The 114,062-nt window shown below is 73.7% G+C and carries 98 protein-coding genes and 4 tRNA genes (2 of these 102 running past the window's edge); 66 read left to right on the top strand and 36 right to left on the bottom strand.

What is annotated here, in order from left to right:
* Window positions 1-488, top strand: partial view of a bifunctional FO biosynthesis protein CofGH gene (locus ABT014_RS05315; RefSeq protein WP_350637294.1) — the end only. Its footprint begins 2,089 nt before the window's first position; 488 of the gene's 2,577 nt are visible here — the last part of the coding sequence; its start codon lies off the left edge, out of view; its stop codon occupies window positions 486-488.
* A gap of 39 nt (window positions 489-527) precedes the next feature.
* Here ABT014_RS05315 and ABT014_RS05310 read toward each other — a convergent pair whose 3' ends face one another.
* Window positions 528-1,418 (bottom strand): hypothetical protein, encoded by an 891-nt coding sequence (locus ABT014_RS05310; RefSeq protein ID WP_350637293.1) that lies wholly within the window; start codon window positions 1,416-1,418, stop codon window positions 528-530.
* A 259-nt stretch (window positions 1,419-1,677) separates the two neighbouring features.
* Entirely contained in the window at window positions 1,678-2,778 is a 1,101-nt protein-coding gene (locus tag ABT014_RS05305) for a tyrosine-protein phosphatase (RefSeq protein ID WP_350637292.1), read from the bottom strand.
* A gap of 164 nt (window positions 2,779-2,942) precedes the next feature.
* Between ABT014_RS05305 and ABT014_RS05300 the strand changes: the two genes are divergently transcribed.
* Window positions 2,943-4,040: an ADP-ribosylglycohydrolase family protein gene (locus tag ABT014_RS05300; protein WP_350637291.1), complete on the top strand. Its 1,098-nt coding sequence runs from the start codon at window positions 2,943-2,945 to the stop codon at window positions 4,038-4,040.
* A gap of 91 nt (window positions 4,041-4,131) precedes the next feature.
* On the opposite strand, the gene ABT014_RS05295 is transcribed toward ABT014_RS05300, so the two are convergent.
* The 3 genes from ABT014_RS05295 to ABT014_RS05285 form a co-directional block, all read right to left on the bottom strand.
* The gene (locus ABT014_RS05295) at window positions 4,132-4,341 is read right to left on the bottom strand and encodes a DUF397 domain-containing protein (protein WP_350637290.1); all 210 of its coding nucleotides are present in this window, start codon (window positions 4,339-4,341) and stop codon (window positions 4,132-4,134) included.
* Window positions 4,338-5,198, bottom strand: a complete 861-nt coding sequence (locus ABT014_RS05290; protein WP_350637289.1) for a helix-turn-helix domain-containing protein — start codon at window positions 5,196-5,198, stop codon at window positions 4,338-4,340. The genes ABT014_RS05295 and ABT014_RS05290 overlap by 4 nt, the downstream gene beginning before the upstream one ends.
* A gap of 482 nt (window positions 5,199-5,680) precedes the next feature.
* Window positions 5,681-6,388: a GOLPH3/VPS74 family protein gene (locus ABT014_RS05285; protein WP_350637288.1), complete on the bottom strand. Its 708-nt coding sequence runs from the start codon at window positions 6,386-6,388 to the stop codon at window positions 5,681-5,683.
* A 309-nt stretch (window positions 6,389-6,697) separates the two neighbouring features.
* Between ABT014_RS05285 and ABT014_RS05280 the strand changes: the two genes are divergently transcribed.
* Entirely contained in the window at window positions 6,698-8,812 is a 2,115-nt protein-coding gene (locus ABT014_RS05280) for a D-alanyl-D-alanine carboxypeptidase (protein ID WP_350637287.1), read from the top strand.
* Between the two features lie 130 nt (window positions 8,813-8,942).
* Here ABT014_RS05280 and ABT014_RS05275 read toward each other — a convergent pair whose 3' ends face one another.
* From ABT014_RS05275 to ABT014_RS05265, 3 genes are all read right to left on the bottom strand, one after another.
* Window positions 8,943-10,037, bottom strand: a complete 1,095-nt coding sequence (locus ABT014_RS05275) for a YhjD/YihY/BrkB family envelope integrity protein (RefSeq protein WP_350637286.1) — start codon at window positions 10,035-10,037, stop codon at window positions 8,943-8,945.
* Window positions 10,038-10,177: 140 nt separating this feature from the next.
* On the bottom strand, window positions 10,178-10,936 hold the full coding sequence (locus tag ABT014_RS05270; protein WP_350637285.1) for a polyprenol monophosphomannose synthase: 759 nt from the start codon (window positions 10,934-10,936) through the stop codon (window positions 10,178-10,180).
* Window positions 10,937-10,990: 54 nt separating this feature from the next.
* Window positions 10,991-12,544, bottom strand: a complete 1,554-nt coding sequence (locus ABT014_RS05265) for a glycosyltransferase family 39 protein (protein ID WP_350637284.1) — start codon at window positions 12,542-12,544, stop codon at window positions 10,991-10,993.
* Between the two features lie 367 nt (window positions 12,545-12,911).
* Between ABT014_RS05265 and ABT014_RS05260 the strand changes: the two genes are divergently transcribed.
* A tRNA-Arg gene (locus tag ABT014_RS05260) sits at window positions 12,912-12,984 on the top strand.
* Window positions 12,985-13,056: 72 nt separating this feature from the next.
* Here the strand turns inward: ABT014_RS05260 and ABT014_RS05255 are convergent.
* Window positions 13,057-13,197 (bottom strand): hypothetical protein, encoded by a 141-nt coding sequence (locus ABT014_RS05255; protein ID WP_350637283.1) that lies wholly within the window; start codon window positions 13,195-13,197, stop codon window positions 13,057-13,059.
* A 224-nt stretch (window positions 13,198-13,421) separates the two neighbouring features.
* Window positions 13,422-13,724, bottom strand: coding sequence for a hypothetical protein (locus ABT014_RS05250; RefSeq protein ID WP_350637282.1), 303 nt, complete (start codon window positions 13,722-13,724; stop codon window positions 13,422-13,424).
* Between the two features lie 419 nt (window positions 13,725-14,143).
* Between ABT014_RS05250 and ABT014_RS05245 the strand changes: the two genes are divergently transcribed.
* Window positions 14,144-14,806, top strand: coding sequence for an HAD family hydrolase (locus ABT014_RS05245; protein ID WP_350637281.1), 663 nt, complete (start codon window positions 14,144-14,146; stop codon window positions 14,804-14,806).
* Here the strand turns inward: ABT014_RS05245 and ABT014_RS05240 are convergent.
* The 3 genes from ABT014_RS05240 to ABT014_RS05230 all read right to left on the bottom strand — a co-directional run bounded on the left by ABT014_RS05240 (window position 14,707) and on the right by ABT014_RS05230 (window position 18,588).
* On the bottom strand, window positions 14,707-15,471 hold the full coding sequence (locus ABT014_RS05240; protein ID WP_350637280.1) for a class I SAM-dependent methyltransferase: 765 nt from the start codon (window positions 15,469-15,471) through the stop codon (window positions 14,707-14,709). The two genes, ABT014_RS05245 and ABT014_RS05240, sit on opposite strands and share 100 nt — an antisense overlap.
* A gap of 14 nt (window positions 15,472-15,485) precedes the next feature.
* The gene (murJ, locus tag ABT014_RS05235) at window positions 15,486-17,408 is read right to left on the bottom strand and encodes a murein biosynthesis integral membrane protein MurJ (RefSeq protein ID WP_350637279.1); all 1,923 of its coding nucleotides are present in this window, start codon (window positions 17,406-17,408) and stop codon (window positions 15,486-15,488) included.
* 394 nt (window positions 17,409-17,802) lie between these two features.
* Complete coding sequence (locus ABT014_RS05230) at window positions 17,803-18,588, bottom strand: phosphatase PAP2 family protein (protein ID WP_350637278.1); 786 nt, start codon at window positions 18,586-18,588, stop codon at window positions 17,803-17,805.
* A 355-nt stretch (window positions 18,589-18,943) separates the two neighbouring features.
* Between ABT014_RS05230 and ABT014_RS05225 the strand changes: the two genes are divergently transcribed.
* Together ABT014_RS05225 and ABT014_RS05220 are read left to right on the top strand one after the other, a co-directional pair.
* On the top strand, window positions 18,944-19,915 hold the full coding sequence (locus ABT014_RS05225) for a sigma-70 family RNA polymerase sigma factor (protein ID WP_350637277.1): 972 nt from the start codon (window positions 18,944-18,946) through the stop codon (window positions 19,913-19,915).
* A gap of 158 nt (window positions 19,916-20,073) precedes the next feature.
* Complete coding sequence (locus tag ABT014_RS05220; RefSeq protein ID WP_350637493.1) at window positions 20,074-20,316, top strand: hypothetical protein; 243 nt, start codon at window positions 20,074-20,076, stop codon at window positions 20,314-20,316.
* Window positions 20,317-20,350: 34 nt separating this feature from the next.
* Here the strand turns inward: ABT014_RS05220 and ABT014_RS05215 are convergent, their stop codons facing one another.
* The 4 genes from ABT014_RS05215 to ABT014_RS05200 form a co-directional block, all read right to left on the bottom strand.
* The gene (locus tag ABT014_RS05215; protein WP_350637276.1) at window positions 20,351-20,620 is read right to left on the bottom strand and encodes a hypothetical protein; all 270 of its coding nucleotides are present in this window, start codon (window positions 20,618-20,620) and stop codon (window positions 20,351-20,353) included.
* A 401-nt stretch (window positions 20,621-21,021) separates the two neighbouring features.
* Complete coding sequence (locus ABT014_RS05210) at window positions 21,022-21,336, bottom strand: FmdB family zinc ribbon protein (RefSeq protein ID WP_350637275.1); 315 nt, start codon at window positions 21,334-21,336, stop codon at window positions 21,022-21,024.
* Window positions 21,337-21,576: 240 nt separating this feature from the next.
* A complete protein-coding gene (locus ABT014_RS05205) occupies window positions 21,577-22,878 on the bottom strand; it encodes an MFS transporter (protein ID WP_350637274.1) in 1,302 nt (433 codons plus the stop codon).
* 393 nt (window positions 22,879-23,271) lie between these two features.
* Window positions 23,272-24,759, bottom strand: a complete 1,488-nt coding sequence (locus tag ABT014_RS05200) for a potassium/proton antiporter (protein ID WP_350637273.1) — start codon at window positions 24,757-24,759, stop codon at window positions 23,272-23,274.
* Window positions 24,760-24,967: 208 nt separating this feature from the next.
* Between ABT014_RS05200 and ABT014_RS05195 the strand changes: the two genes are divergently transcribed.
* On the top strand, window positions 24,968-27,694 hold the full coding sequence (locus ABT014_RS05195) for a penicillin acylase family protein (RefSeq protein ID WP_350637272.1): 2,727 nt from the start codon (window positions 24,968-24,970) through the stop codon (window positions 27,692-27,694).
* Between the two features lie 129 nt (window positions 27,695-27,823).
* Here ABT014_RS05195 and ABT014_RS05190 read toward each other — a convergent pair whose 3' ends face one another.
* Complete coding sequence (locus ABT014_RS05190) at window positions 27,824-28,417, bottom strand: 5-formyltetrahydrofolate cyclo-ligase (protein ID WP_350637271.1); 594 nt, start codon at window positions 28,415-28,417, stop codon at window positions 27,824-27,826.
* A 60-nt stretch (window positions 28,418-28,477) separates the two neighbouring features.
* Here ABT014_RS05190 and ABT014_RS05185 point away from each other — a divergent pair, with 60 nt between their 5' ends.
* The 10 genes from ABT014_RS05185 to ABT014_RS05140 all read left to right on the top strand — a co-directional run bounded on the left by ABT014_RS05185 (window position 28,478) and on the right by ABT014_RS05140 (window position 38,674).
* Window positions 28,478-29,542 carry a GGDEF domain-containing protein gene (locus tag ABT014_RS05185; RefSeq protein ID WP_350637270.1) on the top strand — a complete coding sequence of 355 codons (1,065 nt, stop codon included), beginning with the start codon at window positions 28,478-28,480 and terminating at the stop codon, window positions 29,540-29,542.
* A 53-nt stretch (window positions 29,543-29,595) separates the two neighbouring features.
* A complete protein-coding gene (gene galU / locus ABT014_RS05180; protein ID WP_350637269.1) occupies window positions 29,596-30,516 on the top strand; it encodes a UTP--glucose-1-phosphate uridylyltransferase GalU in 921 nt (306 codons plus the stop codon).
* Window positions 30,517-30,540: 24 nt separating this feature from the next.
* Window positions 30,541-31,851, top strand: coding sequence for a molybdotransferase-like divisome protein Glp (gene glp / locus ABT014_RS05175; protein WP_350637268.1), 1,311 nt, complete (start codon window positions 30,541-30,543; stop codon window positions 31,849-31,851).
* Between the two features lie 122 nt (window positions 31,852-31,973).
* The gene (gene moaC, locus ABT014_RS05170; protein ID WP_502894859.1) at window positions 31,974-32,411 is read left to right on the top strand and encodes a cyclic pyranopterin monophosphate synthase MoaC; all 438 of its coding nucleotides are present in this window, start codon (window positions 31,974-31,976) and stop codon (window positions 32,409-32,411) included.
* Window positions 32,408-32,932, top strand: coding sequence for a MogA/MoaB family molybdenum cofactor biosynthesis protein (locus ABT014_RS05165; protein ID WP_350637266.1), 525 nt, complete (start codon window positions 32,408-32,410; stop codon window positions 32,930-32,932). The genes moaC and ABT014_RS05165 overlap by 4 nt, the downstream gene beginning before the upstream one ends.
* Window positions 32,929-33,555, top strand: a complete 627-nt coding sequence (locus tag ABT014_RS05160) for a GNAT family N-acetyltransferase (protein ID WP_350637477.1) — start codon at window positions 32,929-32,931, stop codon at window positions 33,553-33,555. The genes ABT014_RS05165 and ABT014_RS05160 overlap by 4 nt, the downstream gene beginning before the upstream one ends.
* A 150-nt stretch (window positions 33,556-33,705) precedes the next feature.
* A complete protein-coding gene (gene sepX, locus ABT014_RS05155; RefSeq protein WP_350637265.1) occupies window positions 33,706-34,881 on the top strand; it encodes a divisome protein SepX/GlpR in 1,176 nt (391 codons plus the stop codon).
* A 113-nt stretch (window positions 34,882-34,994) separates the two neighbouring features.
* Window positions 34,995-35,068: transfer RNA gene (locus ABT014_RS05150), tRNA-Ala, on the top strand.
* 316 nt (window positions 35,069-35,384) lie between these two features.
* Window positions 35,385-36,227: an enoyl-CoA hydratase/isomerase family protein gene (locus tag ABT014_RS05145; protein WP_350637264.1), complete on the top strand. Its 843-nt coding sequence runs from the start codon at window positions 35,385-35,387 to the stop codon at window positions 36,225-36,227.
* Window positions 36,228-36,412: 185 nt separating this feature from the next.
* Window positions 36,413-38,674 (top strand): terpene synthase family protein, encoded by a 2,262-nt coding sequence (locus tag ABT014_RS05140; RefSeq protein WP_350637263.1) that lies wholly within the window; start codon window positions 36,413-36,415, stop codon window positions 38,672-38,674.
* A gap of 87 nt (window positions 38,675-38,761) precedes the next feature.
* Here the strand turns inward: ABT014_RS05140 and ABT014_RS05135 are convergent, their stop codons facing one another.
* A complete protein-coding gene (locus ABT014_RS05135; protein WP_350637262.1) occupies window positions 38,762-39,967 on the bottom strand; it encodes an MFS transporter in 1,206 nt (401 codons plus the stop codon).
* A gap of 144 nt (window positions 39,968-40,111) precedes the next feature.
* On the opposite strand from ABT014_RS05135, the gene ABT014_RS05130 reads away from it, so the two are divergent.
* The gene (locus ABT014_RS05130) at window positions 40,112-40,591 is read left to right on the top strand and encodes a MarR family winged helix-turn-helix transcriptional regulator (protein WP_350637260.1); all 480 of its coding nucleotides are present in this window, start codon (window positions 40,112-40,114) and stop codon (window positions 40,589-40,591) included.
* A gap of 96 nt (window positions 40,592-40,687) precedes the next feature.
* Here the strand turns inward: ABT014_RS05130 and ABT014_RS05125 are convergent, their stop codons facing one another.
* A complete protein-coding gene (locus ABT014_RS05125; protein ID WP_350637258.1) occupies window positions 40,688-41,605 on the bottom strand; it encodes a peptidase in 918 nt (305 codons plus the stop codon).
* 2 nt (window positions 41,606-41,607) lie between these two features.
* A complete protein-coding gene (locus ABT014_RS05120) occupies window positions 41,608-42,942 on the bottom strand; it encodes a VWA domain-containing protein (RefSeq protein WP_350637256.1) in 1,335 nt (444 codons plus the stop codon).
* 284 nt (window positions 42,943-43,226) lie between these two features.
* On the opposite strand from ABT014_RS05120, the gene ABT014_RS05115 reads away from it, so the two are divergent.
* The 4 genes from ABT014_RS05115 (at window position 43,227) to ABT014_RS05100 (ending at window position 48,473) form a co-directional block, all read left to right on the top strand.
* Window positions 43,227-43,727 carry a DUF1269 domain-containing protein gene (locus ABT014_RS05115; RefSeq protein WP_350637254.1) on the top strand — a complete coding sequence of 167 codons (501 nt, stop codon included), beginning with the start codon at window positions 43,227-43,229 and terminating at the stop codon, window positions 43,725-43,727.
* An 85-nt stretch (window positions 43,728-43,812) separates the two neighbouring features.
* A complete protein-coding gene (locus ABT014_RS05110; protein ID WP_350637252.1) occupies window positions 43,813-45,165 on the top strand; it encodes an FtsW/RodA/SpoVE family cell cycle protein in 1,353 nt (450 codons plus the stop codon).
* A complete protein-coding gene (locus ABT014_RS05105) occupies window positions 45,165-46,703 on the top strand; it encodes a penicillin-binding transpeptidase domain-containing protein (protein ID WP_350637250.1) in 1,539 nt (512 codons plus the stop codon). The genes ABT014_RS05110 and ABT014_RS05105 overlap by 1 nt, the downstream gene beginning before the upstream one ends.
* A gap of 447 nt (window positions 46,704-47,150) precedes the next feature.
* Window positions 47,151-48,473 (top strand): glycosyltransferase 87 family protein, encoded by a 1,323-nt coding sequence (locus ABT014_RS05100; protein WP_350637248.1) that lies wholly within the window; start codon window positions 47,151-47,153, stop codon window positions 48,471-48,473.
* A gap of 31 nt (window positions 48,474-48,504) precedes the next feature.
* Here ABT014_RS05100 and ABT014_RS05095 read toward each other — a convergent pair whose 3' ends face one another.
* Window positions 48,505-50,208 carry a penicillin-binding transpeptidase domain-containing protein gene (locus ABT014_RS05095; protein WP_350637245.1) on the bottom strand — a complete coding sequence of 568 codons (1,704 nt, stop codon included), beginning with the start codon at window positions 50,206-50,208 and terminating at the stop codon, window positions 48,505-48,507.
* Window positions 50,209-50,325: 117 nt separating this feature from the next.
* The gene (locus ABT014_RS05090; protein ID WP_350637243.1) at window positions 50,326-52,140 is read right to left on the bottom strand and encodes a dolichyl-phosphate-mannose--protein mannosyltransferase; all 1,815 of its coding nucleotides are present in this window, start codon (window positions 52,138-52,140) and stop codon (window positions 50,326-50,328) included.
* Window positions 52,141-52,246: 106 nt separating this feature from the next.
* Here ABT014_RS05090 and rsmI point away from each other — a divergent pair, with 106 nt between their 5' ends.
* The 6 genes from rsmI (at window position 52,247) to ABT014_RS05060 (ending at window position 58,329) form a co-directional block, all read left to right on the top strand.
* Window positions 52,247-53,092, top strand: coding sequence for a 16S rRNA (cytidine(1402)-2'-O)-methyltransferase (gene rsmI, locus ABT014_RS05085; RefSeq protein WP_350637241.1), 846 nt, complete (start codon window positions 52,247-52,249; stop codon window positions 53,090-53,092).
* A 269-nt stretch (window positions 53,093-53,361) separates the two neighbouring features.
* Entirely contained in the window at window positions 53,362-53,796 is a 435-nt protein-coding gene (locus tag ABT014_RS05080; RefSeq protein WP_350637239.1) for a hypothetical protein, read from the top strand.
* An 82-nt stretch (window positions 53,797-53,878) separates the two neighbouring features.
* The gene (metG, locus tag ABT014_RS05075) at window positions 53,879-55,498 is read left to right on the top strand and encodes a methionine--tRNA ligase (protein WP_350637237.1); all 1,620 of its coding nucleotides are present in this window, start codon (window positions 53,879-53,881) and stop codon (window positions 55,496-55,498) included.
* Between the two features lies 1 nt (window position 55,499).
* On the top strand, window positions 55,500-56,378 hold the full coding sequence (locus ABT014_RS05070) for a TatD family hydrolase (protein ID WP_350637235.1): 879 nt from the start codon (window positions 55,500-55,502) through the stop codon (window positions 56,376-56,378).
* 149 nt (window positions 56,379-56,527) lie between these two features.
* The gene (gene rsmA, locus ABT014_RS05065; protein ID WP_350637233.1) at window positions 56,528-57,409 is read left to right on the top strand and encodes a 16S rRNA (adenine(1518)-N(6)/adenine(1519)-N(6))-dimethyltransferase RsmA; all 882 of its coding nucleotides are present in this window, start codon (window positions 56,528-56,530) and stop codon (window positions 57,407-57,409) included.
* Window positions 57,406-58,329, top strand: coding sequence for a 4-(cytidine 5'-diphospho)-2-C-methyl-D-erythritol kinase (locus ABT014_RS05060; RefSeq protein ID WP_350637231.1), 924 nt, complete (start codon window positions 57,406-57,408; stop codon window positions 58,327-58,329). Before rsmA ends, ABT014_RS05060 begins: the two co-directional genes overlap by 4 nt.
* Here ABT014_RS05060 and ABT014_RS05055 read toward each other — a convergent pair.
* A complete protein-coding gene (locus ABT014_RS05055) occupies window positions 58,310-58,888 on the bottom strand; it encodes a Uma2 family endonuclease (RefSeq protein WP_350637229.1) in 579 nt (192 codons plus the stop codon). The two genes, ABT014_RS05060 and ABT014_RS05055, sit on opposite strands and share 20 nt — an antisense overlap.
* 142 nt (window positions 58,889-59,030) lie before the next feature.
* Between ABT014_RS05055 and ABT014_RS05050 the strand changes: the two genes are divergently transcribed.
* Entirely contained in the window at window positions 59,031-60,821 is a 1,791-nt protein-coding gene (locus tag ABT014_RS05050) for an ABC-F family ATP-binding cassette domain-containing protein (RefSeq protein ID WP_350637227.1), read from the top strand.
* A gap of 75 nt (window positions 60,822-60,896) precedes the next feature.
* On the opposite strand, the gene ABT014_RS05045 is transcribed toward ABT014_RS05050, so the two are convergent.
* Window positions 60,897-61,094: a hypothetical protein gene (locus tag ABT014_RS05045; protein ID WP_350637225.1), complete on the bottom strand. Its 198-nt coding sequence runs from the start codon at window positions 61,092-61,094 to the stop codon at window positions 60,897-60,899.
* Window positions 61,095-61,240: 146 nt separating this feature from the next.
* On the opposite strand from ABT014_RS05045, the gene ABT014_RS05040 reads away from it, so the two are divergent.
* The 8 genes from ABT014_RS05040 (at window position 61,241) to ABT014_RS05005 (ending at window position 69,808) form a co-directional block, all read left to right on the top strand.
* On the top strand, window positions 61,241-62,572 hold the full coding sequence (locus ABT014_RS05040) for an MFS transporter (RefSeq protein ID WP_350637223.1): 1,332 nt from the start codon (window positions 61,241-61,243) through the stop codon (window positions 62,570-62,572).
* A gap of 78 nt (window positions 62,573-62,650) precedes the next feature.
* Window positions 62,651-62,723, top strand: a tRNA-Thr gene (locus ABT014_RS05035).
* A 254-nt stretch (window positions 62,724-62,977) separates the two neighbouring features.
* Complete coding sequence (locus ABT014_RS05030; protein ID WP_350637221.1) at window positions 62,978-63,685, top strand: LuxR C-terminal-related transcriptional regulator; 708 nt, start codon at window positions 62,978-62,980, stop codon at window positions 63,683-63,685.
* A 116-nt stretch (window positions 63,686-63,801) separates the two neighbouring features.
* Window positions 63,802-64,905, top strand: a complete 1,104-nt coding sequence (gene galT, locus ABT014_RS05025; protein ID WP_350637219.1) for a galactose-1-phosphate uridylyltransferase — start codon at window positions 63,802-63,804, stop codon at window positions 64,903-64,905.
* Window positions 64,902-65,861, top strand: coding sequence for a UDP-glucose 4-epimerase GalE (galE, locus tag ABT014_RS05020; RefSeq protein WP_350637217.1), 960 nt, complete (start codon window positions 64,902-64,904; stop codon window positions 65,859-65,861). Before galT ends, galE begins: the two co-directional genes overlap by 4 nt.
* A complete protein-coding gene (gene galK / locus ABT014_RS05015; RefSeq protein WP_350637215.1) occupies window positions 65,858-66,985 on the top strand; it encodes a galactokinase in 1,128 nt (375 codons plus the stop codon). Before galE ends, galK begins: the two co-directional genes overlap by 4 nt.
* A gap of 261 nt (window positions 66,986-67,246) precedes the next feature.
* On the top strand, window positions 67,247-68,206 hold the full coding sequence (locus ABT014_RS05010; protein ID WP_350637213.1) for a LuxR C-terminal-related transcriptional regulator: 960 nt from the start codon (window positions 67,247-67,249) through the stop codon (window positions 68,204-68,206).
* Between the two features lie 99 nt (window positions 68,207-68,305).
* The gene (locus ABT014_RS05005; RefSeq protein WP_350637211.1) at window positions 68,306-69,808 is read left to right on the top strand and encodes a polysaccharide biosynthesis protein; all 1,503 of its coding nucleotides are present in this window, start codon (window positions 68,306-68,308) and stop codon (window positions 69,806-69,808) included.
* A 94-nt stretch (window positions 69,809-69,902) separates the two neighbouring features.
* Here ABT014_RS05005 and ABT014_RS05000 read toward each other — a convergent pair whose 3' ends face one another.
* Window positions 69,903-70,397 (bottom strand): MarR family winged helix-turn-helix transcriptional regulator, encoded by a 495-nt coding sequence (locus ABT014_RS05000; protein WP_350637209.1) that lies wholly within the window; start codon window positions 70,395-70,397, stop codon window positions 69,903-69,905.
* A gap of 112 nt (window positions 70,398-70,509) precedes the next feature.
* Between ABT014_RS05000 and ABT014_RS04995 the strand changes: the two genes are divergently transcribed.
* Window positions 70,510-71,292 (top strand): methyltransferase domain-containing protein, encoded by a 783-nt coding sequence (locus ABT014_RS04995; protein ID WP_350637206.1) that lies wholly within the window; start codon window positions 70,510-70,512, stop codon window positions 71,290-71,292.
* A gap of 89 nt (window positions 71,293-71,381) precedes the next feature.
* On the opposite strand, the gene ABT014_RS04990 is transcribed toward ABT014_RS04995, so the two are convergent.
* Genes ABT014_RS04990 through ABT014_RS04980 form a run of 3 tightly spaced genes read right to left on the bottom strand, consistent with a single transcriptional unit; the run spans window position 71,382 to window position 73,978 of the window.
* Window positions 71,382-72,233, bottom strand: a complete 852-nt coding sequence (locus tag ABT014_RS04990; RefSeq protein WP_350637204.1) for a DMT family transporter — start codon at window positions 72,231-72,233, stop codon at window positions 71,382-71,384.
* A gap of 24 nt (window positions 72,234-72,257) precedes the next feature.
* Window positions 72,258-72,989, bottom strand: coding sequence for a TetR family transcriptional regulator (locus ABT014_RS04985; protein WP_350637202.1), 732 nt, complete (start codon window positions 72,987-72,989; stop codon window positions 72,258-72,260).
* Window positions 72,990-73,015: 26 nt separating this feature from the next.
* Window positions 73,016-73,978: an acyl-CoA desaturase gene (locus ABT014_RS04980; protein ID WP_350637200.1), complete on the bottom strand. Its 963-nt coding sequence runs from the start codon at window positions 73,976-73,978 to the stop codon at window positions 73,016-73,018.
* A gap of 169 nt (window positions 73,979-74,147) precedes the next feature.
* Here ABT014_RS04980 and ABT014_RS04975 point away from each other — a divergent pair.
* The 6 genes from ABT014_RS04975 to ABT014_RS04950 all read left to right on the top strand — a co-directional run bounded on the left by ABT014_RS04975 (window position 74,148) and on the right by ABT014_RS04950 (window position 79,090).
* Window positions 74,148-74,222: transfer RNA gene (locus tag ABT014_RS04975), tRNA-Gln, on the top strand.
* Between the two features lie 141 nt (window positions 74,223-74,363).
* A complete protein-coding gene (gene glmU, locus ABT014_RS04970; RefSeq protein WP_350637198.1) occupies window positions 74,364-75,815 on the top strand; it encodes a bifunctional UDP-N-acetylglucosamine diphosphorylase/glucosamine-1-phosphate N-acetyltransferase GlmU in 1,452 nt (483 codons plus the stop codon).
* Between the two features lie 208 nt (window positions 75,816-76,023).
* Window positions 76,024-77,001, top strand: a complete 978-nt coding sequence (locus ABT014_RS04965) for a ribose-phosphate diphosphokinase (RefSeq protein WP_350637196.1) — start codon at window positions 76,024-76,026, stop codon at window positions 76,999-77,001.
* A 276-nt stretch (window positions 77,002-77,277) separates the two neighbouring features.
* The gene (locus ABT014_RS04960; RefSeq protein ID WP_350637194.1) at window positions 77,278-77,880 is read left to right on the top strand and encodes a 50S ribosomal protein L25/general stress protein Ctc; all 603 of its coding nucleotides are present in this window, start codon (window positions 77,278-77,280) and stop codon (window positions 77,878-77,880) included.
* Between the two features lie 164 nt (window positions 77,881-78,044).
* The gene (gene pth, locus ABT014_RS04955; RefSeq protein ID WP_350637192.1) at window positions 78,045-78,632 is read left to right on the top strand and encodes an aminoacyl-tRNA hydrolase; all 588 of its coding nucleotides are present in this window, start codon (window positions 78,045-78,047) and stop codon (window positions 78,630-78,632) included.
* A 161-nt stretch (window positions 78,633-78,793) separates the two neighbouring features.
* Window positions 78,794-79,090, top strand: a complete 297-nt coding sequence (locus tag ABT014_RS04950) for a hypothetical protein (RefSeq protein WP_350637190.1) — start codon at window positions 78,794-78,796, stop codon at window positions 79,088-79,090.
* Between the two features lie 75 nt (window positions 79,091-79,165).
* Here the strand turns inward: ABT014_RS04950 and ppc are convergent, their stop codons facing one another.
* Entirely contained in the window at window positions 79,166-81,901 is a 2,736-nt protein-coding gene (gene ppc / locus ABT014_RS04945) for a phosphoenolpyruvate carboxylase (protein WP_350637476.1), read from the bottom strand.
* 353 nt (window positions 81,902-82,254) lie between these two features.
* Between ppc and ABT014_RS04940 the strand changes: the two genes are divergently transcribed.
* Window positions 82,255-83,595, top strand: coding sequence for a sensor histidine kinase (locus ABT014_RS04940; protein ID WP_350637188.1), 1,341 nt, complete (start codon window positions 82,255-82,257; stop codon window positions 83,593-83,595).
* Here ABT014_RS04940 and ABT014_RS04935 read toward each other — a convergent pair.
* The 3 genes from ABT014_RS04935 to ABT014_RS04925 all read right to left on the bottom strand — a co-directional run bounded on the left by ABT014_RS04935 (window position 83,560) and on the right by ABT014_RS04925 (window position 85,818).
* Entirely contained in the window at window positions 83,560-84,651 is a 1,092-nt protein-coding gene (locus ABT014_RS04935; RefSeq protein WP_350637186.1) for an acyltransferase family protein, read from the bottom strand. The genes ABT014_RS04940 and ABT014_RS04935 overlap by 36 nt on opposite strands.
* A 115-nt stretch (window positions 84,652-84,766) precedes the next feature.
* Window positions 84,767-85,420: an SUKH-3 domain-containing protein gene (locus ABT014_RS04930; protein WP_502894851.1), complete on the bottom strand. Its 654-nt coding sequence runs from the start codon at window positions 85,418-85,420 to the stop codon at window positions 84,767-84,769.
* The gene (locus ABT014_RS04925) at window positions 85,348-85,818 is read right to left on the bottom strand and encodes a YwqJ-related putative deaminase (RefSeq protein ID WP_350637184.1); all 471 of its coding nucleotides are present in this window, start codon (window positions 85,816-85,818) and stop codon (window positions 85,348-85,350) included. The genes ABT014_RS04930 and ABT014_RS04925 overlap by 73 nt, the downstream gene beginning before the upstream one ends.
* 396 nt (window positions 85,819-86,214) lie before the next feature.
* On the opposite strand from ABT014_RS04925, the gene ABT014_RS04920 reads away from it, so the two are divergent.
* From ABT014_RS04920 to ABT014_RS04885, 8 genes are all read left to right on the top strand, one after another.
* A complete protein-coding gene (locus ABT014_RS04920; RefSeq protein ID WP_350637182.1) occupies window positions 86,215-87,381 on the top strand; it encodes a Gfo/Idh/MocA family protein in 1,167 nt (388 codons plus the stop codon).
* The gene (locus tag ABT014_RS04915) at window positions 87,378-88,358 is read left to right on the top strand and encodes an NAD-dependent epimerase/dehydratase family protein (protein WP_350637180.1); all 981 of its coding nucleotides are present in this window, start codon (window positions 87,378-87,380) and stop codon (window positions 88,356-88,358) included. The genes ABT014_RS04920 and ABT014_RS04915 overlap by 4 nt, the downstream gene beginning before the upstream one ends.
* A 71-nt stretch (window positions 88,359-88,429) precedes the next feature.
* Window positions 88,430-89,560 (top strand): DegT/DnrJ/EryC1/StrS family aminotransferase, encoded by a 1,131-nt coding sequence (locus tag ABT014_RS04910; protein WP_350637178.1) that lies wholly within the window; start codon window positions 88,430-88,432, stop codon window positions 89,558-89,560.
* Window positions 89,557-91,158: an MBL fold metallo-hydrolase gene (locus ABT014_RS04905; RefSeq protein ID WP_350637176.1), complete on the top strand. Its 1,602-nt coding sequence runs from the start codon at window positions 89,557-89,559 to the stop codon at window positions 91,156-91,158. Before ABT014_RS04910 ends, ABT014_RS04905 begins: the two co-directional genes overlap by 4 nt.
* A gap of 11 nt (window positions 91,159-91,169) precedes the next feature.
* Entirely contained in the window at window positions 91,170-92,276 is a 1,107-nt protein-coding gene (locus ABT014_RS04900) for a DegT/DnrJ/EryC1/StrS family aminotransferase (RefSeq protein ID WP_350637174.1), read from the top strand.
* Between the two features lie 97 nt (window positions 92,277-92,373).
* Complete coding sequence (locus ABT014_RS04895) at window positions 92,374-93,375, top strand: SMI1/KNR4 family protein (RefSeq protein ID WP_350637172.1); 1,002 nt, start codon at window positions 92,374-92,376, stop codon at window positions 93,373-93,375.
* A gap of 43 nt (window positions 93,376-93,418) precedes the next feature.
* Complete coding sequence (locus tag ABT014_RS04890) at window positions 93,419-95,938, top strand: SUKH-4 family immunity protein (protein ID WP_350637170.1); 2,520 nt, start codon at window positions 93,419-93,421, stop codon at window positions 95,936-95,938.
* A gap of 190 nt (window positions 95,939-96,128) precedes the next feature.
* On the top strand, window positions 96,129-97,271 hold the full coding sequence (locus ABT014_RS04885) for a hypothetical protein (protein ID WP_350637168.1): 1,143 nt from the start codon (window positions 96,129-96,131) through the stop codon (window positions 97,269-97,271).
* 362 nt (window positions 97,272-97,633) lie between these two features.
* Here ABT014_RS04885 and ABT014_RS04880 read toward each other — a convergent pair whose 3' ends face one another.
* Window positions 97,634-98,950: a nucleotide sugar dehydrogenase gene (locus ABT014_RS04880; RefSeq protein WP_350637166.1), complete on the bottom strand. Its 1,317-nt coding sequence runs from the start codon at window positions 98,948-98,950 to the stop codon at window positions 97,634-97,636.
* 567 nt (window positions 98,951-99,517) lie between these two features.
* On the opposite strand from ABT014_RS04880, the gene mfd reads away from it, so the two are divergent.
* From mfd to ABT014_RS04865, 3 genes are all read left to right on the top strand, one after another.
* Window positions 99,518-103,162 carry a transcription-repair coupling factor gene (gene mfd, locus ABT014_RS04875; RefSeq protein ID WP_350637164.1) on the top strand — a complete coding sequence of 1,215 codons (3,645 nt, stop codon included), beginning with the start codon at window positions 99,518-99,520 and terminating at the stop codon, window positions 103,160-103,162.
* A gap of 194 nt (window positions 103,163-103,356) precedes the next feature.
* The gene (locus ABT014_RS04870) at window positions 103,357-103,992 is read left to right on the top strand and encodes a SurA N-terminal domain-containing protein (RefSeq protein WP_350637162.1); all 636 of its coding nucleotides are present in this window, start codon (window positions 103,357-103,359) and stop codon (window positions 103,990-103,992) included.
* Between the two features lie 52 nt (window positions 103,993-104,044).
* Window positions 104,045-105,037, top strand: coding sequence for a nucleoside triphosphate pyrophosphohydrolase (locus ABT014_RS04865; RefSeq protein ID WP_350637160.1), 993 nt, complete (start codon window positions 104,045-104,047; stop codon window positions 105,035-105,037).
* A 117-nt stretch (window positions 105,038-105,154) separates the two neighbouring features.
* On the opposite strand, the gene ABT014_RS04860 is transcribed toward ABT014_RS04865, so the two are convergent.
* Window positions 105,155-105,751: a TetR/AcrR family transcriptional regulator gene (locus tag ABT014_RS04860; RefSeq protein WP_350637158.1), complete on the bottom strand. Its 597-nt coding sequence runs from the start codon at window positions 105,749-105,751 to the stop codon at window positions 105,155-105,157.
* A 145-nt stretch (window positions 105,752-105,896) separates the two neighbouring features.
* Here ABT014_RS04860 and ABT014_RS04855 point away from each other — a divergent pair, with 145 nt between their 5' ends.
* From ABT014_RS04855 to ABT014_RS04815, 9 genes are all read left to right on the top strand, one after another.
* On the top strand, window positions 105,897-106,844 hold the full coding sequence (locus ABT014_RS04855) for a DMT family transporter (protein ID WP_350637156.1): 948 nt from the start codon (window positions 105,897-105,899) through the stop codon (window positions 106,842-106,844).
* A gap of 59 nt (window positions 106,845-106,903) precedes the next feature.
* Window positions 106,904-107,710, top strand: coding sequence for an MBL fold metallo-hydrolase (locus tag ABT014_RS04850; RefSeq protein WP_350637154.1), 807 nt, complete (start codon window positions 106,904-106,906; stop codon window positions 107,708-107,710).
* Between the two features lie 116 nt (window positions 107,711-107,826).
* A complete protein-coding gene (locus ABT014_RS04845) occupies window positions 107,827-108,519 on the top strand; it encodes a DsbA family oxidoreductase (protein ID WP_350637152.1) in 693 nt (230 codons plus the stop codon).
* 252 nt (window positions 108,520-108,771) lie between these two features.
* Window positions 108,772-109,953, top strand: a complete 1,182-nt coding sequence (locus ABT014_RS04840; protein ID WP_350637150.1) for an aminotransferase class I/II-fold pyridoxal phosphate-dependent enzyme — start codon at window positions 108,772-108,774, stop codon at window positions 109,951-109,953.
* Complete coding sequence (locus ABT014_RS04835; RefSeq protein WP_350637148.1) at window positions 109,940-110,446, top strand: DUF6190 family protein; 507 nt, start codon at window positions 109,940-109,942, stop codon at window positions 110,444-110,446. Before ABT014_RS04840 ends, ABT014_RS04835 begins: the two co-directional genes overlap by 14 nt.
* Complete coding sequence (locus tag ABT014_RS04830) at window positions 110,443-111,228, top strand: dihydrodipicolinate synthase family protein (protein ID WP_350637146.1); 786 nt, start codon at window positions 110,443-110,445, stop codon at window positions 111,226-111,228. Before ABT014_RS04835 ends, ABT014_RS04830 begins: the two co-directional genes overlap by 4 nt.
* Window positions 111,225-112,088, top strand: coding sequence for an iron-containing redox enzyme family protein (locus ABT014_RS04825; RefSeq protein ID WP_350637144.1), 864 nt, complete (start codon window positions 111,225-111,227; stop codon window positions 112,086-112,088). The genes ABT014_RS04830 and ABT014_RS04825 overlap by 4 nt, the downstream gene beginning before the upstream one ends.
* Window positions 112,085-112,381, top strand: a complete 297-nt coding sequence (locus tag ABT014_RS04820) for a Rieske (2Fe-2S) protein (RefSeq protein WP_350637142.1) — start codon at window positions 112,085-112,087, stop codon at window positions 112,379-112,381. Before ABT014_RS04825 ends, ABT014_RS04820 begins: the two co-directional genes overlap by 4 nt.
* Window positions 112,378-113,916: a purine-cytosine permease family protein gene (locus ABT014_RS04815; RefSeq protein ID WP_350637140.1), complete on the top strand. Its 1,539-nt coding sequence runs from the start codon at window positions 112,378-112,380 to the stop codon at window positions 113,914-113,916. The genes ABT014_RS04820 and ABT014_RS04815 overlap by 4 nt, the downstream gene beginning before the upstream one ends.
* Here ABT014_RS04815 and ABT014_RS04810 read toward each other — a convergent pair.
* A protein-coding gene (locus ABT014_RS04810) for an SDR family NAD(P)-dependent oxidoreductase (protein ID WP_350637138.1) crosses the window boundary here: on the bottom strand, window positions 113,837-114,062 show its 3' portion. 215 nt of this gene lie beyond the right edge of the window; only the last 226 of its 441 coding nucleotides appear in the window; its start codon lies beyond the right edge, outside the window; it ends in the stop codon at window positions 113,837-113,839. The two genes, ABT014_RS04815 and ABT014_RS04810, sit on opposite strands and share 80 nt — an antisense overlap.

Raw genomic sequence — 114,062 nt, 5'->3', positions numbered from 1 at the left:
CGGCGCACTGGCTCGGCCACCTGCGGCTGCTGGCCCGGATCCAGCAGCGCACCGGCGGCTTCACCGAGTTCGTCACGCTGCCGTTCATCCACACCAACGCGCCGGTCTACCTGGCGGGGATCGCCCGGCCGGGGCCGACCGCCCGGGACAACCGCGCGGTGATGGCGATGGCCCGGCTGCTGCTGCACCCGCACATCACCAACATCCAGACCAGCTGGGTCAAGCTGGGCGCCGAGGGCGCGGCCGAGATGCTCCGCTCCGGCGCCAACGACCTGGGCGGCACCCTGATGGAGGAGACCATCTCGCGGATGGCCGGGTCGGCGTACGGCAGTTACAAGTCGGTCCGGGACCTGGAGGCGATCGCCGAGGCGGCCGGCCGGCCGCACCGGCAGCGCACCACCACCTACGGCGAGGTGCCCGCCGAGCGCCGCGCCGCCGCGCTGGCCTCCGACGGCCACCTGCCCCAGCTGCTGCCGGTGCTGGACTGACCCGGGCGGGCCGGGACCGTCCGGCGGGCCGGCCCCGGCTCAGGACTTCGCGAGGTACAGCACGTCGAAGGTGAGCACGCCCGCGTCGCCGGTGCCGCGCCCGGCGGTGTTGCCGGTGATCGTCATCAGCGCGTCGGAGCGCCCGCTGAACACGCAGACCCGGGTGCCGGGGTCGAAGCCCTGCGGGGCGAACCCGGAGGTCGGGCTGAACCGGCCCTGGCCGAGGCAGGCGGCGTGGGTGGCGGGCTGCCCGGCGGGCAGGAAGGCCGCCGACTGGCCCTTGAACGCGACCTGTTCGTGGCCGTCCTGGCCTTTCCCGTACCAGCCGAAGGTGGTGTAGGGGCTCCAGTCGGTGGTGTCCGGCTGGGGGTCGGGGTTGCCGAGGTCGATGGTGCCGTTCTGCTGGAGCGCGGTGTGGAAGCCGCCGGACCACTCCCCGGCCGGGACGGGGGTCGGCGAGGGGGCGGCTGAGACGGCCGGTCGGGTGCTCCCCTCGGCGTCCTGGCCCGGCTGCGGACCGGGCGCGGTGCCGGCCGTGGCAGCGGGGGTGCGGCCGGGCACGGCGCAGCACGGCGGGAGCGGGGGCGCGCCGGACGGGTCGCCGCCGCCCGCCGGGGCGGAGCCGGGCCCCGCCGCCGGGGTGGTCCCGCCGGCCCCCGGGGCCGGGGCCGGGGCGGCGCCGGTGGCGGGTGCGGAGGGCGCGGGCCCGGAGGCGCTCGGCCGGGCCGTGCTGCCGTCGCCGCCTCGGCCCCCGCCGCCGGTCGCGGCGAGCAGTTTGACGCCGCCCGCCGCGCCCACCAGCAGAACGGCGGCGAGCAGCCAGGAGACCGGCCTCGGCAGCCGGGTGAACAGCGCGGAGAGCCGCAGGTTCAGCTCGCCGACCTGCACCACCTGGCCGTGGAACGTGCCACCGCCGATCGTGGCGTCCACCCGCCTGCCTGTGCCGGTGCCGGCGTCGCCCTCGGTGCGGCGGCCGCGTCGGACCGCCGGTCTGTGCCAGCGCACCTGTGCCCCCCAACTCGCCGGTGGTGGCCGGATCCCTCCCCCGGACCGGTTCTGCCCGCCCGGGGGGTCCGCGCAACCCGGGTCGGCCAGGAAGCTGTGCGACGGCCGCGGCCCGGCCCCCGCGGTGCGCGCGGGGGCCGGGCCGGAGCCGGTACGGGAGGCCGGGTCGGTACGGGGCCGGGGGTCAGCCGACCAGCAGGTCCCGGCGCAGGTCGCGCAGGTCGCCGCGGTCCTGCCGCAGGCCCTTGTCCAGGTAGCGGTCGAAGCTGCCGAACCGGGCCGCGACCTCGTCGAAGCCCGCGTTCAGGTACTCGGGGCGGACGTCCAGCAGCGGCTTGTACAGCGCCTGGTAGGCGGGCGGCAGCTTGGCCAGCACGGCCGCGTTGGCCTCGGCGCGGTAGGTGTTGCTGGCCAGGTAGTCGGCCTCCACGGTGGCGCGCGGCACGCCGAGCGCGGTGAGCAGGGCGGCGCCGGCCCAGCCGGTGCGGTCCTTGCCCGCGGTGCAGTGGAACAGCACCGCGCCGCGGCCCTCGCCCACGGCGTCCAGCACCGAGCGGTACGCCGCCCGGGCGCTGTCGGCGGAGACCATGGTGCGCTCCGCGTCGACCATCGCCTGGACGGCGGCCTGCGGGCTGGTCACGTTGAACGCGCCGGTGTCGGCCACGCCCAGCACGTTGGCGGCGGTCACCGTGGCGCCGGCCGGGATCCGGTCCGGGGCGGCGGTGCGCTCGGCCGGGGTGCGCAGGTCGAAGACCTGGCGGATGCCCAGACGGTGCAGCTTGGCCAGGTCCTCGTCGGTCAGCCGGCTCAGGTCGTCCGAGCGGTAGACCACGCCGAGCTTCACCCAGTGGCCGTCGGCGGTGCGGTAGCCGCCCTCGTCACGGAAGTTGGGGGCCGAAGCGAGGTGCAGCGAGCGGTCGGCGACGGTCAGCGCCTCGCCGCGGTCCGGGACCAGGTCGAAGTACCAGCGGTCGGCGGCCGCGAGGCCCTTGACCGTGACGGTGGCGGAGCCGTTGCCCCGGGCGACCGGGGTGCGGTGGCGGACGTGGTCGCGGTCGGTGCCGGCGTAGACCGTGACGCCCCGGACCCCGGGGGCGGTCCAGGTGAGGGTGAAGCTGCCGTCGGCCTGCTGGGTGGCGGTGGCGGCGGTGAACGGGATCCGGGTGTGCTGGGCCGGCCCGGCGAGGGGGGTGGCCGAGGCCGGTCCGGCGAGGGTGGCGGCGCCGGTGGTCAGGGCGGCGGCGAGGGCTGCGGCGGCGGCCAGCCGGCGGGGGATGGTGGTCATGGGCGGGAACCCTAGGCAGCCCCGGGCCGACCCCGGTGGCCTGCGGATGGCCCGACGGCAACAAAATGTTGAAGAGCTGTCGTTCGAGGCGGAGGGGTGAACCTGCCAACCTCTTCGAATACAGTGCGGTGCGCTCCCTGTCCCGGACGAAAGGCCCCTCCGTGATGCCCCTGTGGTCACGCGCGCAGCAGCAGGACTTCCGCAGCCGGGTGCGGGGCTGCCTGCTCGGCGGTGCGATCGGCGACGCGCTCGGCGCCGGCATCGAGTTCGAGTCGCTGGAGAAGATCGTCGCCGCGCACGGCCCGAAGGGCGTGACCGGCTACGTCCCGGCGTACGGCCGCTCCGGCGCCGTCACCGACGACACCCAGATGACCCTCTACACGGTGGACGGCCTGATCCGGGCCCACGTCAGCCGGGACGGCGGCAACTGGCACCCGCCCACCGACGTGCACCGCGCCTACCTGCGGTGGGCCGCCACCCAGCGCGACTGGGGACCGGACGAGCGCCGCAGCGACCTCGGCTGGCTCGGCCGCGAGGAGTGGCTGTACGCCCAGCGCGCCCCGGGCCAGTCCTGCCTGTCCGGCCTCTCCGGCCCGGACGCCGACCGGCTCGGCACCGTCGACGAGCCGCGCAACCCGCACTCCAAGGGCTGCGGCACCGTGATGCGGGCCGCCCCGTTCGGGCTGCTGACCGCGTGGGAGCCCGGCCTGGTCTTCCAACTGGCCGTCGAGTGCTCGGTGCTGACTCACGGGCACCCCACCGGCTACCTCGCGGCCGGGGCCTTCGCGGTGATCGTGCACGCGGTGGCCCGCGGCGGCACCCTCGAGGAGGGCGTGCACCTCGCCCTCGCCCTGCTCTCCGAGCGGCCCCGGCACGAGGAGGCGACCGCCGCGCTGCGCGGCGCACTGGACGCTGTGCGCGCCGGGGTGCCCTCCCAGGAGCGGGTCGAGGCGCTCGGCGAGGGCTGGGTGGCGGAGGAGGCGCTGGCCATCGGCCTGTACTGCGCGCTGGTGGCGGAGGACGTCAGGTCCGGGTTGCTGCTGGCGGTGAACCACTCCGGCGACAGCGACTCCACCGGCTCGATCTGCGGCAACCTGCTCGGCGCGCTGCACGGGGAGACCGCCCTGCCGCCCGACCTGGTGGCCGGCCTGGAGGGGCGCGGCGCGATCCTGGAGCTGGCCGACGACTTCGTGCTGGAGCTGCTGCACGGGCCGGAACTGCACGGCACCGAGAGCTGGACGGCCCGCTACCCGGTGGGCTGAGCGGGCCTGGTGGGCCGAGCGGGCCCGGTCGGCACGACGCGGTGCCCGCCGCAGGAGGACGGCGGGCACCGGACGGCGCGGACGGACGTGATCAGACCTCGCCGAAGGCGCCGGACCCGGCGGCGGTCGCGAAGGCGCTCCACACCGCGTTCGGGAAGTGCAGCTGCGGGCCCTCCGGGTCCTTGGAGTCACGCACGGCGATCGACACGGAGCTCGGCACGGCGATCTCCACGCATGCGCCGTTGCCACCGCTGTGGCTGCTCTTGCGCCAGGCCAGGTTGCTCGGGGACTGGGTGCTCATGTGGCTCTGAACCTCTCTGCATAGGTGTGCATCAATGACCGGCTCTCCGCGACGCTGAGCGCCGCGGCCCGCAGGTGGTCATAGAGATTGGTATAGCGGCGCACGTCCGCGTCCTTCTCCAGGTAGAGATCGCTCGTCACCCCTTCGAAGTAGACGACCGTCGAATCGGCAGACTCGGGGAACTCCAGCAGGGAGAATGTCCCGGTCATGCCGGGATGGGCGCCGCGCTCGAACGGGATCACCTGCAGGTTGATGTTGGCCCGCTGGCTGAGCGTCAGCAGCTGCTCCAGCTGCGCCGCCATCACCTTGGCGCTGCCGACCGCCCGTCGCAGCACGGCCTCGTCTATGACCACCCAGAGGCTGCCGAGCTGGTCCTCGCCGTAGATCCGGTCCTGCCGCTTCAGCCGGACGTCCACCCGCCGCTTGACCGCCCCGGGGTCGGTGTCGGGCTGGGTGCCGGCCACCACCGCCTCGGCGTACTCCCGGGTCTGGAGCAGGCCGGGGACGAAGGAGGACTCGTACGCCCGGATCGAGGAGGCCTCCGCCTCCAGGCCGATGTAGACGCTGTAGGGGATGTCGCCGAAGTCGTGCCACCAGCCGCGCTGGCGGGACTCCCGGGCCATCTCCATCAGGCCGGCCCGGACCCGTTCGTCCGTCACCTCGTAGACGTCGCACAGGTCGCGGACGTCGCGCTGGCTAATGCTGCGCCGGCCGTTCTCCAGCCGGCTGATCTTCGACTGGGAGACCATCAGGCGGCCGGCCACCTCTTCCGCGGTCATCTGCCGCAGTTCGCGCAGGCGCCGCAGTTCGGCGCCGAGCCTCCGGCGCCGGACTGTGGGATTGACGCTGGTGGACACATCGACCTCCGGCCGGGCCTCTGGCGCGGCCGACGGCCCCGCGCCTCGGAAGAGTGTGGAAATTGGTACCAACCCCCTGATGTGGAGCAGCATGCCATCTCGAATCCGGTCCATGCCGGGAAATCGCATGAGCGCAGTAGAACAGATCATCGGAAAACCGTTCATTCCGGATCTTGGGCCTTGCGCTCCGACGGCGTTTACCGATAAAGGCGTTCGACGTGCGGCGAGTGCCCCGCACCGCGCCGCGGACCGCCTCCGCTCGGCCCGGGCCGCGGGCGGGTACGCCCCGCACGGCCCGACTGTATGCCCTCGCACGGCCCCGGAACCGGGCTCTCGTACGGGTTCGGCCACCGGACCCGCGGAGCGCTCGGCGCCCGCCGCGGTGGTTCGTCCGGGAACGGCGGCGGGGCGGCCCGTCCGGCGAGTGGTGCGCCGGGCGGACCGCCCCGTGAAGTTCCTTGCCGACTAACGGCGTGCGCCGCTCATCGCGCGCCCACCCGTGCGGCCACACCACGCCCCGGCGCCGGTCGCCCGGGCGGACCGGCCGGCGCGCGGTTCTGCTGGACCGGCAAGCCGTTCTGCACGTCCATCACCGCGTGCGCGACCATGCCGCCCAGCGGGTCGTAGCGGATCAGGTCGCGCAGCCGCGACCGTGAGGACCGCCCCTCGTTGCCGGGGTAGAGGTGCTTGCCCAGCCCGACCGAGTGCGCCAGCGCCGCCAGCGCCGCCGTCCTGGGGTCCGGCGGCACGCCGGTCCGGATCGCGGTGTCCAGCCGCTGCTTGATCGCGGCGTTGGTGCAGTCGTCCGACGCCTGGTAGCGCGTCGTCGGCAGCACCCCGCACATCTGGCCCGGCACCGCCGTCACCATGCCGCACCGTTCCAGGTGCGCCAGGTACGTCTGGCGCAGCCCCAGCCGGGGCCCACCGATCCAGTGCGCGGCACGGACCGGACTGCCACGTCGGCGCAGCAGTTCCAGTGCGTGGTCCAGGGTCGGATCACCGGTCGGCCGTGCCATCACCACGGCGATCCGATCTCCGTCCGGGACTATCCGTCCGGCCAGGGACAGCTCCACCAGCTGTGCCCCGGCGAGTCCGAGGTCGAGGGTCTGCGGCTGCGCGGTGGTACCCGTGGCCGGGTCCAGTGCGAGCAGCAACAGCTCCTCGGGAATTGTTCTGCGGCTCCTGCCCATCCAAGCCTCCCCGCGTGGATGAATGACAGAGTGACGCCTCTCACACAGGCTTGTCGAGTACGCCTCCGAATCGTGACCTTGGCCCGGGAACCGCCCAGGAGCTGGGAACCACTGCCGAACACCACGGCGTCTGACCCGGGGAACAGCCCGGGCGGGGACAATAACCGCCGGTCGGGCGGGGTGTGCGCGCCCATACCGCGGTCGGTGCCGGAGACTGTACCGAGAGCGGAGCAGGACGAGAACCTGCGGGAAAAAACAGGTCGAGGGTCGGCCCGGGCAGAGCCGGGCGGACAAGGAGGAAGGGTCACCGTGGGCGAGTCCCCCGACAGAGTGCGCAACGACGGCGAGAACGGGCCGGTCGAGTCCGAACCGACCGGGTCGCAGGCCGGGTCGAGCAGCTCCACGGTGCAGCTGCGGGTCCAGGATGTGGACTCCCGGACGACCGCGCTGCGGCTGCCGGTGGACAACGCCACCACCGCGCTGCGCCTGCCCAAGGAGGTGACGGCGCCGCCCGCGAAGCCCGCGCCGCAGCCGGCCGACCCTCCGGAGCAGGACGGACCGGACGCTGACGAGCCGTCGGCGCAGGAGCCCTCGGCGGACGCGGCCGAGCCGGCCCGCACCCCGGAGTCGGCCGAGCGCCCGGCGGCGGCCGATCCCCGTCTCGCCATGCGGGACGGGCGGGAGCGCGCGGGCGCCGGGCTCAAGGAGTCCCGCCCGGCGGCGGTCGAGCCCGTCGGGCCGGCGGCCGAGGAGGCGACCACCACGCCGATGTCCCGGCCGGAGCGCCCGGCGGGCGCCGGCGCCGCGGCCGAGGCTCCCGCCGGCGAGGCCGAGACCGCTGCCGAGCCCGTCGCCGAGTCTGCGTCCGAGCCGATCGCCGAGCCCGCGAAGCCTGCGGCCGCGAAGCCCGCGGCCGAGCGCGAGCCGGTGGCGGTGCCCGCCGCGCCGCCGCTGCCGCCGACCGTTCCGCAGCCGGCGGCCCGGCCGGCCGCCCCTGCCGCGCCCTCTGCCGCCTCGCCCGCGGCCGCTGCCGCGGCACCCGCCGCCGGCCGCGCTGCCGGCGCACCGCCGGTGCCGCCCGCCCCCGTCGCCGCACCGCCCGCCCCGGCCGCCGCACCGGACCCCGAGCCCTGGCCGGCCCCGGGCCCGGAGAACACCGTCGAGGCGATGGAGGTGCTCGCGGCGCTGAGCCGCCGACCGGTCACCCCGTTCCAGCGGGCGGTCAAGCGCGCCACCATCTGGACGGTCTTCGTGGCGGTGGTGCTCGGCGCCGTGGTCGTCGCCCAGCTGCTGCGCCCGCTGCCGGACCCCAAGGCCAAGCTGAGCCTGCCCGGCGCCTTCACCTTCTCCGGCGACCAGCTCGCCATCCCGTGGCCGGCCAAGGGCCAGGCCGCCGCCGAGGTGGTCGGCGTGGGCAGCCTCGGCAGCTCCGGCCCGGAGACCCCGGCCCCGATCGCCAGCGTCACCAAGGTGATGAACGCCTACCTCATCCTCCAGGCGCACCCGCTGAAGAAGGGTGAGACCGGCCCGGTGCTCACCGTCGACCGGCAGGCCGCGCAGGAGTCCAGCGACGCGGACCAGTCGAAGATCCCGCTCACCGAGGGGCAGCAGCTCAACCAGTACGAGGCGCTGGAGATGCTGATGCTCCCCTCCGCCAACAACGTGGCCCGGCTGCTGGCGCGCTGGGACTCCGGGACGGAGGAGGCCTTCGTCAAGAAGATGAACGACCAGGCCGCCCAGTTGGGGATGACCAACACCACGTACGCCGACCCGGCCGGGTACAACAACGACACCAAGAGCACGGCCAAGGACCAGCTCAAGCTGGCCGAGCAGGTCATGAAGAACGACATCTTCCGGCAGATCGTCGCCGAGCCCGACACCAAGTTCAACAACCAGCGGGTGTTCAACACCAACGAGATCCTCTCCCCGAAGAACGGGGTGATCGGGGTCAAGACCGGCTCCTCCACCCCGGCCGGCTCCTGCCTGATGTGGGCGGCGGTCAAGGACATCGGCGGCACCAAGCGCCTGATCCTCGGCGTCACGCTCGGCCAGCCCGCCACCAAGGAGGAGCCCAGCCTGGTGAAGGCCGCCCAGCCGATCAGCATGAAGATCATCACGGCGGCGCAGAACGGCCTCGCCGGCCAGACCCTGGCCAAGCAGGGCCAGGTGGTCGGCTACGTCGACGACGGTCTCGGCGGCCGTACGCCGGTGGTCGCGGCCAAGGACCTCACGGTGGCCGGCTGGTCCGGCATCACCGCGCACGTCACCCTGGACGCCACCAAGCTCGGCCACACGGCCAAGGCGGGCACCCAGGTCGGCACCGTCTCGGCGGGCGAGGGCGACGGGCGGGTGGAGGTCCCGGTCACCCTCCAGTCCGACCTGGCGCCGCCGTCGATCGCCTCCCGGCTGTTCCGGCTGCTCTGACCGGTACGCCCCCGGGGCCGCGCCCGACGCGCGGCCCCGCCCCGGCCCCGGCCGCCGCGGCTCCTGCCGCAGCGGCCGGGGCTCGGGCGTTCCGGGGCTCGGGCGTTCCCGGGTTCAGGCGTTCCCGGGTTCAGGCGTTCCTGGGCCCGCCCGTGCCGCCGCCCACCGCGTTCCCGGGCCGTCCGGGCCGTCGGGGCCGTCGGGGCCGGCCCCACTCGCCGGGTTCGGTGGGGCTGCCGAGCAGGCGGGCGACGGCCGGCTCCTCGGCGATCACCCGGCCGAGCACCAGCGCGAGGGTGATCCCGGCGAACAGCACGATCAGCCAGGACAGCGAGGTGAACACCACCCCGTACGGGCCGAACTTCTGCACGCTGCGGCTCACCGCCCCCGGTAGGTAGACCTGCGAGGCGACCCCGATCAGGAGCTCGGTCGCCCCGGCGAACACCGCGCCGGGCAGCAGCGGGTACCAGCGCACCCGGTTGCCCAGCAGCAGGTGCTGGGTCCACCACCAGAGCGCGGTGCCGGCCAGGAACGCCAGCGGGACGCCCAGCAGCGGGCCGAGCCCGAAGCCCTTGCGGATCGGCACCTCGAACACCAGGAACACCAGCCACACCGCCAGCCAGACCAGCCACCGCCACACGGCGACCCGGGTGCGGGACTTGGGCAGCTCCCAGCAGCGCTCGCAGACCCGTTGGAGCGCGCGGCTCAGCGCGGTCGCTGACAGCAGGGTGACCACCGCGCCGAGCACGCCGAAGCTCTGGGTCGTGCCGTCCTCGCGGGTGTTCAGCAGCTGGTGCACCTGCTGCTCGGTGGCGCCCTGCAGACCGAGGTGGTCACGGAGCGAGCTGGCCACGCCGTCGCGGACCGTCGCCGGGGCGAACACGGCCACCACGAAGAGCGCGGGCAGCGCGCTGAGGAAGGTCTGGGCGGCCAGCCGGGTCGCGTTGTCCAACAGGTTGACCCGCAGCAGGTGGCCGACCGTCCGGCCGACCATCGGGACCTGCTCGGGGCTGGCGCGGGCGGTCTCGGCGAGCCGGGCGGCGCGTTCGCGGGTCCTGGCCCAGCGGCCACCCGGGGAGGCGGTGGGGGGCGGTGCCGGCTCCGGGGGCACCTGCGGGGTGCCGGCGACGCCGGGGGATGGCTCCGGGGCGCCGGCGGGGCCCGGGACCGGCTCCGGGGCGGCTCCGTCGGGCGTACCGTGACCGCGGCTGGGTGGATCTGTCACGGGACACCTCCCGGGCCGGGTCGATGCTCCATGCTCGCCCCTGACCCGGGGCGCCGCACCCGGACCGGGAGCCGCGTCGGGGGCCCGACCGGCCGGCCGGGCCCCCGACGGGGTTGCGGGCGGGTGCCCGGCGCTCCGTACTACCGGCGGGTGATCTTCTCGAAGCGGGCCTTCATGCCCCAGGCGGTGACCCGCCAGAGGGCCTCCACCACGATGTTCCGGCTCATCTTCGAGGCACCGTGCTCCCGCTCCACGAAGGTGATCGGGACCTCGGCGACCTTGAAGCCGCTCTTGACGGCGCGCCAGGCCAGGTCGACCTGGAAGCAGTACCCCTGCGAGGCGACCTCGTCCATGCCGAGGCCGAGCAGGGTCTCCTTGCGGAAGGCCCGGTAGCCGCCGGTGACGTCCTTGATCGGGACGTCCAGCATCACCCGGGAGTAGAGCGAACCGCCGCGCGAGAGCAGCAGCCGCGACTTGGGCCAGTTGACCACGGCCCCGCCCGGCACCCAGCGGGAGCCGAGCACCAGGTCGGCGCCGCGCAGTGCGGTCAGCAGCCGGCACAGCTCCTCGGGCTGGTGGGAACCGTCGGCGTCCATCTCGACCAGGACGTCGTAGCCGTGGTCGATGCCCCAGCGGAAGCCGGCCAGGTACGCCGCGCCGAGGCCCTCCTTGCCCTTGCGGTGCAGGACGTGGACGTTGCCGTCCTCGGCCGCCAGCTTGTCGGCGAGGTCGCCGGTGCCGTCGGGGCTGTTGTCGTCCGCCACCAGGACATGGACCTCGGGGACGGAGTCACGGACCCGGGAGACGATCCGCTCGACGTTCTCGGCCTCGTTGTAGGTCGGAATGATCACCAGTACCTTGCCGAGGTCGGCGAAGGTGCTCTCCTGGGGGGCAGTCACGTCTGTGCCTTTCAGTCTGGTGTGGCGTGCCGGTCATTGTGCCCTGCACGCCGGCTACCGGTGGCTGCGCACCAGCAGCGACACCGTTAGTCCGGAAACATGTCGGACCTCGGTCGGGGTGAAGACGTTCCGCAGCGCCCCGGCCTGTTCCGCCGGGAGGCCCTGGTAGGGGTCATCACCAGTGCCGATGGTAACGACCCACACGCGCGGCTCGTCCCCGATGCAGCTCGCGGGCACCGGGCACTCGCTCGGGTAGAGATCATCGGCCTGTATGGCCGACCGCTGGACGAACATCTGGTTCGGCCGTACCTCGGCCGGAAGATGGTAAGTGATGCCGGGCCCGGCCATCTGCCAGGCCTCCAGGCCACCGATCGCCACCAGGCCGTCGCCGCTTCGGTAGCCGGCCGTGACCACGGCCGTGGCGCCGCGGTAGTCGGGGGCGCCGTGCGCCCGGCCGCCGCGCTCGGCCCGCTGCACCGGCAGGCCGAGGTAGCCAGGGAGCACCACCGCGGCCGCGACCACCGCCAGCGCGAGGGCGGCCCGTGCGGTGGTGACCCACGCGGTGGTGCCCCGAGCCGTCGCGGTGCCCCGGGCGGTGACGGAGCTCCGGGCAGTGGCGGCGCCCCGGACGGCGGCCCACAGCACGTCCACGCCGCCGCCGGCCAGCGCGGCGCAGGCGGGCAGCGTGAAGAGCAGGTAGCGGTCGAGGAAGTAGGAGATCTCACCCTGCGAGGCCACCCAGACGGCCAGCACCGGCAGCACCGCGAGCAGCAACAGGTCGATCGCCGGCCGCGTGCGGCGCACCAGCGCGAACACGGCGAGCACGAGGAAGACGTGCAGCACCCGGGGGGAGGCGAACAGCAGGTCCCAGAACTGTCGCAGCGCGTTCCCGTCGGGGCGGGGCACCCAGTACAGCTGGCGGGCCGACTGCTGTTGCCCGAGCAGCATCACCGGCACCGCCGGGAGGGCTGCTGCCAGCGCGGCGCAGGGGAACTGCCACAGCAGCCTCCGGGAGCCGGGTCGCAGCGCGCGCAGCAGCACCACCGCGGCTGCCGGCACCAAGGCGCTCAGCGAGACCAGGTGCAGCAGACCGGCGACCGAGCTGCAGGCGGCGAAGGCCGCCCAGCGGGCGAACCCGGGTCGCTCCAGTGCCCGGAACAGGCACCAGACGGCGGCCGCGGTCGCGCACGCCACCAAGGCGTAGGCCCGGGTCTCCTGGGCGTACCGGGAGACGAGCGGGACCGTGGCGAACAGCAGCCCGGAGGCGAGTCCGGCCATGGAGCTGCGGAAGACCAGCCGGGCGGTCAGCGCGGTGAACGCGGCGGCGCCGGCCATCGCTAGGGCGGAGGGCAGCCGCAGGGCGGCGGGGGAGGTGCCGAAGACCTCGGTCCACAGGTGCAGCACGACGTAGTAGGCGCCGATGCTGGCGTCCACGTGGTCGAGCATGCCGAACAGCTCACCCAGTCCGCGGGTGGCGGCGCTCCAACTGGACAGCTCGTCCCGCCAGAGCTCCGGCGTACCTATCCGCCAGAGCCCCACCGCCAGCATCACCAGCGCGGGACCGAGCCAGACGCCGGCCGACCGGATGCTTCGTGGCCAATTCCCCATGAACCCAGCACACTACCTATATCGCCTGACAAGGCAGATCTCGCCTGACATGCCGCGAACTGCCGCACCGGATCGGAAGCGTCCGGTTCGAGTGCACAACGACGCAGCCGTCCCGGTGGGTGCGCACGCGCCGAAGAACGCGGAACGGGCTTCGCCCGCCCGGTCCGTGGCCGCACCCGGGAGCCGGTTCCCCGGCTCTCCCGACGGCACACTGTACCGGCAGCCACCGGCGCCGATTCTCCAGGGGGAGATCTTCGGAGGCCTCATCCGCTAGTCTGTCAGGGATCGGTCGGCCGCCCCGCTGCCACCTCGTGCCCGCGGAGCCGCGCGGCCCGAGCACGCAGTCCCCGGGCGCAACCGCCCGTCGGCCTCAGTAGCTCAGGGGATAGAGCACGGCTCTCCTAAAGCCGGTGTCGCAGGTTCGAATCCTGCCTGGGGCACACCGCCGTCCGCGGCGCAGAACGTCGCAAAGGGCCAGCCCACGAGGGAGATCCTCGAAAGCTGGCCCTTCGTCATTGCTGCGGCAGGCGGGGCGGCCAGTCGGGCTGCGCCACACCCGTGCCAGATGGGTCCGGCGGCACTTGCCCGCCGAGCGCCTGGCGGACGGCCTCGCCCACCCGGTCGGCGACCAACCGATCGCGCTCGCTGGTCATGTGCTGGTGGATCAACGCGGCCCGGGTGGTGCTGTGTCCCACCCTGGTCATCAGCTCCCGCGTGCTGGCTCGGTCCGGGAGGCGGGGCTGTTGCCGGTGTGCCGGAGATCGTGCACATGCACCTCCACCGGGATGCGAGCCGGAGCGGCTCTCGCGGCTCCAGGTTCTCCGGGTGACCGCGGGGGAGGGACTCGACCCGAATCCCTCCCCCGCAGCCCGGTGTCCTACTTCTTGTGCGGGTCGTAGTGCTTGCCGATCTGGGTGATGACTGCGCCGATCGTCGCCTTGACGATCGTGTCATTGTGCTTGTCGGCCGCGTCGATGAACCGCTCCACAGCGTTGCCCACCGGCTCCATCACCTTTTCCATGGTCTCCTCCGCATCCCGCCCCCGAAGGGCCGCGACCCCTCCGGCCGCGACGGCGACGGGAAGGGCCATCATCATCGCTCCCATGCCGACGAAGCCGGCGGCCCAGCCCGAGACCGTCTTGGGGTTTCCGTCGGCTTCTCTTTTGACGATTTCCGACATGTCCGTCTCCACTCCCCTGGTAGTGACAGAGCGCGTCCGCTCCGTTACTCATTCTGAGAGTCGCGTAGCCGCAGGACCAGGTTTCACCCCCCCTGGTCATTCCCTGACCTGAACGTCCGCCTCTGGGTGGATTGACAGCCTGATTTTCCAGTGAACGGCATGCGGGGCCAGGGCAGCGGGGCTGGTCGCGGCGGGCGAGGCCTCGGCCGGGGCCGCTGGCCATTCGTCAGATCGCACTGCCCCCACCATGGCGGTGCAGGTCAGGGACGGTGAGTGACAACTGTTACTCCTGAAGCCGGTGTCGCAGGTTCGAATCGCGAGGTGGTGAACGGGCGTCACGGGGCGCGGTGCTCGGGTTGCCGGGTGCCTGGGAAGCTGGGCGGTGGACAGTATGCAGATGGGTCGACGGGGGAGTGGGTATGGGGGACGGGGCGGTCGAGTTGGTCGTGTTCGACTGCGACGGGGTGCTGGTCGACAGTGAGCCGATCGCGGTGCGGGTGCACGTCGCGTTGGGGGCCGAGTTCGGGTGGCCGCTGGGCGCGGACGAGGTGGTGGAGGAGTTCGTCGGGCGATCCACCGCGTCGATCGGGGAGAAGATCGCCGCCAGGTTGGGCGCGGATGTCGCGGTGGCCTGGGGTGAGCGGTTCGGCGAGCTGCACCGGGTGGCCGTGGATGCGGAACTGGCCGCCGTGGACGGCATCGTGGTGGCGCTGGACGCCCTCGACGGGCTCGGGGTGCGGTACTGCGTGGCCTCCAGCGGCAGCCACGCGAAGATGCGGCACACCTTGGGCCGCACCGGCCTGTACGAGCGCTTCGCGGGCCGGATCTTCAGCGCCACCGAGGTCGCCCGCGGCAAGCCGGCGCCCGACCTGTTCCTGTACGCCGCCGAGCGGATGGGGGCCGAGCCCGGCCGGTGCGGGGTGGTCGAGGACAGCCGTCCCGGCGTCGAGGCGGCCCGGGCCGCCGGGATGCGGTCCTTCGGCTACGCCGGCGGCGTCACCCCGGCCGAACGGCTGGTCGGCCCCGGGACGGTGGTGTTCGAGGACATGCGCGGGCTCCCGGAGCTGCTGGCCGGCACCTGAGGCGGGGCATCCGCCCTGGGCGCTGCCGGGCCGTTGACCGCGAAGGCGTGCAGCCAGGTGAGATCGCGGTGGCCCGGGCCGTACCGCTCGCGCTCGTTGGCCCGCTCGACGGCGAGCACGGTGAAGCCCGCCGCCTGGAGCAGGGCGTGCACGCCCGCCGCGTTCTGGTAGTTGAAGAACCGGACGCCGTCACTGCTGAACGGCTCCACCACCTCCTCGGCGCCCTCGCCCTCCTTGAAGCTCACGAAGAGCGCGCCGCCGGGCACCAGGACCCGGGCGAACTCCCGGAGGGCGAGGGCGATGTGCTCGTCCTTGAGGTGGAGCAGGGTGGCCTGGCACCAGATCCCGGCGTGCGAGGCGTCCGGCAGCCGGAGCGCGCAGACGTCCAGCTGCTCGAAGGCGAGACGGGGGTGGAGTTCGCGGGCCCGGGCGACGAAGGAGGGCGAGAGATCGCCGCCCAGGACGTCGAGCCCGCGCGCGGCCAACAGCGCCGTGTCGCGGCCGAAGGCGCAGCCCGCGTCCAGCACCGGACCGCCCGGCGGCGACGCCAGCAGCGCCACGAAGCGGTCCAGCTCCTGGCCGGGGTGCATGGCGCCGGTCGCCCGCTCGTACTTCGCCAGGCCGTTCTCGTACGCGGCCATCGTCCGTGCCAGGTAGTCGAACACCGGCCGCCGCCCGCTCAGCGGCGGTGGCGGCCGCCGGCCGCCGTCGTGGCCGGCTCGGGGTAGGGGATCCGCAGCTTGCGGGCCAGCGGGGCCACGGCGGCGCCGGCACCGAGCGGGCGGGCCAGCACGAAGAGCGAGAGCAGTACGGCCGCCGAGCCGGCCATCAGGCCCGCGAAGTTGCCGAAGACGCCCGGTCCGAACCAGGCGGCGATCCAGTGCGCGGCCACCGCGCCCGGCACGCAGGCCAGCAGGATCGCCAGGTGCAGGGTGATCACCCGGCCGCCCTCCAGGCCGCTGGTGGGCTTGGCGCGGCGGGTACCGAGGGTGAGCGTCGCGTCCGGGCCGGCCTGCGCCGGGACGGCCGGTGGCGGCGGTGCCTGCCGCAACCGGCGGCCGAGCGCCCAGCCGGTGAGCGCGACGCTGAGGATGCAGGCGACGGTCTGCGCCGCGGCCATGCCGATGATGATCCAGCGCGGGTCGAGCAGCCAGTACGCGACACCGGAGAGCCCGGCGTTGGTCAGCGTGGTCGCCACCGTCAGCCAGAACGGGGTGCGGGCGTCGCCCATCGCGTAGAAGCCGCGGGCCAGCGCGTACTGGGCGCAGAAGGCGGGCAACCCGATCGCGAACGCGATCAGCACCTGGGCGATCACCCACGAGTCCGCGGGGGTGGTCTTGCCGTGCTGGTAGGCGAGCGCGGTGATCTGGGTGGCCAGGGTCACGAACAGCACGGTGACCGGGATGATCATCGCGGCCGAGGACCGCAGCATGCCGCCCAGGTCGGCGCCGATCTGGCTGTAGCGGCCGGCGGTGGCGGCCCGGGACATCCCGGGTAGCAGCGCGGTCACCAGCGAGATGGTGATCACGCCCTGCGGGACGACGAAGAGCTGGTAGGCGTTGGTGTAGGCGAAGTTGCCCAGACCCATCGGCAGGTGGGCGTGCTCGGCGAGGTCGCCGGCCCGGGCGCTGAGCTGGCTGATCACCGCGAAGGACAGCTGGGTGACGGCGACCAGGGCCAGCGCCCAGGCGGCCGCCCGGAGCGGCCTGCCCAGCCCCGCTCCGCGCCAGTCGAAGCGCGGGTGCCAGCGGAAGCCGGAGCTGCGCAGCGAGGGGAGCAGGCCGACGGCCTGCACGACGATGCCCAGGGTGCTGCCGAGGCCGAGCAGCAGCACGTCGCCGGTGGTCACGGCGTCCACGGTCTTCGCGTTGGAGCCGATCACCATGTAGAGGCCGAAGACCGCGATGGCCACCACGTTGTTCAGCACCGGGGTCCACATCATCGCGCCGAACCGGTCGCGGGAGTTGAGCACCTGGCCGAACAGGGTGAAGACGCCGTAGAAGAAGATCTGCGGGAGGCAGAACCGGGCGAAGGCGATGGTCAGGTCGCGCTTCACGCCCGGCGGGTACCCCGAGTAGGCGTCCACGATCAGCGGGGACGCGCACCAGGCGGCGACGGTCAGGACGATCAGGGCGACGCCGCAGATGGTCAGCAGCCGGTCGGTGTAGGCGACGCCGCCGTCCTTGTGCGTCTGCGCGGCGTGGACCAGCTCGGGGACGAACACCGAGGCCAGGACGCCGCCCATGAGCATCATGTAGACGACGTTGGGCAGCGAGTTGGCGATGTTGAACGAGTCGCCGAGGCCTGCGGAGCCGAGCGCGGCGACGATCATCGCGCTGCGGACGAAGCCGAGCGAGCGGGAGGCCATCGTCCCCAGCGCCATGATCAGGCCGTTGCGGCCTGCCGAGGGCGCCGGCTTCCCGGCGGCCGGGGCCTGAGCCGGGGCCTGGGTCTGCGCGGGTGCCTGGCCCGGGATCGCGGGCGGCCCGGGGGGCATCGGCGGGGCGCCGGGGGAGGGCTGCAGGGGGATCCGCAGGGCCATGGTGGGCGGGTCGATGGACGCGTTCGGGTCGGAGGACCCGTCCGTCGTGTGCATGGTCATCAGACCCCCGTCACTCGGTGCCTGGGAAGCGGCGCTGCGGAGCGATTCCGCCACGCCCGTCCGGCGAAACGTCGGTGTACGGAGTCGACCTGTCGGACAAGGCCGGCCTGGTCCTGTACGGAACCGGGCCTCCCCGTGCCGGACGCGGAGGGCGACCCGGCCGGAGAAGTCTGCCTCAATTCGGCACCCGCTGGGGAGCCGGGTGTCGCGGGTGACGAGCACCACTGAGGCGGCGGCTCCGCGGAGTTGAGCAGCGGGTGCGCAGGATTGGCGACGATTTGCCCGTTATGGGGTGAAATGTAGTGGCGCGCCGGGAAGTCAACGGCTTGCTGGACCACGCTCCGAGCTCCTCCCCGGGTTGCCACTGCATCGATGTGATCTTCCTCACCGCCCGTCAGGACTCCTCGTCCGGTGGATCCTCCTCGATCGGACGCGTCGCCCCTTCGGGTATCAGGACGCGCTGCACCCGGGGTCGGGTTCGCCGGTCGAGCCGCCAGGAGTCCCGCAGCAGCGCGCCGGGGTGCCAGAGTTCGAGCCCCGCCGTCACGCCGGCCAGGACGGCGGCGGCGCCGAGCCAGCCGGCCAGGACGTCGCTCGGCCAGGAGAGGCCGAGCGCGATCCCGCTCCAGCCGACCGCCAGTGCCAGCGCTGCGGCGAGGCCGCAGGCGGCGGCCCGCCCGGCGCGGTTCGCCCGTGGCCACAGGAGCGCGGTGAGCGCGGCGCAGGTGATCAGCGAGGCCATCGCCGGCCCGGACGGGAAGGAGGACCCCGCGGCGCGGGTGACCGGGTCGGGGAAGTGCGGCCGCGGGCGGTCGACCAGGAGCTGGGTCGACCGGGCCGCCAGCCACCCGGTCAGCGCCAGCGCCGCGGCCCAGCCGGCCAGGGTTCGGGTGCCCAGGCGCAGCAGCCAGACGGCCACGAGCAGCAGCAGGGCGCGCATGGTGACCGGGCCGCCCAGCTCGGCCAAGGTCCGGATCGCTGCGGTCGAGACGGTGTGGCGGCGGGCGATCGGGTGCAGCGCACTCACCGTGGTGTGGTCGAGGCGGGCCAGTGGGCCCCAGTTGCCCAGGACCAGAGCGAGCAGCACGGCGAAGAATGCGGCGGCTCCGACCGCCACCGCGGCACATTCGGCGTGGTGGCGACGTTGTCTCTGGTGGAGGTCGTCGATCGGCTGCTGCATGGCTGTCACCTTCCCGGTGGGACGGCGTTCCCGATGCCTGGTGAATCCCGATTCGGCATCTTTTGTGTCGAGTTGCCGCAGATTCGGCGATCGCATGGCGTGCACCATCGATCACGCTGCGTGCGGGATCGAGGGCAAAATGAGCAGGATACTCCATGGCGGAGGAAACTCTGAGGGAGTTGGGAATGTTGTCCGATTTCTGTGCGTTGGATCGTTACGTGTGAGCCTCGGTGAGGCCCGCACCTCTTCGAGCCCGTGGATCTCCCCGGGGATCCTTCGTGGATCCCGCTGTACCGGTCCGCACCGGATCGGCACAGCCGCAGGCAGACCCGGCAACACCAGCAAGGGAGCAAGCATGGCCACCCGTGCCGTCGTTCGCGACAGGGCCGACCGGACTCGCTCGGCCCGCCCGACCAACTTCGAGGCCGACCGCGACCTTGTCGGCATGTACCTGGACGAGATCGCCAGGACGCCCCTGCTCGACGCCGCCGAGGAGGTCGAACTCTCGCTCCGGATCGAGGCCGGCGTCTACGCGCAGCACCTGCTGGAAGAGGAGACCCTCCCCAAGGGCGTGCGGCGGGAGGAGCTGGAGTTCATAGCCGACGACGCCGAGCGTGCCAAGGACGTCTTCATCCGCTCCAATCTGCGACTCGTGGTCGCGGTGGCCCGGCGCTACCCGCGCAGCGGCCTGCCCCTGCTGGACCTGATCCAGGAGGGCAACGCGGGCCTGGTCCGGGCGGTCGAGAAGTTCGACTACTCGAAGGGCTTCAAGTTCTCCACCTATGCGACGTGGTGGATCCGGCAGGCGATCACCCGGTCGATCGCCGACCAGTCGCGGACGATCCGGCTGCCCGTGCACCTGGTCGAGGAGCTCGGGCGGATCCGCCGGGTCCAGCGCGAGAAGGCCAAGGAGCTCGGCCGTGAGCCGGAGCCGGCCGAGATCGGCGCCGAGCTGGACATCAGCGAGCAGCGGGTGAAGGACGTGCTGGACTGGGCGCGTGACCCGGTCAGCCTGAACATGTCGGTCGACGACGAGGGCGAGACCCAGTTCGGCGACCTGGTGGAGGACACCGGAGCGGTCTCCCCCGAGGACGCCGTGATGGTCATGCTCCGCCGCGAGGAGCTGGACACCCTGATCGACCGGCTGGACGACCGGACGGCCTCGATCATCCGCTCCCGCTACGGGATGGAGGACGGCCGCGAGCGCACGCTCACCGAGGTCGGCAAGCAGCACGGGCTGACCCGCGAGCGGATCCGGCAGATCGAGAAGCACGCGCTGGCGGAGCTGAAGAAGATCGCCGACCACGCCGGCTTCGAGGCAGCCTGACGCAGGCGGTGACGCGGGCGGACGGGAACGGTTGGACCCACCGGCCCCGGTACGGCTTCGGCCGTGCCGGGGCCGCCGTCGTGCGGCCTAGGCTGGTGGTGGGTCGACGGTGGTCGGACGGTGGCGGGCAGGACAGGAACAGCGGGAGGCGAGGCGGCATGAGCGGGCCGAGCGAGCAGGACGGCGGGAACGGCCGCGACGGTGACCAGGACGGGACCGGCGCACCGGCGAACGGGGGGAAGGCACGGAAGCCCGCTGGGCTGGTCTTCGGCGACCCCCTGGACCGGCAGACCAGCGACGACACCGACCAGGGCTGGGGCGAGCGCCCGCGCGGCGGGGAGAGCGGTGGACGCGGACTGGACTGGTACCTGAGCCAGCGGCCGCCCCACCACGGCGACTGAGCGCCGCCGGGGGCCGGGCGGGAGCCGAGCGCCCTCAGTGCCCGGTGGTGCAGCGCGCCTCGCCGACCACCCCGGAGATGCCCGGACCGGCCTGGGGCGGCGGCTCACCACCCCGCAGCACCCCTGAGGTCAGCGCCACCGCCGTGAGCACGCCGGCCAGCAGCAGCCCGGGCCGGTGCCGGACCGCCTGCCGGAGCCGATGGCGGCCACCGCCACCGCGCCGGATCGGGGTGAAGTAGGGGACTTCCTGCCGCGGCGGCACGGCGGGAGCGGGGAGCGGGGCGGAGTGGGCAGCCGTGGTCATGGTCGGAGCACCGCCTTCGGGTCGGGTCGAACGGGCCCGGTGGGACCCGCGGGACCCAGCCTCCGCCGACCCGGCGATCCCCGGAATGACCCCCGCAGATCCTGTGGAAAACCCGGCCCTGTGGACAACCCGGCTACCTCGCCAGGGTGAACAGGCCCCCAGCGGTTGACGCCCACCCCGCCGCACCTACCCCCGCACACCCCGCCCGGGCACCCCGCCCGGGCACCCCGCCCGGGCACCCCGCCCGGGCACCCCGCCCGGGCACCCCGCCCGGGCACCCCGCCCGGGCACCCCGCCCGGGCACGCCGAAGGCCCGGCGACACCGCCTGAGCGGTGCCACCGGGCCTCGGTGCGTACGAACGTGCGTGCGCGGCCTCGGTACGGCCTGCGGTCGCCCCGCCTCAGCTCGCGGCCGGCGCGGACGCCGTCGTCGACGAGGAGGACGAGGAGCCGGAGGAGCTCGCGGCGGGCGTCGAGGACGTCGACGAGCCGGTGGACGAGGAGCTGGACGCCCCCGGGGTCACCGAGCTGCTGGACGAGGAGCGGCTGTCGGTCCGGTAGAACCCCGAGCCCTTGAAGACCACACCCACGGCCGAGAAGACCTTGCGGAGCTTCCCCTGGCACTCGGGGCACGTGGTCAGCGCATCGTCGGTGAACTTCTGCACCGCCTCCAGGCCGGTCCCGCACTCGGTGCACTGGTACTGGTACGTGGGCACTTGCTCTTCCTCCTGCACTTCCCTCTGGCACTCGGGCCTGATGAGTGCTAACGGTGTCCAATGATGCGGTATTCCGTGGGCCGAGTCCAGCGCTCCCGGTGTGATCCGGGTGTCAGATGACCACCGGACCCGGAAGCCAGGCCCGAACCGGGCCGGAACCGGACCGCAAACCGGCCCCGCAAACCGGACGCAAACCGCCCCGGCAAACCGGCCCGGCAAACCGGACCAAGCCCGGAGCCCTCAGCCCTCGGCGGTCGCGATCTGCGCCCCCGCCGGGACCGTCCCCGCACCCCGTGCGACCGTCCGGCTGCGCGCCCCGGGTGCCACCAGCAGCCCCCGCAGCGACACCAGCGCGATCAGCCCGAGCCCGGAGCCGGCCAGCGCCACCAGGAACCCGGCGGAGGGACCGCGCTGGTCGATCAGCTGCCCGGCGACGGTCTGCCCGACCGCCAGGCCGAGCCCGATCGCACCGGTCAGCCAGGTGAACGCCTCGGTCTTGGCGCCGTCGGCGACCAGCGTCTCGACCAGGGTGTACCCGGTGATCAGGGTCGGCGCGATGGCCAGGCCGCAGCACAGTCCGGCCACGGTCAGCGACGTCAGGCTGGGCATCGCCCACAGCGTGGAGCAGCCGATCACCAGCAGCGCGTAGCTGAACAGCATCCGCTGCCGGGCCGAGCGCTTCCAGCCGATCAGGCCGTAGAGCACCCCGGCGACCATCGAGCCGCCGGCGAAGATCCCGTAGACGGTGCCGCTGGCGCCGCCGCGGCCGACCGACTCGGTGAACGCGGTGACCGAGACCTGCATGGCGCCGAAGACGGCGCCCACGCCCAGGAAGGAGCCGGCCAGCAGCCGGACACCGGGGGAGGCCAGGGCGGAGACCCGCTGCGCGCCCTCGACCCGGGGGTGCCGGGCGGGGGCGGTGCGGCGCTGGGCGGCGAACGCGAGCCCGCCGAGCACGGTGAGCGTGGCTTCGGCGATCAGGCCGGCCGCCGGGCTGACCTGGGTGGCGATGGCGGTGGCCAGCACCGGGCCGATCACGAAGGTGAACTCGTCGGTGACCGATTCGAACGCGAAGGCCGTGTTCAGCATGGCCGGCCGATCGGACAGCCGTCCGACCCAGCGGGCCCGGACCATCGCGCCGATCTGCGGCACGCTGGCGCCGGCCGGGGCGGCGGCCAGGAACAGGCTCCAGACCGGGGCGTGGCCGAGGGCCAGCGCGATCAGGGCGCCGACCGACAGCGCGTGCACGGCGACGCTCGGCAGCAGTACGGCGGCCTGGCCGTAGCGGTCGGCGAGCCGGCCGGTCTGCGGGCCGACCAGGGCCTGCGCGACCGCGGCGACCGCCGCGACGGCGCCGGCCACGCCGTAGGAGCCGTTGGTCTCGATGACCAGCAGCATGATGCCCAGGCTGAGCATCGCGTAGGGGAGCCGGGCGGCGAACGCCGGCGCCAGGAACGTCCAGGCGCCCGGGGTGCGCAGCAGCGCCCCGTATCCGGCGCGGGCAGGGGCGGTGGGGCTGTCGACCGTTCGGCGGGCCGTCACGGTCGGTCCTTCCTGCTGCCTGGTAGCGCGGCAAGGGCAGGGAGAGCCCCGACGGCGCCGAGAGTCGTCCTCTCGCGCGTCGACCGGGGTAGATACCGGGTCCGTCCGGCCGTTTCGTGGAAGCGGGGGCCGGTTGAGGCAGTTCGTGCGGACCGCGGCCGCCGAGCGGTCGCGCCAACTCTGCATCAGGCAGATGTTGCGGGTGGTTCAGTGTTTCAACGCTTATACACCTTCATACTAGCCGGTCCCGGCCGCCCCTACCTGGCAACGGAAGGTGAACAGCAGCACACGTCCGCCCATCGGGCACGAACGGCCGCGACCCCGCAACGACCCCCGATCCACAGGTCCCGATCCAGGGGCCCCGATCCACGGCCCCCGATCCACCGCCCCGGGCTACCGGCGCCCTTCCAGCCAGCCCGCCAGCTTGCCGCCGCGGTCGACCGCGCGCAGCCGGCGCTCCGCGGCCTCGCCGACCTCCTCGGTGGTGACCACCAGCAGTTCGTCGCCGGCCCGCAGCACGGTCGCCCGGTCGGGGACGAAGCTCGACCCGTCGCGCACCACGAGGGTGACCGCCGCGCCCTTGGGCAGCCGGAGCTCGCCCACCTCGACGCCGGACATCCGGGAGCCGTCCGCCAGCGAGACCGAGAGCAGCCGGCCGTGCAGCTTCTCCAGCGGCGCCGACTCGATGCCCAGGTCCTGGCCGAGCGCGCCCTCGCCGATCCGCAGCTTGCGGGCGACCAGCGGCAGGGTCGGCCCCTGGAGCAGGGTGAAGACCACGACCAGGATGAAGACGACGTTGAACAGTTCCTCGGCCTCGGGCACCTCGGCGACCAGCGGGATGGTGGCGAGCACGATGGGCACCGCGCCGCGCAGGCCCGCCCAGCTCAGCAGGGCCTGCTCGCGCCAGGGCAGCCGGAACGGGGTCATGGTGGCGAACACCGAGGCCGGCCGGGCGATGAAGACCAGCACCGCGCCGACCACCAGCGCCGGCACGATCGCCGACCCCATCGTCTCCGGCGTGACCAGCAGGCCGAGCACCACGAACATGCCGATCTGCCCGATCCAGGCCAGCCCGTCGGCGAAGCCGCGGACCGCCGGTCCGTGCGGGAGCTTGCTGTTCCCGAGGATCACCGAGGCCACGTACACGGCGAGGAAGCCCGAGCCGTGCAGCAGCGCGCCGCCGGCGTACGCGAGGACCGCCAGCGCCAGCACGGCGATCGGGTACAGGCCGGAGGAGGGCAGGGCGACGTGCTTGATCCCGTACGCGCCGATCCGGCCGACCGCGTAGCCGACGGCGGCGCCGATCGCGAGCTCGGCGAGGATGGTGCCGACCAGGACGTACCAGGGGTCGAGCGGGCCGGAGGTGGCGAAGGCGACCACCAGGATCACCACGGGGGCGTCGTTGAAGCCGGACTCGGCCTCCAGCAGGCCGGTCAGCCGCTCGGGCAGCGGCACCATCCGCAGCACCGAGAAGACCGCCGCGGCGTCGGTGGAGGAGACCACGGCGCCGAGCAGCATGCTGGTCCGCCAGTCCAGGCCGACCAGCAGGTGCGCGCCGGCGGCGGTGACGAAGACGCTGACCGCGACGCCGACGGTGGCCAGCACGGTGGCGGCGGGCATCACCGGACGTATCGACTTCCAGTTGGTCTTCAGACCGCCCTCGGCCAGGATCACCACCAGGGCGGCATAGCCGAGGACCTGCGTGAGTTCCGCGTTGTTGAAGCTGACGCCGAGGCCGTTCTGGCCCAGCGCGACGCCGATGCCGAGGTAGATCAACAGGCTGGGAAGGCCGGATCGGGTGGAGAACCGCACGGCGACCACCGCGACCAGCAGGATCACGGAGTCTTCGAGCAGGAACTGGTTCAGCTGGTCGACGGTCACGCAGGAGCACCTCGGCGTAGTGAGGGGGCAGCTGATGAATCGTTACTCAGTCTAACATTTTACCTGATCTTTGATCTCGGATTTACGCCGCCCTGCCAGGTAGGGTCCCCAGGACCCCACCGTGGGCCTCCCCCGTGTTCGTGCGCCACCTGAGTCGCCCTAATGTGGTGACCTGTCACGGCCGCAAACTCCCCAGCCAAGGATCCGGATGTCCCGCTCGAAGAAGTTCCGGCGCGCTCGCCTGATCGTGCTCGTGCTGGCCGTGCTGCTGGTCGGCGCCGTGGCCGGCGGCGGCTACTGGGGGGTGCGCACCGTCCGCGCCTCCTACCCCGTCGTCGAGGGCACCGTGAAGGTCGCCGGGATGTCGGCCCCGGTCGACGTCAAGCGGGACGCCAACGGCATCCCGCAGCTCTACGCGGACACCGACGCCGACCTGTTCCGGGCCCAGGGCTACGTCCAGGCCCAGGACCGGTTCTGGGAGATGGACGTCCGGCGCCACATCACCGCCGGGCGGCTGTCCGAGATGTTCGGTTCGGGCCAGGTGGAGACCGATGGCTTCCTGCGGACCATGGGCTGGCGCCAGGTCGCGCAGCAGGAGTACGACACCAAGCTGTCCGAGAGCACCAAGAAGAACCTCCAGGCCTACGCGGACGGCGTGAACGCCTGGCTCCAGGAGCACCCGGGGGGCGCGGACGCCTCCCTCGAGTACGCCCTGCTCGGCGCCGTGAACGGCGACTACAAGCCGGAGAAGTGGGACCCGGTCGACTCGGTGGCCTGGCTGAAGGCGATGGCCTGGAACCTCTCCGGCAACATGCAGGAGGAGATCGACCGCGCGCTGCTCTCGCAGAACTTCGACCCGGACCAGGTCAACCAGCTCTACCCGGACTACCCGTACGCCCGCAACGGCACGATCGTGAAGACCGGCACCGTCGCCGCCGACGGCAGCTTCAAGCCGGCCGACGGCGCCGCCGCGCCGACCGGTGCCACCACCCAGGCCAGGGCCGCGACCGACGCCCTGCTGCAGGGCATCTCGGACAAGATCACCGCGATGCCGCAGCTGCTCGGCCGGCAGGGCCAGGGCATCGGCTCCAACTCCTGGGTGGTCGACGGCAAGCACACCACCACCGGCAAGCCGCTGCTGGCCAACGACCCGCACCTGGGCCCCGGCATGCCGTCCGTCTGGTACCAGATGGGCCTGCACTGCCGGACGGTGAGCCCGACCTGCAACTACGACACCGCGGGCTTCACCTTCTCCGGCATGCCCGGCGTGGTGATCGGCCACAACAAGGACATCTCCTGGGGCTTCACCAACCTCGGCGCCGACGTCACCGACCTCTACCTGGAGAAGGTCACCGGCCCGGACACCTACCTGGTGGACGGCAAGGAGAAGAAGCTCCAGACCCGCAAGGAGACCATCAAGGTCGCCGGCGGCGAGGACCGGACGATCACCGTGCGCACCACCCAGGAGGGGCTGCCGCTGATCTCCGATCAGAGCACCGAGCAGCAGCACGTCGGCCAGTACGCCCCGGTGGGCAACGCCGCCCCGGACCGCGCGACCGGCTACGGCGTGGCGCTGCAGTGGACGGCGCTGGTCCCCGGCCAGACCATGGACGCCGTCTTCAAGCTGGACCAGGCGACCGGCTGGGCCGACTTCCAGGCCGCCGCCGCCGACTTCGCCGTCCCCGCGCAGAACCTGATCTACGCCGACACCAAGGGCAACATCGGCTACCAGGCGCCCGGCATGATCCCGCAGCGGACGAAGGGCGACGGCACCTACCCGGCCCCGGGCTGGGACTCCTCCTACGGCTGGAAGAAGGACTTCATCCCCTTCAAGGCCCTGCCGTACAGCTTCAACCCCGCCTCCGGCTACATCGTCACCGCCAACCAGGCCGTGATCGACCCGGCCGGCTACAAGTACCTGCTGACCAAGGACTGGGAGTACGGCACCCGGGCCAAGGAGATCTCCGACCAGATCGACTCCCGCCTGAAGAACGGCGGCAAGATCTCCCCGACCGACATGCAGGCCATCCAGCTGGACAACACCAGCGTGATGGCGCAGACCCTGGTCCCGCTGCTGCTCAAGGTCAAGATCGACGACCCCTACGTGCGCGAGGCCCAGGACCTGCTCAAGGACTGGAACTTCCACCAGGACGCCGACTCGGCCGCGGCCGCGTACTACAACGGCGTCTGGCGCCAGCTGCTCACCCTGGCCTTCGGGCAGAAGTTCCCGGCCGGCCTGCGGGCCGAGGGGGACTGCCTGCTGGTCCGGCAGAAGCGGGACGCCACGCTGCCCGAGGGCGCCGTCGGCAACACCACCCAGGCCGTCACGGAGTGCGGCACCCGCAAGGCCTCGGCCGCGCAGCCGGACGGCGGCGACCGCTGGACCGAGGTGGTCCGCCAGATGCTCACCAAGCCCGACAACGCCTGGTGGGACTACATCGACTCCAACCACAGCCAGCAGCACGGCCTGGACGGCCTGCTCGGCGAGGCCATGAAGGACGCCCGCCAGGACCTCACCGCGCAGCTGGGCAAGGACATAACGACCTGGAGCTGGGGCCGGCTGCACACGCTGACCCTCCAGGAGCAGACGCTCGGCACCGACAACTCCTCGATCGCCTCCGGGCTGGTCCACCGGTTGCTCAACCGGGGGCCGTACCAGCTCTCCGGCGGCACCGCGGCGGTCGACGCGGCGGGCTGGAACGCGGCGGCCGGGTACCAGGTGGACTGGATCCCGTCGATGCGGATGGTGGTCGACCTGAGCGACTTCGACGCCTCGCAGTGGATCAACGTCGGCGGCGCCTCGGGCCACGCCTTCCACCCGAACTACAACGACCAGACCCAGCTCTGGGTCGACGGCAAGATGCTGACCTGGGCCTACAGCTCGGACGCCGTGGGCAAGGCGGCCAAGCACACGATGACCCTGCTGCCGGGCTGATCCGGCGGTGGCCAGGGCCGGTCGTCCCCGACGGGGGCGGCCGGCCTTCGCCGTTCCCGGACCTTCGCCGTTCCCGGGCCACGCCGCCCGTGGGCGCCCCGTCAGCGCCCGTCAGCCCCACCAGCCCCGTCAGCCGCCGAAGCGGACCACCCCCGACGGGGTGACCACCGCCCGCACCGGCAGGTCGTGCGGCTCGGCCGGCACCTCGGCCAGCAGCTCGTGGTCGTACAGCAGGGTGGCCAGCTCCGGCTCGGCCCCGGCCGCGGCGAGCCGAGCGAGCACCCGGTCGTACGAGCCGCCGCCGCGCCCGAGCCGGATGCCCCGGCGGTCCACCGCCAGCCCCGGCAGCAGCACCAGGGCGGCCGAGCACACCGCCGCCGGGCCGAGCCGCGGGCCGGTCGGCTCCAGCAGCCCGCGGGCGGCCGGGGCCAGCTCCGCGCGGCCGGTGTGGCGCGCCCAGTCCAGGTCGTTGTCGGGCAGCAGCACCGGCAGCAGCACCCGGACCCCGCGGGCCAGCAGCGCGTCCAGCAGCGGCCCCGTCCCCGGCTCGGCGCCGATCGACACGTACGCCGCCACCGTGGCACCCGGCCCCGCCAGCTCCCCGGCGTGCCCGGCCAGCGCCCCGGCGGCGGCCTCGCGCTGCGCGGGGGTCAGTGCCCGCCGCCGGTCCAGCAGCCGTGACCTCAGCTCGGCCTTGTCGTTGGACAAAGGATTGGCAGTCAAGAGATCTCCACAGCTCGGCGCCGGCACGGTGTGCAGAGCCTGACACGCGGAAGGCCGCCGATGTCCACCCCGCTCCTGGTAGAGGCCCTGGTGCCGATCGGCGCGGCCGCGCTGGCGGCCGCCGGCTGGTGCGGGCTGCGGCTGCGGCGGAGCACCGCGCAGGCGGCGGCCCGGGAGGCCGAGCTGGGCCGGCGGGTGGCCGAACTGGAACAGGAGTGCTCCGAGTTGCAGCGCACCGCGGCCTGCGACCCGCTCACCGGGGTGTGGAACTACCGGCACCTGCAGCTCACCCTGGACCGCGAGATCGAGCGCTCCCGCCGGGCCGAGCAGGGCGAGGGCCGGCCGCGCCCGCTGGCGCTGCTGATGCTGGAGATCGCCGGCTTCGAGGCGATCGTGGCCGAGCACGGTCGCGGCCGGGGCAACGCCATCCTGCGCGACCTGGTGCAGCGGTTGAGCATCGAGATCCGTCGCTCGGACACCCTGGGCCGGTACGGCGGCGAGGAGTTCCTGATCCTGCTGCCGGACACCGGGGCGAAGGGCGCCGTCCAGGTCGCCGAGCGGCTCTGCTGGGCGGTGCGCCGCCACCAGTTGCTGGACTGGTCACCGGCCGGCCCCGCCCCGCGCCGCTCGGCCGGGGGCAACGGGCTCACCGCCGCCATCGGCATCTCGGTGCTCCCCGAGGACGGCGGGCACGCGGCGCTGCTGCTGCGGGCCGCCGACCGGGCGCTGGGCGAGGCCCGCGCCGCGGGGGGCGACCGCTGGCACGGCGGCGAGCGGCCCGCCGCCGACGGCCTGGGGCCGGCCGCCCTGCCGCCGGGAGGCGCGGGGCCGGTCACCACCCCCGACGGGCCCGGGGCCACGACCGCCGCCGTCAACGGAACGGTCGCCCACGAAGGGGTTGCCCGCGAAGGAGCCGGCCGACCCCGTGCCGGCCGCCGCGAGGACCCGTCGGCACGCGCTGTCGACGTGCCCGCCTCACAACCGTCCCGCAGCCCTCACTTGGTGGTTCCGGAGGCGTCGGGCACGGCGGGTAGTGTGTCCACCTGCGCGGGCAAGGCCTCCGACGCCCCTGCCCGTCCTTCCCGGGTCACCGCCACGGAGACCGCGCGGGATACGGTTTCATAGTCGGTTCACATCACTCTCAGCTGGGCGCCAGCACGCCTTAGTAAGGTCACCGCATGACGAAGACGAACGCCCGCACCCCCGTCACCAAGGCTGTCGTGCCCGCAGCCGGGTTGGGGACCCGGTTCCTGCCGGCGACCAAGGCGACTCCCAAGGAGATGCTGCCGGTCGTCGACAAGCCCGCCATCCAGTACGTCGTCGAAGAGGCCTCCGCAGCCGGGCTCTCCGACATACTGATGGTCACCGGACGCAACAAGCGGGCGCTGGAGGACCACTTCGACCGGGCGTACGAGCTCGAGGAGTTGCTCACCCGCAAGGGCGACCACGACCGCCTGCGCCGGGTCCAGGAGTCGGTCCAGCTCGCCAACATGCACTACGTCCGCCAGGGCGACCCCAAGGGCCTCGGCCACGCCGTCCTGGTCGCCGAACAGCACGTCGCGGGCCAGCCGTTCGCCGTCCTGCTCGGTGACGACCTGATCGACCCGCGCGACCCGCTGCTCGCCCGCATGATCGAGGTCCAGCAGGAACTCGGCGGCTCCGTGGTCGCGCTGATGGAGGTCGACCCGGCCCAGATCCACCTCTACGGCTGCGCCGCCGTCAAGCCCAACGGCTTCGGCGACGACGTCTTCCGGGTCACCGACCTGGTCGAGAAGCCCGAGACCGCCGAGGCCCCGTCGAACTACGCGGTGATCGGCCGCTACGTGCTCGACCCGGCCGTCTTCGAGGTGCTGCGCAAGACCGCTCCCGGCCGCGGCGGCGAGATCCAGCTGACCGACGCGCTGCGCGAGCTCGCCACCCGCGAGGAGGCGGAGGGCGGTCCGGTGCACGGCGTGCTCTTCAAGGGCCGCCGCTACGACACCGGCGACCGGGCCGACTACCTGCGCGCTATCGTCCGTCTGGCGTCCGAACGAGAGGACCTGGGCCCGGAGTTCCGGTCCTGGCTCAAGGAGTTCGTCGCCACCGAGATGCAGAGCTGAACCGACGAGAGCGAGCGTGAGGCGATGACCGGGACCGACAACCCCTGTTGCGAGGAGCCCTCGGCCCCGGCGCCCCGGATGTGGAGCGTCGACGAGCACCTGGCCGACGTCCTCGCCCGGATCGCCCCACTGCCCGCGATCGAGCTGCAACTGCTCGACGCCCAGGGCTGCCGGCTGGCCGAGGACATCACCTCCGAGGTCGACCTGCCGCCCTTCGACAACAGCTCGATGGACGGCTACGCCGTCCGCACCGCCGACACCGCCCGCGCCACCGGCGAGTACCCCTCGGTGCTCGCCGTGGTCGGTGACATCGCCGCGGGCGCCGGCGAGCTGCCCAAGGTCGGCCCCGGCGAGGCGGCCCGGATCATGACCGGGGCCCCGCTGCCGCCCGGCGCCGAGGCGGTCGCCCCGGTCGAGTGGACCGACGGCGGCACCGGCACCGGGCGGGCGGCCGACGCGATGGGCACCGCCGCCGAGGAGGCCGTCCGGGTGCTGCGCCCGGTCGGCGCGGGCGACCACGTCCGCCGCCGCGGCAGCGACCTCGGCGCGGGCGACCAGGTGCTCGACGCCGGCACCGTGCTCGGACCGACCCAGCTGGGCCTGCTCGCCGCGATCGGCCGCGGCACCGTCCGGGTCCGCCCCCGCCCCCGGGTGGTGGTGCTCTCCACCGGCAGCGAGCTGGTCCAGCCCGGCGAGCCGGTCGGGCCCGGCCGGATCTCCGACTCCAACAGCTTCACCCTCACCGCGGCCGCCCGGGACGCCGGTGCCATCGCGTACCGGGTCGGCGGCGTCCCCGACGACGCGGCGCTGCTGCGCTCCGTCCTGGAGGACCAGCTCGGCCGGGCCGACCTGATCGTCACCAGCGGCGGGGTCAGCGTCGGCGCGTACGACGTGGTCAAGGAGGTCTTCGAGAGCTACGGCGGGATGGACTTCCGCCGGCTGCGGATGCAGCCCGGCAAGCCGCAGGGGTTCGGCCGGATCGGCGAGGGCGAGGGCGTGCCGCTGCTGGCCCTGCCCGGCAACCCGGTCAGCGCCTACATCTCGTTCGAGCTGTTCGTCCGCCCGGTGATCCGCACCATGCTCGGCGCCCCCGACGTGCACCGCCCGGTGGTTCCCGCGCGCTGCACCGCGGACCTGCGCTCCCCGGCCGGCCGCCGGCAGTTCCTGCGCGGCCGGTACGCCGACGGTCTGGTCGCCCCGATCGGCGGCGAGGGCTCGCACCTGGTCGGCGCGCTCGCCCGGGCGAACTGCCTGATCACCGTCCCCGAGGACACCACCGCCGTCCCGGCCGGCAGCACGGTCGACGTCGTGCTGCTCACGGAGCGGTCGGGGTGAGCCCGCGGGTGGTCGTGGTTGTACGGTAGCGCGGTATTCGACCCGCGCTCCTGGAGTGACCCGTGACCGACAACCCAAGCGGCGACCGCCTCACCCACGTCGACGACACCGGCGCCGCCCGGATGGTCGACGTCTCCGAGAAGGCGACCACGGTCCGCACCGCGGTGGCCGCCGGACGGGTCCGGGTCTCCGCGCGGGTGGTGGAACTGTTGCGCGGCGAGGGCGTGCCCAAGGGCGACGCCCTCGCCGTGGCCAGGATCGCCGGGATCATGGGGGCCAAGAAGACCCCCGACCTGATCCCGCTCTGCCACCCGATCGCGATCTCCGGCGTGAAGGTCGACCTGACCGTCACCGACCACGCCGTCGAGATCACCGCCACCGTCCGGACCGCCGACCGCACCGGGGTCGAGATGGAGGCCCTGACGGCCGTCGCCGTCGCCGGCCTGACCGTGATCGACATGGTCAAGGCGGTCGACAAGGCCGCCAGCGTCGAGGAAGTCCGGGTGCTCACCAAGACCGGTGGCAAGAGCGGGGACTGGGCCCGCGAGGACGAGCGATGAGGGCGCTGGCCGTCACCGTCTCCAACCGCGCCTCGGCCGGCGTGTACGAGGACAAGGGCGGCCCGCTGCTGGTCGCCGGGCTGCGCGGGATGGGCTTCGCGGCGGACGGCCCGCAGGTCGTCCCGGACGGCGAGCCGGTGGAGGCCGCGCTGCGGGCCGCCGTCGCCGCCGGGTACGACGTGGTGCTCACCACCGGTGGCACCGGGATCTCGCCGATGGACCTCACCCCCGAGATGACCGCCCGGGTGCTCGACCGCCCGATCCCCGGCATCCCGGAGGCCATCCGGGCGTACGGGCGTGCGAAGGTGCCGACCTCCGCGCTGTCCCGGGGCCTGGCCGGGCTGGCCGGACGTACCCTGATCGTCAACCTGCCGGGCTCGACCGGCGGGGTCAAGGACGGCCTGGCCGTGCTCGCGGACCTGCTGCCGCACGCGGTGGACCAGCTGGCGGGCGGCGACCACCCGCGGCCGGACACCGCGGCCGCCGGCGGGCCCGGGGCCGCCGAGGGGAGCACGAGCTGAACACGGGCTGGCCGGTCGAACTGCGCGAGGGCGACATCACGCTGCGTCCGATCCGGGCCCGCGACCAGCGTTCCTGGCAGGAGGTCAGCCGGCGCAACCGGGACTGGCTGCGGCGCTGGGAGGCCACCGTGCCGCCGGTCCCGGTGGGCAGCCCCGGTGGATCCCGGCCGACCTACCGGCAGATGGTGCGCTACCTGCGGGGCGAGGCGGTCGCCGGGCGGATGCTGCCGTTCGTGGTGCTGTACCGGGGTGAACTGGTCGGGCAGCTCACCGTCGGCGGGATCACCTGGGGCTCGATGTGCTCGGCCAACGTCGGCTACTGGATCGACGAGGCGGCGGCCGGGAAGGGCATCATGCCCACGGCCGTGGCGATGGCCGTCGACCACTGCTTCCGGGTGCTCGGACTGCACCGCATCGAGGTCTGCATCCGGCCGGAGAACCGGCCCAGCCGGCGGGTGGTGGAGAAGCTCGGCTTCCGCGAGGAAGGCGTCCGGCCCCGCTATCTGCACATCGACGGCGACTGGCGCGACCACCTCGTGTACGCACTGACGGTGGAGGAGGTCCAGGAGGGCATGCTGAGCCGCTGGCGCTCGGTCAGAAGTGCCCGCAGGTCCGGTAATTGAATGTATGTTCGAAATAGATATCGATATGGCATCGCGCCCAGGGCGAGCCGCCACAAATAGCGGCAAAATAGTCGGAGAATCAGCTTGATCACACGACACGCCGTGCCAAATTGCTGCCAGGCCTTCCCTCACGCCCGTACCGTGTGAAACGTGAGCAGTAGCGGCCTTATCTACGCGGTCATCGTAGGGGCCTGGGCTGCCTATCTGGTGCCGATGTGGCTCCGCCGGCAGGACGAGCTCAACGAGTCGCGTCCGACGGAACGCTTCAGCACCGCGATCCGCCTGCTGGCCGGACGTTCGGCCATGGAGCGGCGAGCGGCCAGGACCCTGGGTGACCAGACCGAGAGCGGCGACGGTGCGACCGACGCCGAACCCGAGCTTTCGCGCGACCTCGAACCCGCGCCGGAGCCCGGATCCGAGCCTTCGCCCGATGCGGCGCGGGCCGACGACGTGCGCTCCGACGACGCCCGCTCCGAGCGGGAAGCGGAGCGGGAAACCGAGCCCGAGCGTCCCGAGGCGGTGGACGGGCCGGCGCAGCTGCCGGCGGAGGGTCGCCGCGAGCACGGCCAGGCGCACGGCCACGGGGCGGCCTCCGTCGAGCGACGGGCGCGGCTGCTGGCCCGGCGGCGCCGGATGGTGACGGCGCTCTTCCTCGCCTTCGCGCTCGGCGCCGTCGCGGCCGCGGTGGCGGGTGTGGCGTTCCTCTGGGTCCCGATGGTGCCCGCGCTCCTCCTCACCTTCTACATCGGCCACCTGCGCCGGCTGGAGCGCCAGCGCTTCGAGGTGAAGCTCGACCGGGCGCGGGCCGCCCAGGCCGCCGAGCGGCTGCGGGCCCGCGAGCGCGAGCGGGCCGCCGCCGACCCGGTGGACGCCCCCCGGTCCCGGCACGACGAGGCGCACCCGGCGGACCACGGCCGCCCGCACCTGCGGCTGGCGGCCGAGCCCGGTGAGCACCAGGGCGAGGGCGGCCGGGGTCCGCGCGAGCTCCGCGGCGAGCGGGAGCGGCGCGGCCAGGTGCGGACCGAGTCCGCCACCACCGCCGTGGCCGAGGCCACCGAGCACGAGGAGTGGGTGGACGGGATGCGGGAGCGCGGCGCGGCCGGCCCCGACTCCTGGGAGCCCGTGCCCGTCCCGCTGCCCACCTACGTCACCGCGCCGGTCGCCCCCCGGGTGACCCGCGGCCTCGACCTCGGCGCCCCCGGCACCTGGGACTCCGGCCGCACCGCGCCGGACGCGCACACCCCGCTCTTCGACCAGTACGCCGAGCACGCCCCGCCCCCGGCCGAGGTCGACTGCCGCCCCCGGCTGCGCGCCGCCAACGAATGACCCGCCCGAGTACCCCGACCGCCCCGCCGCAGGCCACCGCCACCGCGCCGGGGCGGTGGCCTTTCCGGGCGGTCATGAACGCCCCCGCAGAGGTGGTAGAGTTCTTTCTCGTTGGGGCTGTGGCGCAGTCCGGTAGCGCACCTCGTTCGCATCGAGGGGGTCAGGGGTTCGAATCCCCTCAGCTCCACCCAATGTCAAAGGCCCTCCCGGGATCATCCGGGAGGGCCTTTGAGCGTTCGTGCAGCAGTGAACCACAGCAACTACGCCGGGTGCTCCGGCGCTTCGGGCGTGTGGTGTGCTTTCCGATCCCTCCGAGTGCGTGACGGGTCGCCTCTGACGGTACGTGCGTGTGGGGCGTGGAGATCGATGAGCGCCCGGTGGTCCGACGGGAGCTGAACCCCGAGTTCGGTGGGGGCCGGGTTCACGCGATGTGCGCAATCGTTCTGCGGCTGCGGGATCCGGCTGGCTACGGTGGCCGGGCGGGTGCGGACGGAGGAGGACGGATGGGCGGCCGGGCGTACGGGACGATCGAGGTCAGGGTGGACGGCGGGGTCCTGACCGCCGTCTTCGGTGCGCCGCCGATGAATCTGATCGGGCCCGAGGTGGTGCGCGATCTGGTGGGGCTGATCGAGGAGCTGGAGGCTCCGGGCGGGCCGCGGGTGGTGGTGTTCGAGAGCGCGGACGCGGACTTCTTCTTCCCGCACGTCGACATGACGAAGGTCGCCGAGTACACCGCGGAGGCGGCGAAGGCCGGCGGTCCGGGGGACGCCTCGCTGGGGATGCTGTTCCGCCGCCTCAGCCTGCTGCCCGTGGTCACCGTCGCCAAGCTGCGCGGCCGGGCCCGGGGCGCGGGGAGCGAGTTCCTGCTCGCCTGCGACCTGCGGTTCGCCTCGCGGGAGAAGGCCGTGCTGGGCCAGCCGGAGGTCGGTATCGGGACGCCGCCCGGCGCCGGTGCGATCCAGCACCTGACCCGGCTGCTCGGCCGCGGGCGGGCGCTCGAAGTGCTGCTGAGCTCCGCGGACTTCGACGCCGACCTGGCCGAGCGCTACGGCTGGGTCAACCGGGCCCTGCCCGATGCCGAGCTGGACGGGTTCGTGGCGGCCCTGGCCACCCGGCTGGCCGGGTTCCCGCGCGACGCCCTGATCGCCGCGAAGGCCGCCGTCAACGCCCTCACCCTGCCCGCTGCGGCCGAGGTCCGCGCGGACGCGGCGCTGTTCCAGCAACTGGTCCGGGCGGACGGTGTCCAGCACCGCACCGCCGCCCTGTTCCGCGGCGGCTTCCAGACCCGCGGCCCGTTGGAACTCGATCTCGGGGCGGCCCTGGCCGATCTGCCGCCCGTCGACTGACCGGAGCGGCGCGAGCCCCGAGGAGTGCGGGAGCTTCACCCGATCGGGGGAGTTTCAGGTGGGTACGGGAGGGCGGCGGGAGTGGCCGCCTAGCCTCGTGACGGATCATCAGGGCTCGTGCGCGGACCGGTTCCCGGCGCGTACGGGCCCGGGTGCCGCCACCGTCGACGAAGGGCCGCCGCACCGTGTCGCAGCCGTTTGAACTGCCGGACTTCTACCTGCCGTACCCGGCCCGGCTCAACCCCCGTCTGGAGGAGGCCCGGGAGCACACCAAGGGGTGGGCCCGGGAGATGGGGATGCTGGAGGGATCAGGGGTCTGGGACGAGCACGACCTCGACTCCCACGACTACGCCCTGCTCTGCGCCTACACCCACCCCGACTGCGACGGGCCGGCGCTCTCGCTGGTGACCGACTGGTACGTGTGGGTGTTCTTCTTCGACGACCACTTCCTGGAGGTCTTCAAGCGCCCGCAGGACCGCAAGGCCGGCCGGCAGTACCTGGACCGGCTGCGGGCGTTCATGCCGATGGACCTCGCGGACGGCTTCCCCGAGCCCACCAACCCGGTCGAGGCGGGCCTCGCCGACCTGTGGGCCCGGACGGTGCCGAGCATGTCGATGGACTGGCGGGAGCGCTTCGCCGAGAGCACCAGGAACCTGCTCGACGAGTCGGACTGGGAGCTCGCCAACATCGGCATCCACCGGATCGCCAACCCGGTGGAGTACATCGAGATGCGCCGCAAGGTCGGCGGTGCGCCCTGGTCGGCCGGGCTGATCGAGTACGCGGCGCAGGCCGAGGTGCCCGCCGCGGTCGCCGCCTCCCGCCCGCTGCGGGTGCTCCGGGACGCCTTCTCGGACGGCGTGCACCTGCGCAACGACCTGTTCTCCTACGAGCGGGAGATCCTGGACGAGGGCGAGCTGAGCAACGGCGTGCTGGTCCTGGAGACCTTCCTGAACTGCACGACCCAGGAGGCCGCGGACGCGGTCAACGAGCTGCTCACCTCCCGGCTCCAGCAGTTCGAGAACACCGCGCTGACCGAGCTCGGCCCGCTCTTCGTCGAGCAGGGCGTGGACGCGGCCGGCGCGGCCCGGGTGCTGGCGTACGTCAAGGGCATGCAGGACTGGCAGGCGGGCGGCCACGAGTGGCACATGCGCTCCAGCCGCTACATGAACGGCAGCGCGGAGGGCGCCGCGGCGGCCACCCGCTGGGAGCCGTACCGGATCGGCGGGATCGGCACCACGGCGGCGGACCTCGCCCGGGCGACCGGGCTGCTGGACGCGGGGCCCCGCCGGCGCAGCCACGCCCACCTGCCGTTCCGGCGGACCGGGCCCTCGCAGCTGCCGGAGTTCGTGATGCCGTTCGCGCTCACCCTCAGCCCGCACCTGGACGCCGCCCGGCGGAACCTGGCGGACTGGTGCCACCGGATGGGCCTGCTGGAGGTCGCCCCGGGCGATCCGGGCTCGCACGTGTGGAACGCGGAGAAGCTGGCCGACTACGACCTGGCGCTGTGCGCAGCCGGGATCCACCCGGACGCCGGCCCGGACGAGCTGGACCTGACCTCGGCGTGGCTGGCCTGGGGCACGTACGCGGACGACTACTACCCGGTGGTGTTCGGCCGCCCCCGGGACCTGGCCGGGGCGAAGGCGACCACCGAGCGGCTGGCCTCCTTCATGCCGGTCGAGGGGGAGCCGGTGCCGGAGCCGGTCACCGCGATGGAGCGGGGCCTGGCCGACCTCTGGGAGCGGACCGCGGGCCCGCTGACGCTCGAGCAGCGCCGCCGCTTCCGCCGCACGATCGAGGACATGACCGCCAGCTGGCTCTGGGAGCTGGCCAACCAGGCGCAGAACCGTATCCCCGACCCGGTGGACTACCTGGAGATGCGCCGGGCGACCTTCGGTTCGGATCTCACCATGAGCCTGTGCCGGCTGCGGCACGGCAACGAGGTGCCGCCGGAGGTCTACCGCAGCGGGCCGATGCGCTCGCTGGAGAACGCGGCCGCCGACTACGCCTGCCTGGTCAACGACGTGTTCTCGTACCAGAAGGAGATCGAGTACGAGGGCGAGTTCCACAACGGCGTGCGGGTGGTCGAGAACTTCTTCGACTGCGACTACCCGACCGCGCTGGCGATGGTGCACGACCTGATGACCTCCCGGATGCGGCAGTTCCAGCACGTGGCCGAGAACGAACTGCCGCTGCTGTACGAAGGGTTCGAGCTGGGCCCGGAGGCCAGGGAGGTGCTCGACGGCTATGTGCGGGAGCTGGAGAACTGGCTGTCCGGGATCCTCAAGTGGCACCGGGACTGCCGCCGTTACGGGGAGGCCGACCTGATCCGCCACTTCGGCGCCGGAGGTCCGGACGGTGCCGGGGCGGTGGCGGGCGACCGGTTCGCGCCGCGGGGCCTGGGCACCTCGGCCGCCCGGATCGTGGAGCTCATCGGCGCCGGGCGCTGAACCCGGGCCGCCCGGCCCGCCGCGGACGAGTTGCGGCGGGCCGGGCGGCGGCGCGGGGAGTGGTGAAAGGGCGGGACCGGGGAGCGCTCAGCCGACCGGGGCCGGTTCGGGGCGGGGCTGCGCCGGCGCCGTGCCGCGCGCCCGGCCGCGCCGCTCCAGGGTGACCGCGACCACCGCGAGCACCAGGGCGGAGGCGGCCAGCAGGGCGCCGACCCAGTTGGGAGCGGTGGCGCCGAAGCCGGCGGTGAGCACCAGCCCGCCGAGCCAGGCGGCCAGCGCGTTGCCGAGGTTGAAGGCGCCGATGTTGACGGCCGAGGCGAGGGTGGGGGCGTCGGCGGTCTGGTCCAGCACGCGCTTCTGCAGCGGTGGCACGGTGGCGAAGCCGAACGCGCCGATCAGCGGGATGGTGACGGCGGCCAGCGGCTTGCTGTGCGCGGTGAACGCGAACAGGGCGAGCACCACGGCCAGCGAGCCGAGCGCGACGAACAGCAGCGGCATCAGCCGCCGATCGGCGTACCGGCCGCCGACCAGGTTGCCGGCCACCATGCCGAGGCCGAACAGCACCAGCAGCCAGGTCACCGATCCGTCCGCGTAGCCGGCGGCCTCGGTCATCATCGGGGCGATGTAGGTGATCGCGGCGAACACGCCGCCGAAGCCGAGCACGGTCATCGCCATCGCCAGGATCACCTGGACGTTGCGGAAGGCGGCCAGCTCGCGGCGGATCCGGGCCTCGCCGCGGCGCGGCGGCTCGTCCTGGGGGATCAGGGCGGCGACGCCGAGCAGGCCGAGCACGCCGAGCCCGGCGACCAGCGCGAAGGTGATCCGCCAGCCGGCCTGCTGGCCGATCATCGTGCCGAGCGGGACGCCGACCACGTTGGCCACGGTCAGGCCGGTGAACATCAGGGCGATCGCGCCGGCCTGCTTCTGCGGGGCGACCAGGCGTGCGGCGACGATCGAGCCGATGCCGAAGAAGGCGCCGTGGGCGAGCGAGGCGATCACCCGGCCGGTCAGCATCACGGCGAAGGTGGGGGCGAGCGCGGAGACCAGGTTGCCGGCCACGAACAGGCCCATCAGCGCCATCAGCATCCGCTTGCGGCTGAACCGGCTGCCGATCACGGCGAGCAGCGGGGCGCCGACCACCACGCCGAGGGCGTAGCCGGTGGTGAGCAGGCCGGCGGTGGGGATGGAGACGCCGTAGGACGCGGCGACGTCGGGCAGCAGCCCCATGATCACGAATTCGGTGGTGCCGATGCCGAAGGCGCCGATGGTGAGCGCCAGGAGGGCGAGTGGCATGGCGGGGAGCCTCTCGGTGCGTGGGGAGGGGGACCGCTCCGACAGTAATTGCAGACGCAGGTACTTGCAAGCGCGGCATATTGCATACGCGGTCTATTGCGCTCCTGGACTACCCTGGGCGGGACGCCTCCGAAGGGAGTTCCCATGACCCGGCCGCAGTCGACCCGGCCGCAACCCGGCCTCGCCCGGGGCTGGTGCGCCCTGTCCGCCCTGCACGGCCGGATCGAGACGCACGTCGAGCGGGCCCTGCAGGCCGCGCACGAGCTGAGCGTGCGGGAGTTCTCGGTGCTCGACGTGCTCAGCGCGCAGCACGAGGGCGAGGGCGGCCACTTCCGGATGCACGAGCTGTCCGACGCCGTGGTGCTCAGCCAGAGCGCCACCACCCGCCTGGTGACCCGGCTGGAGGAGCGCGGCCTGCTGACCCGCTACCTCTGCGCGACCGACCGGCGCGGCATCTACACCGACGTCACCCCGGCCGGCCTGGCCCTGCTGGAGCGGGCCCGGCCGGTCAACGACGCGGCCCTGCACGAGGCGCTCGCCGCCGCCGAGCAGCGGGCCGAGCTGGCGCCGCTGGTGGCGGCCGTCCGGAATCTGGAGGCGCCCGCCCCGACACCGGGCGGGTGAGCCGGCCGGGGTCCGCCCCGGCGCCGGGAAACGCCGAAGGCCCGGCCGGGAGCTGAGCTCCGGGCCGGGCCTTCGGCGTGCCGCCGGTGCGTACCGTCAGGAGCGGTACGGGTCGTGCTGCGGCGCGTGCTGGTGCGGCTGCGGCTGGCGGGGGACCGACGCCGGGCCGCCCGGGCGGTGACCGCGCGGGTGCCGGGTCAGGGTGTAGCCCGCGACCCCGGCCAGGGCGGCCAGTGCACCGCCCGCCAGGGTCCAGAACCAGCGGGTGTTCCAGCCCGAGAACAGGTCGGAGTACCAGTGGGAGGCCGGCTCCGCCGGGGCCGCGGCCCGCGAGGTGGCGGCCGGGGCGGTGGTGCCGGCGGCCGCGGTGGTGCCGGCGTTCACCGGCGGCACCAGCGGGGCCTTCAGCGATCCGCCCTCGGGCTGGGCGTCGTCCGCCCCGCCCTTGGCGCCGACGTGCACCTGGACCTGGGCGGCCAGGCCCAGGTCCGGCTGCGGGACGTCGGAGACCGACAGCCGGACGTAGTACGTGCCCGGCAGCGGGTCGCCCGACCAGGGCTCGGCCCAGGACCGGATCTGCCGCAGCGTACAGCTCAGCGCGAGCGAACCGGCGCTCTGCTGGGCGGTCGCGTTCTGCGGGCCCGCGGTGCAGGACTGGCGCCGGCGCAGGCCGTCGAACAGCTCGACCGTCCAGGTCTGCGGGCCGGTGCGGTCGGTCGACGGCGGCAGCGCCACGGTGACCTGGACGGTGTCGGTCTGGCCCTCGGACGCGGCGAACGCCCAGTACAGGTAGTCACCGGTGGAGGCGGCCACCTTGGCGTCCTGCCCGGGGGCCAGGGTGGCCGCGGTCAGGAAGGTGGTGCCCGCGGTGGTCACCGGGCCCGCGGAGGCCGAGGCCGAGGCGGACGGGGACGGCGAGGCCGAGGGCGAGGCGGCCGAGGCCGTGGGGGCGGCCAGGGCGGTCAGGCCGAGCGCGAGCAGGCCGGCCCGCAGGGCCTTCAGAGAGGTGCGCATGGTCAGTTCTCCCGCCAGACGGCGATGCGCCAGCGTGCCACCCAGCCGAAGACCAGCCCGGTGAGCAGACCGGCCAGGGTCAGCGTGAGCAGCAGGATCCAGCCGCGGCCGAGGCCCATGGCGGGCCCGTCCGGCGCGGGCGAGGCGGCGGCCACGTCCACGGTCAGCTCCAGCGGCAGGCCGGGGTCGGCCTGGACGCCCGCCTGCGCGGCGAAGGAGTTGCTGACGATCAGGCAGACCGTCCCGTCGGCGCCCGGCTTGGCCGAGGTGGCGGCGGAGGGGGTGGCGCTGCCGGTGGCGTCCGGGTCGCCGGGGGCGGACCAGCGCACGCCGGTGGAGGCGACATCGGTGCGGCCGCTGCCCGCGTCGGTGCCGCGGACCAGCTCCTGGCCGGCCTGGTCGGTGGCCTGGAGCAGCACCCCGTAGTCCCGGGCGACCGCCCGGTCCGGCGTGACGCTGACCGAGGCCCGCAGCTCCTGGCCGGGCTTGACCGGCACCCGGTAGACCCGGTGCTCGGCGAACTTCTCCCGGTCCGCGTAGACGCCGGGGGTCAGCACCGGCGCGGTCTCGCACTTGTCGGTGCCGGAGGTCTTGGCCGGGGTGACGTTGTGGGTGTCGGCGGCCCGTCCGACCAGCTGGTTGACCTTCTGGGTCAGCTGCTCCTGGGTGCGCACGTCGGTGTACGTGCCGCCGGTGGCGTTGGCGATGCACAGCAGCTGCTGGCGGGTCTTGTCGTCGTGGGCCAGGCCGAGGGTGTCGACCACCAGCGGGATGCCCCGGGCGGCCAGTTCACGGGCCACGTCGCACGGGTCGGGCGGGGCGCAGGAGTCCTCGCCGTCGGTGATCAGCACCACCCGGCGGGTGGTCGGGCCGTCGCCGAGGTCCTGCGCGGCGCCGCGCAGCGCCAGGCCGATCGGGGTCCAGCCGGTGGGCCGCAGGGTGGCGACCGCGGTCTTGGCCTCGACCTTGTCGGTCTTGCCGACCGGGAAGAGCTGCTTGGTGTCCTTGCAGCCCTCGGTCTTGTCGTTGCCGGGGTAGGTGGCGCCCAGGGTGCGGATGCCGAAGTCTGCCTCCGGCGGGAGAGCGTCGATGACCTCGCTCAACGACTTCTGGGCGACCGAGATCCGGCTCTTGCCCTGGATGTCCTCGGCCCGCATGGAGCCGCTGACGTCCAGGACGAGGTCGACCTTGGGAGCTTCGCGGGTGGGTGCGGCGCTGCCGCCGCCTGGTTCGTCGGCGTGGGCCGGGAGGCCGCTGAGCAGCGCACCGGCGGTTATCGCCAGGGCGGCCAGCAGGCCTGCCGGCCGGGCCGGCCGTCGGGATCGGGTGGTCGTCACGGGCCGATCCTATGGATCATCAGTTGGGAACACCCAATGCGGGCGGACCGTCGCGAACTGCCCTGCGGGGGAAGGGGTCGGCGCCTTGGCGGACGCCGCCCGGCTGACGGTCCGTCCGGATGCGGGCGGTGCGCCCCGGGGCCGGACCCGGGTGTCGGTGGCCGGGTGCCGGTGGCCGGGCCGGACAATCCGGGACACACCCACCGGAAGCCGCATAAGTATGGCTAATCCTCGTTAGGGTGCTCGGAGAGTCGACTCGGTACCCCGCCGGAAGGAACTGCCTCGTGAGCAACCTCTTCGCGATCGCCTACCCGGATCCGGCCACCGCCCGGAAGGTCCGGGACGAGGCGGTCGCCCTGCAGAAGCAGAAGCTGATCGAGCTGGAGGACATCGTCGTGGTGGAGCGCCGCGACGACGGCCGGATCAAGCTGCACCAGGCGGTGTCCACCACCGGTGCGGGCGCCGCCTCGGGCGCGCTCTGGGGCGGGGTGATCGGGCTGCTGTTCTTCATGCCGTTCCTGGGGGCCGCGATCGGCGGGGCGACCGGCGCCGCGGTCGGTGCGTCCACCGACGTCGGGGTCGACGACGGCTTCATGCGCCAGGTCGGCGAGCACCTGCAGCCCGGCAGCGCGGCCGTGTTCCTGCTGGTCCGCAAGGCCACCGCGGACAAGGTGGTGCCGGCCCTGGCCCGGTTCGGCGGCCGGATCCTGCAGACCTCGCTGACCACCGAGGAGGAGGAGCACCTGCGGGAGGCCGTCCGGGCCGCGCAGGGCGGCGCCGCCTGATCCCGCACCAGGACCGGGGCGGGGGCGGCCGGACCGGTCGCCGCGGTCGCCCCGCTCCGCCTCCCTGAGCAGGACAGGACGGCCCGTGGCCTCACCCTCAGCAACCGTCCGCTCCGGCCCGCCCGCCGGGCGGCCGGCCGGCACCCGCCGCAACACCGAACTCGCCCTGCTCGTCCTGGCCGTGCTGATCTCCGTGTTCGGCTACATCGAGGTCGGGGTCAACCTCGACGGCGTGCCGCCCTCGGACGCCTCCTCCTACGGCGCCGCCCTCGGCGTGCTCGCCCTGCTCGCCCACGCGGTGGTACGGCTGCGCGCCCGGTACGCCGATCCGCTGCTGCTGCCGATCGCGGTGCTGCTGAACGGGATCGGACTGGTCGTCATCTACCGGCTCGACCGGGCCACCCCGCGCAGCGCGGCGGCGCCCGCCCAACTCCTGTGGTCCACCTTCGGGGTGGCGCTGTTCATCGCGGTGGTCCTGCTGCTGCGCGACCACCGGATCCTCCAGCGCTACGCGTACGTGGGCGCGCTGGCCGCCCTGGTGCTGCTGGTGCTGCCGATCCTGTTCCCGCCGGTGTACGGCTCGCGGATCTGGATCACCCTCGGCCCGCTCTCCTTCCAGCCGGGCGAGTTCGCCAAGGTCCTGCTGGCTATCTTCTTCGCCGCGTACCTGGCCGTCCACCGGGACGCGCTGGCGCTGACCGGGCGCAGGGTGCTGTGGTTCCGGCTGCCGCTGGGGCGGGTGCTCGGACCGGTGCTGCTGATCTGGGCGGCCTTCGTGGGCGTCCTGGTGCTGGAGACCGACCTCGGCACCTCGCTGCTCTTCTTCGGCCTGTTCGTGGTGATGCTCTACGTCGCGACCGCGCGCAGCGGCTGGATCGCCATCGGGGTGCTGCTCGCCGCGGTCGGCGCGCTGGGGGTCGGGCTGCTCTCCCCGCACGTGCACGGCCGGGTCACCGACTGGCTGGACCCGCTGCACTCGATCGCGGCCGGGCAGGGCCCGAACCAGATCGCCCAGTCGCTGTTCGCCTTCGCCTGGGGCGGGATGCTCGGCACCGGGCTCGGCCTCGGCGGGTCGATCCTGATCGGCTTCGCCGCCAAGTCGGACTTCATCCTGGCCACCATCGGCGAGGAGCTGGGTCTGGTCGGGCTGGTGTCGGTGTTCCTGCTCTACGCCCTGCTGATCTCGCGGGGCTTCCGGACCGGGATCGCGCTGCGCGACCCGTTCGGCCGGCTGCTGGCGATCGGGCTGGCCGCCATCGTCGGGCTGCAGGTGTTCGTGGTGGCCGGCGGGGTGCTCGACCTGATCCCGCTCACCGGGATGACGCTGCCCTTCATCGCGCAGGGCGGCTCCTCGGTGGTGACCAACTGGATCATCGTCGCGCTGCTGGTCAGGATGAGCGACCTGGCCCGGCGGCCGCTGCCCGCGGTGGAGGCCTGATGGCGGGCCGGTGGCGGGCGAACCGGCAGCGGGCGCAGGAGAGCGGCGGCGGCGGGCCGCAGGGCCTGCCCGGGATCTCCACCACCGGGCGCCGGGCCGGCACCTTCTGCGTGCTGCTGATCGTGGCGCTGGCGGTGCAGGCCACCCGGGTGCAGGTGTTCCAGAAGAACGCGCTCGACCACAACCCGGCCAACCAGCGGCTCACCATCCAGCGCTACGACCAGCCGCGCGGCAACATCCTGGTGGCGGGCGAGCCGATCACCGGCTCCACCCCGACCGGCGGCCGGTACGACTACAAGCGCACCTACACCGACGGCCCCGGGTACGCCGCCGTCACCGGCTACTCCTCCCAGACCTACGGCAACACCCAGCTCGAGGGCGTCTACGACGAGCTGCTGTCCGGCACCGACAGCCGGCTCGCGAGCTGGGCGGTGTGGGACGCGGTCGCCCGCCGGCAGAACCCCGGCGGCGACGTCCACACCACCATCGACCCGGCGGCCCAGCGGGCGGCGCTCCAGGGCCTCGGCCGCCAGCAGGGCGCGGTGGTCGCGCTCGAACCGGCCACCGGCCGGATCCTGGCGCTGGCCAGCACCCCCTCGTACGACCCGGGTTCGTTCGCGGGCTCGGGCGCGGCCGACCGGCAGGCCTGGGACGAGCTGCAGGCGGACACCGACCAGCCGATGCTCAACCGGGCGCTGCGGCAGATCTACCCACCCGGCTCCGCGTTCAAGGTGGTCACCGCCGCGGCCGCGCTGGCGAACGGCGTGGTGCGGGACATCGACGCGCCGACCGGGGCGCCCTCGCCGTACGTGCTGCCGGGCACCACCACCGAGCTGGTCAACGACACCACGGCCTGCGACCGTCCGAACCTGTCGCTGGACACCGCGATGGTGCTGTCCTGCAACAGCGTGCTGGGCTACCTCGGGGTGCAGGTCGGGCTCGGGCCGATGGTGTCGATGGCGGAGAGCTTCGGCTTCGACGACGCCGCCCTGGACATCCCGGTGCGCGCGGCGCGCAGCAACTTCGACCGGGCGATGGACCCCGCGCAGCTCGCCCTCTCCTCGATCGGCCAGTACGACACCGCGGCGACGCCGCTGGTGATGGCGATGGTCGCGGCCGGGGTCGCCAACGGCGGGCGGGTGATGCATCCACAGCTTGTGGACAAGCTGACCAAGGCCGACGGCACCACCGTCCAGCTGATGCACCCGGCGCTGTACCGGGACGCGATGGACCCCGGGGTGGCCGGGCAGGTGCGGCAGCTGATGACCGACGTGGTGGAGAACGGCACCGGGCGCAACGCGCGGATCCCGGGCGCCACGGTGGGCGGGAAGACCGGTACCGCCCAGCACGGGGTCGGCAACTCCGGCACCCCGTTCGCCTGGTTCATCTCCTGGGCGCAGCCGGACGGCTCCGCCGAGGTGCCGCCGGTGGCGGTGGCCGTGGTGGTCGCCGACAGCGACGCCACCGACGTGACCGGGGGGCGGCTGGCCGCGCCGATCGCGCGGGCGGTCATGCAGGCCGTGCTGAACGGCCGGTAGCGGGTCCGAGCACCCGGGCTGCGGGTGGTATGTCTGCTATGTCCGCCGGTCTGTGACGAACCGTACAAGCCGCGGCCCCGGCCGATCCTTTTGCGCCACTGGCGGAAAATCGCCGTTCGTCCGATGGTGGTCGGGTCAGGCCCGCGCCGGGTGCCCGCCCGCGCCGGAACCCCCGACCGGAAAGATCTGCGCCTTGGCCAGCACCTCCGCCCCCGGCCCCGGGTACGGCGTCAACCCCGCGCGGCCCGCCCGCCCGGGTTCCGGTCCGGTCCGGTGAGCGGCGCACCGGCGTGGTCCGGCGGGCGGGCGGTCGGGCCCGATCCGGGCGGGCCGGCGGTCCGTTCGGGCGGTCCACCGGTCGTTCCGGGCGCCCCGGGCACGAAGCTGCACAGAACCAGCGCGCCGAGTCCGGGGACAGCGCACACTCAACGCCCTAATCTTCCTGACATGGTGAGCACACGTCCGCCGTTCTCCGAGCAGGCCGACTGCGCCGTGCACGGGCCCCCCGGGGGTGGCGGCGCAGGCAAGGTCCCCCGGCAGCGGGCCGCAGCGGGCCGGCATCCGGCCCGGTGGGTCGGCCACCGGGGGGTGCAGGCGCTGGGCTGCGTCGCCGCCGCCCTCTGGGCCGAGGCGTTCCCGCTGGTCTCCGACCTGTCCAACCAGATCTTCTGGGGCACCGTCGCCGCCCCGACCTACGCCCTGGCCGCCGTGCTCTGCCTCACCCTCCCGCGCCGCTGGGCCCCGCGCGCCGCCGCGCTGGTGGCCCTGGTCGGCGCCGTGCTGACCCCGCTGATCCTGCTGGCGCTGCAGGGGCGGCACCAGTCCGAGGTGATGGTGGTCGAACGCTCCGCCCGGCTGCTGCTGCACACCGGCAGCCCGTACCTCCACCACCCGGTCGTGGTCACCGACTACAACCCCTACCTGCCGGGGATGGCGCTGTTCGGGCTGCCCCGGGCCGCGCTCGGCAGTGCCGGGCCGGTCGCGCTGGTGCTCGGCGACGCCCGGATCTGGTTCGCCCTCACCCTGCTGGTCTGCCTGCTGGCCTGCTGGCGGCTGCTGCGCCCGGTCGTGCCCGGCCGGGCCCCGCTGCTGCCGCTGGCCGCGCTGACCGCCTCGCCGCTGATCGCGCTGGCGCTCGCCGTGGGCGGGGTCGACCTGCCGCTGATCGGGGTGTGCTGCCTGGCGATGGCCTGTGCGGCCCGGGGTCGCCCGGTCGCCACCGGGCTGGTGCTGGCGCTCGCCTGCACCCTCAAGTGGACGGCCTGGCCCGCCCTCCCGGTCGCCCTGTTGCTGATCTGGCGGCTGCACGGGCGCCGGCCCGCCGCCCGGGCCGCCGCGGTCTCGCTCTCGGTCGGCGTCGCGGTCATCCTGCCGACCGTGCTGACCGCGGGCGCGGAGCTGCGCGAGCAGGTGGTCCGCTTCCCGCTCGGGCTGACGGCGGTGCGCACCCCGGCCGGCAGCCCGTTGCCCGGCAAGGTGCTGGCCGGGCTCGGCCCGACCGGCCACACCATCTCGCTCACCCTGCTGTGCCTGGCCGGCCTCGGCGTCGCGCTCTGGCTGCTGGCCTACCCGCCGACCTCGGCGGTCGCCGCCTGCGACCTGCTGGCCGCCGGCCTGGCGGTGGCGTTCATGCTCGCCCCGGCGGGCCGGTTCGGCTACCTGGCGCTGCCCACGGTGCTGGTGCTCTGGCCCCGGCTGGCCACCCGCAGCTGGGGCTGGCGCGGCACGGGCGGACGCGATCACACCCCGGCGGTGCTCGCCGGGGTGTGAGGCAGCGGTCGGCCCGCCCGGGGCCGTCCGGTCAGCCGTTGCCGATCTGCAGCAGCTTCACGGCGGCCGGCCCGGCGGCGTCGGCGCCGTGGCCGCCGTTCTCGACCAGGGCCGCCACCGCCAGGTTGCCCCGGAAGGCGGTGAACCAGCTGTTGGCCGAGGTCTGGTTGCCGACCTCCGCGGTGCCGGTCTTGGCGCCGGAGCCGTTGGCCATCTGGGACATCAGCTTGGACGCGGTGCCGGTGCGCACGGTCTCGTTCATCACCGTCCGCAGGCCGGTCAGCACGTCGCCCGAGAGCTGGCGCTTGGCCGGGGCCTGCGGCGTGCCGGCGACCAGGATCGGCTGGCGGAACGTTCCGCTCTGCACGGTGGCCGAGACCGAGGCCATGGCGAGCGGGCTGGTCTGGATCCGGCCCTGCCCGATGAACTCGGCCACCATCTCGTTGGCGCCCTTGGGCGCCGGGACCACGGTGTCGAAGGCGGTCAGGCCGGTCTGCCAGACCAGGCCGAGCCCGAAGGCGTCCTTGGCGATCGCCGGCAGGGTGTCGTTCTTCAGCCGCGCGCTGCCCTCGTTGATGAAGGCGGTGTTGCACGACTGGGCGAAGTCCTGGCGGAACTTGTAGTCGGGGTGCGGCTCGGGGAAGTCGTTCTTGAAGACCTGGCCGCCGATGGTGGCGGAGTCCGGGCAGGCCACCGGGGTGTCGGGGGTGACCCCGGCCTCCATCAGGGCCGCCGCGGTGATGATCTTCATCGTGGACCCGGGCGCGAGGCTGGAGAGGAAGGCCCGGTTCTGGCCGGTGCTCGGCGCGTTGGCGAACGCCAGGACGTTGCCGGTGCTCGGCTCGACCGCGACCACGGAGGCGGGGAGCGTGCCGCCCTTGGACGCTTCCTGCACGGCCGCCTCGGCGGCCTTCTGCAGGTCGGCGTCGATGGTCAGCTTGAGCGGCGGCGCGGGCTTGGGTTCGACGAGCGTGAAGACCGTCTCCGGCTTGGCCTTCCCCGCGTCGTCGCTGATCACCACGGCGGTGCCGGCCTCGGCCGAGCCGTCCGGGACGGGGGCCTTGATCTGCCCGAGCAGCGGGGTGATCGAGGGCGAGTTGAGCGCCTTGCCCTTGCGGTCGACCACCGAGCTCGCCGGCGCGGTGACCGGCTTGACCGAGATCGACTCGCCCGCGCCCAGCTTGGGGTGGATCACGGTCGGCGCCCAGTGCACGGCGGCCTTGCCGTCGCTCATCTTCACCATGCCGAGCACCCCGTCGTAGGACCAGGGGGTGCCGGTCTGGGCGAACTCGACCTTGGCCTTGAAGGACAGCGGCACCTGGTGGGCGGGGGCCGCGGCGGCGGTGCTGCCGGCGGTGGCGCTGCCGGGGGTGGGCGAGGGGGACCCGGAGGCGCCGGCGGCGGGCGCGGTGGGCGCGGGGGCCGGTCCGCCCGGGGTGAGGGTGATCGCGCTGGGGTTCACCTTCTGCCGGAACGCCGTCAGCGTCGCGGTGGCGGCCTCCGGGGAGTCGGTCAGCGCGGCCGCCGCGGCCACGTCGCCCTTGGCCCAGGCCTCCAGGAAGGCCTTGGCGCCGGCCGCCGCCTGCTCCTGGCCGGGCGGCTCGGCGACCACCGTTCTGGGCTTGGCCGGGTCGGGCTCGCTGCCGCCGGTGGCGAAGCTGTAGGCCCCGTACCCGGCCACCGCCAGCATGGCTGCGGCGACCGTGCTGATGCCGATCTTGGCGCCCTTGTTCATGGTGTGTCGTCCCCCGTGATGGTCTGGCCGATGGCTCGGCCTGACACGGTACGCGCAAACCATGTGTTCACCTGCAGCACAACCATCACTCGTGACACAGCTGCTACAGACCCTGGCTCAGATCCAGCTGGTGAACCACATCCGGCCGCGCCAGTCGTCCATCGGGATCGTCTGCCCGGTGAACAGCGGGTAGAAGTACAGGAAGTTCCACATCACCGCGAGGATCAGCAGCCCCGCCGCCGCGGCCCCGACCAGCCGCCGGTCCGGTGAGGCGGTGGCCGGGCCGAGCATCGCGCCGATCATCATGGTGACCGCCAGCACCAGGAACGGGACGAACGCCACCGCGTAGAACAGGAAGATCGTCCGCTGCTGGTAGTGCAGCCACGGCAGGTAGCTCGCGGCCAGGCCGCACAGCAGCGCGCCGGCCCGCCAGTCCCGCCGGGCCAGCCAGCGGTACAGGCAGTACGCCAGCGCCACCACGCCCGCCCACCACAGGATCGGGGTGCCGATCGCCAGCACCTCGCGGGCGCACTCGTTCGCGGTGCAGCCCGACTCGCCGAACTTCGGCGACTCGTAGAAGAAGGACACCGGCCGGCCGACCACCAGCCAGCTCCACGGGTTGGACTGGTAGGTGTGCGGGCTGACCAGGCCGACGTGGAAGTCGTACATGGTCACGTGGTAGTGCCACAGGCTGCGCAGCGCCTCGAACTGCGGCATCGGGATGCCCAGCAGGTGGTCCGGCAGCACGTGCGGCTGGTGCATCGCCCAGTCCCGGCCGTACCCGCCCTTGCCGGGCTCGGTGCTGCTCAGGAACCAGCCGGTCCAGGACGCCAGGTAGACGCCGATGGTGATCACCAGCATCACCGGGCCGGCCAGCAGCGCGTCCCACAGGCCCAGCAGCACCCAGCGCCGGGTGCCCACCAGCCGGCGGGTGCCCACGTCCCAGCCGACGCTCATCAGGCAGAAGGCGACCAGGACGTACAGGCCGCTCCACTTGGTCGCGGTCATCAGCCCGAGGCTCACCGCGGCGGCCAGCCGGTACGGGCGCCAGCCGGTGACCAGCCAGTCCTTCCCCGGGGCGGTCGCCAGCCGGCGGGCCACCAGGGCCCGGGTGCGGTCCCGGTCCAGCAGCAGGAAGCCGAACGCCGCCAGGCCCCAGAACATCACCACCAGGTCCAGCAGCGCCGAGCGGCTGAGCACGAAGTGCAGGCCGTCCACCGACAGCAGCAGGCCGGCCACGCAGCCCAGCAGGGTCGACCGGAACAGCCGCCGGCCGATCCTGGCGAGCATCAGGATCGACAGGGTGCCGAGCACCGCGGTCATGAACCGCCACCCGAACGGGTGCATGCCGAACAACTGCTCGCCGATCCCGATGATCCACTTCCCGACCGGCGGGTGCACGATGTACGCCGGATCGACCCGGTACGGCACGCTCGGGTGCGGCGCCATGATCTGCGCGTTGGCGTCGTCGGCCCAGCTGGTCTCGTAACCGCCCTGCCAGAGCGAGTACGCGTCCTTGGCGTAGTACGTCTCGTCGAAGATCAGCGCATGCGGGTTGCCGAGCCCGGCGAACCGCAGCACGCCGCCGAACAGCGCCACCGCGAGCGGCCCGAGCCAGCCGGACCAGCGGCACAGCCAGGACCACAGCGCGTCCGGCAGCCGCACCCCCAGCCGCAGCAGCACCGGTGAGGGCGCCACCTCCCGCGGGGTCACCCCCGGGCCGTCCGGCATCGGCGGGACCAGCTGGTCGGCCGGGTCGGGGCGCCGGGGCGCCCGGTACCCGTGCTCGGCCAGCCGCCGCGCCCACCCGGGGCGGGGCTCCGGCCGCGGGGCCGGGACCTCGGCCGCGTCGAGCACGGCCACGCCGGCCTGCTCGGGGTGGTCCACGCCGATGGGCGTCCGGGGTGCGTTGTCGCCGCTCACGCGCCACATCGTAGGGGCGCACGCCCCGGGCGCCACCCCTCCCTCCGCAGCTGCCCGATTGATCCCTGAATCGACCGGGGTCCGCCACCCGGCCCGGGCCTGCGAGGATGGCCGGGTGACAGGCGTACTGGTACTTGCGGGCACACCCATCGGCGACGTCGCGGACGCGCCGCCCCGGCTGCTCACCGAGCTGTCCTCGGCCGACGTGATCGCGGCGGAGGACACCCGGCGGCTGCGCCGGCTCACCCAGGCGCTCGGCGTGACGCCGACCGGGCGGGTGCTCTCCTACTTCGAGGGCAACGAGGTCGGCCGCACCCCCGAGCTGGTCGAGGCGCTGCGCGGCGGCGCCCGGGTGCTGCTGGTGACGGACGCCGGGATGCCCTCGGTCTCCGACCCCGGCTACCGGCTGGTGGACGCGGCCGTCGCCGCCGGGATCAAGGTCACTGCGGTGCCCGGCCCGTCCGCGGTGCTCACCGCGCTGGCGCTGTCCGGCCTGCCGGTGGACCGCTTCACCTTCGAGGGCTTCCTGCCGCGCAAGACCGGCGACCGCGCCCGGCAGCTCGCCGAGATCGCCGCCGAACCCCGCACCATGGTGTTCTTCGAGGCCCCGCACCGGATCGCCGAGACGCTCACCGCGATGGCCGCCGCGTTCGGCGACCAGCGCCCGGCCGCGGTCTGCCGCGAACTGACCAAGACCTACGAGGAGGTCCGGCGCGGCCCGCTCGCCGAGCTGGCCGCCTGGGCCGCCGACGGCGTCAAGGGGGAGATCACCGTCGTGGTCGGCGGCGCCCCGCCCGCCGCCCCGGAACAGTTCGGCCCCGAAGAGCTGGCCCGCCGGGTGGCCGTCCGGGAGGAGGCCGGAGAACGCCGCAAAGAGGCCATCGCCGCCGTCGCGGTCGAGCTCGGGCTGCCCAAACGCGAGGTCTTCGACGCCGTGGTGGCCGCCAAGAACAGCGGCTGAGCGGGCGCTGCCCCGGCGCTGCGCCCGCGCTGCGCCGGGCGGAAAACCCCAGTTCGGCGCGGGTGCCCGCGGGTGGAGCCGCGCGTACCGTGGAGGCAAGCACCCCGCAAACGTCCGGCTCGCGAAGCTTTGACCGCGAGTTGGTACAACGCTCGCCAATTCGGATCCAAGAGTTGACAAGCCGGGTAGCGGGCGGGGCCGTCCGGGCATTTCCTGGGATGGAAAGACCCGAGCCGGGCGCCTCGCCCGGCGGGCACTGGGAGACGGCTATGAGCGACACGATCGGTAGCCCTCTGAGTGGGAACGCACCGAGCGGCCCCGGGCTGACCACCCGGACGCGCACCCCGGTCGAGACCGTCCGGGAGGCCTACTCCTTCGCCTGCCTGAGCTGCGGCTACGGCTGGGAGCAGGCCTACGACATCGAGCACCACGTGGCCCAGGACGGCCACATCGTCTTCGAGTACCACGCCAACGGCGTGCGGGTGCCGTCCCCGCTGCGCCAGCCGAGCTGCCCGGGCTGCGGCGGGCACACCGTGCGGATCATGCGCGAGGGCCGGGTGGCCAGCGCCGAGCACGAGGAGCACACCGCGCCGGGCTACCCCTCGCACGCCGGTCCGGCCACCGCGCCCGCCCTGCTGCCGCCGGCGACGCCGCGGCGGCGCTGGTTCCGGCGCTCGGCCCGGCCCACCGACCAGGGGTCCTGACCGCGACGGCCGCGCGCAGGGCCGCCCGACCGCCCGTTAACCGGTCGAGGGAGGTTCCTTCGCGCGGCTAAGATTTCTGACCATGGCGGCCACTGCAGACGACACCACCACCGAGGCCCGGCGCTCGGCGTACTACGTCACGACCCCGATCTACTACGTGAACGACCGCCCGCACCTGGGCCATGCGTACACCACCGTGGCGGGCGACGTGCTGACCCGCTGGCACCGCCAGCGCGGCGAGCGGACCTGGTACCTGACCGGCACCGACGAGCACGGTCAGAAGATCCTGCGCACCGCGGAGGCCAACGGCGTCTCCCCGCAGGAGTGGTGCGACAAGCTGGTGGAAGAGGCCTGGAAGCCGCTCTGGCAGCACCTCAACATCGCCAACGACGACTTCATCCGGACCACCCAGAAGCGGCACACCGCCCGGGTCCAGGAGTTCGTCCAGGACCTGCACGACAAGGGCGAGATCTACAAGGGCGGCTACTCCGGCCCGTACTGCGTCGGCTGCGAGGAGTACAAGCTCCCCGGCGAGCTGCTGCCCGGTGCGACCGAGGACGAGAAGCTCTGCCCGATCCACAAGAAGCCGGTCGAGTGGCTGGAGGAGGAGAACTACTTCTTCCGGCTCTCCGCCTACGGCCCCAGGCTGCTGGAGTTCTACGCCGCCAACCCGGACTTCATCCAGCCGGCCTCGGCCCGCAACGAGGTGCTGCGCTTCGTCGAGCAGGACCTCAAGGACCTCTCGATCTCCCGCTCCACCTTCAACTGGGGCGTCCCGCTGCCCTGGGACGAGAAGCACGTGCTGTACGTGTGGGTGGACGCGCTGCAGAACTACATCACCGCGGCCGGTTACGGCTCCGACCCGGAGCGGTTCGCCGAGCTGTGGCCCGCCTCGGTGCACCTGGTCGGCAAGGACATCCTGCGCTTCCACGCGGTGATCTGGCCCGCGATGCTGATGGCCGCCGGGCTGCCGCTGCCCAAGCGCGTGGTGGCCAACGGCTGGCTGATGGTCGGCGGCGAGAAGATGAGCAAGTCCAACCTGACCGGCATCGCGCCGCAGGACCTCACCTCGCACTTCGGCGTGGACGCCTACCGGTACTACTTCCTGCGGGCCATCCCGTTCGGCACCGACGGCTCCTTCTCCTGGGAGGACTTCACCGCCCGGTACACCTCCGAGCTGGCCAACGACTACGGCAACCTGGCCTCCCGGCTCGCCGCGATGGTCGGCAAGTACTTCGACGGCCGACTGCCCGCCGCGACCGCCGCCGGCCCGGCCGAGCAGGCCGTGGCCGACGGGCTGGCCGCCGCGGTGGCGACCGCCGACCGGAAGATCGGCGAGGAGCTGGACTTCGCCGGCGGCATCGCGGCGATCTTCGAGTTCGTGAAGCTGGTCAACGGCTACCTGACCGAGCAGGAGCCCTGGAAGGTCGCCAAGGACACCTCCGAGGAGGGGCAGGCCCGGCTCGCCACCATCCTCTACACCGCGGCCGAGGCACTGCGGGCCACCGCCGTGCTGCTCAACCCGGTGATGCCGGAGAGCTCCGCCAAGCTCTGGGAGTCGCTGGGCGCCGGGGAGTCGCTGGGCGAGCTGGCCGCGCAGACGATCGACACCGTCGCCGACTGGGGCCGGCTGCCCGCCGGCACCCAGGTCACCAAGGGCGACATCCTCTTCCCGCGCCTCGAAGAGAAGCCTGCTGCCTGACATGCCGAAGAAGGACGCGGACCGCTCCACACCGCCCCCGCTGCCCGCACCGCTGGCGGTGGCGGTGGCCGACTCGCACACCCACCTGGACATGCAGTCCGGCACCCCCGCCGAAGGGCTGGCCAAGGCCGCCTCGGTCGGGGTGACCGCGGTCGTCCAGGTCGGCTGCGACGTGGCCGGTTCGCGCTGGGCCGCGGACCTGGCCGGGGAGTTCGAGCAGGTGCACGCCGCCGTGGCGCTGCACCCCAACGAGGCTCCCCGGCTGGTCCTCGGCGACGGTGACGGCTGGTCCCGGCAGCAGCGCGGCGCCGGTGGCGAGGACGCCCTGCAGGAGGCGCTCGCCGAGATCGACCGGCTGGCGGCCCTGCCGCAGGTCAAGGCGGTCGGCGAGACCGGCCTGGACTACTTCCGCACCGGGCCGGAGGGGGTGGACCTCCAGAAGGAGTCCTTCCGCCGGCACATCGAGATCGCCAAGCGGCACGGCAAGGCCCTGGTCATCCACGACCGGGACGCCCACCAGGACGTCATCGACCTGCTGCTGGCCGAGGGCGCGCCCGAGCGCACCGTCTTCCACTGCTACTCGGGCGACGCCGCGATGGCCAAGGTCTGCGCCGAGCACGGCTGGTACCTGTCCTTCGCCGGTCCGGTCACCTTCAAGGCCAACCAGGAGCTGCGGGACGCCCTCGCGGTCACCCCGCTGGACCGGGTGCTGGTGGAGACCGACGCCCCGTACCTGACCCCGCACCCCTACCGGGGCCGCCCGAACGCGCCGTACCTGATCCCGGTCACCCTGCGCTCGATGGCCGACACCCTGTCGCTGCACGAGGACGAGCTGGCCACCGCGATCGCGGCCAACACGGCACGCGCCTTCGGCTACTGACCGGCTCACCGGGGAGCGGGGCGACGCCGACCTGCCGGTGGTCGCCCGGCACGAAGGTGTGCTCCGGACCGAGGTGCCGTACCCGGTCGAGATCGATCTGAAGCAGGTCGTCGAACTGTGAGCCCCCGCCCCGCCCGTATCCTTGGCGGGTGAGCACCACCGACCCCACCCCTGACAGCCACCTCCTGGGCGCCTCCGACATCCGGGAGCTGGCCGCCACGCTGGGCGTGAAGCCGACCAAGCAGCGCGGGCAGAACTTCGTCATCGACGGCAACACCGTCCGCCGCATCGTGCGGGCCGGCGGGGTCACCGCCGAGGACGCGGTGGTGGAGGTCGGGCCGGGGCTCGGCTCGCTCACCCTGGCGCTGCTGGAGGTCGCGGCGCACGTCACGGCGGTGGAGATCGACCCGCTGCTGGCCCAGCACCTGCCGACCACCATCGAGGCCCGGATGCCGGCCCGCGCCAAGGACTTCGACCTGGTCCTCAGCGACGCCATGGAGGTCACCGAGCTGCCCGGCCCGGCGCCCACCGCGCTGGTCGCCAACCTGCCGTACAACGTCGCCGTCCCGGTGCTGCTGCACATGCTGGCCACCTTCCCCAGCATCGAGCGCACCCTGGTCATGGTGCAGAGCGAGGTCGCCGACCGGCTCGCCGCCAAGCCCGGCAACAAGGTGTACGGGGTGCCCTCGGTCAAGGCCAACTGGTACGCGGAGGTCAAGCGGGCCGGCGCCATCGGCCGCAACGTCTTCTGGCCCGCGCCGAACGTCGACTCCGGACTGGTCTCGCTGGTGCGGCGCGAGCCGCCGGCCACCACCGCCAGCCGCCGGGAGGTCTTCGCGGTCGTCGACGCGGCCTTCGCCCAGCGCCGCAAGACGCTGCGCGCGGCGCTCGCCGGCTGGGCCGGCTCCCCGGCCGCGGCCGAGCAGGCCCTCGCCGGGGCCGGCATCGACCACAAGCTGCGCGGCGAGATGCTGACGGTCGAGCAGTTCGCCGCCATCGCCGAGCACAAGCCGAAGGCGGACGCACAGTGATCACGGTCAGGGTTCCCGCCAAGGTCAACGTCCAGCTGGGCGTCGGCGGCCTGCGCGCCGACGGCTTCCACGACCTGGCCAACGTCTTCTTCGCGGTCGCCCTCGGCGACGAGGTCACCGCCGCCCCGGGTGAGGGCGTCACGCTCACCTGCACGGGCCCGGACGCCGCACAGGTGCCGCTCGACGACACCAACCTGGCCGCCCGCGCCGCCCGGCTGCTCGCCGCGCACCACGGCATCGAGGCCAACGTCCGGCTGCACATCGACAAGGCCATCCCGGTGGCCGGCGGGATGGCCGGCGGCAGCGCCGACGGGGCGGCCGCGCTGGTCGCCTGCGACGCGCTGTGGGGCCTGGACACCCCGCTGGAGACCCTGCTGGAGCTGGCCACCGAGCTGGGCTCCGACGTGCCGTTCGCGCTGGTCGGCGGGGTCGCGCTGGGGCGCGGCCGGGGCGAGCTGCTGGAGCGGCTGCCGGTGAGCGGCACCTTCCACTGGGTGTTCGCGGTCGCCGACGGCGGACTGTCCACGCCGGCCGTCTTCCGGGAGTGCGACCGCCTGCGCGAGGAGGCCGGCACCGGCTCCACCGAGGCCGAGGTGCCCACCCCGGACGCCGACCCGGCCCTGCTCGCCGCCCTCGCCGACGGCGACCCGGTCGCCCTCGCCGACGCGCTCGCCAACGACCTCCAGCACGCCGCGCTCTCGCTGCGGCCCTCGCTCGCGGACACCCTGCGGGCCGGCACCGAGGCCGGCGCGCTGGCTGCCCTGGTATCCGGCTCCGGCCCGACCTGCGCCTTCCTGGCCAAGGACGCCGAGGCCGCCACCGCCCTCGCCGGCGCCCTGCTCGCCTCCGGCACCTGCCGCGCCGCCCACCCGACCCACGGCCCCGTCCCCGGAGCGGCGGTCAGCGCACCCAGGCCTTGAACGGCTCGGTCTCCAGCGAGATCCCGACCGGGGCCGGCAGGACGACGGTCCGTCCGAACGGGCGGCGCACCAGACTGACGTACGTGCCGTCCTCCGGCTCGCTGAACACCAGGACCTCGCAGCTGTCCCGGTCGACCAGCAGGTAGACCGGGATGCCGGTCTCCGCGTAGGCGCGCGGCTTCTCGTCCCGGTCGCGGCGGTCGGTGTCGGTGTCGTACGAGGTCACCTCGACCACCATGAGCGCCCGCTCGGCGGAGGCCCACTCACCCTGGCCGGCGAAGCTGCCGTCCGGCGCCAGTACTCCGTCCGGCTTGGCGTGGCCCTTGCGGTAGGTCTCCACCCGCAGGCCGCGCTCGGGGTAGAGCCACAGGTCGGGGCGTTGCTGCAGGCACTGCTTCATCACCCAGCGGATGATCTCGTCGTGGTCGCCGTCGGGCACCGCTTTGACTCCGATCCGCCCGTGGATGAACTCCATCCGGACGCCCTCGCGCTCGGCCGCCAAGGCGATCCGCTCGAACTCCTCGGCCAGCATCTGGGGCCGGTCCTCGATCGCCGTCACCGCACACCTCCGCCGCCCGTTCGCCGTGTGACACTCGCACGGTACCGCGCCCGAGCGCCGGGGCGGGTCCCGTTGGGTGCCCACTAGGCTGGGGAGGTCGGGGCACTCCCCGCGTGCAGTCGATCCCAGGAGCGCAGCAGCAGTGGCCGTCAACCTCGCCACCATCGAGTCCGTCACCAAGGTCTACGGCACCCGCGCCCTGCTGGACGGGGTCAGCCTGGGGGTCAGCGAGGGCGACCGGATCGGCGTCGTGGGGCGCAACGGCGACGGCAAGACCACGCTGATCCGGATGCTGGCGAAGCTGGAGGAGCCGGACAGCGGGCGGATCACCCACTCCGGCGGCCTGCAGATGGCGGTGCTCACCCAGCACGACTCGCTGGACCCGAAGGCCACCATCCGCCAGGAGGTGATCGCCGGCCGCGCCGACCACGAGTGGCTGGGCGACGCCCGGATCCGCGACATCGTCCAGGGCCTGTTCGGCGGCCTGGACCTGCCCGGCTTCGAGCTCGGCCTGGACACCGTGATCGCCCCGCTGTCCGGTGGCGAGCGCCGCCGGATCGCGCTGGCCAAGCTGCTGCTCGGCGAGCACGACCTGATCGTGCTGGACGAGCCCACCAACCACCTCGACGTCGAGGGCATCGCCTGGCTGGCCCGGCACCTGCAGCTGCGCCGTTCGGCGCTGGTCTGCGTGACCCACGACCGGTGGTTCCTGGACCAGGTCTGCACCCGGATGTGGGACGTCCAGCGCGGCGAGGTGCACGAGTACGAGGGCGGCTACTCCGACTACGTCTTCGCCCGGGCCGAGCGCTCCCGGATCGAGGCCACCGAGGAGCAGAAGCGCCAGAACCTGGCCCGCAAGGAGCTCGCCTGGCTGCGCCGGGGCGCCCCCGCCCGTACCTCCAAGCCGCGGTACCGGATCGAGGCGGCCAACGCGCTGATCGCGGACGTGCCGGACCCGCGGGACAAGAGCGAGCTGATGAAGTTCGCCAACGCCCGGCTCGGCCGCACCGTCTTCGAGCTGGAGGGCGTCACCGTCAAGGCCGGCCCCAAGCTGCTGCTGGAGAACCTCACCTGGAACCTCGGCCCCGGTGACCGGATCGGCCTGCTCGGGGTCAACGGCGCCGGCAAGACCTCGCTGCTGCGGGCCATGCAGGCCGCGTACGCGACCCAGGGCGACGTGCAGCCCGCCTCCGGTGTGATCAAGGTCGGCAAGACCGTCCGGCTGGCGTACCTGTCGCAGGAGATCGCCGAGCTGGACCCGACGACCCGGGTGCTGCAGGCCGTCGAGCAGGTGCGCGGCCGGGTGGACCTCGGCAAGGGCCGGGAGATGAGCGCCGGTCAGCTGTGCGAGCAGTTCGGCTTCGGCAAGGACAAGCAGTGGACGCCGGTCGGCGACCTGTCCGGCGGCGAGCGGCGCCGGCTGCAGCTGCTGCGGCTGCTGATGGACGAGCCGAACGTGCTGTTCCTCGACGAGCCCACCAACGACCTGGACATCGAGACCCTCAACCAGCTGGAGGACCTGCTCGACGGCTGGCCGGGCTCGATGGTGGTGATCAGCCACGACCGGTTCTTCACCGAGCGCACCACCGACACCGTGCACGCGCTGCTCGGTGACAAGCGGCTGCGGATGCTGCCGAACGGCGTGGACGAGTACCTGGAGCGCCGGGCCCGGATGGCCGAACAGGCCGCCCCCGCCGTGCCGGTGGCCGCCGCCAAGCCGGCCGGCGACTCCCGCGCGCAGAAGAAGGAGATGCAGAAGCTGGAGCGGCAGATCGCCAAGCTGGACCAGCAGGAGTCCAAGCTGCACAGCCAACTCGCCGAGCACGCCGCCGACTTCTCCAAGGTCGCGGAGCTGGATGCCCAGCTGCGCAAGGTCAAGGAGGAGAAGGAGGAGCTGGAACTCGCCTGGCTGGAGCTGGCCGAGGAGATCTGAGCCCCGCAGCACCGACCGTCCCGCCGCCCGTCCCGCCGCCCTCGCGCGTGGGGCGGGCGGTGCCGGTTCGCCGCCTCAGCGGTCGCGGCGGAAGCGGCGGACCGTCTCGTAGCCGGAGGCCAGCACCAGGACCGCGGCTATCACCACCCAGGCGATCGAACCGCCCTGCCGGTGCTGCGCCAGGCCGAGGTCCAGGAGCAGCAGGCTCACCCCGAGACCGGTGACCGCCACCAGCCGGTGGATCACACCGTTGTCCTCGAACAGGTCACCCATGTCCGCTCCCTTCCGCTCCGGGAGCGCACACCATACCGCCGCCCGGGCCGGCCCGCACCACCCCCGGCGGGCGGTGATCCGTACGCTCCCGAATCACCCTTGTGCCTGCTGTCCGCGCAGGTCAGCGGCGCGCCAGGGTGGGCCCCATGACAACTGACACCGGATCGGCCGGCCCGGCGGGCCTGCGCCGGGTGGCCGCCGCCGCACTGGTCGGCACGGCGATCGAGTTCTACGACTTCTTCCTCTACGGCACCGCCGCGGCGCTCGTCTTCGGCCGGGTGTTCTTCCCGGCGCTGGGCGCCACCGGCGCGCTGCTGGCGGCCTTCTCGGTGTACGCGGCGGCGTTCCTGGCGCGCCCGCTGGGCGCGGTGCTGTTCGGGCACGTCGGCGACCGCCTCGGCCGCAAGGCCACGCTGGTGCTGTCGCTGCTGCTGATGGGCCTGTCGACGGCTGCGGTCGGGCTGCTGCCCGGCTACCGGGAGTGGGGGATCTGGTCGCCGGTGCTGCTCACCCTGCTGAGGCTGTGCCAGGGCGTCGGGCTGGGCGGCGAGTGGGGCGGGGCGGCGCTGCTGCTGGCCGAGTACGCGCCGGCCGGCCGCCGCGGCCGGTACGGCGGCTTCGTCCAACTCGGGCCGTGCGTCGGCTTCTTCCTGGCCAACGGGGCGTTCCTGGTGCTCGCCCGGTGGTTGACGGAGGCGGCGCTCCTGGCCTGGGGCTGGCGGTTGCCGTTCCTGGCCTCCACCGTGCTGGTGGCGGTGGGCCTGTTCGTCCGGCTGCGGATCGCCGAGACGCCGGTGTTCCGCGCCCAGCACGACCGCGCCGGGGTGCCGGTGCTGGAGGTGTACCGGGAGCACGGGCGGGCGGTGCTGCTCGGCGGCGGCGCCGTGATGGTGGGCTACGGGCTGTTCTACCTGACCACCACCTACGCGCTGGCCTACGCCACGGCCGGGCTCGGGCTGGCCCGGACGCTGGTGCTGTCCGTGCTGCTGGCCGGCAGCGTGGTCATGGCGGGGACGGTGTGGTGGAGCGCGGCGGCCGGGGACCGCTGGGGCCGGCGGCGGGTGCTGACCCTGGCGACGGCGGCCGGTGCGCTGTGGTCGGCGGCGCTGTTCCCGCTGCTGGAGACCGGTCGGACGGCGCCGGTGGCACTGGCCCTGGTGACCGCGATGGCGCTGCTGGGCGCGATGCTCGGGCCGCTGGCGGCGTACCTGCCGGAGCTGTTCCCGACCCGGGTCCGGTACACCGGGGCCGCGCTGACGTACAACCTGGGCGGGGTGGTCGGTGGGGCGACGGCGCCGCTGGTGGCGACCAGGCTGACCGCGGCGTACGGCACGGCGCAGCCGGTCGGCTGGTACCTGGCGGGGCTCGGCGCGGTGTCGCTGCTCTGCCTGGCGGCGCTGCCCGAGACCCGCGGCCGGCAGCTGGCCGGGGCGCCGGTGCCCGCCCAACTGCGCGCGGAGCGGGTGCGGCGCGGCTGACGCCGGGTGCGGCGGGGAGGGCCCGGATCGATTTTACGTTCAGGCCGACGACCATGTAATGTCTTCCTCGTTGCACCGGCCCCTATAGCTCAGTCGGTAGAGCGTCTCCATGGTAAGGAGAAGGTCTGCGGTTCGATTCCGCATGGGGGCTCCGCAAGGAGTACGAAGGCCCTCACCGTCAGGCGGGGGCCTTCGCCGTTTCCCGCAGCTGTTTTCCCGCGTGTGTTCCCCGCGCGTGTTCCCCGCGCGTGTTTCCCGCACCCGTCCGGGTGGACGCGGCCTAGCGGTCCGGGTACCGGATGCGCTGTGATGGTGCGTCAACGTGGTCTGCGCCGCGGTCCGCGGTACGGGTCCGGGGAGCGTGGGCCGGTCGGGCACCGCCGGACGGGGACTGGGAGGGCGCCCATGGGCGTTCGGCTCGTGGTGGCGGACGACCACCGGCTGCTCGCCGAGGCGCTGGCGACGGCCCTGCACCAGCGCGGGCACCGGGTGCTCGCGGTCGGCGCTCCGGCGTCGGCGGTCGGCGACCTGGTGGCGGGGTGCCGTCCCGAGGTGTGCCTGCTGGGGGTGGCCGCCGGAACCGGCACGCCCGGCGCGGGCGGCACCGGCGACCCGGTGCGGGATCCGTTCGAGCCGTTGCGGCGGCTGCGCCGCGAGCGTCCGGAGATCTGCGTGGTGGTGCTCGGCCCGGTCGGGGAGCCGGCCCGGGTCGCGGCGGCGTTCGCGGCCGGCGCGGCGGGATACGTGCGCGGGGACGAGCGGATCGAGGTGGTGGAGCGGGCGATCGCCCGGGTCCGGGCCGGGGAGGCGGCGGTCGCGGTGGAGGTGCTGCGGTCGGCCTTCGAGCAACTGCTGTGGCCGGCCGCGGAGCCGGACGACGAGGCGTTGCGGCTGCTGCGGCAGCTGACCCGGCGGGAGGTCCAGGTGCTGGCCCGGATCGCCGAGGGGCAGGACACCGCGGCGATCGCCGCGGGGATGGGGATCGCGTCCAGCACCGCCCGGACCCACGTGCAGCGGGTGCTGATGAAGCTCGGGGCGCGCACCCGCCTGGAGGCGGCGGCCGTGGCGGCCCGCTCCGGCCTGCTGGAACGCCTGCGCGGTCAGGCCCGCTGAGCCCGGCGGCCGGCTCCCCGTGGAGCCCCGCCGGGCTTCTTGCTGCCGTGATCTGTTGACTATTGGTCGCTTGTGTTTGAAAATGTTCGCGTGAGGGTTCCTGGAAGGCGGAGGCCGTGAAGAAGACCACGACCAAACTCGCGGACGGACGCGAACTCATCTACTACGACGCCGATCCGCACGTCCTGCGGGACGCCGTGGACCGGCGGCCGCTGGAGGCACCCACCAGCCTGTCCGAGATCCGCCGCGACCCGGCCACCGGCGACTGGGTCACCGTCGCCGCGCACCGCCAGGGCCGCACCTACCACCCGCCGGCCGACCAGTGCCCGCTCTGCCCGTCCCGGCCGGGCCGCCCGAGCGAGATCCCGGCCGCCGACTACGACGTGGTGGTGTTCGAGAACCGCTTCCCCTCGCTGGCCGCCGACGCCGCCGCCCACGTGCCCGCGCGCACCGACCCGCTGCGGGCCGGCGGTCCGGGCACCGGCCGGTGCGAGGTGGTCTGCTACACCGCCGACCACGACTCCTCGTTCGCCGCGCTGACGCCCGCCAAGGCCCGCCTGGTGCTGGACGCCTGGACCGACCGCACCGCCGAACTCTCCACCACCCCCGGCATCCGGCAGGTGTACTGCTTCGAGAACCGCGGCGCCGAGATCGGCGTGACGCTGGCTCACCCGCACGGCCAGATCTACGGCTTCCCGTTCGTCACGGCCCGCACCGCCCGGATGATCGGGACCGCCGCCGCCCACCGCGCCCGGACCGGAGGCAACCTCTTCGAGGACCTGCTGGCCGCCGAACGCGCCGACCCCGTCCGGGTGGTCCTGGCCGGTGAGCACTGGACGGCCTTCGTCCCGTTCGCCGCCCGCTGGCCGTACGAGGTCCACCTGTACCCGAACCGCCGGGTGCCCGACCTGACCGCGCTGGACGAGGCCGAGCGCGCCGAGTTCCCCGGCCTGTACCTGGAGCTGCTGCGCCGCTTCGACCGGCTGTTCACCGAACCGGGGGACAATGGCGGGGCCGTACCGACGCCGTACATCGCCGCATGGCACCAGGCGCCCGCGCTCCGGGGGGAGGAGCTCGCGCTGCACCTGGAGCTGTTCACGATCCGGCGTACGGTGGGCAAGCTCAAGTTCCTCGCCGGCACCGAGTCCGGCATGGACGCGTTCATCAACGATGTGTCGCCCGAGGCGGCGGCGCAGCGCCTGCGGGAGGTCGCATCATGAGTAAGTACCTGGTGACGGGTGGAGCCGGTTACGTGGGCAGCGTCGTGGCCGCGCACCTGCTGGAGGCCGGGCACCAGGTCACGGTGCTCGACGACCTCTCCACCGGTTTCCTCGCCGGGGTGCCGGAGGGTGCCGAGTTCGTCCGGGGCCGGATCCAGGACGCCGCCGATGTGCTCGACCACAGCTTCGACGCGGTGCTGCACTTCGCCGCCTCCTCCCAGGTCGGCGAGTCGGTCGCGGACCCGGAGAAGTACTGGCGCAACAACGTGGCCGGCTCGCTGGAGCTGGTCTCGGCGATGCGCAAGGCGGGCGTGCGCAAGCTGGTCTTCTCCTCCACCGCCGCCGTGTACGGCGAGCCCGAGTCGGTGCCGATCGCCGAGACCGCCCGCACCGCGCCCACCAACACCTACGGCGCCACCAAGCTGGCCGTGGACCACCTGATCACCAGCGAGTGCGCCGCCCACGGCCTGGCCGCGGTCTCGCTGCGCTACTTCAACGTGGCCGGCGCGTACGGCACCTACGGCGAGCGGCACGAGCCGGAGTCGCACCTGATCCCGCTGGTCTTCCAGGCCGCGCTCGGGCAGCGCCCGCACATCGCGGTCTACGGCGAGGACTACCCGACCCCGGACGGCACCTGCATCCGCGACTACATCCACGTGGCCGACCTGGCCGACGCGCACCTGCTCGCGCTGGACGCCGCCAAGGCCGGCGAGCACCTGATCTGCAACCTGGGCAACGGGGCCGGCTTCTCGGTCCGCGAGGTGATCGAGTCGGTCCGCCGGGTGACGGGCCGTGAGATCCCGGTCCAGACCGCCGAGCGCCGCCCCGGCGACCCGGCCGTGCTGGTCGCCTCCGCCGCCCGCGCGCACGAGACGCTCGGCTGGCGCCCCAGCCGGCCCGAGCTCGACGACATCGTCCGCGACGCCTGGAACTTCACGCTGGAGAACCGCGCATGACCGATTTCCAGTCCGTCTTCGGCGCCGCCCCGGACGGGGTCTGGGCGGCGCCGGGCCGGGTCAACCTGATCGGCGAGCACACCGACTACAACGACGGATTCGTGCTCCCGCTCGCGCTCCCGCACACCGCCCGGGCCACCGTCCGGCGCCGGGACGACGACCTGCTGCGGCTCTACAGCGAGCAGGGCGACGGCCGGATCACCGAGCTCGGGCCCGACCTGGACCCGGGGGCGGTCACCGGCTGGGCCGCCTACCCGGCGGCCGTGGTGTGGGCGCTGCGGAAGGACGGCCGGGCGGTCGGCGGGCTGGACGTGCACATCGACAGCGACGTCCCCGGCGGGGCGGGACTGTCCTCCTCGGCGGCGCTGGAGTGCGCGGTCGCGGCGGCCTGCGACGGGGTCTTCGGGCTCGGCCTCGACCCGGCGGGGCTGGCGCTGGCCGCCCAGCGGGCGGAGAACGAGTTCGTCGGCGTGCCCTGCGGGGTGATGGACCAGATGGCGTCCATGTGCTGCGCCGAGGGCAGCGCGCTCTTCCTGGACACCCGGGACCTCTCCCGGCGCCAGGTCCCGCTGGACCTGGCCGCCCGGGGGCTGCGGCTGCTGGTGGTGGACACCCGGGTCAAGCACGACCTCGGCGACGGCGCCTACGCCGGGCTGCGGGCCGGCTGCGAGCGGGCCGCCGCCCTGCTCGACCTGCCCGCCCTGCGCGATCTGCCGCCGGTCGCGCTGGACGGCGCGCTGGTCCAGCTGCCGGCCGAACTGCGCCCGCTGGTACGGCACGTGGTGACCGAGAACGCCCGGGTCCAGGAGTGCATCACGCTCCTGGACGCCGGCGACCTGGCCGCTCTCGGCCCGGTCCTGACCGCCGGGCACGCCTCGCTGCGGGACGACTTCCGGGTCTCCTGCGCGGAGACCGACCTGGTGGTGTCCGCGGCCCTCGCCGCCGGCGCCCTCGGGGCGCGGATGACCGGCGGGGGCTTCGGCGGGTCGGTCCTGGTGCTGGTCGCCGCGGAGGAGTCGGAGGCTGTCGCGTCGGCGGTGCGCGCCGCGTTCGCCGCGGCCGGGTACGCCGAGCCCCGGACCTTCGCCGCCGTCCCCTCCGCGGGGGCGCGCCGGGTGTCCTGACGCCCACTCGCCCGGCGCCCGGTCGACCTCCGTCGGCCGGGCGCCGCGGCGTTCCGGCGGCCGCTCGCCACTCGTGCGCGAACGGCCCCCGGGCGGCCGCGCGGCGACCCTGCACGGTGCGGAGTCCCAGCCGCCACTTGCGCGGACCAAATCCCCAGAGCGTGGCGAAACTTCACCAAACCCCCACCCGCCCGTCCCCGACCCCCGTACGCTGAGTCCCGGCATCGGTGGGGGCCGGAGCCGGAGCAGGGGGGAAGGACGATGGGGCGGATTCGCGTCCTGGTGGTCGACAGCCACCGGATCTTCGCCGAGGCACTGGCCGCGGCACTCGCCGGCGAGCCGGACGTGGACGTCGGCGCGGCCGGCACCGCGGCCGCGGCGGAACGCGCCCTGGAGCGGGCGGCCGGCGAGCGCCGCGCGTACGACGTGGTGCTGATCGACGCCGACCTCGGTCCCGGCCCGCAGTACCCGCCGCAGCGTCAGCACCCCTCCGAGCCGGACCAGTCGGAGCCGCGCCGCCCGCAGTACGCGGTGCCGGTACCGGTGCCGAGGCGGCCGAGCCTGCTCCCCGGCGCACGGGCGCACGGTGCGGGCGGCCCGCACGGCGCCGCCGGGCCGGCCGTCCGGCCGGTGCCGCAGTTCCAGCGCGAGCCGAACCCGGCCGCCCCGGGCAGCTCGTCCAAGGGGGACGGGATCGCCCTGCTGGCGCGGGTCTGCCGGACCCACCCCGAGCTGCGGGCCGTGGTGCTGGCCGCCGAGGACGACCCGCGCCGGGCGGTCCGGGCACTGCACGCCGGCGCCAGCGGCTGGGTCGCCAAGGAGAGTTCGCTCGGCACCCTGATGACCGTGGTCCGCGGCGTGCTGCGGGACGAGACCCATCTGCCCCCGGCGCTGCTCACCGGCGTGGTACGGGAGTTGACCTCGGCCCGGCGCGACCGTTCGGAGAGCGAGCGGCTGGTCGCCGCGCTCACCCCGCGCGAGGAGGAGGTGCTGCGCTGCATGGTGGCCGGTCTCGGCCGGCAGGCGGTGGCCGAGCGGCTCTACCTCTCCCCGCACACCGTCCGCACCCATATGCAGAACGTCCTCGGCAAGTTGGGGGTGCACTCCACCCTCGCGGCCGTCGCGGTGGCGCGACGGGCGGGGATCTCGCCGGCCGAGCCCCCGCCCCCGTCCGTACCCGCATCCACCGTCGCCTCGCCCACAGGCCCCGGCGTCGGCTGATCAGCCCCCGCCACGCCCAGATACCGACTCCGTCAGGTCAGGGAAACCGGAGGACAGATGTCGCCGCACAGCAATGCCGCACGCCTGGATCCATTCACCATGCACATTCCACGTCAGGACGAGGGCTCGACCGGGCTGCGGACGCTGGTGGTCGGGGCCGGCGCGGCCGGCTCGGCACTGGTCCGCGACCTGGACCGGACCCCGGACTTCGGTCTCACCCCGGTCGGGGTGCTCGACGACGACCCGGCCAAGGCCGGGACCGAGATCGACGGGGTGCCGGTGCTCGGCACCCTCGCCGAGCTGACCGAACTGGCCGTCGAGCACCGGGCGCAGGTGATCGTGCTGGCCATCCCGGGCCTGGCGCACCACCGGGTCCGGGCGCTGGCCACCGCGGCGGCGGCGGCCGGGGTGGCGGTCCGCTACCTGCCGTCGTTCCTGTCGGCGCTGCGCCGCGAGGTGGTCGGCTCCGACCTGCGCAGCCTGGACGTCAACAAGCTGATCGGCCGGGCCGAGGTGCACGTGGTGTCCTCCGACGTCCGGGCCGTGATCGAGGGCCGCCGGGTGCTGGTGACCGGGGCCGGCGGCTCGATCGGCAGCGAACTGTGCCGCCAGGTCAACGCGTTCGGGCCGTCCGAGCTCTACATGCTCGACCACGACGAGTCGAACCTGCACCGCCTCCAACTGGAGATCTGGGGCGAGGCCCTGCTCACCGACGAGTCGCTGGTGATCGCCGACATCCGGGACCGCCCGCGGATCCAGCAGATATTCCGTGACCTCAAGCCCGAGGTGGTGTTCCACGCGGCCGCGCACAAGCACCTGCCGCTGCTGGAGCGGCATCCCTCCGAGGCGGTCAAGTCCAATGTGCTGGGCACCGACAACCTGGTGGAGGCGGCGCTCGCGACCGGCGTGGAGCGGTTCGTCCTGATCTCCACCGACAAGGCCGCCGACCCGACCTCGGTGCTGGGCGCGAGCAAGCGGCTGGCCGAGCTGATCGTGCAGGCCAACGCCCGGGACGCGCGCAACCTGGGCACCGGCGTGTTCACCGCCGTCCGGTTCGGCAACGTGCTCGGCTCGCGGGGTTCGCTGCTGTCGGTGCTGGCCGAACAGTTCCGCAGCGGCGGCCCGGTGACGGTCACCCACCCGGACGTCACCCGCTTCTTCATGACCATCGAGGAGGCGGTCGGCCTGGTGCTGGAGGCCGGCCGGATGGCCGAGGGCGGCGAGGTGTTCGTGCTCGACATGGGCGAGCCGGTGCGGATCGTCGACCTGGTCCACAACTTCGCCCGGCAGGTGCAGCTGGCCGCGGAGGAGGTGGAGATCCGGTACACCGGCCTGCGGGCCGGGGAGAAGCTGAACGAGGCGCTGTTCTCCGAGCGCGAGGAGCGGCTGCCCACCGCGCACGGCCGGATCTACGCCACGGTGGCCGAGCACTCCGCCGTCCCGGAGGACCTGGCCGGCGGGCTGACCGGCCTGTACGAGGCCGCGGCGGTCAACGCCGACATCGAGGTCCGCAGCCGGCTGGCCGAACTCCTGCCGGGGTACCGCACCCCGGAGGTGGCTCCCGTCCCGGCCCTGAGCAGCCCGTACCCGGACGGTTTCTGAGGCAGCCCGTACCCGGACGGTTTCCGGGACCCGGTGCCGGCGGCCGAGGGGGCGGCCGGCCGGCCCGGTCGACGGGGGCGGTGGGCCGCAGCGGTCAGCCGGCCTGGTCGAACGGGGCGGTGAGCTGGCGCAGCAGCGCGGCCAGCTCGCCCTGGCGGTCGGGGCTCAGCCGGGCCAGCAGTTCGCGCTCGTGCGCGAGCAGGCCGGCCAGCGCCTGGTCCGCCTTGTCGCGCCCGTCGTCGGTCAGCCGGACCAGCACCCCGCGCCGGTCGTCCGGGTCGGGCAGCCGCTTGACCAGGCCCTTGCCGGTGAGCCGGTCGATCCGGTTGGTCATGGTGCCGGAGGTGACCAGGGTCTGGGTGAGCAGCTGGCCGGGGGAGAGCTGGTACGGCGAGCCGGCCCGGCGCAGCGCCGTCAGCACGTCGAACTCCCAGGGCTCCAGGCCGTGCTCGGCGAAGGCGATCCGGCGGGCGCGGTCCAGGTGCCGGGCGAGCCGGCTGACCCGGCTGAGCACCTCGAGCGGCTCCACGTCGAGGTCGGGGCGCTCACGGCGCCATGCTGCGACCAGCCGGTCGACCTCGTCCTCCATGACGATCAGTGTATCGGTGGTTGTGTCGATGTGAAGTCTCTTGACATCAAGAGATAACAAAAGGCAGCCTGGGGATAGATATCTTGATGTCGAGATACTTTGCGAGGTAGCCATGCCCACCTGGGACCCGACGCAGTACCTGCGCTTCGCCGACCAGCGCACCCGCCCGCTGCACGAACTGCTCGCCCGGGTGCCGGACCTCCCGCCGGCGCCCACCGTGCTGGACATCGGCTGCGGCCCGGGCAACTCCACCGCCGTGCTCCGCGCCCGCTGGCCCGACGCGGCGATCACCGGCATCGACACCTCCGCCGAGATGCTCGCCACCGCCCGCACCGCCGAGGGCGAGCCGACCGCCTCCTACCTGCTCGCCGACGCCGCTGTCCACGACCCCGCCCCGGCCGCCCCCGACCTGATCGCCAGCAACGCCACCCTGCAGTGGGTCGACGGCCACCTCGACCTGCTGCCGCGCTGGGCGGCGGCGCTGCGGCCGGGCGGGGTGATCGCCTTCCAGGTGCCCGGCAACTTCGACCGGCCCAGCCACACCCTCCTCGCCGACCTGCGCCGCAGCCCTCGCTGGCGTGCCGCCCTCGGCGACGATCCGGTCCGCGCCGGCGTCCCGGAGCCGGACGCCTACCTGGAGACGCTGCTCGCCGCCGGCTGCACCGCCGACGTCTGGGAGACCACCTACCTCACCCTGCTGCCCGGCCCCGACCCGGTGCTGGAGTGGACCAAGGGCACCGCACTGCGCCCGGTGCTCGCCCTGCTGCCCGACCCCGCCGAGCGGGCCGCCTTCCTGGCCGAGTACGCGGCGCTGCTGCGCGAGGCCTACCCGGCAGGGCCGTACGGCACGGTGTTCCCGTTCCGCCGGATCTTCGCGGTGGGCGTGCGCGGCTGAACCAGGCCGCAGCCGCCGAACCAGCCGCAGCCGCCGAACCGGCCGCAGCCGCCGAACCGGCCGGACCACCTGGGCCCGGCCCGGCCGGCTCAGGAGGAGCCGGGCATCGCCGGGTGCCGCCCGATCAGCACCACCCCGACCACCACCGCCAGCAGGCCGGCCGCCTGCCAGGCCAGCGCCAGCGGGGTGACCCGCACCTGGTCGCCGAGGAAGCCCACCGCGCAGGCGATCCCGGTCAGCGGCTGGGCGGCGGTCAGCGCCGGCAGCGACATCCGCAGCGGCGCCGCCTCGAAGGCGGACTGCACCAGCAGCAGCCCGACCACGCCGATCGCCACGATCGTGTAGGGCTGCCAGGTGGCCAGCACCGAGGTCAGGCCGGTCGAGTCCAGCTTCTCCGCGACCGACCGGGTGAGCGCGTCCTGCAGGCCGTAGAGCAGGCCCGCGGCGAGCGCCAGCAGGGTCGCCTCCTCCAGCAGCGGCATCCGCCGGGCCGCACTCACCAGCACCAGGGCGAGGCCGGCCACGATGCCGAACACCAGCCAGTAGCGCAGCTGGCTCTCCGGCGGCTCACCGCCCTGCGGGCGGCCGGAGACGATGAAGGTGGTCACCCCGACCGCGATCAGCACCACGCCGCCCCAGCCGGAGCGGCCCAGCGACTGCCCGGTCAGCACCCGGGCCAGCAGCATGGCGAACACCAGGCTGGTCGCCAGCAGCGGCTCCACCAGCGACACCTCGCCGTGGTCCAGCGCCAGCGCGCTGAGCACCTGGCCGCCGATCATGAACGCGATGCCGAGCAGCCAGTCGGGCATCCGCATCAGGTCGAGCAGCAGCCGCCAGTGCAGCAGGTCGTCGCGCGGGGCGCGCTGCGCCGCGTGCTGCTGGAGCACGAACCCGAGCCCGAGGCAGCAGGCGGCGCCGATCGCCAGGAGGAAGACCGCCAACGGTCACCATCTCCCCAGGGCTGTTCAGCCCTTCCGGTCGCCGACCAACTTGGGATGCCGCTCCAGGCCCTCCAGGCCGTGCCAGGCCAGATTGACCAGGTGGGCGGCCACTTCGGCCTTCTGCGGCTTGCGCACCTCCAGCCACCACTGGCCGGTGAGCGCGACCATGCCGACCAGCATCTGCGAGTACATCGGTGCCAGTCGGGCGTCGAAGCCCCGGGACTTGAACTCCAGCCCCAGGATGTCCTCCACCTGCACCGCGATGTCGCTGATCAGCGAGGCGAAACTGCCGGTGGACTGGGCCACCGGGGAGTCCCGGACGAGGATCTTGAAACCGTCGGTGGAGGTGTCGATGTAGTCCATCAGGGCGAACGCGGCCTGCTCCAGCAGTTCCCGCGAGTGCCCGCCGGTGAGCGCTCCGGTGACCATGTCCAGCAGGAGCTGCATCTCGCGGTCGACCACGACCGCGTACAGCCCCTCCTTGCCGCCGAAGTGTTCGTACACCACCGGCTTGGAGACCCCGGCCCGCTCGGCGATCTCCTCCACCGAGGTGCCGTCGTACCCGCGCTCGGCGAAGACCGAACGGCCGATCTCCAGCAGCTGCTCGCGCCGCTGCTTGCCGGTCATCCGGACCCGCCCGCGGGCCTTGGCACCGCGCGCACCGGCCGTGGAGCGGGTACGGACGCGCGCCGGGCCACCCTCCTCGGCCTGCGAGGTGCGATGGCCGGCCGCGCTGTCTCCGTTGCTCCCGTTCACCCCTACATCATGCTTCAGCGCACGCCTCATGCGGTGCGGCGGGCGGCGATCCGCTCCGTACTGGGCCACCGGACGTCCTTCGCCCAGCCGGCCTGCTCGAACCAGTGGATCAGCCGCGCGGAGGAGTCGATCTGCCCGCGCAGCACCCCGTGCCGGGCGGAGGTGGGGTCGGCGTGGTGCAGGTTGTGCCAGGACTCGCCGCAGGACAGCACCGCCAGCCACCAGACGTTGCCGGAGCGGTCGCGGGACTTGAACGGGCGGGCGCCGATCGCGTGGCAGATCGAGTTGATCGACCAGGTCACGTGGTGCAGCACCGCGATCCGGACCAGGGTGCCCCAGAAGAAGGCGGTCAGCGCGCCCTGCCAGGACATCGTCACCAGCCCGCCGACCAGCGGCGGCAGCAGCATCGAGATCAGCGTGAAGAGCCAGAACAGCCGGGAGATCCGGCGGATCGCCGGGTCCTTGATCAGGTCGGGCGCGTACTGCTGCTGCGGGGTCTGCTCCTCGTCGAACAGCCACCCCATGTGCGCCCACCACAGCCCCTTGAGCAGCGCGGGGACGGTCTCGCCGTAGCGCCACGGCGAGTGCGGGTCGCCCTCCTTGTCGCTGAACTTGTGGTGCCGGCGGTGGTCGGCCACCCAGCGCACCAGCGGACCCTCGACGGCCAGGCTGCCGGCGATCGCGACGGCGATCCGCAGGGCGCGGTTGGCCTTGAAGGAGCCGTGGGTGAAGTAGCGGTGGTACCCGATGGTGATGCCGTGGCAGGTGAGGAAGTACATCACCGTGGCGATCGTCAGATCGAGCCAGCCCAGGCCCCAGCCCCAGGCCACCGGCACGGCGGCGATCACGGCGAGGAACGGGACGGCGATGAAGATCCCTATGGTGATCCGCTCGACGGGGCCCTGCTGGTCCCCGCTCACGGTGGCGGTCAGCGATGCGACGGCGGGGTCCGCGGCCTGGGGGCGCGCTTCGTCGGCCTGAATGGTCATGACGGTCCTTGGGGGGGCGAAGCGGGGCTACCTACGACTCCGTAACTTACGGCATCGTAGGTACTGCCGCCCCCGATGGGAAGACGTGTCGCGCCCGCCCGGGGCCGGTGGCGGGGAACCGCCATAGTGGTGGAGCTGAGGGCCCGGAACCCGTAGTGTGTGCTTGCCATCCCCGGTTGCTCTGCTGGCACGGGCGCCCAGACTTTGAATCTGGTCTTCGCAGGTTCGATTCCTGCCCGGGGAGCCCTGCCCTCCCCTCCCGGTACGCCGCCTCGGGCGATCGCCCCGCCGGTACCCGGATATCCTCTGAGCTGCCGGACCGCGGCCGTGCGGGCCGAGTCCGGCCGCCCCCTCCCTCACCGTGAACCGACCGAGGAGCCTCCGCGTGAGTGCCAACCAGACCGCCGCCGTGATCGTGCTCGCCGCCGGCGGCGGGACTCGGATGAAGTCCAAGGCCCTGCCCAAGGTGCTGCACCCGATCTGCGGCCGCACCCTGGTCGGCCACGCGGTCAGCGCCGCGCAGGAGTTGGCCCCGCAGCACCTGGTGGTGGTGGTCGGCCACCTGCGCGAGCTGGTGCAGGCGCACCTCACCGAGGAGTACCCCGGGGTCCGTTCGGCCGTCCAGCTGGAGCAGAACGGCACCGGCCACGCCGTGCGCACCGCGCTGGAGGCGCTGGCCGCCGACGGCGTGCAGCTGGACGGCACCGTGATCGTCACCACCGGCGACGCCCCGCTGCTGACCGGCGGCACGCTGGCCGCGCTGGCCGAGGCGCACGCCGGGCAGGGCAACGGGGTCACCGTGCTCACCGCCGTGGTGCCGGACGCCACCGGGTACGGCCGGATCCTGCGGGACGTCGGCGGCGCGGTGGCCGCGATCGTCGAGCACAAGGACGCCACCGAGGCGCAGCGCGAGATCGCCGAGATCAACTCGGGCGTCTTCGCCTTCGACGCCAAGCTGCTGGCCGAGGCGCTGGGCCGGCTGGGCACCGACAACGTGCAGGGCGAGGAGTACCTGACCGACACGCTGGAGATCCTGCGCACCGCCGGCCACCGGGTCGGCGCCGTGGTGGCCGCGGACTTCCGGGACATCGTCGGCATCAACGACCGGGTCCAGCTGGCCGAGGCCCGCCGGATGCTGAACCAGCGCCTGGTCGAGCGGGCGATGCGGGCCGGCGTCACCGTGGTCGACCCCGCCTCGACCTGGTTCGACGTCCAGGTGACCTACGAGCCGGACGCGCTGGTGCTGCCCGGCACCCAGCTGCACGGCGCCACCCACCTCGGCGAGGGCTGCGAGGTGGGCCCGAACACCACGCTGACCGACACCGCGGTCGGCGCCGGCGCCCATGTGAGCAACACCACGGCGATCGGCGCCGAGATCGGCGAGCTGGCCTCGGTGGGCCCGTACGCCTACCTGCGGCCGGGCACCAGGCTGGCCCGCAAGGCCAAGGCCGGCACCTACGTCGAGATCAAGAACTCCGAGCTGGGCGAGGGCGCCAAGGTCCCGCATCTGTCGTACATCGGCGACGCCACCATCGGTGAGGGCAGCAACATCGGTGCGGCGTCCGTCACGGTGAACTACGACGGCGTGAACAAGCACCGCACGGTGATCGGGGCGCACTGCCGCACCGGTTCCGACAACATGTTCATCGCGCCGGTGACCGTCGGTGACGGCGCCTACACCGCGGCCGGCTCCGTGGTGACCAACGACGTACCGGCCGGCGCCCTCGGGGTCGCCCGGGCGCAGCAGCGCAACATCGCCGGCTGGGTGGCCCGCAAGCGGCCCGGATCGGCCTCCGCGCAGGCCGCCGAGGCCGCCGGGGCGGGTGGGGCGCAGTAGCCGGGAGGGGCGGGCGGGCGTCTCGCCCACCGGTCCCGGGGCGGACGCTTTCCGGCGGGGCGCGTAACCTGGAGTACATACGTGCGCCACTGGGCTTACTGTCCGCGCCTCGGCGTACTCCCAATTCCCCCGCCCACTGCCCGCCCGGGTCCTGCCCGGGTGCGCCCGGGCGGGTCCATGTGCGGCAGCAACACGAGGAGACGGTGCAGTGAGCGGGATCACGACGTCGGGTGAGAAGAAGCTGAAGCTCTTCTCCGGCCGTGCCCACCCTGAGCTGGCGGCGGAGGTGGCGGCGGAACTCGGGACCGAACTCGTTCCGACCAAGGCGCTGGACTTCGCCAACGGCGAGATCTACGTCCGCTTCCTGGATTCCGCGCGTGGCGCGGACTGCTTTGTGATGCAGAGCCACACGGCTCCCATCAATCAGTGGATCATGGAACAGCTGATCATGATCGATGCGCTGAAGCGGGCCTCGGCCCGCAGCATCACCGCGATCCTGCCGTTCTACGGTTACGCCCGCCAGGACAAGAAGCACCTCGGTCGGGAGCCCATCTCGGCCCGCCTGGTGGCCGACCTGCTGGCCCAGGCCGGCGCCGACCGGATCATGGCCGTGGACCTGCACACCGCGCAGATCCAGGGCTTCTTCTCCGGCCCGGTGGACCACCTGTTCGCGCTGCCGGTGCTCTGCGACTACGTCGGGGAGAAGGTCGACCGCGCCAAGCTGACCATCGTCTCGCCGGACGCCGGCCGGGTGAAGGTCGCCGACCAGTGGTCGGACCGGCTCGGTGCCCCGCTGGCGATCATCCACAAGCGTCGCGACATGAGCCAGGCCAACACCATCCTGTCCGCCGAGGTGGTCGGTGACGTCAAGGACCGGGTCTGCGTGCTGGTCGACGACATGATCGACACCGCCGGCACCATCTGCGCCGCCGCCGACGCGCTGTTCGAGAACGGCGCCGCCGACGTGATCGTGGCCGCCACCCACGGCGTGCTGTCCGGCCCGGCCGCGGACCGCCTGAAGAACTCCCGGGTCAGCGAGTTCGTGTTCACCAACACCCTGCCGACCCCGGCGCAGCTGCAGATGGACAAGGTCACCACGCTGTCGATCGCCCCGTCGATCGCGGCCGCGATCCGCGAGGTCTTCGAGGACGGCTCGGTCACCAGCCTGTTCGAGGGCGTGCACTGATCCGCACCGCCCCGATCGGCCCCCGGAGCCCCGGCTCCGGGGGCCGATTTCATGGTTGACGCACACTGCGGTTAGACTCGTGAGACTGCTCGGCGAGGGATGCCGTGTGCCCGCGCGGGTGCCGCATCCGTGATCGACGCGCTGGTCCAGCCGCAGCCCGGCTGTGACCACCCGTCATCCGCCGCCGAGCGACCCCCTGAACGTACTTGAGGGTGTGGCCCGGCGGTTTTCTGTTGTCGCCTGCACCCGTAGCCAGCCTTTACGAGGAGTGCAGTCGTGTCCGAGATCCGCCTTGCCGCCGAGTCCCGCACCGAGTTCGGCAAGGGTGCCGCCCGTCGTGCCCGCCGCGCCGGGTTCGTCCCCGGTGTCGTCTACGGCCACGGCCACACCCCGGTTCACCTGAACCTGCCCGGCCACGAGCTGATGATGGCGCTCAAGACCCCGAACGCCCTGCTGGTCGTCCCGATCGAGGGCAAGGACGAGTTCGTGCTGCCGAAGGCCGTCCAGCGCGAGGCCATCAAGCGCACCATCGAGCACGTCGACCTGCTGCTGGTCAAGCGTGGCGAGAAGGTCACCGTCGAGATCCCGGTCCTCACCGAGGGCGAGCTGGCCCCCGGCGGCAACCTGCTCGAGCACGTCCTGAACGCGCTGCCGGTCGAGGCCGAGGCCACCCACCTGCCCGAGGCCGTGACCGTGTCGGTCGAGGGCCTGGAGGCCGGTGCCTCGATCACCGCCGGTGACATCGAGCTCCCCAAGGGCACCACGCTGGCCGTCGACGCCGACGCCGTCGTGCTGCAGGTCATCGGCGCCCAGGCCGCCGAGGTCACCGAGGACGAGGCCGCCGCCGAGACCGAGGCCGAGGTCGGCGCCGAGGCCTGAGCCTCCCGCTGAACCCTGTGTGACCGCTGCCCCGGTCGCCCCGTCGAGGGGCGGCCGGGGCAGCGGCGTTCCAGACGCCCGGCCGACGGTCCCCGGCCCCCTCCGGCGGCCACGGGGCGCGGATAATGGGGACCCGGCATCGACGGCGAGCGGAGAGCGGCAGAATGAGCGCGGCGGCACAGGAGTACACCGGACCCTGGCTGGTGGTGGGGCTGGGCAACCCCGGCGACGGCTATGCCCGCAACCGGCACAACATCGGCTTCATGGTGGCCGACCTGCTCGCCGAGCGGATCGGCGCCCGCTTCAAGGCGCACAAGAGCCGGGCCCAGGCCGCCGAGGGCCGCCTGGCCGGGCAGCGGGTGGTCCTGGCCAAGCCGATGACCTTCATGAACCTCTCCGGAGGCCCGACCACCGCGCTGCGCGACTTCTACAAGGTGCCCGCGGCCGGCATCGTCGCCGTCCACGACGAGCTCGACCTCGACTACGCCGCCCTGCGGTTGAAGACCGGTGGCGGCGACAACGGCCACAACGGCCTCAAGTCGCTCACCAAGTCGCTCGGCCCCGACTACCACCGGGTGCGCTGCGGCATCGGCCGTCCGCCGGGCCGGATGGAGGTGGCGGACTTCGTGCTCAAGGACTTCTCCAGCACCGAGCGCAAGGAGCTGGACTGGTTCGTCGACCGGGCGGCCGACGCGGTGGAGGCGCTGCTGTCGGAGGGCCTGGAGCGCGCCCAGCAGACCTACAACTCCTGATCCGTCGTCAGTTCCCTTTGCGACTGCGGTGGCGCACGGTACACAACGGTCGTGCAACGCTTTGGGGGACGGGAGCTGAAACCAGGTCAGAACGCCCCGGTGCTTCGGTACGGTCAGTCCTGTACGAAGGGGTTGAGGGGTCGATTCTGGGGGTAAGGACTGTGGTTCGGTCACGCCGTGTCCACTGGGCGCACACTGTCGGCGGTGCGGTACTCGGCCTGGCGGCCTGCACGCTGGCCGTCGGCCCCGCGTCCGCGGCCGAGTCGCCCGGGGGTCCGTCGCTGGCTCCGGAGCCGGCCGCGGCCCAGCTGATGCCGCTGCAGCAGGTGCCGCCGGTGGCCGGTTCGGTCGGCGGTTCGGCCGGGCTGTACGCGGTCGGCGGCGGCCTGGTGGTGGCGGCCGGAGGAGCCGCGACCTGGCTGCGTCGGCGGCGCGCCGGGCGGCCCACCACCTACTGAGCACGACGGGGAAGACGCAGGACGACGGAGGGACCGGCCGGTGGCCGGTCCCTCCTGGTGCGTCCGGGGTGCGGGTCAGCCGGTGTTGCGCAGGCCCGCCGCGATGCCGTTGACGGTCAGCAGCAGCGCCCGCGCCCGCAGCGGGTCCTCCGGCCGGCCCTGCTCGGCCATCTCGCGCTGCCGGCGCAGCAGCGCGACCTGGAGGTAGGAGATCGGGTCGAGGTAGGCGTCCCGCACGGTGAAGGTCTGCTTGAGCACCGGGTTGTGCTCCAGCAGCTCGTTCTCGCCGGTGAGCCGGAGCACCTCGCGCAGGGTGAGGTCGTGCTCGGCGACGATCTGGTCGAACACGTGGTGCAGGTCGGCCGGCACCAGCTGCTCCACGTAGTGGCGGGCGATCCGCAGATCGGTCTTGGCCAGCGTCATCGCGACGTTGGACAGGAAGTTCTGGAAGAAGTGCCACTGGCCGTGCATCTCGTCCAGCACGTCGCCCAGGCCCGCCTTGCGGGCCGCCGCGAGGCCCGAGCCGACGCCGTACCAGCCCGGCACGATCTGCCGCGACTGGGTCCAGCCGAACACCCACGGGATGGCCCGCAGGCCGTCCAGACCGGCGCCCGAGTCGGGGCGGCGGGACGGGCGCGAGCCCAGGTGCAGCGAGGCCAGCTGGTCGACCGGGGTGGCGGCGAAGAAGTACTTCGGCAGGTCCTCCTGCTCCACCAGGGCCCGGTACGAGGTGTGCGCGGCCTCGGAGACCTGGTCCATCGCCGCGTCCCAGCGGGCCAGCTCCTCGGGGGCCTGGCGGGGGGCGGTGTGCAGCGCGGAGGCGGACAGCGTGGCCGAGATGGTCAGTTCCAGGTTCTCCCGGGCGAGCGAGGGGAGCAGGTACTTGTCCGAGATCACCTCGCCCTGCTCGGTGACCTTGATCTCGCCCTCCAGGGTGCCCCACGGCTGGGCCAGGATGGCCTCGTGCGAGGGGCCGCCGCCGCGGCCGACGGTGCCGCCGCGGCCGTGGAACAGGCGCAGCCGGATGCCGTAGCGGTGGGCCACGTCGCGCAGCCGGCGCTGGGCCCGGTGGATCTCCCACTGGGAGGTGGTGATGCCGCCGAACTTGGAGGAGTCCGAGTACCCGAGCATGACCTCCTGGATGTCCCCGCGCAGCGAGACCAGCAGCCGGTACGAGGGGTCGGAGAGCATCTCGTCCAGGATCCGGTCGGCCTCCTGGAGCTCGTCGGTGGTCTCCAGCAGCGGCACGATGCCGACCTTGGCGATCCCGGCGTGCAGGTCGATCAGGCCGGCCTCGCGGGCCAGCACCACGGCGGCGAACACGTCGTCGGCGCCCTGGCACATCGAGATGATGTAGCTCTCGACGATCTCGTCGCCGAACCGCTCGAAGCCCTCCCGGATGGTGGTGAACACCCCGAGGGTCTTGGCGCCGGCCGGGTCCAGCGGGGCCGGGGTGGGGGCCAGCGGGCGGCGCGAGCGCAGCTCCTTGCCGAGCAGCCGCTGCCGGTACTCGCGCGGCATGTCGGCGTAGCGCCAGGCCTCCTCGCCGAGCCGGTCGAAGAGCTGGCCGAGCGCGTGGTGGTGGGCCTCGGCGTGCTCGCGCACGTCCATGGTGGCCAGCTGGAGGCCGAACGCCTCGATGGTGCGGATCGCCCGGGCGAGCCGGCCGTCGGCGATCAACTGGCCGCGGTGGGTGCGCAGCGACTCCTGGATCAGCTTGAGGTCGGCGACCAGCTCGCGGGTGCCGACGTAGTCGCGGCCGGGCAGGTGCGGGGTGCCGGCGGCGAGCCGCTCGCGGGTGTTCTCCAGCTTGAGCCGCACGCAGGTGGCCTTGAGCCGGTAGGGCTCCTCGGCGTTCATCCGCTTGTAGCGGGGGCTCAGTTCGGGCAGCAGGGCGAGGTCGGCGTCCAGCGACTCCAGCAGCTCGGCGGAGGCGCCGGCGAGCCGGACCGAGGTGGAGAGCGCGGCGCGCAGGTCGTCGACGGCGGCCAGCGCGTCCTTGATCCCGTACTCGTGCTGGAGGTTGAGCACGTCCCAGGTGACGGCCGGGGTGACGTTCGGGTTGCCGTCCCGGTCGCCGCCGATCCAGGTGCCGAAGGTCAGCGGGCGGACGCCCTCGGGGAGGGTCAGGCCGACCCGGGCCAGCTCCTCGTGCAGCTCCTCCAGCACCTCGGGGACGGCCTCGCGGTAGAGCTCGTCCAGGTAGTAGACGGCGTTGCGGGCCTCGTCGGTGGGCTCGGGGCGGGCGATCCGCAGCTCGTCGGTCTGCCAGAGCAGGTCGATCACCTCGGCGAGCCGGCGGTCGGCCTGGCGCTTGGCCGAGCTGTGCCGCACCGGGTCGGCGGTGGACAGGCCGGAGGCGACGTGCTCGCGGTGGATCCGCTCCAGCAGCTCGCCGATCCGGCGCAGCTTGTTCAGCACGCTGCGGCGGGCGGCCTCGGTCGGGTGCGCGGTGAAGACCGGGCGGACCGCCAGGTTGGCCAGGGTGTCCTGGAGGTGCTTGGGGTCGGCCTCGGCGAGCTGGTCGGCGGTCTGCGCCAGCAGCGAGCCCTCGCGGGCCCGGCGGGTGGCGAACTCCCGGCCGCGGTGCACCTGCTCGGTGACGTTCGCCAGGTGGAAGTAGGTGGAGAAGGCCCGGACCAGCTTGCCCGCGGTCTCCAGGTCGATCTCGCCGAGCAGTTGCGCGGTGGCCTCGCCGTCGGTGCGGCTGAGCAGCCGGACCTGCTCGACCAGGCCGAGCAGCTCGGGGCCCTCCTGCCGGACCAGGGTCTCGCCGAGCAGGTCGCCCAGGCGCCGGATGTCGGCGCGCAACGCGGCGTTGGCCGCGACCGGGTCGTCGGCGGGCGGGGACGGGCTGTCGGCCGAGGTGGGGACCGGAGCGGTCACGGCTGGCTCCCTGTGGTGGTGGGGTTCGGGCAACGGCTCTCCCCCGCCGTTCGCTGGGAAGGCCGGGGGCGTGCGGACCGCGCTGTCCGTCGCGGACCAGCATAGGTGGCACCGGGTGCCGCGTCCGAGAAGTGGCCGGATGCCGGACACCGGCGGCGCGGCGGGCACAGGTCCGCCGGGGCGGCCGGCGCCGGCGGTCGGGCGGGGCGGTGACGGGGTGGGGGCCGGGGCGGTAACGGGGTGGGGCCGGGGCGCGGCCCGCCCTTAGGCTGTCCCTCATGAGCAAGTCGCCTGACGGGGGCGGGCCGGCCCACTCGCTGTGGTGGTGGGAGCGGCGCCGCAGCGCGCTGCTGGACGTCGTGCTGGCCGTGCTGGCCGCACTGGAGTGCGCCTTCGGCGCGTACGGCGTGGTGCAGGACCGGTTCCACCTGGGCGTGTGGGTCGCGGTGGCGGCCGCCGTGCCGGGGGCGCTGGCGGGGGCGACGCTGCTGGTGCGGCGGCGCTGGCCGGCCGTGCCGGTGCTGGTCGCGCTGGTGTTCGTGCCGGGGCTGTTCGGGATCCTGCTGCTGGTGGTGTCGCTCTACACGCTGGCCGCCACCTGGGAGTGGCCGTCGCGGCGGCGCCGGGTGGTGGCGCTGTCGGCGCTGGCCCTGGTGGAGACCTTCGGGATGGTGCTGTTCGCCATCAACGCCCCCGAGCAGGGCGACGCGGGCACGCCGCTCCCGCCGACCTGGGTGTTCGTGGTGATGGCCGCGCTGGTGGCGGTCGGGCTGACCGTCCCGCCGGTGGTCAGCGGCCTGTACGTGGGCGCCCGGCGGCGGTTGGTGGAGTCGCTCCAGGACCGCGCGCTCGGGCTGGAGGCCGAGCTCGGCCTGCTCGCCGAGCAGGCGGCCGAGCGGGCCCGCCGGGCGCGGCTGGAGGAGCGCACCCGGATCGCCCGGGAGATGCACGACGTGGTGGCGCACCGGGTGAGCCTGATGGTGGTGCACGCCGCCGCGATGGAGCGGACCATCCCGCGCGACCCGGAGCGGGCCCAGCAGAGCGCCCGGCTGATGGGCGAGGTCGGCCGGCAGGCACTGGACGAGCTGCGCGGGATCCTCGGGGTGCTGCGGATGGCCGAGCCGCCGGCCGAGCCGGCCGGCGTGCCGGGGCAGCCGGGGCCGGAGCAGGGTGGTCCGGAGCAGGGCGGGCCTGCCGCGCGGGCCGAGGGCCTGGCCGGGCTGCCGCGGCTGGTGGAGCAGTCCCGGGCGGCCGGGATGCTGGTGGAGCTGACGGTCAGCGGTGACAGCTGCCCGTACTCGGGGCAGGCCGAGCGGACCGCGTACCGGCTGGTCCAGGAGGGGCTGACGAACGCGCACAAGCACGCCGCCGGCGCCCGGGTCGCGGTGGTGCTGGCCTACCTGCCGAACGGGGTCCGGGTCGCGGTGGCGAACGCCCGGGCGGACGGCGGCCCGGACACCGTCGCACTGCCCAGCGGCGGCAACGGGCTGGTCGGCATGCGCGAGCGGGTGGTGGCGCTCGGCGGCAGCTTCCGGGCCGGCCCGGCCGAGGACGGCGGGTTCAGGGTCGAGGCGGTGCTGCCCTCACGGCTGGCCGTCCGGGTGGACCGGCTCGGCTGAGCGCGGCCGCAGCAGCAGCCCGTCCAGCCGCGGCTGCACCAGCGGGCCGAAGAAGCGGACCGCCGCCGGCGTCGCCAGCAGGACGGCGAGGGTGAGCGCGCAGGCGCCGAGCAGCGGCAGCGCGGTGTACCAGTGGTGCAGCGTGCGGGCGTGGTAGATGCCGGAGGCCTGGACGAGCTTCAGCGGCAGGCCGTGCAGCAGGTAGACGTAGAGCGAGGCGCCGCCGAGCGCCGTCCACCGGGTGCGGCCCTCGGGCAGCAGGGCCAGGAAGGCGGCGCCGGCCACCAGCGACAGCGCGGCCAGCGCCAGCCGTACGCCCACCCAGACCGGGTAGCCGACGTGCAGTTCGGCGGCGCTCTGGGTGTACTCCACCCAGCCCGGGTTGAGCAGCTTGGGCGCGGCCAGCCAGACCGCGGCGAACACCGCGGCCAGCGCGAGCGGCGCGCCCCGGCGCACGGCGGGCCGGCGCAGCAGCGCCAGGTGGTCGGGCCGCAGCACCAGGCCGAGCACGAACCACGGCAGGAAGCCCAGGGTGCGGCCGAGCGCCAGCTCCTCGGGGAAGGCCGCCATCGCGCCGGAACCGGCCGAGACCAGGACGGCGACCGCCAGCGGGTGGCGCAGCGCGGTCCACAGCGGCACGCTGAGCCGCCAGACCAGCAGCGAGAGCAGGAACCAGGTGAGCCAGCGCGGCTCCAGCAGCGCGATCGGCGCGAGCCGCTTCTCCAGCACCATCCCGACCAGGTTGTAGAGCACCTGGAACACCAGGTACGGGACGACGAGTTGGGAGATCAGCCGGGCACCGTCCACCTGCGGCCGGCCGGGTCCGGGCCGGGCGAACCAGCCGCACAGGGTGATGAACACCGGCATCGAGAACGCCGCGATGGTGAGCACCGCGGCGGCGATCGTGCGGTCCTCCGCCAGCAGCGGCATCCAGGTGTGCGCGCAGACCACCAGGGCGACCGCCGCGAACTTGGCGTTGTCGAACAGCGGTTGGCGCCGGGCGGGCCGGCCGGGCGGTGCGGTGGCCGCGGGTGCGGATGCCGTCTGGACGCTCATCGCGATTCCTCCCGGTGGTCCCCTCGGAAGCTCCACATTCCGATGCGCCACAGTGTGGCGGCAACGGCACGCCGGCGGGAGGGGATTGACGAGAGTCGGGACGCCAGGGACGGGATCAGCCGTCGTCGTCGACCGTGCGCAGCCGGTGCTGGGGCAGTCCCAGCACCAGCGTGGAGACGGCCTGGTCGATGCTGGGGCCGAGGAACCACTCGCCGGCGTGGTCCAGGCTGAACACCCGGCCGTCCTCGTCGATGGCCAGCAGCGCGCGGCCGTACGACTCCTCGCCGAGCGGGGCCAGCCGGCTGCCGAGCGCCCGGCCGAGGTCGGCCAGCGTACGCGGCTGGTGCAGCCCGCAGCGCGGGTCCAGCAGGAACGGCGTCCTCGCCTGCGAGCGGCCGGCCCCGGACAGGTCGAAGGACAGCCCGCCGAACTCGGCCCAGGCCTCCACGGCGGCGGGGAAGACCGAGTGCCGGGTCTCCGGCGGCCCGTCGTGGGCGGCCAACTCGTCGGCCCACTCCTCGGCCTGACGGATCTCCCAGCGGCCGGGGTGCCAGCCCGCCTGCTTGAGGGCGGCGGCGACGTCGGCCGGGAAGCGGGGCTGGGTGCGGACCGCGGTCGGGTTCAGGGTGTGCTCCGGAGGCCGGGGGACAGGGACGGGGTGGGAAGGCGGGGCGGCGCCGGCGGGAGGGCCGCCGGTCAGCGGGCGGCGGGCCCGACCGCGACGCTCGTCACGTTCAGGTGTTCCAGCAGCGGGGCGCAGGACCGGCACGGCGGCGCGTGGGTGCCGTGCGCCGGATCGCCCTCCTCGCGGATGCGCACCGTGGTCAGCCGGGCGCCCTTGAGCGCCTTGCGGGCCTCCGGCAGGGTGAGCGGCTTGCGGGCGGCCCGCTTGGAGCGGCCGGCGTCCACCCCCGCCAGGAACTGCGAGAGCAGGGCGGGCTCCGGGCAGTGGCCGAGGAACCGCTCCCGGTGCTCGACCGGCAGCGCGGCCAGGAACTCGGCCACCAGCGGGTGCAGCAGCGGCGGCCGGCCGCCCTTGGCGCCGGCCAGGGTGTGCACCTCGCCGCCCTTCAGCGACAGCGCGGCGGCGACCGCCGGCAACAGGCTGTCGCGCAGGTGGCGCAGCACGGGCACCGGCGTGCCCGTGCCGGGCTCCGGTTGATCCATGACTGCTCCTCGGCTGTGCTCGGCGCATCGGCAGTTCTCCGCTGCCGGGGGTCTGCTGACGGACGGTGACCACCAGGGTCGCACGGCGCCCGCGCGCGGATGGTGCCATCAGCCTGCCAAACGCCTCGGACACCCGGCGCCCCGGGGTGCGGAAGCCGGTGCTCCGCCCCCGGTCGGCGGCGGTGTACGGAGCGTCCGCCCCAGGCTGCCGCGCTGCTCGGGAGCCGCGCCGGGTTTCCGGATTCGGGCCATTTTCGACTGCGGTGCCCGGTACCGTTCCACTGCGAGGTCAGGGGGTCGGGCCGTGGGGAGAGCGGCTCGCGTCCGGGCCTCGCCGGGCAGCGGAGGCCGCCGGGGCGAGGAGGCCACCGGGGCCGGAGCAAGGGGGGTCTTGCCATGGCGAGCGGGTCCAAGGACGTGGCGCACGAGGCGCCGGGAGAGCACGTACCGACGCCGGGGACGACCGAACCCCGGCCGGCCGAGCGGATCGGTCTGGCCGTGGTCGGCGCCGGGTACTGGGGGCCGAACCTGGTCCGCAACGCGCAGCAGACGGCCGGGCTGCGGCTGCACTGGCTGTGCGACCTGGACGAGGAGCGGTCCCGTCGGGTGCTCGGCGAGTACAGCACCGTCCGCACCACCACCTCGTTCGACGAGGTGCTGGCCGACGAGCGGGTCCGGGCGGTGGCGATCGCCACCCCGGCCGCGGCGCACTACAAGCTGGTCCGGGCGGCCCTGGAGGCCGGCAAGCACGTGCTGGTGGAGAAGCCGATCACCACCACGGTGGCGGACGCGGCCGAGCTGGTCGCCCTCGCCGAGGAGCGCGGGCTGGTCCTGATGTGCGACCACACCTTCTGCTACACCCCGGTGGTGCGGCGGATCCGCGAGCTGGTGCACGGCGGCGAGATCGGCGACATCCAGTTCTTCGACTCGGTCCGGATCAACCTCGGCCTGGTCCAGCCGGACGTGGACGTGCTCTGGGACCTGGCGCCGCACGACCTGTCGATCCTGGACTTCGTGCTGCCGCCCGGCGTCGAGCCGGTCGGGGTGAGCGCCCAGGGCGCCGACCCGATCGGGGCCGGCCGGGCCTGCGTCGCGTACCTCACCGTCCGGCTCAGCAACGGCGCGCTGGCGCACTGCCACGTCAACTGGCTCTCCCCGACCAAGGTCAGGACCACCCTGATCGGCGGCTCCCGCCGCACCCTGGTCTGGGACGACCTCAACCCGCAGGCCCGGCTGGCCGTGCACGACCGCGGCGTCGACCTGACCCCGCCGGACGAGCTGACCGACGCCATCCGGCACCGGGCGCTGATCTCGTACCGGGTGGGCGACATGGTCGCGCCCGCGCTGGTCGAGCAGGAGGCGCTGCGCAACGTGATGGGGGAGTTCGCCGCCGCCATCACCGAGGGCCGGGCCCCGCTCACCGACGGCCGCTCCGGCCTGCGGGTGCTCCAACTCCTGCACGCCGCCTCGCGCAGCCTGGAACTGGGCGGCGCCACCGTCCCCGTCGGCGGCGCCGACGACATCGAACTGATCACCGCTCAGGAAAGGGCCGCCGCCCGATGAACGCAGTCGCCGTTGAGGGCTCCCGCTGCCTGGTCACGGGCGGGGCCGGCACCATCGGCTCCACCGTCGTCGACCAGCTGATCCAGGGCGGGGCCCGCGAGGTGATCGTGCTGGACAACCTGGTCCGCGGCCGGTCGGAGAACCTCGCGCCCGCCCGGGCCGCCGCCGCGCCCGGCCAGCTCCGGATGGTCGAGGGCGACATCCGGGACCGCGCCCTGCTGCGCGAGCTGCTCGGTGACGACACCGACCTGCTCTTCCACCTCGCCGCGATCCGGATCACCCAGTGCGCCGCCGAACCCCGGCTGGCCCTGGAGATCATGGTGGACGGCACCTTCGACGTGGTCGAGGCCGCCGCCGAGAAGGGCGTGAAGAAGGTCATCGCCTCCTCCACCGCCTCGGTCTACGGGCTGGCCGACACCTTCCCCACCCCCGAGACCCAGCACCCGTACCACAACGACACCTTCTACGGCGCCGCCAAGGTGTTCAACGAGGGCCTGCTGCGCAGCTTCCACGCCATGTACGGGCTGGACTACGTCGCGCTGCGCTACTTCAACGTCTACGGCCCGCGGATGGACGTGCACGGGCGCTACACCGAGGTCTTCATCCGCTGGATGGAGCGGATCGCCGCCGGGCAGCCGCCGCTGATCTTCGGCGACGGCCTGCAGACCATGGACTTCGTGCACACCGAGGACATCGCCCGGGCCAACCTGCTGGCCGCCGCGGCGCCGGTGACCGACCGGGTGTACAACATCGCCAGCTCCTCGGAGGTCTCGCTGCGGGGCCTCGCCGACGCGCTGCTGGCCGCGATGGACCGCACCGACCTGGACGTCGAGCACGGCCCGGCCCGCGGCACCGCCGGCGGCGTGGTCCGGCGCCTGGCCGACATCTCGGCCGCCGAGCGCGACCTCGGGTGGAAGCCGGAGCTGGGCCTCGACGAGGGCCTGCGCCAGCTGGTCGCCTGGTGGCGCGAGCAGTAACCCGCCCTCCCGCCACGTCCGTCTTTCCGTCCCGTCCTTCGGAGCAGCGCGTGTCCAGCACCATCCCGGCTGTGCCCCAGATCCCTGTGATGCTGCCCTGGCTCGGCGAGGAGGAGGCCGAGGCCGCCGCGGCGGCCGTCCGCTCCGGCTGGGTGGCCCAGGGCCCCCGGGTCGCCGAGTTCGAACGGGCCTTCGCCGACCACCTCGGCGTCCCGCACGCCGTCGCGGTGTCCTCCTGCACCACCGCGCTGCACCTGGCGCTGATCGGCGCCGGCGTCGGGCCCGGCGACGAGGTGGTGGTGCCCTCGCTCTCCTTCATCGCCACCGCCAACGCGGTCACCTACGTGGGGGCCGTCCCGGTCTTCGCCGACGTGGACCCCGCCGACGGCAACCTGACGGCCGCCACCGTCGCCGCGGCGCTCACCGGGCGCACCAAGGCGGTGATCGTCGTCGACCAGGGCGGTGTCCCGGTCGACCTGGACGCCGTGCGCGCGCTGGTCGAGCCGCGCGGCATCACCGTGGTCGAGGACGCCGCCTGCGCGGCCGGCTCCACCTACCGCGGGCGCCCGGCCGGGTCCACCGCGGAGATCGCCGCCTACTCCTTCCACCCGCGCAAGCTGCTGACCACCGGCGAGGGCGGCATGGTGACCTGCCAGGACGGCGAACTCGCCGCCCGGCTGCGCCGGTTGCGCGAGCACGGGATGAGCGTGTCGGCCGCCGACCGGCACGCCGCCGGCGGCGGGGCCGGGGTGGTGGAGACGTACGACGAGATCGGCTTCAACCACCGGATGACCGACATCCAGGCCGCCGTCGGTCTGGTGCAGCTGGGCAAGCTGCCCGCGATGGTCGAGCGCCGGCGCGAGCTGGCCGCCCGCTACCGGGAGCTGCTCGGGCCGCTGGCCGCCGGCCTGGTCGCCGACCCGGCGCACGGCACCGGCAACTTCCAGTCCTGCTGGCTGCTGCTGCCCGAGGGCGCGCCCGAGCGCACCGAGGTGCTGGCCCGGCTGTCCGCGGCCGGCGTCTCGGCCCGGCGCGGCATCATGGCGGCCCACCTGGAGGCCCCGTACAAGGGCACCGCCCGGCTGCCGCTGCCCGCCACCGAGCTGATCACCCGGCGCTCGCTGATCCTGCCGCTGTTCCACACCCTGACCGAGGGCCAGCAGGACCACGTGGTCGCCGCGCTCCGCGAGGCCATCGGGTGACGCTGCCGGCCGGGACGTCGATCAGGCACCTCGGGCACGCCGGCTTCGTGGTCGAGCACGCGGGCCTGCGCATCCTGATCGACCCCTGGTTCCACCCGGCCTTCCTGGAGGCCTGGTTCCCGTACCCGGACAACCGCGACCTGCTGCCCGGCACGGTCGCCGGGCACTACGACTACCTGTACGTCTCGCACACCCACGAGGACCACTTCGACGAGCGCACGCTCGCCCAGCTGTCCCGGCAGACCACCGTGCTGGTGCCGCGCTTCCGCAGCCGGGCGCTGGCCCGGCGGCTGGCCGCGCTCGGCTTCGGGGAGCAGGTCCGGCTCGGCCACCGCGAGCAGCACCGGCTCGGGCCGGACTGCACGGCCACCATGCTGCTGGACACCAGCCACAAGGAGGACAGCGGCCTGCTGCTCGACCTCGGCGGCTACCGCTTCCTCGACCTCAACGACTGCAACACCCCGATGTCCGAACTCCCGGACCGGATCGACCTGCTGGCCGCCCAGTACTCCGGCGCCATGTGGTACCCGAACGCGTACGACTACCCGGCGCCGGTGATGGCGCGCAAGACCGCCGCGGTGCGCGCCGACCTGCTGGACACCCTGGTCCGCAAGGTCCGGCTGACCGGGGCGCGGGCCTACCTGCCCTCGGCCGGGCCGGCCTGCTTCCTGGACCCGGCGCTGGAGCGGTTCAACGACCGGGAGCGGACGATCTTCCCGCACTGGGAGGACGTCGCCGCGCCGTTCGCCGCCGCCTGCCCCGGCACCGAGGTGGTCCGCACCGCCCCGGGCACCCGGATCGGCCCGGCCGACGCGCCCGACCCGGCGGCCGACGACCCCGGCCCGGCGGCCGACGGCCGCTGGCTGACCGACCCCGAGGGCTACCTCGCCGACTACCGGGAACGCCGCCGGCCCGAGTGGGAGGCCTACCACGCGGGCGAGGTCGAGCCGGTCGCCGCCGCCGAGATCGAGGCGCACTTCGCCCGGCTCCAGCAGCTCAACCGCCCGCTGCTCGCCGACTACCGGGCGGACCTGCGGCTGGAGGCCGAGGGCGCCGCCTGGGGCCTGGCGCTGGGCGAACTCGCCGAACGGGTCGAGCTGGAGGACGAGCCGGTCGACCCCTCGTACGTGATCCGGGTGCCCGCCCGCGCGCTGCGGGCCGTCCTGGACGGCGCGACCGGCTGGGAGGAGGCGCTGCTGTCCATGCGGCTCAGCCTGCACCGCGACCCGGACGTCTTCGACCTGACCCTGCTCAGCCTGCTGCGCTACGGCCACCAGCCGGCCCAGACCCGGCAGTTGATCCGGGAGCGGACCAGGACCGAGACCATCGAGCGCGACGGCCTGCGGCTCCAGCGGTACTGCCCGCACGCCGGCGAGGACCTGAGCCACGCCGTGATCGCCGACGGGCAGGTCGAGTGCCCGCGCCACCACTGGAAGTGGGACGCCGGCACCGGCGCCTGCCTCTCGGGGGGCGCGCTCCCGCTGCTGGTCGAGCCGGTCGAGCCGGCCGGACCGGGCGGCCCCGCACAGCCCGGCGACACCGTCCCACCACCGCGACCCCGACCCCGACACCGGCCCGAGGGCCGGACAACCAGCTGAGGAGCCTCCGGGTGACCGACATCCCGCTCGTCGACCTGCAAGCCGCCCACGCCGAGATCGCCGAGGAGGTCCGGGAGGGCTTCGACCGGGTGCTGCTCAGCGGCGCCTACATCAAGGGCCCGGACGTGGCGGCGTTCGAGGAGGAGTACGCGGCGTTCTCCGGCGTCCGGCACGCGGTCGGCGTGGCGAACGGCACCGACGCGCTGGAGCTGGCCCTGCGCGCGCTGGACCTGCCGGCCGGCGCCGGGGTGGTGCTGCCGGCCAACACCTTCGTGGCCACCGCCGAGGCGGTGATCCGGGCCGGGCTGCGGCCGGTCCTGGTCGACGTCGACCCCGACCACCTGCTGATCGACCCGGCCGCCGCGGCCGCGGCGCTGCCCGGCGCCGCCGCGCTGGTGCCGGTCCACCTGAACGGGCAGCTCGCCCCGATGCGGGCCCTGCTGGAGGTGGCCGACGGCCGCCCGGTGGTCGAGGACGGCGCGCAGTCCCAGGGCGCCCGCCAGGACGGCCGGCTCTCCGGCTCCTGGGGACGGATCTCCGCCACCAGCTTCTACCCCGGCAAGAACCTGGGCGCCTACGGCGACGCCGGCGCGGTGGTGACCGACGACGAGGACCTGGCCGCGGCGGTCCGGCTGATCGGCGACCACGGCTCCGGCCGCAAGTACGTGCACGAGCGGTTCGGCTTCAACTCCCGGATGGACACCCTGCAGGCCGTGGTGCTGCGCGCCAAGCTGCGCCGGCTGCCCGCCTGGAACGAGGCCCGCCGGGCCGCCGCCGCCCGCTACGACGAGCTGCTGGCCGGCCTCGACGGGCTGACCACGCCGCGCACGCTGCCCGGCAACGAGCACGTCTGGCACCTGTACGCGGTGCGCGTCGAGCGCGGCCGGGACACCGTCCTGGCCGACCTCCAGGCCGCCGGGATCGGCGCCGGGGTGCACTACCCCGTGCCGGTGCACCTGCAGCCCGCGTTCCGGGAACTCGGCCACGCCGAGGGCGCCTTCCCGGTCGCCGAGCGGGCCGCCGCCGAGATCCTGACCATCCCGCTGTACCCCCAGATCACCGAGGACGCGCAGCAGCGGGTGGCGGAGACGCTCGCCAAGTCGCTGGCCCGGATCTGACCGCTGCCGAACCCCCCGGGCGGGGGGACCGCCCCCCGCCCGCACCCCCTACGCTGGTGCCCAGCAAATCTGCTTCAGCCAGTGTGGGGGCTCCCAGATGACGACAGGTCGGCCCGCCACCGCCGCCGCGCCCAACTCGGCGTACGCGGGTCAGGTGGTGCAGTTCCCGGACCCGGTACGGGCCGCCGCCCACCCCGCCGGGGTGCGCGTGGACGAGTACGGGTACCCGGACTTCAGCCCCTACGCGGCGGCCGCCGCCGAGGTGGCCGATCCGCCCGAGGGCTTCGGCGTGGACGAACTGCGGCTCACCGACTACGTCTCGGCCAACGCGGCCCTGTACACCCAGGGCCACCCGCTGTGGGCCGACCAGGAGACCGCCGTCGCCACCCCGGCCGGCTGGACCTGGCACCACGCGGTCGGCCGGGCCGCCCCCGGCCGGCGCCGGATGGAGCTGGTCCCGGTCGAGGTGAAGGCGCTGCTGCGGCACCACGGCGGGCTGGCCCGCTCCACCGCCGACCACACCCGGCGCGGCACCCGCCCGCTCCAGGAGCACCGCCCGGCGCACTTCTCGCTCGCCCGGGACGGCGGCGACCCGATCGCCGTCACCGAGGATCAGGTGCAGCACGCCGAGCAGCGGCTCGGCCACCCGCTGCCCGCCGCCTACCGTGCCTTCCTCAAGCTGGCCGGCGGCCGCGCCCCGGCCGGGGTCGCCCTGGACGTCGAGTACGGCGTGCTGCTCGACCAGCCGTTCCTGACGCTCAGCGACGAGTACGGCGTGCACGACCTGGTGTACGCCAACAAGTGCCTGCGCGATCACCTGACCAAGGACTACCTCGCCGTCGGCTACGTCCAGGGCGGGCTGCTGGCGGTGAAGGTGCGCGGCGAGCGGATCGGCTCGGTCTGGTTCTGCCCGTACGACGACGCCCGGGACTCGGCCGCGCCCGAGCCGCCCGAGGAGCGGGTGGCCCGGCTGCTGCTGCCCTGCGGCGAGAGCTTCGACGCCTTCCTGCTCCGGCTGGCCGGCAGCCCGCCGGAGCTGGAGACGGTGGCGGAGCTGATGGTGGACGGCGGGTTCGCCCGTGCCGTCCCGGTGAACTGATGCCGGAGTACCCGGTGGCCGGCAAGAAAGGGGTGGACGGGGCGTGGTGACGACCTACGCGCAGGCTCAGGAGACCGCCGAGGAGTGGATCAACGGCGGGGTGCCGCGCTCCCAGCACCGTGAGGTCCGGGTGCGCGAGTTCGACCTGGGCTTCGTCTGCTGGGCCGAGGACCGGGTGGACGGTTCCCCGGCCGAGGGCGGCGGCGCCCGGCTGGTGATCACCCGCGACAGCGGCGCCAGCACGCTCTGGCCGCCGCTGCCGGTGAACGAGGTGGTTCGGCAGTTCGAGGAGCTGTACGGCAGCCGGAGCGAGCCCAACCCGGCGGGCGCGGCCAAGCCGGTGCCGAGCGCGGTCGAGGCGACCTCCTTCCTGCTCAGCCCGCCGCAGTGGTTCGAGCAGGCGGGCGCCGACGCGCTGGCCGCCGAGGCGGCGGAGCTGGCCGCGGAGACGGCCGCCGCGGCGGTGCCGCCGGCGGCACCGCCCGTTGCCGTGCCGCCGACTGCTGCCCCGCCCGCCGCCGTGCCTCCCACTGCCGCGCCGCCCGCGCCGGCTGCCGGTGGCGCGGTGCTGAGCACGCCGCCGGCCTCCGACCGGCCGGCCGGTGACGCGCCCACCATGCTGGCGCCGCCGTCCGCCCGGGAAGGGGCGCCGGGCCCGGTGCCCGGGGCGTACCCGGGCTCCGAGGGTCTGACCGTGCCGATGCCGGGCGGCTACGGCCTCGGTGCCCCCGCCGGATCGGAGGGGCTCACGGTCGCGCTGCCCGCCACCGCCGCCCCGGCGCCGGTGCCCGCCGACCCGACCATGCCGATGCCCGAGGGCTTCCTGGCCGGGGTACCCGACCTGACCGCCACCCCGCCGCCCCCGCCCGGCGCCGGGCCGGTCCCGCCGCCGCCCGGCTTCCCGCCGCCCGCGCCGCCGGCGGCGCCCTCCGTCGAGCACGCGCCGACCATGCTGGCCACCCCGGACGGACCGCCGCCCGTCCCGGCCCAGCCGGCCCACCCGGCGCCCTCGATCGAGTACGCGCCGACCGTGCTGGCCACCGACGGCCCGCCCGGCCTGATGGGCCTGCCCGGCGCACCCGGCGTACCGGCCCCGGCGCCGGCCCTGGGACGCTCCGGGCCCACCGCCCCGCCGCCGCCCCCGCCGGCCGACCTCGGGGCCGGACCCGGCCACCAGCCGGCCGCCGGCGGTGCCACCGGCCGCGGCGGCCCCGGCGCGCCGCCGCCCCCGCCGCCGGCCCAGCTGCACGGGTCCGTCCCCGGCCCCGCCGGTCAGGCCGGCACCGGGCGCGGTGGTCCCGGTGCGCCGCCCCCGCCGGTCCCCGCCGACCTGGGCGCCGGCGGCGGTGCGCAGCCGCCCGCCGAGCCGCCCCGTCCGGGCGCCGCCGACGTCGCGTACCAGGCCACCCAGCTGGCGCCCGCCATCGAGCTGCCGGGCTCGGCGCCGTCCGGCGTCCCGCCGGTGGCCCCGCCGCCGGTCGGCTACGGCTACCCGGCGGCCGGCGCGGTGCCCGCCCCGGCGCCGGTGGCGGCGCCGCCCGCGGTGCCGCACGGCCTGCCGCAGCCGCCCGCCGCCCCGGCGGCGCCGGGGGTGCCCGCGATCGGTCCCGGCACCCAGGCCGTGGTCAGCTACCGCGGTCCGGACGGCTCAGAGCAGACCCTGCTGCACCGCAGCGAGCCCGGCACCCCGCACCCGGAGTGGAAGGCGCTGCACGAGCTGCGGCGCTTGAACGTGCCGCCGGACCAGGTGCTGGAACTGCACACCGACCTGGAGCTGTGCGACCTGCCGGGCGGCTACTGCGCCCGGATGGTCAAGGCCTCCTGGCCCAACGTCCGGATCAGCCACACCATCCCGTACGGGCGCGACCTGCGGGCCCGGCAGGCCGGCACGGCGCAGCTGAACGACCACCTGGACCAGCTGCACCAGCTGGCCGCCGCCCCGCACCGGCCGCGCCCGGTCCGGGTGCCGCTGCCGGCGCCCGGGGTGATCCCGCAGCTCCCGCCGCTCGCCCCGCAGCAGCTGGCGGGGGAGCTGGCGCAGGCGTACGGCCAGGGCGTGTTCCGCTTCGAGCAGCGCGCGGTCTCCCGCCAGGGCGTGCCCGAGCCGGTCTCGGCGACGCTGATGTGGGCCGGGCTGCCGCGCGAGTTCGCGCCGTTCTTCTGGGCCCAGGCCCAGGAGGGCCGGCCGATCCCGACGCTGGCCGAGCTCGCGGCCGAGCGCGGCCGCCCGGCCGCCCCGGACTTCGGCGGCTACCTGGTGCTCGGCAACGACTACGGGCGCCAGCTGTGCGTCCAGTACGGCACCGCGGCCGTGGTCGCCGTCGACCTGGAGGGCCAGGGCGAGGCGCCGCGCTTCGTCAACAGCGGGGTGCCGGAGTTCGTCCGCAGCCTGGCCGCGCTGGGGCGGATGTGGCGGCTGCGGTACGGGCTGACGCCCGAGCAGGCCGGCCGGTGGACCACCGACCTCCAGGCCGAGCTGGTCGCGATCGACCCGGCCGCGCTGTACACGCCGGAGAGCTGGTGGTCGGTGCTGGTCGAGCAGTTCTGGGACGGTCTGATGTAACCGCGTCGGGCCCGGGTAGGAAGGGCCGTACCGCAGGCCGGTACGGCCCCTCGGGGCTCCGGTACGGCCTCGTCTTCTTTGGCTTTCGAGCGTATCTGCGCAAAATAGGTCAAGACGATAGGCAGTATGTGGGCCTGAGAACCACTAGGCATGAGGGCTGCGCAGCCCGCGAGCACGAAGGGAAGAGCCGATGAGCGATGCCGTCTCCCCGTCCGGCTTCACCGTTGCCCGGCGAGGCTACGCACCCGAGCAGGTGGACCGGACACTGGCCGCCTTGAGCACCGACCGCGACCGGGCCTGGGAACGGTTGAGCGTGCTCGGTGCGGGCCTGCGGGAGATGGAGAACCGGCTCGCCGAGGTGGTGCAGGCCGCCGCCGACGCCCCCGAACCCGACTACGGACTGCTGAGCGAGCAGGCGGCCGCCCTGATGGCGATCGCCGACGCCGAGGCGCTGGCCGTGCGGACGAACGCCGAGCGGGCGGCCGAAGACAGCCGCGACACGGCCTACGACGCGGGCCAGGATGCCGCCCGGGCGGCCGAGGAGTTCGCCGGGACCACCCGCCGGGAGGCCGACGAGGCCACCCGCCGGACCGAGGAGCGCACCCGGGCCGAGGCCGAGCGGCTGCGCGCCGAGGCCGACCACGAGGCCCGGGAGATCCAGGACACCGGCACCGCGGACGCGGCCCGGCTCCGGGTCGAGGCCGCGGAGGCGGGGGAGCGGGCCGAGGCCAAGCTCGCCGAGCTGCGGCGCCGGGCCGACGAGATGTTCGCGGCGGCGGAGAGCAAGGCGGACGGCGAGGACGCCAAGATCTCGGCGACCGCGGAGCGCAAGCTGCGGGAGGCCGAGCAGCACCGGGAGGACGTGCTCGCCGAGATCCGCCGGATCGAGGCCGAGGCCCAGGCCAAGGCCGACCGGGTGGTGGCGACCGCGCGGGCGGAGGCCGACCGGATCCAGTCGGTGAGCGACCGGGAGCAGGAGGACTTCACCGGCCGCCTCGACGTGGTCCAGCAGCACCTCGACCACATCAAGCAGCACCTGGCGGCGCTGACCGGTGCGGCGGTGGGGGCGATCGAGCCGCAGCCGGCGCTCCCGCCGGCCGAGGCCGCGCCGGTGGCGGACACCGTCCCGCAGCCCGCGGTCCCGCCCCGGCCGGAGAACCTGCCGGCCGCCGAGACGCCGCCGTGGGCCCGCAAGGCCCCGCTGGAGGCTCCCGCCGCCCAGGACACCCCGCAGGACGCGGCCCCCGAGCCCGAGACGAAGATCGTCCCCAAGATCGTGATCATCGACGACGGCTCCGACTACGACGCCCCCCGCACCGTCCGCCGAGGCTGACCGAGCGCACACGGACACGGGGTCACCCTCCGGGAACACGGGTCACCCCTCAGGGGCACGGGCCACCTTTCGGGGACACGGGTCACCCCTCAGGGGCGCGGGGAACTGCGCGAACCGGAAGGCCCCCGACGAGAAGCCGATCCTCGACGAGAACCCCGGAGCCCCCTTCCTCCTGGCACCCGGGTCCATCCGTCGGGAAGCGGCCCACCGCCGGAGCCTTCCGAAGACGCGCAGTTCCCCGCGCCCCTGGGGACGTGGGTGCTTACCCGTCGTGATGCCGTGCGGCTGCCGGAGCCTTCCGGAGTCGCGCAGTTCCCCGCGCCCCCGAAAACGTGGGTGCCGCCCCGCCGTGATGCTCGGGGTCAGAGGACCTCGACCGTGGTGCCCGTGACGCGGCGGCGGCAGTCGAGGACGTAGCGGGAGTGCTCCACCACCGCGTCGTAGTCGAACTCGTCGTGGTCGGCCAGCAGCACCACCGCGTCCGCCGCCGCCAGCTCCTGCGCCGTCGCCTCGACCCGGCGGACGCCGGCCAGCGGCCCGCCCCCGTGGCCGTCCGGCTCGGCGGTGCGCTGGCCGGGGATCTCCGGCTCGGCGACGTGGACGCCGACCACCACGTGCGGGTCGGCCGCCCGGACCTCCGCCCCCATCCGGGTGAGCAGCTCGACCACCCGCGCCGCCGGCGTCTCCCGCGCGTCACCGGTGTTCTTCTTGTACGCGAGCCCCAGCACCAGCACCCGCGACCCGTTCACCGAGAGCCGCCGCTGGTTGAGCGCCTCCACCAGCCGCCGCACCACGTAGTCGGGCATGTGGCTGTTGACGTCGTTGGCCAGCTCCACGAAGCGGAACGACTGGCCGAGCGCCCGCTCCACCCGCCAGGACAGGTAGGAGGGGTCGATCGGCAGGCAGTGGCCGCCGACCCCGGGCCCGGGGGTGAACCGCAGGAAGCCGAACGGCTTGGTGGACGCGGCGTCGATCGCCTCCCACACGTCGATGCCGAGGTCGTGGGCGAACATCGCCAGCTCGTTCACCAGCGCGATGTTGACGTGCCGGAAGGTGTTCTCCAGCAGCTTGGTGAGCTCGGCCTCCTTGCAGGAGGACACCGGCACCGTCCGCTCCACCAGCCCGCCGTAGAAGCCGTCGACCGCCGCGAGCGCCGCCGGCGTGATGCCGGAGACCACCTTCGGGGTGTTCTCCAGCTTCCAGGTCGGGTTGCCCGGGTCGATCCGCTCGGGGCTGTAGCCGATGTGGAAGTCCTCGCCCGCGCGCAGGCCGGAGCCCTCCTCCAGCAGCGGCGCGAGCAGCTCCTCGGTGGTGCCCGGGTAGGTGGTGGACTCCAGCACCACGGTGGCGCCGGGCCGCAGGTGCTGCGCCAGCAGCCGGGCCGAGGACTCGATGTACGAGAGGTCGGGCACCCCGTCCCGCAGCGGCGTCGGCACGGTGATGACGGCGACGTCGAACCCGGCCACGTCCTGCGGGTCGGCCGAGGGCAGGTACGCCCCGCCGTCCAGCAGCGGCCGCAGCCGCTCGGCCGGGATGTCCTCGACGTACGACTCGCCGACCGCCAGCCGCTTGATGCGGCGCTCGTCCACGTCGTACCCGACCACCTGGTGACCCACCTCGGCGGCCCGGACCGCCAGCGGCAGACCGACGTAGCCCTGCCCTGCGATGACCACGCGCATGACTGAAGTACCCCCTCCGTCGCGGTGACGCCCACACCGTGTTCAGGGCTGCCCCACACCGCCTTCACATGAGGGTACGGAGCGCGGGGGCGGCGCGGGCGGCTTCGCGGAAACGCGCGCACAACGGGCAGAGCGGGATCATCCCAACCAACCGAATCGGGCCCGGAACGCCGAGCGGCCGAGACCCTCGGCGCCCTCCAGGAAAGGGCGCCGAGGTCCCGGCGCAGGGGCGCGGGCGCCCCCACCCAGGGCCGCCCGGCCTCGTACCCCGACCCCCATCGGCGTACGAACGGCACCGCTGCAACCATCCCCCACGGTTGGGTGCGGCGGGCACGAGAACCATCCTGCGCGGCCACCATGGACGGGTAGTGACAGGAGTATGTCGACTTCATGATCTCTGGTGGCCCACCCACCCGACCTCGCCCGGGACCGGTGCGCGGGGTGCGGCGGAGTGCTCCGGCGTAGGCTGGACACCCCCGGGGCGCATCGCGTGCCGGGCTGTTCGCGTTGCCCGGCCGGGGTCTCCGGCCTCGGGGCATTCCAGCCACGGAGCGAAGAAGAGACTTCATGAGCCTGTCCGGACTGCTCGATGTCGTCGTACGGGACGCCGCCCTCGCCGAGGCGATCGAAGCCGCGGCCACCGGCCGCCGGCACCACCTCGACCTGGTCGGCCCGCCCGCCGCCCGGCCGTTCGCGATCGCCGCGCTGGCCCGCTCGCTGGCCGGGGCGGCCGGGGAGCGCGGCCGTCCGGTGCTGGCCGTGACCGCCACCGGCCGGGAGGCCGAGGACCTGGCGGCCAGCCTGCGCTCGCTGCTGCCGCCAGACGCGGTGGCCGAGTTCCCGGCCTGGGAGACGCTGCCGCACGAGCGGCTGTCGCCGCGCTCCGACACGGTCGGGCGGCGCCTCGCGGTGCTGCGCCGGATCGTCCACCCGCAGCTGCCGGGCGCCTCCCGCGCGGACGAGGGGGCCGATCCGGCCGCGGGCCCGGTGCAGGTGGTGGTCGCCCCGGTCCGCTCGGTGCTCCAGCCGCAGGTCAAGGGGCTGGCCGAGCTGGAGCCGGTGGCGCTGCGCCGCGGCGAGCAGCACGACCTGGACCAGGTCGCCCGCAAGCTCGCGGCGGCCGCCTACGCCCGGGTCGAACTGGTCGAGAAGCGGGGCGAGTTCGCCGTCCGCGGCGGCATCCTGGACGTCTTCCCGCCGACCGAGGAGCACCCGCTGCGGGTGGAGTTCTGGGGCGACGACATCGAGGAGATCCGCTACTTCAAGGTGGCGGACCAGCGCTCGCTGGAGATCGCCGAGCACGGGCTGTGGGCGCCGCCCTGCCGCGAGCTGCTGCTGACCGAGGAGGTCAGGGCCCGGGCCGCCGCGCTCTCCCAGGACCACCCGGAGCTGGCCGAGATCCTGGACAAGATCGCCCAGGGGATCGCGGTCGAGGGCATGGAGTCGCTGGCGCCGGTCCTGGTGGACGACATGGAGCTGCTGCTGGACGTGCTCCCGCAGGGTTCGGTCGCGGTGGTGTGCGACCCGGAGCGGGTCCGCACCAGGGCCGCCGACCTGGTGGCGACCAGCCTGGAGTTCCTGCAGGCCTCCTGGGTGGCGGCGGCGGCCGGCGCGGACCGGCCGATCGACATCGAGCAGATCGACGTCTCGGCCGCCTCGCTGTGGTCGCTGGCGGACGTGCGCGAGCACGCGGCCGCGATCGGGCTGCCCTGGTGGTCGGTCAGCCCGTTCGCCACCAGCGACGCCGAGGTGAACGAGATCCTGGAGTTCGACCCGGGCACGCTCACCCTGGGGATGCACGCCGTCGAGGCGTACCGCGGCGACACCGCGCGGGCGATCGCCGACGCCAAGGAGCGGCTGGCCGCCGACTGGCGGGTGGTCATGGTGACCGAGGGCCACGGCCCGGCCGCCCGGCTGGCCGAGGTGCTCGGCAACGAGGGCATCGCGGCCCGGCTGGTCGCCGACCTGGACCAGGCGCCGACCCGGGACGTGGTCCACGTGACCTGCGGCTCGATCGAGCACGGTTTCGTGGACGAGACGCTCAAGCTGACCGTGGTCACCGAGACCGACCTGTCCGGCCAGCGCTCCTCCACCAAGGACATGCGGCGGATGCCCTCGCGCCGCCGCAACGCGATCGACCCGCTGGCGCTCGCGGCCGGTGACTACGTGGTGCACGAGGCGCACGGCGTGGGCCGGTACGTGGAGATGGTGCAGCGCACCGTCCAGGGCGCCACCCGCGAGTACCTGGTGCTGGAGTACGCCCCCGCCAAGCGCGGCCACCCCGGCGACCGGCTGTTCGTGCCGACCGACCAGCTGGACCAGGTCACCAAGTACGTCGGCGGCGAGGCCCCGACCCTGCACCGGCTGGGCGGCGCGGACTGGGCCAAGACCAAGCAGCGGGCCAAGAAGGCGGTCAAGGAGATCGCCGCCGACCTGATCAAGCTGTACTCGGCCCGGATGGCGGCCCCCGGCCACACCTTCGGCCCGGACACGCCCTGGCAGCGCGAGCTGGAGGACGCCTTCCCGTACGCGGAGACGCCGGACCAGTTGACCACCATCGCCGAGGTGAAGGCGGACATGGAGAAGTCGGTCCCGATGGACCGGCTGATCTGCGGCGACGTCGGCTACGGCAAGACCGAGATCGCGGTCCGCGCGGCCTTCAAGGCGGTCCAGGACGGCAAGCAGGTCGCCGTGCTGGTGCCGACCACGCTGCTGGTGCAGCAGCACTTCTCGACCTTCGCCGAGCGGTACGCCAACTTCCCGGTGGTGGTGAAGGCGCTGTCCCGGTTCCAGACCGACAGCGAGGCCAAGGCCGTGCTGGAGGGCCTGTTCGAGGGCTCGGTGGACGTGGTGATCGGCACCCACCGGCTGTTCTCCTCGGAGACCCGGTTCAAGGACCTCGGCCTGGTCATCGTCGACGAGGAGCAGCGGTTCGGCGTCGAGCACAAGGAGCAGCTGAAGAAGCTGCGGGCCAACGTCGACGTGCTGACCATGTCGGCGACCCCGATCCCGCGCACCCTGGAGATGGCGGTCACCGGCATCCGGGAGATGTCCACCATCACCACCCCGCCGGAGGAGCGGCACCCGGTGCTGACCTTCGTCGGCCCGTACGACGAGAAGCAGATCTCGGCCGCGATCCGGCGTGAACTGCTGCGCGAGGGCCAGGTGTTCTACATCCACAACCGGGTGGAGTCGATCGACAAGGCGGCCGCCCGGCTGAAGGAACTGGTGCCCGAGGCCCGGGTGGCCACCGCGCACGGGCAGATGGGGGAGACCCAGCTGGAGAAGGTGGTGGTCGACTTCTGGGAGAAGGAGTTCGACGTGCTGGTCTCCACCACGATCGTGGAGTCCGGGATCGACATCTCCAACGCCAACACCCTGATCGTGGAGCGCGGTGACACCTTCGGCCTCTCCCAGCTGCACCAGCTGCGCGGCCGGGTCGGCCGTGGCCGCGAGCGCGGCTACGCCTACATGCTGTACCCGCCGGAGAAGCCGCTGACCGAGACGGCGCACGAGCGGCTCGCCACCATCGCCCAGCACACCGAGATGGGCGCGGGCATGTACGTGGCGATGAAGGACCTGGAGATCCGCGGCGCCGGCAACCTGCTCGGCGGCGAGCAGTCCGGCCACATCGCGGGGGTCGGCTTCGACCTCTACATGCGGATGGTCGGCGAGGCGGTGGCGGAGTTCCGCGACTCGCTGGCGAGCGGCGGCGCCGCGCCGGAGGAGGAGCCGCTGGAGGTGAAGATCGAGCTGCCGGTGGACGCCCACGTGCCGCACGACTACGCCCCCGGCGAGCGGCTGCGGCTGCAGGCCTACCGCTCGATCGCGGCGGTCAACTCGGAGGAGGACATCGTCCAGGTCCGCGACGAGCTGACCGACCGCTACGGCAAGCTGCCCGAGCAGGTGGAGAACCTGCTGCTGGTGGCGGCGCTGCGGCTGTACGCCCGGCGGTGCGGGGTCGGCGACATCACGCTGCAGGGCAACTTCGTCCGGTTCGGCCCGGTGGAGCTGCGGGAGTCGCAGCAGCTGCGGCTGAACCGGCTCTACCCGCGCACCCAGATCAAGGCGGCCGCGGCACAGCTGCTGGTGCCCCGGCCGAGCAGCGGCGGGCGGATCGGCGGCAAGCCGCTGATCGGCCGGGAGCTGCTGGCCTGGTCCACGGAGTTCCTCGGCACGATGTTCGACGACCTGGCGGGAGCCCGGAAGTAGCGCAGCGCCCCGCTCGGCACGATCCCCGTCGCAGCGGCCCCGGACCTGACGGCCCGGGGCCGCTCGGCGTCCGTGCGGGGTCGCCCGTTCGGAGCAAGGTCTGGCACCGCGCGGCGGTGCTCCCTATTGTTCGTCCCTGTCAGGAGAACCACCGGGGACCGCACCAGCCACAGCCAGACCACTGGAGGCCGCACGTGATCCGCACCCGCTCCGCCGCCCGCCGATCCTTCCGGACGGCAGCCGGGATCTGCCTCGCCGCGCTGCTGACCGCCTGCGCGAACGCCCCGGCCCACCAGGGCGCCGCAGCGGTGGTGGGCGACGAGCGGATCACCGTCGCCACCGTGGAGGCGAAGATCACCGCGGTCCGGGACGCCACCGCCGAGCAGCCCGGCGCGCCGCGCGCCGAGCGCGCGGGCCTGGCCCGCCGGACGGTCGCCGAACTGGTGCTGGACCGGGTGCTCGCCAAGGCGCTGGCCGACCGCGGGGCCTCGGTCAGCGAGACCGAGGTCGCCCAGGCCCGGGCGGCCGACGCCCAACTGCTCGGCGGCACCTCCCAGTTGGAGGGCGAGCTGCTGGCCAAGCAGGGGGTCCCGGCGGTCGGCATCGACGACTTCTACCGGCAGCAGCTGGGCTTGCAGAAGCTGGCGTCGGCGGCCGGCCAGGACCCGCGCTCGGCCGGCGGTGACGAGGCGATCCGCAAGGCCCTGGTGACGGCGGGCACGGCGCTGCGGATCGAGGTCAACCCCCGCTACGGCCACTGGGACCCGGAGCAGATCGGCCTGACCGACGCCACCGAGGACTGGCTGCCGCAGAACAGCACGCTGTACTGAGCCGCCCGGCGGCGGGCGCGGCCGGCCGCGCGGGCCCGGTAGGTTCGGTGCTGTGGACACTCCGAAGCTGACCCTGCTCACCACCACCCACCGGGTGGCCCCCGGCCTGCTCTCCTGGCCCGCCTGGGAGGCGCTGCGCGGCGCCGCCCGGGTGCTGGCCGCCGACCCGGCCCACCCCCAGCTGCCCGCGCTGCGGCAGGCCGGGGTGGAGGTGGAGCTGGTCGCCCCCGGCACCGCGCCGGCGCTGGCCCGGCAGCTGGTCGAGGCCGCCCCGGTGGTGTGGCTGGGCAGCCCCGACGGGGATCCCGGGCTGACCGACGCGCTGGCCCGGATCGCGGTGGAGGAGGCCGGGGCGGTGCCCGAGATCGAGCTGCTGCCCGGCTCCTACGACCTGCCGGGGGCGCGGCTGCTCGACCTGGCCTCGGTGATGGACCGGCTGCGCTCGCCCGGCGGCTGCCCGTGGGACGCCGAGCAGACCCACGCCAGCCTGGTGAAGTACCTGGTGGAGGAGGCCTTCGAGCTGGTCGAGGCGATCGAGGAGGGGGACCGCGCCACGCTCCGCGAGGAGCTCGGCGACGTGCTGCTCCAGGTCTTCTTCCACTCCCGGATCGCCGAGGAGGACCCGCAGGACCCGTTCTCCATCGACGACGTCGCGGGGGACATCGTGGACAAGCTGGTGTACCGGCACCCGCACGTGTTCGGTGACGTCGACGCCACCGGGTCCGCCCAGGTGGAGGCCAACTGGGAGCAGCTGAAGGCCGCCGAGAAGCAGCGCGAGTCGGTGCTGGACGGCGTGCCGGCCGGCCTGCCGGCGCTCGCCTACGCGGCCAAGCTGGTCTCCCGGGTGCGCCGGGCCGGCTTCACCGGGGTGCCGGACCAGCCCTGGGAGCTGCCCGCCGAGCTGACCGCCGAGTCGGCCGGGGCGCTGCTGCTGGCCGTCGCCCAGCGCGGCTACGACGCGGACGTGGACGTGGACGCCGCGCTGCGCGCCGCCGCCCGCCGCTACCGCGCGGAGGTCCGTGCCGCGGAGGGTCTGTCCGCCTGATCCCGAGGGTCGGCCGGGGCGCGGGGGGCAGGGGCCCCCGCGCCCCTTCTGCGTGCTGCCCGCGCCTCCGCTGCGTGCCGCCCGACCGCCGGTCCGGCGAGCTGCCCGGCCGCCGGCCTACCGCATGAAGCGGCGGGCCATCCCGGCCACGCAGGCGATGATCCGGTCGCTGCTCAGGCCCATCCGGTTGCGCTGGAAGTCGTAGAGCTCCGGCGCCAGCGGCGCCAGCAGCAGGTCGATGTGGGCGTCCGGGTCCGGCACGTCGGCGTCCACCAGCAAGGTGCGGATGTGCACCCGCCAGAAGCCGTACGCGCCGGAGGTGAACCGGGCCGGGCCGGTCTCGGCGCCCAGGGCCAGCGGGAGGTGACGCTCCAGCAGGTCGATCGCGGCCACGTAGAACGCCGCGAGCCGTTCCCCGGGAGGCGCCCCCGGGCCGAGCGGCGGCGGACCGCTGAGCAGCTGCTCCTGCAGGCGGTACTCGTGCTCGTCCAGCAGGGCGACCGCGACCGCGGCCGGGTCGGGGAAGCGCCGGTAGAGCGTGGCGCGGCCGACGCCGGCCGCCTTGGCCAGCTGGTCCATGGTGATGGTCGCCGGGTCTCTGGTGGCGAACAACTCCTCGGCGGCGGCCAGGATCTGGGCGCGGTTGCGTGCGGCATCGGCCCGTTCACGGGGCTTCGCCTGCGCCGGGGAAGGGACCGGCAGGCCTGTTGTCATGGCCAGATCGCGTCGGTGCTGCCCGCTGTGCATGTCTTCGAGCTTACTACCCGACTCCCGAGAAACTGAGGCGTCTGTCCACTTAGCGCATTCGCGTGTACTCTAAATGGACACACTGTCCGCTTACCTTCGAGAGGACGAGGACATGCACAGCGCGCTGCTCGCCGTGGCCCTGCTGGTCGGTTGCCTGTTGGCCGTCCAGGCGTCGGTGAACCTGCAGCTGAACTCCGCGGTCGGCACCCCGTACGGGGCCTCCACCGTCCAGCTCAGCGTCGCCACCGGCATCCTGATCATCATCGCCGCCGTCTTCGGCACCCTGGGCGCGTTGGGCAAGCTCTCGGATGTCGACACCTGGCATCTGCTCGGCGGCCTGGCAAGCCCGCTCTACATCACCAGCGGCATCCTGCTGTTCCCACGCCTGGGAGCGCTGGTCAGCGTCGGACTCTTCGTCACCGGCCAGATGTTCGCCTCGCTCGGCATCGACCTGCTCGGCCTGTTCGGGCTGGAGAAGAAGCCCGTCGGGCTCGGCATCGTGCTCGGCGCGATCGCCGTGCTGGCCGGCATCGTCGTGATCGTCCGGGGGCAGCTGAAGGCCTCCGCCGCGGCGGCGCCCGGCGCCGCGCAGCTCGGCGGCGGCGCCCGGGTGGGCTGGCTGGCGCTCGGCATCGTGGCCGGCGGGGTGCTCCCGATCCAGGGCGCCATCAACGCCAAGCTGCGGGCCGACCTGAACGCGCCGATCACCGTCGCCGCGATCAGCTTCACGGTCGCCACCGTGACCATCGCGGTGGTCCTGCTGGCGCTGCGCTTCACCAACCGCACGCCGGCCCCCAAGGTCGCCCCGCTGAAGAAGATGCCCTGGTGGGGCTGGCTCGGTGGGGCCTGCGCGGCCGCCTACGTGACCGGCACCTTCATGCTCATCCCGAGCATCGGCGCCGCCGTGACGGTCGCGCTGACCGTCACCGGGCAGCAGCTCACCTCCGCGGTGATCGACCACAACGGCCTGTTCCGGCTGCCGAAGCGGGCGCTCAACTCCACCCGGATGATCGGCCTGGTCTGCCTGATCGGCGGCTCGCTCGCGATCCAGCTGTCCTGAACCGCCCGGTGTTGTCCTGACGGCCCGTCCCGTCGACGTCCAGCTCGGAGGTCCATCCCATGAGAGACAGTTACCAGGCCGGCCCCGACATCCAGGTGATCCCGTCGGACCTGCCGATCCCGGGGCTCGGCCTGCAGGCGGTCAACGCCTTCCTGGTCCGCGGCGCCGAGCCGTTCCTGGTCGACACCGGCATGCCGGTGGACCGGGCCGCCTTCCAGGAGGCGCTCTGGTCGCTGATCGACCCGGCCGACCTGCGCTGGGTGGTGGTCACCCATGACGACCGCGACCACACCGGCAGCCTCCCGGCGATCCTCGAGGCCGCGCCGCAGGCCCGGCTGATCACCAACCCGATATCGCTGACCCGGCTGGGCGAGGAATTCCACATCCCCGGCGAGCGGGTCGTGACGGTCAATCCCGGGGGTACCTGGAAACTCCCCGACCGGACGATCAGCTTCCATCGTCCACCGACCTACGATTCCCCCGGAACGGTCGCGCTGTTCGACCACTCGGACGGCACGCTGTACAGCTCGGACAGTTTCGGCACGGTGGTCGCCGAGCCCGCCCAGCACCTCTCCGAAATACCCGAGGACGAGTTCTTCTCCGGATTCTCGATACTCAACCGGGCCATCGCCCCGTGGACGGCGATGGCCGGCGAGGAGAAGTTCCGGCGCGGACTGGCGAAGATCGCCGGGCTGCGTCCGGCCCGGCTGCTGAGCGCCCACGGGCCCACCGTCGAGGGGCGGGTCGACGACCTGTTCGCGGCGATGTCCGAGATCCCCTCGCTCCCCGCCTGGCTGGCCGACGCGGACCTGGACCTCGACGCGGCGCTGGTCGCGCACGAGGCCGAGTCCTCCCTGCGGTCATGAGCCCCGGCCCGCACCGCCTGCCCGGCGCGTCCCGGCCGGCCCCGCAGGCCACTGCCCCACCCACGAACACATCCGTACCGCACGTCGCACCCGCACCATCCGACAGGAGCCACCCCATGACCGAAGCCGACCTGACCCCGCCGCCCGGCGTCATCACGGTCTTCTCCGACATCTGGTGTTCGTTCGCGCACATCGCCGTGCACCGCATGCACAGCGCCCGCACCCGGCTCGGCCTGGACGGGAAGGTCTGGTTCGACCACCGGGCCTTCCCGCTGGAGCTGCTCAACAACGCGCCCAGCCCGCGGCCGGGCACCGACAGCGAGGTGGCCCGCAACGCCAGCCTGGAGCCGGCGGCCGGCTGGCAGCTCTGGCAGGCCAAGGACTGGCTGTACCCGTCCACCACGCTGCCGGCGCTGGAGGCGGTGCAGGCCGCCAAGGCGCAGAGCTTCCGCGCCGCCGAGCAGCTGGACCTGGCGCTGCGCCGGGCGTTCTGGGCCGAGTCGCGCTGCATCAGCAACCGCAAGGTGATCCTGGAGGCCGCCAAGGCCGCCGAGGTGGTCGACGTGGCCGAGCTGGAGGCCGCGCTGGACGACGGCCGGGCCCGCAGCGAGCTGTCCGCGCAGGCCGCGGCGGCCCGCAGCGACCAGGTGAACTGCAGCCCGCACCTGTTCCTGCCGGACGGCACGGACCACGCCAACCCGGGCATCAAGGTGCGCTGGGAGGGCGGCTACGGCATCGGCTGGCCGGTCATCGAGAGCGATGACCCGAAGGCGTTCGACGAGCTGCTCCAGCGCGCCGCCACCGCCTGACGGCACCGGCCCGACCGTATTTCCATAGCGGCCGAAGAATAGGCATCCCGAGCGCCTCGGGGTGCCTATTCGTGCTGCCTTTTTCCGATCATCACGAACCAATCTCGGCGGCTGAATGTAAATTCAAAGTTATCGTTCTGTTACCACGGGCGAGCCGGACCTCCTCTAGGGTGATGTCGAAGATTCGAAGGCCGATCAGGTGATCGAATCTTCATCATCCGCATTTCGATCAGCAGCAAGGGGGATATTGCTATGTCGAATACGAGCACCTCCGACGTCAGCTCCTTCGTGGACCTGACCCAGCACGAGATCGAAGCACTCAAGACCAGGTTCAACCTGGCTGATGCGCACACCCACCAGCGCCAGTCGGCCAGCCAGGACAAGATCGTGGGCCGGCTGCCGGAGCTCTGGTACGAGTCGGAGCAGAACCAGCAGGCCTACTTCGAGGCGCAGTTCATCGACGCCTTCTTCCGCCTGCACCGCCAGCCCACCGCGCGCGCCATGGGCCGGACGCTGCTCTCCTACTCGGCCAGTGTGGCGACCATGGTCGCCGCGATGTACCTCAAGCGGCGGGACATGACCGTCTCGCTCATCGAGCCCTGCTTCGACAACCTCACCGACCTGCTGCGCAACATGCAGGTGCCGTTGAAGCCGCTGCCCGAGCAGACGCTGGCGAGGACCGCCGACATCTACGACGGTCTGGTCGCCAACGTCGAGACGGACGCGATCTACCTGGTCGACCCGAACAACCCGACCGGCTTCACCCTGCTCGCGCAGGGGCTGGACGGCTTCCGCGAGGTCATCCGCTACTGCGTCGACCACGACAAGCTGTTGATGATCGACTTCTGCTTCGCCTCGTTCGCCCTGTGCGACCCGGAGATCGGGCGGGTGGACGTCTACCAGCTGCTCGAGGAGTCCGGCGTCACCTACATGGTGATCGAGGACACCGGCAAGACCTGGCCGATCCAGGACGCCAAGTGCGCCATGATCACCGCCAGCCGCAACATCCACGAGGACGTCTACAACCTGCACACCAGTGTCCTGCTGAACGTGTCGCCGTTCGTCCTCAACATGGTGACCCAGTACATCGAGGACTCCATCGAGGACGGCTTCGAGTCGGTCCGCGAGATCATCACCCAGAACCGCCGGGCCGCCGAGTGGGCGCTGGACGGCGCGGTGCTGGAGTACCAGACGCCGGTGGTCAACACCAGCGTCGCCTGGTTCCGGATCAAGCCCGAGCACCTCACCGCCTCGGCCCTGCAGGCCGAGCTGTTCGACTCCGAGGTGTACGTGCTGCCGGGCACCTTCTTCTACTGGAACGAGCCCAGCCGCGGCGAGCGCTACATCCGTCTCGCACTGGCCCGGGAACCCAAGGTGTTCGCCTCGGCGATGGAGCGGCTGCGTGAGGTGCTGAAGCGTCATGAGCAGAGCTGAGACCTTCATCGACGGCACCGCCTTCATGGCGATGCACAGCAGCGACGAGAGCGTGCGGCGGAGCTTCAAGGAGTTCTTCGTCCGCCGGCTGGGCGACCGGGTGGTGCTCAACCTGGAGCAGGTCGGCTGGTGCGACAACCTGGTCTGGCAGTACTCCCGTCAGGTCCAGGACGCCTACTACCCGTTCATGGACAACCTCCACACCGACATGCGGATCGACCGGATCGGCTACTCCGAGGGCGACCTCGCGGCAGCCGCCGGCGAGGACCTGGCCGGCCTGCCGCTGACCCGGCGGCTGCTGCTCGGCCAGGTGGTCAACCGCGGCGGCACGCTGGTCACCGCCGACCCGGACCTGCTCGGCCGCCCCGGGCTGCCGGTCACGATACTGCCGCTGCCGGACCGGGAGCCCGTCTTCCCCGGCCTGCTGGAGCCGCTCTACCAGGACTCGCTCGCCCTGCGCGTGCCGCACTCCGGACCCGAGGAGAAGTCATGACGTACTCCGGCACCATCGCTCCGCTGGTCACCCCGGTGGACGCCGACGGGCGGGTGCACGAGGCGAGCGTGGCCCGGCTGATCTCCACGATCCGCGGCGAGGTCACCGGCCTGATGCCGGCGCTGAGCTCCGGCGAGGGCTGGAAGCTGACCGAGACTCAGTGGCGGGACATGGTCGCGTACGCGGTCGCGCACGCGGACGGTCTGCCGGTGCTCGCCGGCATCCACCTGCCGGACACCGAGGCGGTCGTCGAGCGGGCCCGGGTCGCCCTCGACCTGGGCGCGGCCACCGCGGTGGTGACCACCCCGTTCCGCTCGGACATCTCCCAGGAGGAGATCTACCAGCACTACCGCCGGATCCGCGAGGCGGTGCCGATCCCGCTCTTCCTCTACAACGAGGAGGCGGTCTCCGGGAACAAGATCGAGCTGGACACCCTGCTGCGGATCTGCGAGCTCCCGGGCATCGTCGGGATCAAGGAGTCCAGCGGCTCCGCCGAGTACACCCGGCAGGCCGCGCAGGCGCTGGACATCCCGGTCTTCGAGGGCTGGGAGAACCTGCTCTCCGACGTCCCCGGCATCGCCGGCATGATCGGCCCGCTGGCCAACCTGGACCCGGCGCTGTGCAACGCCGTCCTGGTCGACCCCGCGCCGGACGTGCAGAAGAAGGTGGACGAGGCCTGCGAGCGGTACGGCATCTTCCGCGACGACTGGTACCGCTACGTCAAGCAGGAGCTGCACCGCCGCGAGGTCATCGCCTTCCCGGACGTGGTGGCCGAGCGGTGACCGCCACCCTGGAGACCGGGGCGCAGGGTCTCGTCGAGGACCAGCGCCGGCTGTTCCGGCTCAACCGCCGCCTGCCGAACGCCGAGGAGTACGGCTGGATGCGGGCCACCGAGGATGCCTGGCTCGGCCGGCTGGCCGCCGAACACGCGGCGGCGGCCCCCGGGTTCGGCTCCCTGGCGGAACTCGTCAAGGCGCTCGGCGCGCTGCACGCGAGCGAGCAGGCCGACGTCCCGCCGAGCCAGGACTACCTGGCGCTGTCCGCCACCATGGAGGAGTTCAGGACGGTGGTCGCGCAGTTCGCGGTCGACGGCCTGATCGAGTCCCAGCCGCTGCTGCCGGTGGTGCCCAGGCTGCCCTACCGCTCGGGGATGGCCGTCTTCCGGGTGCTGATCGACGAGCTCGGCTGCGGCAACGAGGACCAGGCCCACTCCCAGCTCTACCGGGACCTGCTCACCGAGCTCGGGATGTCGCTGGAACTGGACGATTACGTGGACGACACCGGGGCCGCCAACCTCGCCTACGTCAACCTGTTCCACTGGCTGGCCGCGCGGGCCGAGTCGCCGGAGTACTTCCTCGGCGCCTACGCCTACTTCGAGGCCAGCGTGCTGTACGGCTTCCAGGGCTTCGCCCAGGCGGCCAAGCGGCTCGGCATCCAGCACCACCAGTACTTCACCGAGCACCTCTACATCGACCAGTACCACAGCCGCCAGATGCGCTCCGCGATCCGCGCCTACGACGAGGAGCTCGGGGCGGACCTCTCCAAGGTCTGGGCGGGCGTCACGCTGACCAGTGCCGTGGTCGGCGAGGCCAACGAGGCGGCGATCGCGCTCGCCCGGGCCAGGTCGGGGGCGGCGGCATGAGCGCCCCCACCCGGATCCGGCAGGTGACCGAGGAACTGGTCCTGGTGGAGCTGTCCGGCCGCCGGGTGCTGGTCCAGGCGGCCTGCCCGCACCGCAAGGGCCGGCTGCTGTTCGGGTACGTGGACGAGCAGAGCCTGCGGATCCGCTGCCCGCTGCACAGCTCGACCTTCGACCTCGACTCGGGCCGGCGCACCGCCGGGCCGGCCTGCGACCCGCTCCGCGTGGTCGCCGTGGTCGCGGACGGCTCGGACGGCAGCCGCGAGGCCGCCGCCCTGGCCGACGGGCCGCGGTGACGGCGGACCGCCGTGAACTGTCCGACCTGGGGGCCGCCACCCGCGGCCCCCAGGTCGAGCAGCACGGCATCGACCCCATACCCGAGTCCGAACGGACCTCCACGCCGGGCGAGTTCGGCTGGATCTGGTCCTCCGCCCAGTTCTGCTTCGGCACCGTCGTGCTCGGCGCGCTGCCGGTCAGCTACGGCCTGGGCTGGTGGGCCGCCTGCACCGCGATCCTGGCCGGGGTCGCGGTGGGCACCCTGATGCTCCTGCCGCTGGTGCGCTTCGGCCTGCGCACCGGCCTGAACGACCCGATGGCCAGCGGCGCGCACTTCGGCGTCCGGGGCCGGACGCTCGGCAACCTGATCACCATCGTGGTGGCGATCGGCTTCTTCGCCATCTCGGTCTGGACCGGCGGCACCGCCGTCATGGTGGCGGCGCACCAGCTGATCGGCACCCCGGTCGGCCGCGGTCCGCTCGCCCTGGCGATGCCCGCCGCGGCGGTGGCGGTGGTCCTGGTCGCGGTGCTCGGGCACAACGCCCTGGTCCGCACCTACAAGGCCACCGCGGTCCTCGGCGGCCTGATGCTGCTCTTCCTGGTGGTGGTCCTGGCACCCGGGTTCGACCCCGGCTACCAGGGCGGGCAGCTGGCGCTCGGCAGTCAGGGCACCACCTGGCTGCTGGCCGCGACCGCCTCGGCGGCGGCGCCGCTCTCGTACGCCACCTTCCAGGGCGACTACAGCCGCTACATGAGCGGGCGCCGCGGCGACCGCCCGGTGCTGCTGTGGGCCGGCGGCAGCATGTTCCTCACCTGCGCGGTGGCGCTGCTGGTCGGCGCGTTCGTGACGACCTTCTTCGCCACCGACCCGCTGTGGCTGCAGGGCCTGACCGACGCCGTGCCGGGCTGGAGCGTCCCGGTGATCGTGGTGTTCGGCCTGGTGGGCACCCTCCCGCAGGGCGGCCTGTGCCTGTACGCGGCCGGGCTGTCCGTCAACTCGCTGTTCTGGCGCACCTCGCGGGCCACCGCGACGCTCGTGGTCGCGGTGCCCTCGATCCTGGCGCTCTACCTCGGCGCGGTGGTGTACGACGCGATGGACTCGATGTCCGCGTTCGTCTCGCTGGTGCTCACCGCGGTCGCGCCGTGGGCCGCCGTGCTGATCGCCGGGTACCTGCTGCACCGGGGCCGGTACCACCCGGCGGAGCTCGCGCCGGCCGACGCGCCGGCCGGCCGGTACTGGTACACCCGGGGGCTCAACCCCCGGGCGGTGGCGGCCTTCCTGGTCGGGGCCGTGCTCGGCGTGCTGTGGGTCAACAACCCGCTGTACGTCGGCCCGCTGGCCGAACTGACCGCGGGCGTGGACCTCAGCCTGCCGGTCTCCTTCGGGGCGGCGGCGCTCGTCTACACCCTGCTGTGCCTGCTCCGGCCGGAGCAGCGCCGCACGGACGGTGCGCCGGGCGCCCTCCCCGCCGGGCTCAGGCCGGCGGACCCGCCAGTGCCGGCCCCGAGGTCAGTGGAGCCGGCGCCCGGCGCTGGGCCGGTACGACCTCGCTGATCGCCTCGCCGACCAGCGCGAGCAGCTCGGCCAGCGGGTCGAGGTGGTCGGGCAGGTCGGCGAGCGCGACGATCCGCTCGCCGCCCGGCCCGGCCACCGCGAACAGGTCGATCGGACCGATGTGCTTGCGGGCGGTCTCCACCAGC

The organism is Kitasatospora sp. NPDC094015 (assembly GCF_040304075.1).
Taxonomy (GTDB): domain Bacteria; phylum Actinomycetota; class Actinomycetes; order Streptomycetales; family Streptomycetaceae; genus Kitasatospora.
This window is presented reverse-complemented; position numbering and strand designations above follow the sequence as displayed.

Bases quoted from the DNA above. Each gene is read 5' to 3' on its own strand.
- ABT014_RS05305 (WP_350637292.1), bottom strand. From the start codon at position 2,778: ATGACCACCATCCCCCGCCGGCTGGCCGCCGCCGCAGCCCTCGCCGCC.
- ABT014_RS05300 (WP_350637291.1), top strand. From the start codon at position 2,943: ATGCCCCTGTGGTCACGCGCGCAGCAGCAGGACTTCCGCAGCCGGGTG.
- ABT014_RS05295 (WP_350637290.1), bottom strand. From the start codon at position 4,341: ATGAGCACCCAGTCCCCGAGCAACCTGGCCTGGCGCAAGAGCAGCCAC.
- ABT014_RS05285 (WP_350637288.1), bottom strand. From the start codon at position 6,388: ATGGGCAGGAGCCGCAGAACAATTCCCGAGGAGCTGTTGCTGCTCGCA.
- ABT014_RS05265 (WP_350637284.1), bottom strand. From the start codon at position 12,544: ATGGGGAATTGGCCACGAAGCATCCGGTCGGCCGGCGTCTGGCTCGGT.
- ABT014_RS05255 (WP_350637283.1), bottom strand. From the start codon at position 13,197: ATGACCAGCGAGCGCGATCGGTTGGTCGCCGACCGGGTGGGCGAGGCC.
- ABT014_RS05250 (WP_350637282.1), bottom strand. From the start codon at position 13,724: ATGTCGGAAATCGTCAAAAGAGAAGCCGACGGAAACCCCAAGACGGTC.
- ABT014_RS05245 (WP_350637281.1), top strand. From the start codon at position 14,144: ATGGGGGACGGGGCGGTCGAGTTGGTCGTGTTCGACTGCGACGGGGTG.
- murJ (WP_350637279.1), bottom strand. From the start codon at position 17,408: ATGACCATGCACACGACGGACGGGTCCTCCGACCCGAACGCGTCCATC.
- ABT014_RS05230 (WP_350637278.1), bottom strand. From the start codon at position 18,588: ATGCAGCAGCCGATCGACGACCTCCACCAGAGACAACGTCGCCACCAC.
- ABT014_RS05225 (WP_350637277.1), top strand. From the start codon at position 18,944: ATGGCCACCCGTGCCGTCGTTCGCGACAGGGCCGACCGGACTCGCTCG.
- ABT014_RS05220 (WP_350637493.1), top strand. From the start codon at position 20,074: ATGAGCGGGCCGAGCGAGCAGGACGGCGGGAACGGCCGCGACGGTGAC.
- ABT014_RS05215 (WP_350637276.1), bottom strand. From the start codon at position 20,620: ATGACCACGGCTGCCCACTCCGCCCCGCTCCCCGCTCCCGCCGTGCCG.
- ABT014_RS05195 (WP_350637272.1), top strand. From the start codon at position 24,968: ATGTCCCGCTCGAAGAAGTTCCGGCGCGCTCGCCTGATCGTGCTCGTG.
- ABT014_RS05185 (WP_350637270.1), top strand. From the start codon at position 28,478: ATGTCCACCCCGCTCCTGGTAGAGGCCCTGGTGCCGATCGGCGCGGCC.
- galU (WP_350637269.1), top strand. From the start codon at position 29,596: ATGACGAAGACGAACGCCCGCACCCCCGTCACCAAGGCTGTCGTGCCC.
- glp (WP_350637268.1), top strand. From the start codon at position 30,541: ATGACCGGGACCGACAACCCCTGTTGCGAGGAGCCCTCGGCCCCGGCG.
- moaC (WP_502894859.1), top strand. From the start codon at position 31,974: ATGGTCGACGTCTCCGAGAAGGCGACCACGGTCCGCACCGCGGTGGCC.
- ABT014_RS05165 (WP_350637266.1), top strand. From the start codon at position 32,408: ATGAGGGCGCTGGCCGTCACCGTCTCCAACCGCGCCTCGGCCGGCGTG.
- ABT014_RS05145 (WP_350637264.1), top strand. From the start codon at position 35,385: ATGGGCGGCCGGGCGTACGGGACGATCGAGGTCAGGGTGGACGGCGGG.
- ABT014_RS05135 (WP_350637262.1), bottom strand. From the start codon at position 39,967: ATGCCACTCGCCCTCCTGGCGCTCACCATCGGCGCCTTCGGCATCGGC.
- ABT014_RS05130 (WP_350637260.1), top strand. From the start codon at position 40,112: ATGACCCGGCCGCAGTCGACCCGGCCGCAACCCGGCCTCGCCCGGGGC.
- ABT014_RS05125 (WP_350637258.1), bottom strand. From the start codon at position 41,605: ATGCGCACCTCTCTGAAGGCCCTGCGGGCCGGCCTGCTCGCGCTCGGC.
- ABT014_RS05105 (WP_350637250.1), top strand. From the start codon at position 45,165: ATGGCGGGCCGGTGGCGGGCGAACCGGCAGCGGGCGCAGGAGAGCGGC.
- ABT014_RS05100 (WP_350637248.1), top strand. From the start codon at position 47,151: ATGGTGAGCACACGTCCGCCGTTCTCCGAGCAGGCCGACTGCGCCGTG.
- ABT014_RS05095 (WP_350637245.1), bottom strand. From the start codon at position 50,208: ATGAACAAGGGCGCCAAGATCGGCATCAGCACGGTCGCCGCAGCCATG.
- ABT014_RS05090 (WP_350637243.1), bottom strand. From the start codon at position 52,140: ATGTGGCGCGTGAGCGGCGACAACGCACCCCGGACGCCCATCGGCGTG.
- ABT014_RS05080 (WP_350637239.1), top strand. From the start codon at position 53,362: ATGAGCGACACGATCGGTAGCCCTCTGAGTGGGAACGCACCGAGCGGC.
- metG (WP_350637237.1), top strand. From the start codon at position 53,879: ATGGCGGCCACTGCAGACGACACCACCACCGAGGCCCGGCGCTCGGCG.
- ABT014_RS05070 (WP_350637235.1), top strand. From the start codon at position 55,500: ATGCCGAAGAAGGACGCGGACCGCTCCACACCGCCCCCGCTGCCCGCA.
- ABT014_RS05045 (WP_350637225.1), bottom strand. From the start codon at position 61,094: ATGGGTGACCTGTTCGAGGACAACGGTGTGATCCACCGGCTGGTGGCG.
- ABT014_RS05040 (WP_350637223.1), top strand. From the start codon at position 61,241: ATGACAACTGACACCGGATCGGCCGGCCCGGCGGGCCTGCGCCGGGTG.
- ABT014_RS05030 (WP_350637221.1), top strand. From the start codon at position 62,978: ATGGGCGTTCGGCTCGTGGTGGCGGACGACCACCGGCTGCTCGCCGAG.
- galE (WP_350637217.1), top strand. From the start codon at position 64,902: ATGAGTAAGTACCTGGTGACGGGTGGAGCCGGTTACGTGGGCAGCGTC.
- galK (WP_350637215.1), top strand. From the start codon at position 65,858: ATGACCGATTTCCAGTCCGTCTTCGGCGCCGCCCCGGACGGGGTCTGG.
- ABT014_RS05010 (WP_350637213.1), top strand. From the start codon at position 67,247: ATGGGGCGGATTCGCGTCCTGGTGGTCGACAGCCACCGGATCTTCGCC.
- ABT014_RS05005 (WP_350637211.1), top strand. From the start codon at position 68,306: ATGCACATTCCACGTCAGGACGAGGGCTCGACCGGGCTGCGGACGCTG.
- ABT014_RS05000 (WP_350637209.1), bottom strand. From the start codon at position 70,397: ATGGAGGACGAGGTCGACCGGCTGGTCGCAGCATGGCGCCGTGAGCGC.
- ABT014_RS04995 (WP_350637206.1), top strand. From the start codon at position 70,510: ATGCCCACCTGGGACCCGACGCAGTACCTGCGCTTCGCCGACCAGCGC.
- ABT014_RS04980 (WP_350637200.1), bottom strand. From the start codon at position 73,978: ATGACCATTCAGGCCGACGAAGCGCGCCCCCAGGCCGCGGACCCCGCC.
- pth (WP_350637192.1), top strand. From the start codon at position 78,045: ATGAGCGCGGCGGCACAGGAGTACACCGGACCCTGGCTGGTGGTGGGG.
- ABT014_RS04940 (WP_350637188.1), top strand. From the start codon at position 82,255: ATGAGCAAGTCGCCTGACGGGGGCGGGCCGGCCCACTCGCTGTGGTGG.
- ABT014_RS04935 (WP_350637186.1), bottom strand. From the start codon at position 84,651: ATGAGCGTCCAGACGGCATCCGCACCCGCGGCCACCGCACCGCCCGGC.
- ABT014_RS04925 (WP_350637184.1), bottom strand. From the start codon at position 85,818: ATGGATCAACCGGAGCCCGGCACGGGCACGCCGGTGCCCGTGCTGCGC.
- ABT014_RS04920 (WP_350637182.1), top strand. From the start codon at position 86,215: ATGGCGAGCGGGTCCAAGGACGTGGCGCACGAGGCGCCGGGAGAGCAC.
- ABT014_RS04915 (WP_350637180.1), top strand. From the start codon at position 87,378: ATGAACGCAGTCGCCGTTGAGGGCTCCCGCTGCCTGGTCACGGGCGGG.
- ABT014_RS04895 (WP_350637172.1), top strand. From the start codon at position 92,374: ATGACGACAGGTCGGCCCGCCACCGCCGCCGCGCCCAACTCGGCGTAC.
- ABT014_RS04885 (WP_350637168.1), top strand. From the start codon at position 96,129: ATGAGCGATGCCGTCTCCCCGTCCGGCTTCACCGTTGCCCGGCGAGGC.
- ABT014_RS04880 (WP_350637166.1), bottom strand. From the start codon at position 98,950: ATGCGCGTGGTCATCGCAGGGCAGGGCTACGTCGGTCTGCCGCTGGCG.
- mfd (WP_350637164.1), top strand. From the start codon at position 99,518: ATGAGCCTGTCCGGACTGCTCGATGTCGTCGTACGGGACGCCGCCCTC.
- ABT014_RS04860 (WP_350637158.1), bottom strand. From the start codon at position 105,751: ATGACAACAGGCCTGCCGGTCCCTTCCCCGGCGCAGGCGAAGCCCCGT.
- ABT014_RS04855 (WP_350637156.1), top strand. From the start codon at position 105,897: ATGCACAGCGCGCTGCTCGCCGTGGCCCTGCTGGTCGGTTGCCTGTTG.
- ABT014_RS04850 (WP_350637154.1), top strand. From the start codon at position 106,904: ATGAGAGACAGTTACCAGGCCGGCCCCGACATCCAGGTGATCCCGTCG.
- ABT014_RS04845 (WP_350637152.1), top strand. From the start codon at position 107,827: ATGACCGAAGCCGACCTGACCCCGCCGCCCGGCGTCATCACGGTCTTC.
- ABT014_RS04840 (WP_350637150.1), top strand. From the start codon at position 108,772: ATGTCGAATACGAGCACCTCCGACGTCAGCTCCTTCGTGGACCTGACC.
- ABT014_RS04835 (WP_350637148.1), top strand. From the start codon at position 109,940: ATGAGCAGAGCTGAGACCTTCATCGACGGCACCGCCTTCATGGCGATG.
- ABT014_RS04830 (WP_350637146.1), top strand. From the start codon at position 110,443: ATGACGTACTCCGGCACCATCGCTCCGCTGGTCACCCCGGTGGACGCC.
- ABT014_RS04820 (WP_350637142.1), top strand. From the start codon at position 112,085: ATGAGCGCCCCCACCCGGATCCGGCAGGTGACCGAGGAACTGGTCCTG.